The sequence below is a fragment of the Pseudomonas maioricensis genome (genome assembly GCF_022790535.1).
Lineage (GTDB): Bacteria > Pseudomonadota > Gammaproteobacteria > Pseudomonadales > Pseudomonadaceae > Aquipseudomonas > Aquipseudomonas maioricensis.
The window spans coordinates 1-114,066 of sequence record NZ_LOHG01000013.1 but is presented as its reverse complement, the minus strand read 5'-3'; the positions used below and the strand labels follow the sequence as shown (position 1 = coordinate 114,066).

General features: G+C 58.0%; 112 protein-coding genes and 1 pseudogene (1 of these 113 only partly in view). 56 read left to right on the top strand and 57 right to left on the bottom strand.

Annotated features, from left to right (window positions below):
* Window positions 1–592, top strand: the 3' portion of a protein-coding gene (locus AUC61_RS19810) for a MaoC family dehydratase (protein WP_243247855.1). Its footprint begins 266 nt before the window's first position; only the last 592 of its 858 coding nucleotides appear in the window; the start codon falls outside the window, past its left edge; the stop codon is at window positions 590–592.
* A gap of 160 nt (window positions 593–752) precedes the next feature.
* On the opposite strand, the gene AUC61_RS19805 is transcribed toward AUC61_RS19810, so the two are convergent.
* From AUC61_RS19805 to AUC61_RS19790, 4 genes are all read right to left on the bottom strand, one after another.
* Entirely contained in the window at window positions 753–2,084 is a 1,332-nt protein-coding gene (locus tag AUC61_RS19805) for an RNA helicase RhlE1 (protein ID WP_243247854.1), read from the bottom strand.
* A gap of 143 nt (window positions 2,085–2,227) precedes the next feature.
* On the bottom strand, window positions 2,228–2,839 hold the full coding sequence (locus AUC61_RS19800; RefSeq protein ID WP_243247884.1) for a 3'-5' exonuclease: 612 nt from the start codon (window positions 2,837–2,839) through the stop codon (window positions 2,228–2,230).
* A 23-nt stretch (window positions 2,840–2,862) separates the two neighbouring features.
* Window positions 2,863–3,339, bottom strand: a complete 477-nt coding sequence (locus AUC61_RS19795; protein ID WP_243247853.1) for an NYN domain-containing protein — start codon at window positions 3,337–3,339, stop codon at window positions 2,863–2,865.
* A gap of 211 nt (window positions 3,340–3,550) precedes the next feature.
* The gene (locus tag AUC61_RS19790; protein ID WP_243247852.1) at window positions 3,551–4,309 is read right to left on the bottom strand and encodes a DUF2076 domain-containing protein; all 759 of its coding nucleotides are present in this window, start codon (window positions 4,307–4,309) and stop codon (window positions 3,551–3,553) included.
* A 181-nt stretch (window positions 4,310–4,490) separates the two neighbouring features.
* Here AUC61_RS19790 and AUC61_RS19785 point away from each other — a divergent pair, with 181 nt between their 5' ends.
* Window positions 4,491–5,168 carry a YciC family protein gene (locus AUC61_RS19785; protein WP_243247851.1) on the top strand — a complete coding sequence of 226 codons (678 nt, stop codon included), beginning with the start codon at window positions 4,491–4,493 and terminating at the stop codon, window positions 5,166–5,168.
* 114 nt (window positions 5,169–5,282) lie between these two features.
* Window positions 5,283–6,371, top strand: coding sequence for an endonuclease/exonuclease/phosphatase family protein (locus tag AUC61_RS19780; protein WP_243247850.1), 1,089 nt, complete (start codon window positions 5,283–5,285; stop codon window positions 6,369–6,371).
* 60 nt (window positions 6,372–6,431) lie between these two features.
* Here AUC61_RS19780 and hrpB read toward each other — a convergent pair whose 3' ends face one another.
* Both hrpB and AUC61_RS19770 read right to left on the bottom strand, forming a co-directional pair.
* The gene (hrpB, locus tag AUC61_RS19775) at window positions 6,432–8,963 is read right to left on the bottom strand and encodes an ATP-dependent helicase HrpB (protein WP_243247849.1); all 2,532 of its coding nucleotides are present in this window, start codon (window positions 8,961–8,963) and stop codon (window positions 6,432–6,434) included.
* A 40-nt stretch (window positions 8,964–9,003) separates the two neighbouring features.
* Window positions 9,004–9,561, bottom strand: coding sequence for an RBBP9/YdeN family alpha/beta hydrolase (locus tag AUC61_RS19770; RefSeq protein ID WP_243247848.1), 558 nt, complete (start codon window positions 9,559–9,561; stop codon window positions 9,004–9,006).
* Window positions 9,562–9,875: 314 nt separating this feature from the next.
* Between AUC61_RS19770 and AUC61_RS19765 the strand changes: the two genes are divergently transcribed.
* Together AUC61_RS19765 and AUC61_RS19760 are read left to right on the top strand one after the other, a co-directional pair.
* Complete coding sequence (locus AUC61_RS19765) at window positions 9,876–10,295, top strand: polyribonucleotide nucleotidyltransferase (protein ID WP_122662512.1); 420 nt, start codon at window positions 9,876–9,878, stop codon at window positions 10,293–10,295.
* Window positions 10,296–10,316: 21 nt separating this feature from the next.
* Window positions 10,317–11,210 (top strand): cation diffusion facilitator family transporter, encoded by an 894-nt coding sequence (locus tag AUC61_RS19760; protein ID WP_243247847.1) that lies wholly within the window; start codon window positions 10,317–10,319, stop codon window positions 11,208–11,210.
* A 13-nt stretch (window positions 11,211–11,223) separates the two neighbouring features.
* Here the strand turns inward: AUC61_RS19760 and AUC61_RS19755 are convergent, their stop codons facing one another.
* Window positions 11,224–12,381 carry a DUF6515 family protein gene (locus AUC61_RS19755; protein ID WP_243247846.1) on the bottom strand — a complete coding sequence of 386 codons (1,158 nt, stop codon included), beginning with the start codon at window positions 12,379–12,381 and terminating at the stop codon, window positions 11,224–11,226.
* A 450-nt stretch (window positions 12,382–12,831) separates the two neighbouring features.
* Here AUC61_RS19755 and AUC61_RS19750 point away from each other — a divergent pair, with 450 nt between their 5' ends.
* Window positions 12,832–13,311 (top strand): Lrp/AsnC family transcriptional regulator, encoded by a 480-nt coding sequence (locus AUC61_RS19750; protein WP_027901835.1) that lies wholly within the window; start codon window positions 12,832–12,834, stop codon window positions 13,309–13,311.
* Window positions 13,312–13,328: 17 nt separating this feature from the next.
* Window positions 13,329–13,529, top strand: a complete 201-nt coding sequence (locus AUC61_RS19745) for a DUF2788 domain-containing protein (protein WP_122662507.1) — start codon at window positions 13,329–13,331, stop codon at window positions 13,527–13,529.
* Between the two features lie 260 nt (window positions 13,530–13,789).
* Here the strand turns inward: AUC61_RS19745 and AUC61_RS19740 are convergent, their stop codons facing one another.
* The 4 genes from AUC61_RS19740 to AUC61_RS19725 form a co-directional block, all read right to left on the bottom strand.
* The gene (locus AUC61_RS19740; protein ID WP_243247845.1) at window positions 13,790–14,422 is read right to left on the bottom strand and encodes a pseudouridine synthase; all 633 of its coding nucleotides are present in this window, start codon (window positions 14,420–14,422) and stop codon (window positions 13,790–13,792) included.
* Window positions 14,423–14,489: 67 nt separating this feature from the next.
* Entirely contained in the window at window positions 14,490–15,986 is a 1,497-nt protein-coding gene (gene amn / locus AUC61_RS19735) for an AMP nucleosidase (RefSeq protein ID WP_243247844.1), read from the bottom strand.
* Between the two features lie 270 nt (window positions 15,987–16,256).
* Complete coding sequence (locus tag AUC61_RS19730) at window positions 16,257–17,906, bottom strand: acyl-CoA dehydrogenase family protein (RefSeq protein WP_243247843.1); 1,650 nt, start codon at window positions 17,904–17,906, stop codon at window positions 16,257–16,259.
* 117 nt (window positions 17,907–18,023) lie between these two features.
* A complete protein-coding gene (locus AUC61_RS19725) occupies window positions 18,024–20,018 on the bottom strand; it encodes a sensor histidine kinase (protein ID WP_243247842.1) in 1,995 nt (664 codons plus the stop codon).
* Window positions 20,019–20,414: 396 nt separating this feature from the next.
* Between AUC61_RS19725 and AUC61_RS19720 the strand changes: the two genes are divergently transcribed.
* From AUC61_RS19720 to AUC61_RS19705, 4 genes are all read left to right on the top strand, one after another.
* The gene (locus tag AUC61_RS19720) at window positions 20,415–21,212 is read left to right on the top strand and encodes a hydroxymethylpyrimidine/phosphomethylpyrimidine kinase (RefSeq protein WP_243247841.1); all 798 of its coding nucleotides are present in this window, start codon (window positions 20,415–20,417) and stop codon (window positions 21,210–21,212) included.
* A gap of 23 nt (window positions 21,213–21,235) precedes the next feature.
* The gene (thiE, locus tag AUC61_RS19715; RefSeq protein WP_243247840.1) at window positions 21,236–21,862 is read left to right on the top strand and encodes a thiamine phosphate synthase; all 627 of its coding nucleotides are present in this window, start codon (window positions 21,236–21,238) and stop codon (window positions 21,860–21,862) included.
* A gap of 40 nt (window positions 21,863–21,902) precedes the next feature.
* Window positions 21,903–23,186 (top strand): glutamate-1-semialdehyde 2,1-aminomutase, encoded by a 1,284-nt coding sequence (gene hemL / locus AUC61_RS19710; RefSeq protein ID WP_243247839.1) that lies wholly within the window; start codon window positions 21,903–21,905, stop codon window positions 23,184–23,186.
* A 243-nt stretch (window positions 23,187–23,429) separates the two neighbouring features.
* Window positions 23,430–23,978, top strand: coding sequence for a tetratricopeptide repeat protein (locus AUC61_RS19705; protein WP_122662495.1), 549 nt, complete (start codon window positions 23,430–23,432; stop codon window positions 23,976–23,978).
* 35 nt (window positions 23,979–24,013) lie between these two features.
* On the opposite strand, the gene AUC61_RS19700 is transcribed toward AUC61_RS19705, so the two are convergent.
* Window positions 24,014–24,340: a DUF1820 family protein gene (locus AUC61_RS19700; RefSeq protein ID WP_087267690.1), complete on the bottom strand. Its 327-nt coding sequence runs from the start codon at window positions 24,338–24,340 to the stop codon at window positions 24,014–24,016.
* Between the two features lie 132 nt (window positions 24,341–24,472).
* Between AUC61_RS19700 and miaB the strand changes: the two genes are divergently transcribed.
* The 5 genes from miaB to lnt all read left to right on the top strand — a co-directional run bounded on the left by miaB (window position 24,473) and on the right by lnt (window position 29,909).
* Window positions 24,473–25,801 (top strand): tRNA (N6-isopentenyl adenosine(37)-C2)-methylthiotransferase MiaB, encoded by a 1,329-nt coding sequence (gene miaB / locus AUC61_RS19695; protein ID WP_243247838.1) that lies wholly within the window; start codon window positions 24,473–24,475, stop codon window positions 25,799–25,801.
* 198 nt (window positions 25,802–25,999) lie between these two features.
* Window positions 26,000–27,022, top strand: a complete 1,023-nt coding sequence (locus AUC61_RS19690; protein WP_243247837.1) for a PhoH family protein — start codon at window positions 26,000–26,002, stop codon at window positions 27,020–27,022.
* Window positions 27,015–27,515, top strand: coding sequence for an rRNA maturation RNase YbeY (gene ybeY, locus AUC61_RS19685; protein WP_243247836.1), 501 nt, complete (start codon window positions 27,015–27,017; stop codon window positions 27,513–27,515). The genes AUC61_RS19690 and ybeY overlap by 8 nt, the downstream gene beginning before the upstream one ends.
* Window positions 27,516–27,520: 5 nt before the next feature.
* Complete coding sequence (locus tag AUC61_RS19680; protein ID WP_243247835.1) at window positions 27,521–28,363, top strand: HlyC/CorC family transporter; 843 nt, start codon at window positions 27,521–27,523, stop codon at window positions 28,361–28,363.
* A 25-nt stretch (window positions 28,364–28,388) separates the two neighbouring features.
* Window positions 28,389–29,909: an apolipoprotein N-acyltransferase gene (lnt, locus tag AUC61_RS19675; RefSeq protein WP_243247834.1), complete on the top strand. Its 1,521-nt coding sequence runs from the start codon at window positions 28,389–28,391 to the stop codon at window positions 29,907–29,909.
* A 122-nt stretch (window positions 29,910–30,031) separates the two neighbouring features.
* On the opposite strand, the gene AUC61_RS19670 is transcribed toward lnt, so the two are convergent.
* Window positions 30,032–30,793 carry a YdcF family protein gene (locus tag AUC61_RS19670; RefSeq protein WP_243247833.1) on the bottom strand — a complete coding sequence of 254 codons (762 nt, stop codon included), beginning with the start codon at window positions 30,791–30,793 and terminating at the stop codon, window positions 30,032–30,034.
* Between the two features lie 85 nt (window positions 30,794–30,878).
* Window positions 30,879–31,250 carry a hypothetical protein gene (locus AUC61_RS19665; RefSeq protein WP_243247832.1) on the bottom strand — a complete coding sequence of 124 codons (372 nt, stop codon included), beginning with the start codon at window positions 31,248–31,250 and terminating at the stop codon, window positions 30,879–30,881.
* Window positions 31,251–31,564: 314 nt separating this feature from the next.
* On the opposite strand from AUC61_RS19665, the gene leuS reads away from it, so the two are divergent.
* The 3 genes from leuS (at window position 31,565) to holA (ending at window position 36,139) form a co-directional block, all read left to right on the top strand.
* Complete coding sequence (leuS, locus tag AUC61_RS19660) at window positions 31,565–34,171, top strand: leucine--tRNA ligase (RefSeq protein WP_243247831.1); 2,607 nt, start codon at window positions 31,565–31,567, stop codon at window positions 34,169–34,171.
* Window positions 34,172–34,260: 89 nt separating this feature from the next.
* Entirely contained in the window at window positions 34,261–34,866 is a 606-nt protein-coding gene (locus AUC61_RS19655; protein WP_243247830.1) for an LPS-assembly lipoprotein LptE, read from the top strand.
* 235 nt (window positions 34,867–35,101) lie between these two features.
* Window positions 35,102–36,139, top strand: a complete 1,038-nt coding sequence (gene holA, locus AUC61_RS19650; RefSeq protein ID WP_243247829.1) for a DNA polymerase III subunit delta — start codon at window positions 35,102–35,104, stop codon at window positions 36,137–36,139.
* Window positions 36,140–36,199: 60 nt separating this feature from the next.
* On the opposite strand, the gene AUC61_RS19645 is transcribed toward holA, so the two are convergent.
* A complete protein-coding gene (locus AUC61_RS19645) occupies window positions 36,200–37,873 on the bottom strand; it encodes a hypothetical protein (RefSeq protein WP_243247828.1) in 1,674 nt (557 codons plus the stop codon).
* 256 nt (window positions 37,874–38,129) lie between these two features.
* Between AUC61_RS19645 and arfA the strand changes: the two genes are divergently transcribed.
* Window positions 38,130–38,285, top strand: a complete 156-nt coding sequence (gene arfA, locus AUC61_RS19640) for an alternative ribosome rescue factor ArfA (RefSeq protein WP_087267653.1) — start codon at window positions 38,130–38,132, stop codon at window positions 38,283–38,285.
* A gap of 85 nt (window positions 38,286–38,370) precedes the next feature.
* Complete coding sequence (locus AUC61_RS19635; RefSeq protein ID WP_243247827.1) at window positions 38,371–39,690, top strand: lytic murein transglycosylase; 1,320 nt, start codon at window positions 38,371–38,373, stop codon at window positions 39,688–39,690.
* A gap of 280 nt (window positions 39,691–39,970) precedes the next feature.
* Here AUC61_RS19635 and lipA read toward each other — a convergent pair whose 3' ends face one another.
* From lipA to AUC61_RS19575, 12 genes are all read right to left on the bottom strand, one after another.
* A complete protein-coding gene (lipA, locus tag AUC61_RS19630; protein ID WP_027902323.1) occupies window positions 39,971–40,993 on the bottom strand; it encodes a lipoyl synthase in 1,023 nt (340 codons plus the stop codon).
* Window positions 40,994–40,995: 2 nt separating this feature from the next.
* On the bottom strand, window positions 40,996–41,643 hold the full coding sequence (gene lipB, locus AUC61_RS19625) for a lipoyl(octanoyl) transferase LipB (RefSeq protein WP_243247826.1): 648 nt from the start codon (window positions 41,641–41,643) through the stop codon (window positions 40,996–40,998).
* Window positions 41,643–41,918, bottom strand: coding sequence for a DUF493 domain-containing protein (locus AUC61_RS19620; RefSeq protein WP_027902321.1), 276 nt, complete (start codon window positions 41,916–41,918; stop codon window positions 41,643–41,645). Before AUC61_RS19620 ends, lipB begins: the two co-directional genes overlap by 1 nt.
* An 87-nt stretch (window positions 41,919–42,005) precedes the next feature.
* Window positions 42,006–43,166, bottom strand: coding sequence for a D-alanyl-D-alanine carboxypeptidase family protein (locus AUC61_RS19615; RefSeq protein WP_122662465.1), 1,161 nt, complete (start codon window positions 43,164–43,166; stop codon window positions 42,006–42,008).
* 239 nt (window positions 43,167–43,405) lie between these two features.
* Entirely contained in the window at window positions 43,406–44,413 is a 1,008-nt protein-coding gene (locus tag AUC61_RS19610) for a septal ring lytic transglycosylase RlpA family protein (RefSeq protein WP_122662463.1), read from the bottom strand.
* A complete protein-coding gene (gene mltB / locus AUC61_RS19605) occupies window positions 44,413–45,420 on the bottom strand; it encodes a lytic murein transglycosylase B (protein ID WP_243247825.1) in 1,008 nt (335 codons plus the stop codon). Before mltB ends, AUC61_RS19610 begins: the two co-directional genes overlap by 1 nt.
* Window positions 45,421–45,437: 17 nt before the next feature.
* Window positions 45,438–46,541: a rod shape-determining protein RodA gene (rodA, locus tag AUC61_RS19600; RefSeq protein WP_162874186.1), complete on the bottom strand. Its 1,104-nt coding sequence runs from the start codon at window positions 46,539–46,541 to the stop codon at window positions 45,438–45,440.
* Window positions 46,542–46,572: 31 nt separating this feature from the next.
* Window positions 46,573–48,474, bottom strand: coding sequence for a penicillin-binding protein 2 (mrdA, locus tag AUC61_RS19595; protein WP_243247824.1), 1,902 nt, complete (start codon window positions 48,472–48,474; stop codon window positions 46,573–46,575).
* A 12-nt stretch (window positions 48,475–48,486) separates the two neighbouring features.
* Window positions 48,487–48,954, bottom strand: coding sequence for a 23S rRNA (pseudouridine(1915)-N(3))-methyltransferase RlmH (rlmH, locus tag AUC61_RS19590; protein WP_087267625.1), 468 nt, complete (start codon window positions 48,952–48,954; stop codon window positions 48,487–48,489).
* A gap of 9 nt (window positions 48,955–48,963) precedes the next feature.
* Window positions 48,964–49,362, bottom strand: coding sequence for a ribosome silencing factor (gene rsfS, locus AUC61_RS19585; protein ID WP_243247823.1), 399 nt, complete (start codon window positions 49,360–49,362; stop codon window positions 48,964–48,966).
* A gap of 16 nt (window positions 49,363–49,378) precedes the next feature.
* Window positions 49,379–50,023 (bottom strand): nicotinate-nucleotide adenylyltransferase, encoded by a 645-nt coding sequence (nadD, locus tag AUC61_RS19580; protein WP_243247883.1) that lies wholly within the window; start codon window positions 50,021–50,023, stop codon window positions 49,379–49,381.
* A gap of 64 nt (window positions 50,024–50,087) precedes the next feature.
* Window positions 50,088–51,359: a glutamate-5-semialdehyde dehydrogenase gene (locus AUC61_RS19575; protein ID WP_243247822.1), complete on the bottom strand. Its 1,272-nt coding sequence runs from the start codon at window positions 51,357–51,359 to the stop codon at window positions 50,088–50,090.
* Between the two features lie 337 nt (window positions 51,360–51,696).
* On the opposite strand from AUC61_RS19575, the gene AUC61_RS19570 reads away from it, so the two are divergent.
* Complete coding sequence (locus AUC61_RS19570) at window positions 51,697–52,368, top strand: DNA-3-methyladenine glycosylase (protein WP_243247821.1); 672 nt, start codon at window positions 51,697–51,699, stop codon at window positions 52,366–52,368.
* Window positions 52,369–52,371: 3 nt separating this feature from the next.
* The gene (locus AUC61_RS19565; RefSeq protein ID WP_243247820.1) at window positions 52,372–53,688 is read left to right on the top strand and encodes a bifunctional DedA family/phosphatase PAP2 family protein; all 1,317 of its coding nucleotides are present in this window, start codon (window positions 52,372–52,374) and stop codon (window positions 53,686–53,688) included.
* Between the two features lie 149 nt (window positions 53,689–53,837).
* Here AUC61_RS19565 and AUC61_RS19560 read toward each other — a convergent pair whose 3' ends face one another.
* The 3 genes from AUC61_RS19560 to AUC61_RS19550 are packed head-to-tail and all read right to left on the bottom strand — an operon-like array spanning window position 53,838 to window position 55,515.
* Complete coding sequence (locus AUC61_RS19560) at window positions 53,838–54,428, bottom strand: LON peptidase substrate-binding domain-containing protein (RefSeq protein ID WP_243247819.1); 591 nt, start codon at window positions 54,426–54,428, stop codon at window positions 53,838–53,840.
* A gap of 12 nt (window positions 54,429–54,440) precedes the next feature.
* Window positions 54,441–55,157: an LrgB family protein gene (locus AUC61_RS19555; RefSeq protein ID WP_243247818.1), complete on the bottom strand. Its 717-nt coding sequence runs from the start codon at window positions 55,155–55,157 to the stop codon at window positions 54,441–54,443.
* Entirely contained in the window at window positions 55,147–55,515 is a 369-nt protein-coding gene (locus tag AUC61_RS19550) for a CidA/LrgA family protein (RefSeq protein ID WP_243247817.1), read from the bottom strand. The genes AUC61_RS19555 and AUC61_RS19550 overlap by 11 nt, the downstream gene beginning before the upstream one ends.
* A gap of 187 nt (window positions 55,516–55,702) precedes the next feature.
* On the opposite strand from AUC61_RS19550, the gene AUC61_RS19545 reads away from it, so the two are divergent.
* From AUC61_RS19545 to AUC61_RS19535, 3 genes are all read left to right on the top strand, one after another.
* Window positions 55,703–56,158 carry a MaoC family dehydratase gene (locus tag AUC61_RS19545; protein WP_243247816.1) on the top strand — a complete coding sequence of 152 codons (456 nt, stop codon included), beginning with the start codon at window positions 55,703–55,705 and terminating at the stop codon, window positions 56,156–56,158.
* Window positions 56,159–56,292: 134 nt separating this feature from the next.
* Window positions 56,293–58,017, top strand: coding sequence for a C13 family peptidase (locus AUC61_RS19540; RefSeq protein ID WP_243247815.1), 1,725 nt, complete (start codon window positions 56,293–56,295; stop codon window positions 58,015–58,017).
* Between the two features lie 25 nt (window positions 58,018–58,042).
* A complete protein-coding gene (locus tag AUC61_RS19535; RefSeq protein ID WP_243247814.1) occupies window positions 58,043–58,684 on the top strand; it encodes an oxidoreductase in 642 nt (213 codons plus the stop codon).
* A 226-nt stretch (window positions 58,685–58,910) separates the two neighbouring features.
* Here the strand turns inward: AUC61_RS19535 and AUC61_RS19530 are convergent, their stop codons facing one another.
* The 3 genes from AUC61_RS19530 to mpl are packed head-to-tail and all read right to left on the bottom strand — an operon-like array spanning window position 58,911 to window position 61,163.
* The gene (locus AUC61_RS19530) at window positions 58,911–59,195 is read right to left on the bottom strand and encodes a YceK/YidQ family lipoprotein (protein WP_243247812.1); all 285 of its coding nucleotides are present in this window, start codon (window positions 59,193–59,195) and stop codon (window positions 58,911–58,913) included.
* Complete coding sequence (ubiX, locus tag AUC61_RS19525) at window positions 59,188–59,817, bottom strand: flavin prenyltransferase UbiX (RefSeq protein WP_122662432.1); 630 nt, start codon at window positions 59,815–59,817, stop codon at window positions 59,188–59,190. The genes AUC61_RS19530 and ubiX overlap by 8 nt, the downstream gene beginning before the upstream one ends.
* The gene (gene mpl, locus AUC61_RS19520) at window positions 59,814–61,163 is read right to left on the bottom strand and encodes a UDP-N-acetylmuramate:L-alanyl-gamma-D-glutamyl-meso-diaminopimelate ligase (RefSeq protein ID WP_243247810.1); all 1,350 of its coding nucleotides are present in this window, start codon (window positions 61,161–61,163) and stop codon (window positions 59,814–59,816) included. Before mpl ends, ubiX begins: the two co-directional genes overlap by 4 nt.
* 258 nt (window positions 61,164–61,421) lie before the next feature.
* Between mpl and exaC the strand changes: the two genes are divergently transcribed.
* From exaC to AUC61_RS19480, 8 genes are all read left to right on the top strand, one after another.
* Window positions 61,422–62,942 carry an acetaldehyde dehydrogenase ExaC gene (exaC, locus tag AUC61_RS19515; protein ID WP_243247809.1) on the top strand — a complete coding sequence of 507 codons (1,521 nt, stop codon included), beginning with the start codon at window positions 61,422–61,424 and terminating at the stop codon, window positions 62,940–62,942.
* 318 nt (window positions 62,943–63,260) lie between these two features.
* Window positions 63,261–64,655: an ethanolamine ammonia-lyase subunit EutB gene (locus tag AUC61_RS19510; RefSeq protein WP_243247808.1), complete on the top strand. Its 1,395-nt coding sequence runs from the start codon at window positions 63,261–63,263 to the stop codon at window positions 64,653–64,655.
* An 11-nt stretch (window positions 64,656–64,666) separates the two neighbouring features.
* A complete protein-coding gene (eutC, locus tag AUC61_RS19505) occupies window positions 64,667–65,512 on the top strand; it encodes an ethanolamine ammonia-lyase subunit EutC (RefSeq protein ID WP_422765513.1) in 846 nt (281 codons plus the stop codon).
* An 88-nt stretch (window positions 65,513–65,600) separates the two neighbouring features.
* Window positions 65,601–66,059 (top strand): GNAT family N-acetyltransferase, encoded by a 459-nt coding sequence (locus AUC61_RS19500; protein ID WP_243247806.1) that lies wholly within the window; start codon window positions 65,601–65,603, stop codon window positions 66,057–66,059.
* A gap of 408 nt (window positions 66,060–66,467) precedes the next feature.
* Complete coding sequence (locus AUC61_RS19495) at window positions 66,468–67,115, top strand: DedA family protein (RefSeq protein ID WP_243247805.1); 648 nt, start codon at window positions 66,468–66,470, stop codon at window positions 67,113–67,115.
* A gap of 3 nt (window positions 67,116–67,118) precedes the next feature.
* Window positions 67,119–67,931 (top strand): M90 family metallopeptidase, encoded by an 813-nt coding sequence (locus AUC61_RS19490; RefSeq protein ID WP_243247804.1) that lies wholly within the window; start codon window positions 67,119–67,121, stop codon window positions 67,929–67,931.
* A 124-nt stretch (window positions 67,932–68,055) separates the two neighbouring features.
* The gene (ppa, locus tag AUC61_RS19485) at window positions 68,056–68,583 is read left to right on the top strand and encodes an inorganic diphosphatase (protein WP_003317259.1); all 528 of its coding nucleotides are present in this window, start codon (window positions 68,056–68,058) and stop codon (window positions 68,581–68,583) included.
* A 373-nt stretch (window positions 68,584–68,956) separates the two neighbouring features.
* Window positions 68,957–69,682 carry a LexA family transcriptional regulator gene (locus AUC61_RS19480; protein ID WP_243247803.1) on the top strand — a complete coding sequence of 242 codons (726 nt, stop codon included), beginning with the start codon at window positions 68,957–68,959 and terminating at the stop codon, window positions 69,680–69,682.
* A gap of 319 nt (window positions 69,683–70,001) precedes the next feature.
* Here the strand turns inward: AUC61_RS19480 and AUC61_RS19475 are convergent, their stop codons facing one another.
* The 3 genes from AUC61_RS19475 to AUC61_RS19465 all read right to left on the bottom strand — a co-directional run bounded on the left by AUC61_RS19475 (window position 70,002) and on the right by AUC61_RS19465 (window position 71,237).
* The gene (locus AUC61_RS19475; protein WP_243247802.1) at window positions 70,002–70,223 is read right to left on the bottom strand and encodes a hypothetical protein; all 222 of its coding nucleotides are present in this window, start codon (window positions 70,221–70,223) and stop codon (window positions 70,002–70,004) included.
* 151 nt (window positions 70,224–70,374) lie between these two features.
* Window positions 70,375–70,659 (bottom strand): hypothetical protein, encoded by a 285-nt coding sequence (locus AUC61_RS19470; RefSeq protein WP_243247801.1) that lies wholly within the window; start codon window positions 70,657–70,659, stop codon window positions 70,375–70,377.
* Between the two features lie 122 nt (window positions 70,660–70,781).
* The gene (locus AUC61_RS19465; RefSeq protein WP_243247882.1) at window positions 70,782–71,237 is read right to left on the bottom strand and encodes a winged helix-turn-helix transcriptional regulator; all 456 of its coding nucleotides are present in this window, start codon (window positions 71,235–71,237) and stop codon (window positions 70,782–70,784) included.
* Window positions 71,238–71,389: 152 nt separating this feature from the next.
* Here AUC61_RS19465 and AUC61_RS19460 point away from each other — a divergent pair, with 152 nt between their 5' ends.
* The gene (locus AUC61_RS19460) at window positions 71,390–72,610 is read left to right on the top strand and encodes an MFS transporter (RefSeq protein WP_243247881.1); all 1,221 of its coding nucleotides are present in this window, start codon (window positions 71,390–71,392) and stop codon (window positions 72,608–72,610) included.
* A 149-nt stretch (window positions 72,611–72,759) separates the two neighbouring features.
* On the opposite strand, the gene AUC61_RS19455 is transcribed toward AUC61_RS19460, so the two are convergent.
* From AUC61_RS19455 to AUC61_RS19445, 3 genes are all read right to left on the bottom strand, one after another.
* Entirely contained in the window at window positions 72,760–73,653 is an 894-nt protein-coding gene (locus AUC61_RS19455) for a helix-turn-helix domain-containing protein (protein WP_243247800.1), read from the bottom strand.
* Window positions 73,654–74,039: 386 nt separating this feature from the next.
* On the bottom strand, window positions 74,040–75,011 hold the full coding sequence (locus tag AUC61_RS19450; protein ID WP_243247799.1) for a FecR family protein: 972 nt from the start codon (window positions 75,009–75,011) through the stop codon (window positions 74,040–74,042).
* A 48-nt stretch (window positions 75,012–75,059) separates the two neighbouring features.
* Window positions 75,060–75,581 carry a sigma-70 family RNA polymerase sigma factor gene (locus AUC61_RS19445; RefSeq protein WP_243247798.1) on the bottom strand — a complete coding sequence of 174 codons (522 nt, stop codon included), beginning with the start codon at window positions 75,579–75,581 and terminating at the stop codon, window positions 75,060–75,062.
* A gap of 217 nt (window positions 75,582–75,798) precedes the next feature.
* Between AUC61_RS19445 and AUC61_RS19440 the strand changes: the two genes are divergently transcribed.
* From AUC61_RS19440 to AUC61_RS19430, 3 genes are all read left to right on the top strand, one after another.
* On the top strand, window positions 75,799–78,249 hold the full coding sequence (locus tag AUC61_RS19440; RefSeq protein ID WP_243247797.1) for a TonB-dependent siderophore receptor: 2,451 nt from the start codon (window positions 75,799–75,801) through the stop codon (window positions 78,247–78,249).
* A 160-nt stretch (window positions 78,250–78,409) separates the two neighbouring features.
* Complete coding sequence (locus AUC61_RS19435) at window positions 78,410–79,993, top strand: PepSY-associated TM helix domain-containing protein (protein WP_243247796.1); 1,584 nt, start codon at window positions 78,410–78,412, stop codon at window positions 79,991–79,993.
* A 154-nt stretch (window positions 79,994–80,147) separates the two neighbouring features.
* Entirely contained in the window at window positions 80,148–80,453 is a 306-nt protein-coding gene (locus AUC61_RS19430) for a DUF3649 domain-containing protein (RefSeq protein ID WP_243247795.1), read from the top strand.
* A 3-nt stretch (window positions 80,454–80,456) separates the two neighbouring features.
* Here the strand turns inward: AUC61_RS19430 and AUC61_RS26705 are convergent, their stop codons facing one another.
* Window positions 80,457–81,161 (bottom strand): methyl-accepting chemotaxis protein, encoded by a 705-nt coding sequence (locus tag AUC61_RS26705; RefSeq protein WP_422765529.1) that lies wholly within the window; start codon window positions 81,159–81,161, stop codon window positions 80,457–80,459.
* A gap of 198 nt (window positions 81,162–81,359) precedes the next feature.
* Window positions 81,360–82,346 (bottom strand): annotated as a pseudogene (locus tag AUC61_RS26700) (methyl-accepting chemotaxis protein); the annotation flags it as partial.
* Between the two features lie 371 nt (window positions 82,347–82,717).
* Between AUC61_RS26700 and AUC61_RS19420 the strand changes: the two are divergent.
* Complete coding sequence (locus AUC61_RS19420) at window positions 82,718–84,040, top strand: UDP-glucose dehydrogenase family protein (protein WP_243247791.1); 1,323 nt, start codon at window positions 82,718–82,720, stop codon at window positions 84,038–84,040.
* A gap of 29 nt (window positions 84,041–84,069) precedes the next feature.
* Here AUC61_RS19420 and AUC61_RS19415 read toward each other — a convergent pair whose 3' ends face one another.
* Window positions 84,070–84,711 carry a DUF1109 domain-containing protein gene (locus tag AUC61_RS19415; protein ID WP_243247789.1) on the bottom strand — a complete coding sequence of 214 codons (642 nt, stop codon included), beginning with the start codon at window positions 84,709–84,711 and terminating at the stop codon, window positions 84,070–84,072.
* Entirely contained in the window at window positions 84,708–85,280 is a 573-nt protein-coding gene (locus tag AUC61_RS19410) for a sigma-70 family RNA polymerase sigma factor (protein ID WP_243247788.1), read from the bottom strand. Before AUC61_RS19410 ends, AUC61_RS19415 begins: the two co-directional genes overlap by 4 nt.
* Before the next feature lie 276 nt (window positions 85,281–85,556).
* Here AUC61_RS19410 and AUC61_RS19405 point away from each other — a divergent pair, with 276 nt between their 5' ends.
* The 7 genes from AUC61_RS19405 (at window position 85,557) to dxs (ending at window position 91,235) form a co-directional block, all read left to right on the top strand.
* Window positions 85,557–85,832 carry a BufA1 family periplasmic bufferin-type metallophore gene (locus AUC61_RS19405; protein WP_243247787.1) on the top strand — a complete coding sequence of 92 codons (276 nt, stop codon included), beginning with the start codon at window positions 85,557–85,559 and terminating at the stop codon, window positions 85,830–85,832.
* Between the two features lie 26 nt (window positions 85,833–85,858).
* Complete coding sequence (gene bufB / locus AUC61_RS19400; RefSeq protein ID WP_243247785.1) at window positions 85,859–86,701, top strand: MNIO family bufferin maturase; 843 nt, start codon at window positions 85,859–85,861, stop codon at window positions 86,699–86,701.
* Window positions 86,698–87,456: an HvfC/BufC N-terminal domain-containing protein gene (locus AUC61_RS19395; protein WP_243247784.1), complete on the top strand. Its 759-nt coding sequence runs from the start codon at window positions 86,698–86,700 to the stop codon at window positions 87,454–87,456. The genes bufB and AUC61_RS19395 overlap by 4 nt, the downstream gene beginning before the upstream one ends.
* A gap of 22 nt (window positions 87,457–87,478) precedes the next feature.
* Complete coding sequence (locus AUC61_RS19390) at window positions 87,479–87,946, top strand: DoxX family protein (protein WP_243247880.1); 468 nt, start codon at window positions 87,479–87,481, stop codon at window positions 87,944–87,946.
* Between the two features lie 106 nt (window positions 87,947–88,052).
* Window positions 88,053–88,295 (top strand): exodeoxyribonuclease VII small subunit, encoded by a 243-nt coding sequence (locus tag AUC61_RS19385; RefSeq protein ID WP_020289635.1) that lies wholly within the window; start codon window positions 88,053–88,055, stop codon window positions 88,293–88,295.
* Complete coding sequence (locus AUC61_RS19380) at window positions 88,292–89,179, top strand: polyprenyl synthetase family protein (protein ID WP_243247783.1); 888 nt, start codon at window positions 88,292–88,294, stop codon at window positions 89,177–89,179. The genes AUC61_RS19385 and AUC61_RS19380 overlap by 4 nt, the downstream gene beginning before the upstream one ends.
* Window positions 89,180–89,339: 160 nt before the next feature.
* The gene (dxs, locus tag AUC61_RS19375) at window positions 89,340–91,235 is read left to right on the top strand and encodes a 1-deoxy-D-xylulose-5-phosphate synthase (RefSeq protein WP_243247781.1); all 1,896 of its coding nucleotides are present in this window, start codon (window positions 89,340–89,342) and stop codon (window positions 91,233–91,235) included.
* Between the two features lie 143 nt (window positions 91,236–91,378).
* On the opposite strand, the gene AUC61_RS19370 is transcribed toward dxs, so the two are convergent.
* The 11 genes from AUC61_RS19370 to nrdR all read right to left on the bottom strand — a co-directional run bounded on the left by AUC61_RS19370 (window position 91,379) and on the right by nrdR (window position 99,623).
* Complete coding sequence (locus AUC61_RS19370; RefSeq protein ID WP_422765511.1) at window positions 91,379–92,011, bottom strand: Vat family streptogramin A O-acetyltransferase; 633 nt, start codon at window positions 92,009–92,011, stop codon at window positions 91,379–91,381.
* A 120-nt stretch (window positions 92,012–92,131) separates the two neighbouring features.
* On the bottom strand, window positions 92,132–92,551 hold the full coding sequence (locus AUC61_RS19365) for an MFS transporter (RefSeq protein ID WP_243247779.1): 420 nt from the start codon (window positions 92,549–92,551) through the stop codon (window positions 92,132–92,134).
* Window positions 92,548–93,165, bottom strand: coding sequence for a GTP cyclohydrolase II (gene ribA, locus AUC61_RS19360; protein WP_032626451.1), 618 nt, complete (start codon window positions 93,163–93,165; stop codon window positions 92,548–92,550). Before ribA ends, AUC61_RS19365 begins: the two co-directional genes overlap by 4 nt.
* Before the next feature lie 304 nt (window positions 93,166–93,469).
* Window positions 93,470–93,979 (bottom strand): phosphatidylglycerophosphatase A family protein, encoded by a 510-nt coding sequence (locus AUC61_RS19355; protein ID WP_243247778.1) that lies wholly within the window; start codon window positions 93,977–93,979, stop codon window positions 93,470–93,472.
* Window positions 93,976–94,941 (bottom strand): thiamine-phosphate kinase, encoded by a 966-nt coding sequence (gene thiL, locus AUC61_RS19350; RefSeq protein ID WP_243247777.1) that lies wholly within the window; start codon window positions 94,939–94,941, stop codon window positions 93,976–93,978. Before thiL ends, AUC61_RS19355 begins: the two co-directional genes overlap by 4 nt.
* Before the next feature lie 159 nt (window positions 94,942–95,100).
* Window positions 95,101–95,601 (bottom strand): transcription antitermination factor NusB, encoded by a 501-nt coding sequence (nusB, locus tag AUC61_RS19345; RefSeq protein WP_243247776.1) that lies wholly within the window; start codon window positions 95,599–95,601, stop codon window positions 95,101–95,103.
* On the bottom strand, window positions 95,598–96,074 hold the full coding sequence (ribH, locus tag AUC61_RS19340; protein WP_027901702.1) for a 6,7-dimethyl-8-ribityllumazine synthase: 477 nt from the start codon (window positions 96,072–96,074) through the stop codon (window positions 95,598–95,600). The genes nusB and ribH overlap by 4 nt, the downstream gene beginning before the upstream one ends.
* A gap of 114 nt (window positions 96,075–96,188) precedes the next feature.
* Window positions 96,189–97,280 (bottom strand): bifunctional 3,4-dihydroxy-2-butanone-4-phosphate synthase/GTP cyclohydrolase II, encoded by a 1,092-nt coding sequence (ribBA, locus tag AUC61_RS19335; protein WP_243247774.1) that lies wholly within the window; start codon window positions 97,278–97,280, stop codon window positions 96,189–96,191.
* A gap of 17 nt (window positions 97,281–97,297) precedes the next feature.
* A complete protein-coding gene (locus tag AUC61_RS19330) occupies window positions 97,298–97,969 on the bottom strand; it encodes a riboflavin synthase (protein WP_087267514.1) in 672 nt (223 codons plus the stop codon).
* A 47-nt stretch (window positions 97,970–98,016) separates the two neighbouring features.
* A complete protein-coding gene (ribD, locus tag AUC61_RS19325) occupies window positions 98,017–99,117 on the bottom strand; it encodes a bifunctional diaminohydroxyphosphoribosylaminopyrimidine deaminase/5-amino-6-(5-phosphoribosylamino)uracil reductase RibD (RefSeq protein ID WP_162874188.1) in 1,101 nt (366 codons plus the stop codon).
* Window positions 99,118–99,158: 41 nt separating this feature from the next.
* Window positions 99,159–99,623: a transcriptional regulator NrdR gene (gene nrdR, locus AUC61_RS19320; RefSeq protein ID WP_027901698.1), complete on the bottom strand. Its 465-nt coding sequence runs from the start codon at window positions 99,621–99,623 to the stop codon at window positions 99,159–99,161.
* Window positions 99,624–99,840: 217 nt separating this feature from the next.
* On the opposite strand from nrdR, the gene AUC61_RS19315 reads away from it, so the two are divergent.
* The 3 genes from AUC61_RS19315 (at window position 99,841) to trxA (ending at window position 101,995) form a co-directional block, all read left to right on the top strand.
* Window positions 99,841–100,293 carry a hypothetical protein gene (locus AUC61_RS19315; RefSeq protein WP_243247773.1) on the top strand — a complete coding sequence of 151 codons (453 nt, stop codon included), beginning with the start codon at window positions 99,841–99,843 and terminating at the stop codon, window positions 100,291–100,293.
* A complete protein-coding gene (locus tag AUC61_RS19310; RefSeq protein ID WP_243247772.1) occupies window positions 100,290–100,991 on the top strand; it encodes a class I SAM-dependent methyltransferase in 702 nt (233 codons plus the stop codon). Before AUC61_RS19315 ends, AUC61_RS19310 begins: the two co-directional genes overlap by 4 nt.
* A gap of 131 nt (window positions 100,992–101,122) precedes the next feature.
* Window positions 101,123–101,995, top strand: a complete 873-nt coding sequence (gene trxA / locus AUC61_RS19305) for a thioredoxin (protein ID WP_243247771.1) — start codon at window positions 101,123–101,125, stop codon at window positions 101,993–101,995.
* Here the strand turns inward: trxA and AUC61_RS19300 are convergent.
* A complete protein-coding gene (locus AUC61_RS19300; RefSeq protein ID WP_243247770.1) occupies window positions 101,992–102,348 on the bottom strand; it encodes a hypothetical protein in 357 nt (118 codons plus the stop codon). The genes trxA and AUC61_RS19300 overlap by 4 nt on opposite strands.
* Before the next feature lie 534 nt (window positions 102,349–102,882).
* Between AUC61_RS19300 and AUC61_RS19295 the strand changes: the two genes are divergently transcribed.
* From AUC61_RS19295 to AUC61_RS19270, 6 genes are all read left to right on the top strand, one after another.
* On the top strand, window positions 102,883–103,077 hold the full coding sequence (locus AUC61_RS19295; protein ID WP_243247769.1) for a hypothetical protein: 195 nt from the start codon (window positions 102,883–102,885) through the stop codon (window positions 103,075–103,077).
* A 205-nt stretch (window positions 103,078–103,282) separates the two neighbouring features.
* Entirely contained in the window at window positions 103,283–103,876 is a 594-nt protein-coding gene (locus tag AUC61_RS19290; protein WP_243247768.1) for a DUF2796 domain-containing protein, read from the top strand.
* 74 nt (window positions 103,877–103,950) lie between these two features.
* The gene (locus tag AUC61_RS19285; protein WP_243247767.1) at window positions 103,951–104,661 is read left to right on the top strand and encodes an ABC transporter ATP-binding protein; all 711 of its coding nucleotides are present in this window, start codon (window positions 103,951–103,953) and stop codon (window positions 104,659–104,661) included.
* Between the two features lies 1 nt (window position 104,662).
* A complete protein-coding gene (locus AUC61_RS19280; protein ID WP_122662360.1) occupies window positions 104,663–105,928 on the top strand; it encodes an ABC transporter permease in 1,266 nt (421 codons plus the stop codon).
* A gap of 11 nt (window positions 105,929–105,939) precedes the next feature.
* Window positions 105,940–106,461 (top strand): DUF3299 domain-containing protein, encoded by a 522-nt coding sequence (locus AUC61_RS19275; RefSeq protein ID WP_243247766.1) that lies wholly within the window; start codon window positions 105,940–105,942, stop codon window positions 106,459–106,461.
* A 251-nt stretch (window positions 106,462–106,712) separates the two neighbouring features.
* Window positions 106,713–107,399, top strand: coding sequence for an OmpW/AlkL family protein (locus AUC61_RS19270; RefSeq protein WP_243247765.1), 687 nt, complete (start codon window positions 106,713–106,715; stop codon window positions 107,397–107,399).
* 166 nt (window positions 107,400–107,565) lie between these two features.
* On the opposite strand, the gene AUC61_RS19265 is transcribed toward AUC61_RS19270, so the two are convergent.
* Together AUC61_RS19265 and AUC61_RS19260 are read right to left on the bottom strand one after the other, a co-directional pair.
* A complete protein-coding gene (locus AUC61_RS19265; RefSeq protein WP_243247764.1) occupies window positions 107,566–108,495 on the bottom strand; it encodes an NAD-dependent epimerase/dehydratase family protein in 930 nt (309 codons plus the stop codon).
* Entirely contained in the window at window positions 108,488–109,372 is an 885-nt protein-coding gene (locus AUC61_RS19260) for a sugar nucleotide-binding protein (RefSeq protein WP_243247763.1), read from the bottom strand. The genes AUC61_RS19265 and AUC61_RS19260 overlap by 8 nt, the downstream gene beginning before the upstream one ends.
* A gap of 330 nt (window positions 109,373–109,702) precedes the next feature.
* On the opposite strand from AUC61_RS19260, the gene AUC61_RS19255 reads away from it, so the two are divergent.
* Entirely contained in the window at window positions 109,703–114,025 is a 4,323-nt protein-coding gene (locus tag AUC61_RS19255) for a DEAD/DEAH box helicase (protein ID WP_243247762.1), read from the top strand.
* Window positions 114,026–114,066: the final 41 nt, after the last annotated feature.

The window sequence follows — 114,066 nt, the reverse complement described above, 5'->3', positions numbered from 1 at the left end:
ATTGGGGCTGATACACCTGAGTAACCGCATCAAGATTCATCGGCCTCTCGGCAGCGTGAGCAAGGTGTACGTGGGCGTGCAGGCCGAGAACCTGCAGCCCCATGAGAAAGGTGCGACGTTCAGCCTGATCACTCAAGTTGAAGACTCAATGGGTCTGTTATGGGAAGAAGAAAGCACGATGCTGTGCCGGGGTGTAAACCTCGAAGGCGCAGCCATCGGTGAGTTCGAACCCGCCCCATTACCCGTCACGGAAGTTGCACGCTGGCAAGCGACAGCGGAGATTGGTCGGCGTTACGCCAAGGTGTCCGGTGATTACAACCCCATTCACCTGAGTGCGCCCAGCGCCAGGTTATTCGGCTTCCCCAAGGCAATTGCCCATGGCATGTGGCTCAAGGCGAGAACCCTGGCTTTTCTGGCCAATCATCTTCCGGCGTCCAATGTGGACATCAGCGTGCAGTTCCAGAAACCCGTCCGCTTACCCAGCGAGATAGTGCTGTCAGCCAGCGCCGCTTGGTCTCACGGTCAGTTCCGCCTGGAAGGTGCGCCAGAGTTGGTGCATATGGTGGGAAGCTGGCAGCCGCTGACGGAATAACAGCGCAGCCTAGGCACCTGACATCACGCTGTCGCGCAGCAAAAACGGACCCTGTAGGAGTGAGCTTGCTCGCGATTCGATTTCATAGTCGACGAATTTATCGCCTGAACTAACGCTATCGCGAGCAAGCTCACTCCTACAAAAAAACCGTGTAATTACATCAAGGCTTCTTCTTGCGCGGGCCGGTGTTGAACACCGGAACTTTACGCACCGGCTTGGCCGATGGCGCTTCCGGGGCGGTGTCACCACTGTCGATCCACTTGCCCAGATTGCGCTTGCCGCCCGATACCTTGGGTTTCTTCGGCTTTTTCGGCTTCTTCAGAATCTGGCCGCTGGCATCGGTGGTTGGCACACGGTGTTCCGGTTCGAAATCCTGCTCTTCTTCGCGACGCAATGTCTGGCGGGTCAGGGTTTCAATGGCTGACAGCAATTCCACTTCGTCAGCGCATACCAGCGAAATAGCTTCACCCGTCAGACCTGCACGACCGGTGCGGCCAATGCGGTGGATGTAATCTTCGGCGACGATGGGCAGGTCGAAGTTGACCACTGTCGGCAAGTCATCAATATCAAGACCGCGGGCAGCAACATCGGTCGCCACCAGAATCTGCACTTCACTCGCCTTGAAACGATCCAGAGCACGCTGACGCGTGGCCTGCGGCTTGTCGCCGTGAATACCATCAGAACTGATGCCCAGACCTTGCAGGCGATCCACCAGTTGATCGACGCCTACGCGAGTTTTGGCGAACACCAGAACCTGCGACCAGCGCAGTTTCTTCAGCAGATGAATAAACAACTCAGGCTTGCGCTTCTTGTCGACCGTCACCACCCATTGCTTGACCGAAGACGCCGCCACGTTGCGCGGGCTGACTTCGATAGTCAGTGGGTCGTCCAGCATCTGCGAAGCCAACTGGCGGATAGCGTCGGAGAAGGTTGCGGAGAACAACAAGGTTTGACGCTTTTTGGGCAGCGCCTTGTAGATGTCGCGCAACTCTTCTGAAAAGCCCAGATCGAGCATGCGATCCGCTTCGTCGAGAATCAGCGTTTGCAGTTGGGAGAACTTCACCGCGTTCTGGCGATACAGATCCAGCAGACGCCCCGGCGTTGCAACCAGTACATCGACGCCCTTGCGCAGCTTCATCATCTGCGGGTTGATGCTCACGCCGCCGTAGACGGCATACGTGCTCAACGGCAGGTGTTCGGCGTACTGGCGAATGTTCTCGTGGACCTGCTCGGCCAACTCACGGGTCGGCACCAGCACCAGCGCACGTACCGAGTTGGGCGTGACTTTAGGGCCTTCCATGGTCAGCCGCTGCAGCAGTGGCAAGGCGAAGCCAGCGGTCTTGCCGGTACCGGTCTGCGCGGCGGCCATCAGGTCACGCCCGGCCAGGACCGGTGGAATCGCCTGCGCCTGAACAGGCGTCGGAGTCTGGTAGCCGAGCGCTTCAAGCGCGCGCAGCAGGGGTTCGATCAGGCCGAGTGTGGCGAATGTCATTGGAAATACCGTAGATAAATCACGCGAGATGGCGCGCAGTTTACCCTGTCCGGACTATTCCGGCCTGCACCGCCTGCGGCTTTCGCAAACGGCGTCAGGTTAATCAGTTGTAGAGACTGGCGGCGAGGCGCCAACGACAGTCGTTAAAACCCGCGCTGACGCTTGATGGCGTCGCTGATTTTCGCCGCAGGCACTTTCTGCAGGGTGCAAAGCAATTGGTGGGATATCGTGGACAGGCCGTGGGTGTGGCGCAGTTCGTTAGTGAGGTGCGCAGTCAGGTTGGCCGCCATTTCAGCATCGGCCATGGCCCGGTGAGCCTTGCCGGTGTTGGGCAGTCGCGCATAGCTGGTCAGGGTGCCTAGCTTGTGATTGGGCGCGGCGGGCATCAGGCGTCGCGCCAACAGCAGGGAACAGGCGAAGCTTTGTTGGCGGCTACGTTCGATGCGCGACAGCTCGTAATCCCAGAACTTCTGGTCGAACGACGCGTTATGCGCCACCAACGGGATCGTGCCCACGAAGTCTGCCACGTCGCTCATGACTCGTTCAGCCGACGGTGCAGTGCGAATCATGCTGTTGCTGATGCCGGTCAGCGACTCAATGAAGCCTGGAATTCGCACACCGGCGTTCATCAGGCTTTGAAAACGATCAACGATGCGCCCCTGCTCCATGATCACCACAGCAATCTCCGTGGCACGGCAGCCTTGGCCGGGAGAAATACCGGTGGTTTCAAAGTCGATGACCGCTACACGTTCCAACACTTGCCTGAATCCTTAAAAAATCAACGTAAAAGGAACGCACCCTCGATGGGCACGTAACGACTGGCGGCGCGGATCAGCGAGTTGGCGGTCAGCCCCGGCACGCCATAAGCAACCGCTTCGACACCATGTTTGCTGATGATGCGCTCAAGCAACAAATCGAAATCGCCATCGCCGGAAGCCAGTACCACTTCGTCGACCTGCGGCGCGACGTCCATGATATCGATGGTGATGCCCACGTCCCAGTCACCCTTGGCCGAGCCATCGCTGCGCTGGATGTACGGTTTGAGTTTGACGGTAAAACCGAGGTTGCGGAGGATTTGCTGGAATTGCTGCTGCTTGCTGTCGCCACGGTCGATGGCATAGGCATACGCCTCAACGATTTGCCCACGCTTGCTGATGTCCGCCCACAACGCCGCATAGTTGAAATGGCAACCATGGGCCTGACGGACGGTGTAATAGAGGTTCTGTACATCGGCGAACACAGCGATTTTCTTCACCGGTAATCCTCATGACGCAGCAGCGCAGCCAAACGACAACGCCGATTCAGAAATGAATCGGCGCTTAGTATGCCAGTTTCGTGGGTGCCCCGGGCATTGGCGCCAATGCCCGGTTTTTGTAGGAGCTGCCGCAGGCTGCGAATAGCGGTGTATCAGGGGAATGGCTATCGCAGCCTTCGGCAGGTCCGCCAAGTCTCCATCAACGCTTCAATCAAACAAACGAATCATCATCCCCGCCATCAAAGCCGCCGTCATCCCAGCCGCCTTGATCGTTGCCGTATGAATCGTTGCTGCTCACGCTCTCCTGACCATCGTTCCAGCCGCCACCAGAATCCTGAGGGCTGTGATCTGCAACTTGGGCAGGCTCTTCCTTGATGACTTCAACAACTTCCTCGGGCGGGTTGTGATTGCCGAACATGCTGCTCAGTCCCTGCGCCAGCATTACACCACCGGCGACACCGGCTGCGGTTTGCAACGCACCGCCGAGAAAACCACCACCGCGCGGAGCCTGCTGCTGTGGCGCGGCATAGTTACCCTGCGGCGCGTTGTAAGGCGGCGGGCTGGACGGGCCATCACGCCAGCCACCACCCGATGACGCTGGCGGTTGGGAGAACGACTGCTGCGGTTGTGCTTGCGGCTGCGGACGGTTACCGCCACCACCGAAGATGCTCGACAAGAACCCGCCTCCGCCCTGCGCCGGAGCAGAAGAACCTTGAGCCTTCGCCTGCTGGAGTTCAGCCTGCAGACGCTGGATTTGCTCGTCGCGCTCTTTGACCTGCTGGTTGAGCTGATTGACTGCCGCTTCCTGCACCAGGATCGCCTGCGCCATGTAATAAGGCGCGGCCGGTTGCTGGTTGAGATGCTCCTTGATCCTGGCTTCAGCCTCGACGTCGCGGGGGGCTGAACCGGTTTCGGCACTTTTCAGCTTGGTGAAAAGACCGTCGATCAGGGTTTGCTCTTCGCTGTTCATGGCGACCTCGTTAGATTGCCGTTAAAAATCTTCGCCTGGCCGGATAGCCAGCGCGTAAGCAAGGTAATGGGGCTAATCCAGGGCGTTTCAATAGACTGTCGCAAATGTTAAGAAGGCTCTGGCCGGTGCCTGGTTAGCCAGCTAAAGTGACCGCCTGCTTTTTTTCTGCGACCCGATACTAATGAACCCGCTTACCATTCTTACCGACTCTCTGTATTTTTTTCGGCGCAACCTGACGAGCATTCTGGTGCTGTGTCTGCCGCTGGTCATCGTTGAGGCGCTGGCCAAGCAGGCGCTGAGCGGTTCGCTGACGGCCAACTCTTCATCGGCCTACGAGTTACTGATCGGCCTGTTGTTCTACCCGCTCTACACCTGCGCACTGATTCTGTTTCTGGACGCCCGCAGCCGTGGCGGTGATCAACCGCGGCCACGTGACCTGCTGGCCATGGCGTTACGCATGTGGCCAACCTTCGCCGTGCTCTCGGCGCTGAGCACGCTGCTGATCATGTTTGGCCTGTCGCTGTTTATCCTTCCCGGCATCTGGGTAATGGTCAAACTGGTGTTCGCTGAATACCTGCTGGTCCTGCGCGGCCTGACACCTCTGATGGCAATGCGCGCAAGCTTCGAGATGAGCAAAGGCCATTTCGTGCGCATCCTGACCTGCGTGCTGTGCATCTATATTCCGCTGTCGCTGCTGGAAGGCATCGCTTACTTTCTACTGCCTGAGCCGCAGAACGCTGCAGCCACGTTGCTGATTAATGTCGTGAGCAGCTTCCTGCAGTTGTTCACCAGTGTGGTGATGTTCCGCTTGTTCATGCTGCTCAATGAACCACCAGCACCACCCGAAGAGCTGGAGTAGCCGAGACGAAGGCTGTCAATCAGGTTCCAGTCGGCTATGCTCGGGCTGCACGTTGTTTCAAAAGCCCTGCACCGCGAACTTCTGACTGAACGCAGCGCGTTCTAAGCCGAGCCCATGAGTCGTCTGACCCGTTTCATTCTGATTCTTGTACTGCTGGCCAGCGTGGTGCTGGGGCTGATCTACACCCTGACATGGCGCCCCGTTCAACGTGAAGAGCTGCCTGTGGCCTGTAGCCCTGAAGGCCATGCTCAACGCCTGGTGCCCGGGCAAGCGCTCAAAGTCATGACCTGGAACATCCAGTACCTGGCGGGCAAGCGTTACGTGTTCTGGTACGACATGGCCGATGGTAGCGGTCAGGATGAGCGGCCAACGCCAGAAGATGTAGCCTTCAATCTCGATGAAGTCGCCCGGGTGATTCGTGACGAGCAGCCGGACATAGTCCTGTTGCAAGAGGTGAACGATGGCGCGAAGAACACCGGTTACGACGATCAACTGGCGTTGCTGCAGGAGCGCGTGACCGACCTGTACCCGTGCAGCACCGAGGCGTTCTACTGGAAAGCCGATTTCGTGCCGAATCCGCATATCGCAGGCAGCGTCGGCATGAAGCTCGCGACCCTGAGTCGTTTCGAAATCGACCGGGCTGAACGCATCCAGCTGCCGATTCGCGATGCCAACCTGATCAGTCGTCAATTCCAGCGCAAACCCGCCCTTCTGGTCAGTTATCTACCATTGCGTGACGGCGGCCATCTGGCGGTCATCAACACGCATCTGGACACCTTTGTCGAAGGCGACGACGCCATGCAGCGTCAGGTGCAGGTCACCAGCAAGCTGCTGGACAAGTTCGAAGCCAGTGGCACGCCATGGTTGATCGGCGGGGATTTCAATCTGCTGCCGCTGGGTCAGTATCAGCGCCTCCCAGCCGAGCAACGCTCGTTGTACCAGCCGGACAGCCAATTGCACGTGCTGTGGGACAAATACCCGATGATCCCCAACAACGTTGAAGCAAGCGGTATTGATCGCTCGAAATGGCTAACGCATTTCCCCAATGACCCACGCATCAACGGCCCGGACCGAACCGTCGACTACCTGTTTTTCAGCCCGCGCCTCAAACGCGTCGGCGCTGCCGTGCGCCAGGAAGACACGCTGCTGATCTCCAATCACTTGCCAGTGATTGGGCGGTTTTTGTTGCCGGTATTGCCCTGAAAACTCTGTCGCGCAGAAATCGAGGTATCTGCGCGATGTCGTGGGACCGGCCGCTGGCCTCTACTTCCTCGGCTTGATCCGGGCCGTAGGCTCGGCAATCAGCGGGTCATCCGGCCAATAGTGCTTTGGGTACCGGCCCTTCAAATCCTTTTTCACTTCGGCATACGTGCTGCGCCAGAAGTTGGCCAGGTCTTGCGTGACCTGCACCGGACGGCGGGCCGGGGATAACAGGTGTAGCTTGACGATCTGTCGTCCATTGGCGATGCGCGGCGTATCCGCCAGACCAAACAGCTCTTGCAAGCGCACGGCGAGAATCGGTGGGTGCTCGCTGTAATCCAGCCGTACCGATGACCCGGACGGCACGCTCAAGTGATGCGGGGCCTGCTCATCCAGACGCTGGGGCAAAGGCCACGGCAACGCGTTATGCAGGATGGAGGACAGGTCCAGATTGCTGAAATGGCTAAGCCGCGACACTTTGCCCAGATACGGCAGCAGCCAGGTTTCCAGCCGTTCAAGCAAACCTGCGTTGCTGACATCTGGCCATTCGCTGCTGTCCTTTTGCTGCAGGTCCAGCGACCGTAACAAACCGACGCGCGCCTGCCATTGGCGCAGTTCGGGCGTCCAGGGCAATAACTCCAGACCTTTGCGGCGCACCAGTGCCAGCAACGCCTGACCTTTGGCGGACTCATCCAGCCCGGTCAGTGGCTCGCGGCTCAGGATCAACTCCCCGACCTTGCGCTGGCGCTCGGCACGGAATACGCCTTCGCGCTCATCCCAATCCAGTTGATCGAGCTGGGTCACCTGCTCAGCCAGCACTGAGTCAAACAAGGCCGGATCAAATTCGGCTGCCAGATAGATACGCTCTTCGCGCTGCCCGTGACGGCTGCCAAGATCAGCGACCACCAGCCAAGGTTGCTTCATCAATGCATCGACCTCGGCAAACAGCGCAGCACGACCATTGGCCAGTCGATACTCGGCACCGCCAGCCTTGCGTTGCTGCGCGACCCTGTCGGGATAAGCCAGCGCCAGCAGAGCGCCAAGCCAGCGCGGATGGTCTGGATCGCTGACCGGTTCGGTCGCAGAACCGCGCAAATAACTGCGGTATTGGCGAGCCAGTTGTTTGGCCCGCTGTACGCCGCCTTGTGCGCCGCGAGCTGCACGTTCAGTGCCTTCAAGCAGGCTCAAGCGACTGTGCAAATCCGCCCCCACACCACGCAGAATGTCGCGTTCGCCAAGTAAAGCGGCAACATCGCAGGCCAGACTGCCAAGCCCCAGCGCCTGACCGCGCAACAGCAAATGGGCGATACGTGGGTGCGCGGGCAATTCAGCCATGGCCTGACCGTGAGGCGTAAGTTTGGGTTCGTCACCCGGCTGGCTGCTCAAGGCGCCGAGACGTCGCAGCAAATCCTGAGCCTGACCATAAGCCGCGGCCGGTGGCACGTCGAGCCAGGCCAGCTGCGTCGGCATCACGCCCCAGCGCGCCAGTTGCAAAGCTAAACCGGCGAGATCTGCCTGCAGGATTTCTGCCGCTCCATACGCAGCGAGTTGCTCGTGCTGAGCTTCGGACCACAGCCGATAACACACGCCTGGCTCCAACCGTCCCGCTCGACCGGCACGCTGGGTAGCGCTGGCCCTGGAAATGCGCTGCGTATCAAGCCGGGTCATGCCGCTGCCCGGATCAAATCGCGGCACTCGCGCCAGACCGGCGTCGATCACCACGCGTACGCCATCAATGGTCAAGCTGGTTTCGGCAATATTCGTTGCCAGCACCACTTTGCGAATGCCTTTCGGTGCAGGCTCTATAGCCGCGCGCTGGGCGTTCAGGTCCAGTTCGCCATGTAACGGGCACAGCAGAATGTCGGGGCGCGAGCCCAGCGCATCCGCCAGTTGCTGATTAACCCGCCGAATCTCGGCCTGCCCCGGCAAGAAAACCAGCAGGCTACCGCTTTGATCGTTGATCGCATCCAGGACGGTCTGCACCACACGTGGCTCGATAAATTCGCCGGGCTGGAAAGGTCGCCCCCACTGCATTTGCACCGGAAACATTCGGCCATCGCTGCGGACCACCGGTGCGCTTTCCAGCAGACTGGAAAGCCGCTCGCCCTCCAGCGTGGCTGACATCAGCAGGATTTTCAGCGGTTGCTCATCGCGGAACAATTCCCTGCCATTGAGGCTCAATGCCAGCGCCAGGTCTGCATCCAGGCTGCGCTCGTGGAATTCGTCAAAGATTAGCAAACCCACGCCTTCCAGCGCCGGATCATCCTGCAAGCGACGGGTCAGAATGCCTTCAGTGACCACTTCGATACGTGTGTTGGGGCCTACTCGGCTTTCCAGACGGATCCGGTAGCCAACGGTCTCACCGACCTTTTCACCCAGCTCACTGGCCAGTCGCTCAGCCGCCGCCCGAGCCGCCAGCCGACGCGGCTCAAGCATCAGAATGGTTTGCCCGGCCAGCCAGGTTTCCTCAAGCAGCGCCAACGGCACCCGCGTGGTTTTGCCTGCACCGGGCGGCGCTTCAAGCACCGCTTCATGGCGCTCGGACAAAGCCTGGCGCAGATCGGGAATTACGGCATCGATGGGCAGGGAAATCATGGCAGCTCCAGAACTGGCCGCCGATTATACGTGTCGACGGCTATTTGAGCTCGAAACGAGCGTCGCCTGTCAGTCGGTACAACAATTCGAGACCTTGCGGCCAAGGTCCGTATCCGGATTGGCCATTGATGTGGCCAGCATTCTCCAGCCAGATCAGATCGCTGCCCCACGACTCGCTGAAGAAACGGGCTCGCTCCTGGGTGACATAAGGATCGTCCGTACTGGCGACGGTAATGGTCGGGAATGGCAGGCGTTGCGTCGACATCGGTGTGAAACCGCGAGTGCCTGGTGGATAGCTGTCCGCTTCCGTATCGCTGGGTGCCACGAGCAAAGCGCCGCGGACCTTGTACGCCTCTGGATAGTGCTCGGCCCAACGGGTGATCAAGGTGCAGGCCAGACTGTGGCAAACCAGCACGACTTCACCGTCGGTCGCCATGATTTCCTGATTGAGGCGCTCGACCCAATCCGCAGCGACCGGTGTTTCCCAGTCCTGTTGCTCAACCCTATGCAAATCGGGGAACTGCCGCTCCCACTGCGATTGCCAATGCGCTTCGCCCGAGTTAAACAGCCCCGGCAAAATCAAAACCCTGACTGACATCATTCGTCTCCTTTTGAATACGTGAGCAATATGCAGTGCCTTGGGTGGGCGAGTAAATCATGGATGCTCAGGCCCAGCAGGTCAGGAACGGTCACTGTGTCGAGGCAAACACTGTACCTGTAGGAGCTCACCGAGGTTACGAGGCCAGCGATAGTGGAGTGTCAGACAAACCGCCATCGCTGGCCTCGTAACCTCGGTGAGCTCCTACAGGATTCGGCCTGATCAGTTGCGCCGAGAACCGCAGACCCACGTAATAGTCATAGCTCTGCGTTATTTGCCTTGTATAGTTGCCACTTCACTTGATGGAGATGTTCATGCGCATTCCTACTCGTTTCATCGGCGGCGTTGTGGTCGCTACTCTGCTGACTCAACTCACCGCATGCGGCAGTATTTTCTACCCTGATCGACGCGGGCAGATCGACGGCAAGATTGACCCGGCAATCGCCGTGCTCGACGCCGTCGGCCTGCTGTTCTATGTGATCCCGGGCCTGATCGCCTTTGGCGTCGACTTCGCGACCGGTGCGATTTATTTCCCGCACGGCCAGAGCGCGCAGATTGACCCGCAAAAACTTCAACCAGCCGTTAATGCCGACGGCAGTGTTGATAACAGCAAGCTACAGGCCATTCTGGAAACAGAACTGGGCCGCTCGCTGCCACTGAACGATCCACGCCTGATCCAGCATCGTGGCAGTGTGCAACAACTGGCTTCACTGGGCCTCGCGCCGTCGGCCTGACTGTAATTTGAAGGAAGTACCATGAGCACCAGCCTCGAACACGCCCGCCTGTTGCGTCTCGCAACCCGGGCATCGCTGGCGGTCGCCAGTATCCTGATCGTCGCGAAGGCAGTGGCGTGGTGGCTCAGTGGCTCGGTCAGCCTGCTGGCCGGGCTGACCGATTCCCTGCTCGATGGAGCGGCATCGTTTCTCAACCTGCTGGCAGTGCATTACGCCCTGCGCCCTGCCGATGATGATCACCGTTATGGGCATGGCAAGGCGGAAGCGCTGTCGGGGATGGCTCAGGCACTGTTCATTGCCGTCAGCGCCTGCCTCATCGGCTTCCAGGCCGTGGAACGGATTCAGAACCCGGAACCGATTGGTGCGCCTGGCCTGGGCATTGCGGTCATGCTGCTTTCTCTGGCGCTAACCTTCGCTCTGCTGGCGCTTCAGCACAAAGTGATCAAGGAAACCGGCTCAGCCGCGATTCGCGCCGACTCGTTGCACTACCGCTCGGATATGTTGCTGAACATGGGCATCCTGCTGGCGCTGGTTCTGGCATGGTTTGGCTGGCAGCAACTGGACGCCTGGTTCGGCCTGGGCATTTCCCTGTACATCCTGTGGAGCGCTTTCCAGATCGCCCGGGAAACCATTTCGGTGCTAATGGACGAGGAATTGCCGGTGGATGTCAGCGCCCGCATGCTCGAACTGGCGTGCAGCGTGCCCGGCGTTCTCGGCGCGCATGACTTGCGCACGCGGATTTCCGGCAACCATTGGTTCGTGCAACTGCACCTGGAATTGCCCGGCAGCCTGACGTTGTCGGTCGCGCACGCCCTTTGCGATCAGGTTGAGGCCGCGATCAACAGCGAATACCCGAAGGCCGAAGTGCTGGTGCACGCCGACCCGCAGGAAGTGGTGCGACCCGCAACCGTCTGACTCAGTTGCTGCCTCAGTTGATGGTATAGCCGCGTCCCATCAGGCAAGCCACCATGGAGCGACGGTAGACCTGGATCATCGCCGGGGCATTGGGCGAATTCGGGTCATTTGGGTCAAAGCTGCTCTGCTCTACTGACCAGCGATAACAATCGTACTTGTCCTGCGCGACCTGCTCAGCATTCTGGCCATTGTTCGGGTACGCAATCGGGTCATACGGGCTGGATGCAGGCATTTGTGGCGTATAAACAGGCTCGACGTTTTGCGGCGGATAGGCCACCACATAATCCTGCGTGTCGTTCTGGTAGGTGTAGTAAGTCCCCGCAGCCACAAAGTACAGCGAACTGCCCATCCAGACTTCCTGAGAGTAAGCAGGCAAGCTGCGCACCCGCACCCCGTAGGGCGGCGTCACAATCACGTAGCGTGGGCCTTGTGGACGGTACCAATATCCGTCTGAGTAAAAGTAATCCAGGCCACGGTATGGAACGCGCGAGTAGTTACCCGGAACTCGATCGATGACATGCCCCGGGCGATATTGCGGGCCAGGGCCCCAGCCATTGCCGTGACCATCCGGGCGACCGGTCCAGTGATCGTTCGGGCGGTTATCGCCCCGGCTGCCGCGATAACCATTGTCCTGATAGTAGCCTTGGCGCGGCGGCTGAGTCTGACGCGCCTCACCTGGGCCACTCTGGATCGGCAGATTGTTCTGACGCTGATCTAACTGCTGACGATCTATCTGCCGCTGTTGAATCTGTTGCTGCTGGATTTGCTGCTGTTGCTGCCGTTCGGCCTGACGTTGCTGAATTTGTTGTTGCTGGATCTGCTGCTGTTGCTGGCGGTCAACGTCACGAATCTGTTGCTGCTGTTGACGCTCGACCTGCCGCTGCTGGTTCTGCTGCTCTTGAATCTGCTGCTGTTGTTGGCGATCAGCATTACGAATCTGTTGATCCTGCTGACGCTCGACGCCGCGCTGTTGATCACGCTGCTGCTGGATCTGTTGCTGATTCTGCCGCTGCTGGTTTTGCAGTTGTTGCGAAGCATTGGGTTGCTCGCGCTGCCCGCCAGAGCTGCCACGGATCTGATCACGTGGCGCGTCATCCCCGGCCAAAGCCTGAGTACTGATGCTTACACATAACAGGCTCAAGCCTGCCAAATGCCAGATACGCGATTTCATGCTTTCCTCACAGGGGCGCCGGATATATGTGGTTAAGACTGCATTATTGATGCGCCGTTCGCCGCATGCTATCAGGACGCTACTAGCGGCGAACACATCTGTGCACAAAGGAGCTAACCGTAAAAACGGCGCACAAAGAAAAGGGGGACCTGGCGGCCCCCCTTCGGGAATTTCGTCCTGGCTCAACGCTTGTGGCGTCGGCTCACCTCATGCCGTCTTCTGGACAGTATGTAGCCCGGGGGCCTTGCCAACCCTTTGGGGCTGGAGGCCGCAGCTGGCCTGATTGGGCGAGCCGCGCTGGACGCTATGTCCGGGCAGTGATTCTGTTTAAAAGAATAGGCCTGAGGCATCAGCACAGGATTGCTAATGTTGCTGGATAAAACATTACTTGCGCAATTTTTAGCTTCGGATGAATAATTCAGCGCAATCGAACCTAGGAAGGTGAACTTCGTGAGCAAACTCGACAGATATGACCTGAGTATTTTGGCGGAATTGCAGCGCGACGCGCGCATCTCCAATCAGGAACTGGCTGAACGTATCGGTCTGTCCCCTTCGCCCTGCTCACGACGCGTCAAGCAACTGGAAGACGACGGTTATATCGTCAGGCAGGTTGCACTGCTGGACCGAAAAAAACTCGGCCTGAACCTGACGGCCTACGTGCTGATTGGCATGGATCGACATACGCCAGACCGCTTCGAGAACTTCGAGGCGCAAATTCGCAACCTGCCACAAGTGCTCGAATGCAGCCTGGTGACCGGTATGGATGCGGACTATCAGTTGAAAGTGGTGGTGGCTGACATGGATCACTATCAGAAACTGCTATTAGGGCACCTTACCCGCATCGACGGTGTGACCAGCGTGAAATCGAGCTTTGTGCTCAATCAGGTTCTGGCCAGCACCGAGTTACCCTTGGTACACCTGCGCAACTGATGGTCTGGAGATAAGTCATGGAGCCTGAAGTTTTCGAGCAATGGATGATGACGATCCTCATCACCCTTCTTGTCGGCTTCATGGGCTTCATCGTCTGGGATCTGGCGAAAAAGTCCAAAGCCGGACGGTTTGGTACCCTGATCCTGTTCTTCGTGCTGGGCTTGGGAATTATGGCGTTTGTGATCAAGACCGTTGTGATTGCTTATCTAGAAAGCTAATGCAACTTCATGTGGGAGATTCTATGTTTGCCTGCAAGCACTGATCCCGCCCCGTAGGACTGGCTTTAGCCGGGAGGGAGTATTTCAGGCGAAGGATATTTAGCAAATGCTCCGACGTCCTCCCGGCTGCAACCGGTCCTACGGGATCGCGCGGTCTATGTGGGAGCAGAGCTTGCTCGCGACAGGGCTGGACGCGATTCACTTTAGACCGCGTTGCCTGTATCGCGAGCAAGCTCTACTCCCACAAGTTCTAACCCGCGCTACAACCTCGCAGGCACTTCCCGCCATTGCCCCTGATCAAGCCCTTCGATTGTCCAGTCGCCGATCCTCACCCGAACCAGCCTTAACGTCGGCAGACCTACCGCAGCGGTCATGCGCCGGACCTGGCGGTTGCGGCCTTCCTTGATGATCAGCTCCAGCCAACTGGTCGGCACGCTTTTACGAAAGCGCACCGGTGGGTCGCGCGGCCAAAGTTGTGGTTCGTCCAGTTGCCGTGCCTGAGCGGGCAAGGTCGGGCCATCATTGAGCTGCACGCCGTCACGCAATTGCTGCATCTGTTCGGCACTGGGCTCGCCTTCAACCTGCACCCAGTACGTCTTGGGCAGTTTGTGTTTCGGGTCAGCGATGCGTGCTTGAAGCTGGCCGTCGTTGGTCAGCAGCAACAATCCTTCGCTGTCCCGATCCAGTCGCCCGGCAGGATAAATACCGGGGATCTCGATGAAATCCTTGAGCGTCGCCCGCCCTTCAGCATCACTGAACTGGGTCAGCACATCGAATGGTTTGTTGAACAGGATCAGTTTTGGCTCGGCAGGCGGAGCCTTGGCGACACGGCGGTTTGCACCGGCATTGGCAGGTGATGGGCGACGAGCAGGAGGACGCTGGGTACGGGGCATGAAAGTTTTGGTATTCGGAAAACAGAAAGGGCCACTTTAATGGCCCTTTCGTTCATCACCTAATTAATCAACGGAACGGCGGCTCATCAAAGCTGCGCAGTTTGCGTGAATGCAGCGAGTTGAGCTGAGTGCGCATCAGGTCCAGCGCGGCAATACCGATCTTCAAATGCTGGCTGACCGCTCGTTCGTAGAACGCGTTGGCAGAGCCAGGCAGTTTGATTTCACTGTGCAGCGGTTTGTCCGAGACGCAGAGCAACGTGCCGTACGGAACCCGCAAGCGATAACCCTGAGCGGCGATGGTGCCGCTTTCCATGTCCACAGCAACTGCACGGGACAGGTTGATCAGCGGACGCTCCTGCGCCCAACGCAACTCCCAGTTACGGTCGTCATAGGTCAGCACCGTGCCGGTACGCAGCCGCTTCTTCAGGTCGTCGCCACGCTCGCCGGTGATCTGCGCTGCCGACTCCTGAAGAGCCAGCTGCACTTCGGCGAGGGCCGGGATCGGGATATGAGGCGGCAGTACGCGATCGAGAATCCCGTCGCGACGCATGTAAGCGTGAGCCAGCACATAGTCGCCGATCGTCTGGGACTGGCGAAGGCCGCCGCAGTGACCAATCATCAACCAGCAATGCGGACGCAGCACGGCGAGGTGATCGGTGATGTTCTTGGCGTTGGACGGGCCGACACCGATGTTGACCAGCGTCACGCCATGACCGTCTTCGGCGATCAGGTGATAAGCCGGCATTTGATAACGATGCCATACCACACTGGCAACAATGGCCTGCGCTTCACCGTGATCCATGCTCTTTTCGACGATGACGTTACCCGGCAACACCATGCGCACAAAGCGCGGGTCTTCGCGCAGCTTTTCCAGGCCGTGAACGATGAACTGGTCAACGTAGCGGTGATAGTTGGTCAGCAGGATCCACGGCTGCACATGACGCCAATCGCTACCGGTGTAATGCACCAGGCGACGCAACGAAAAATCGACCCGGGCGGCATCGAACAAGGCCAGCGGCAGTGGATCAGTATTGGCCCAGTCATAAAGGCCATCAGCGATGCCGTCGGTGGCGGCAGACAGGTCGGTGCTGGGGAAAACCCGCGCGAGCGCTGCAGCCGTTACGCCAGAGCCCGCCAGCTCATCGCCCTGCTCAACCACATAGGGGTACGGAATATTCTGTTCGCTGACGCCGACCTCAACCGTAATCGTGAAGTCGTTCATCAAGGGCCCGAGTTGTTCGAGCAGGTATTTGCGGAAGGCGGCCGGGTGAGTCACGGTCACGCTGTAGTTGCCCGGCAACTGGACCTTGGCGTAGGCCCGAGTGGTCAGCGGCACTTCGCCCTGACAGTGATAAGTCAGGCGTAACTCCGGGTAGCGAAACAGGGAACGCTGAGCTGCATCAGGCTCGACCCGGTCCTTCAGGTAGCGCTTGAGTGCCTGACTCAACGCACTGGTTGCGCGCTCATGCAGTTCAGCAAGGCGATCCACGGCTTGTTCGGGGGTATCCACGACGATAAAGGTTTCGGTCACGATTGGTATCCTTCTGATCTTGCAGTGGCCCATCTTGCCTGCATCGCAGAGGGAAGGCACTAGTGGCGTAGTGCGGAAGGTATTGCCTGGTCATGGTCAGGTGAGACCGACTTTAATTGGGAAAGGCCGGGATAAACACCAAATATTCCAGAGGTGCTACCAACTTACGGCATACATGGACTTGTGGGAGCGAGGCTTGCCCGCGATATGGGCGACTCGCTCTATCTGATACACCGCAGCGTCTATATCGCGGGCAAGCCTCGCTCCCACAAGTATCCAGGCAATCCCGGCGGGCTATGTGCCTCAGCCAACCATCGGAGTGGATCGTGCAACCAGCGCTTGCACATCAACACCTCTTGGCAGAGTGCCGTAAACCGAGCTTCGAGAAGCCAGACGACTGGCGATAAACGCATCGCTGACCGCCGCATTACCTGCTTCAAGCAGTAACTTGGCCTGCAGCGCCAAGGCGATGTCCTCAGTCAATTGCCGGGCGCGGTACTGGATATCGCTGGTATCTCTAAAGGCCGCTTTCAGACCATCGATACGTACAGCCAGATCCTGATCTCCATGGCCATCACCCAACTCGGCAAACAAGGTATCGAGCACGCCCGGCTCTTTGGACAAGGCGCGCAACACATCCAGACACTGCACGTTGCCGGAACCTTCCCACGTAGAGTTGACAGGCGCTTCGCGATACAGCCGCGGCAGGATGCTGTCCTCTACATATCCCGCACCGCCCATGCATTCAGCGGCCTCGTTGATCATGGCCGGTGCGCGTTTGCAGATCCAGTACTTGCCCACTGCCGTGACCAGTCGGGCAAAACGCGCCTCGTGCGGATCATCCAGATGATCCAGCGCACGCCCCATCCGCATGCTCAGGGCCAGCGCCGCTTCGCTCTCCAGCGCCAGATCAGCCAGGACGTTCTGCATGAGTGGCTGATCAGCCAACACCCGCCCGCCGACGCTACGATGAGCACAATGATGGGTCGCCTGGCTCAAGGCCTGACGCATCAGCGCGCTGGAGCCGACCATGCAATCAAAACGAGTCATGGCAACCATTTCGATGATTGTCGGCACGCCACGCCCCTCTTCTCCGATCATCCAGGCGAATGCGCCGCGAAACTCGACTTCACTGGAAGCGTTGGACCAATTGCCCAGCTTGTTCTTCAGTCGCTGTATGTAAAACTCGTTACGGGTGTCATCCGGGCGATGGCGCGGCAGCAAGAAACAGGTCAGCCCCTTGTCCGTCTGCGCCAGAGTCAAAAACGCATCGCACATCGGCGCCGAACAGAACCACTTGTGTCCGACCAGCTCATAAGCCTGCCCCGGACCCGGAGCACCGATGGGGTAAGCCCGGGTGGTGTTGGCCCGAACATCGGTACCGCCCTGCTTTTCGGTCATGGCCATGCCAATAGTCACACCCGCCTTGTGTGCCATGCCGACATTTCGTGGGTCATATTCGCAGGCGAGGATCTTCGGTAGCCACTGCTCGGCCAGCCCAGGCTGCACATTCAACGCAGGCACACTGGCAAAGGTCATGGTCAATGGGCATCCACTGCCTGCTTCGGCCTGGCTGTGCAGGTAGCTCATGGCCGCGCGCGCTACGTGAGCACCGGGCTGAGGATCCGCCCACGGCAATGACGGAATACCGTGTTCAACCGCCGTACGCATCAACTGGTGATAAGCAGGGTGAAACTCCACCAGATCGATGCGATGCCCATACCGGTCATGGCTGGCGAACACCGGTTTATTTTGATTGGCAAGAAAACCGGCTTCCATCAGAGGGCCACCCGCCAATGCACCGTAGGCATCAATTCGCGCCTCAGCCCAACCCGCACCGAAGCGGTCCGACCATTGTTGCAATGGCAGATCCAGACGGTAGAGATTGGCGCCATCGAGCGAGGGCGGTTGATTGGTGACTTCGTGGGTTTCGGCGAACTGATGCAGGTTCATGGCGATTTCCTCTCTGTCGGGCGCGCTTCAAACACAGCCAGACACGAAGTGAATCACGCACTCAGCCTATTAAAAAGCGCCATATACGACGAATTTGCGGCGCTTTTGCCTTGCTCCTCATAGACCACTGCGCAGCCTTACGGGCCGTTCAGTGAGCGCAGATGTTTGCGCTGAAACGCCGAGCGTCACTTTAAGCGCAAAGCAACTGCCCTCGCCGGGCGCAGAATGATGGCTAAGTCGCCCGCCCTGCAGTTCTATCAACTGCCGACAAATCGCCAGGCCGATGCCTAGCCCGCCATATTGGCGAGTCAATGAGCCGTCCACTTGAAAGAAATGCTGATAAAGGGTTGATTCGTCCAGTCGGGTAAAGCCTATACCGCTGTCGATTATCTCGATCAGCAGTTGAACCTGGCCCTCACCATGCTCCAGTTCCTGAACGCGAATTCTGACCGAGCCGAACTGAGTGAACTTAATGGCGTTATCCAACAGGCATTCCAGACACTGGCGCAGCTTGTATACATCCCCCACCAGATCGGTTCGCAATGGCTCAACCCAATCGACGGCTAACCTGAGCCCTTTGTTCTGCGCGGCTGCGTTGTAGTGCCCCTTGAGCGCCATGATGAGGCAGCGTAAATCGAAGGGCTCAGGCACGACGTGCAGCCGCCCGGCCTGCAACTCGGTGAGGGTCAGAATGCCGTTCACCATGCCCATCATGTCCTGCGCAGAACTGGCGGCAGTCTGATGGTAAGACGCAAGTTCGGGGTTCAGGTCTACGGTCTGCATCAACTCCAGCGAGCCGATCACGCCGTTCATGGGTGTGCGCAACTCATGAGTGAGGGTGGCGAGAAACTCATCCTTGAGCCGGTTGCTTGCCGCCAGTGCCTGGTTGGCCCGCTCCAGATTTTCCCCGGCCTGGCGCATTATCTGCGCATGTTCCTCGCGGCTTTGGTTGATCCGCACCGCCAACGCGATGGAAACAAGGGCCGCTTCCATGGCTGAGCCGATCTGGTTGGCGTACATGGTGAAGAACGTGTGCGGCAAATACCCCGACAACATGCCGACGTGAATCACACTGCCCAGCAGAAATGCAGCCCAGGCGAGAACGAAATACCGGGCCTCGCGAACCCCATGACACATCGCAGTGATACCAGCGACGAAGATCATCGCGGTGAATATCAGCATCAACCCACCGTACAAGCGAAACGCCAGGCCAAGATTAGGTGACAAGCTCAGCAACATCACCACACCTGCGGCTGCCATTACGAGCACCAGGGAGTGATCGAGCCAAAGGCCAACTTTCTTCGTTTGCAAAAAAGAACGGGCGAACTGACAGGCAAACAGCACCGACATCATCAGCAGGAACAAAGGCGCGACATTGGCGAACCACGGACTCTCTGGCCACAGAAACTCGACGCCAATGCCGTTAAGTGCCAGTTGATATAGCCCAAGAGGTGCGATGTAGAGAACGTAGTAGAGGTAGCTGACGTCACGCACGCCAAGATAGATGCACAGGTTGTAAATCAGCATGACCAGAAGTACGCCATACAACACGCCAAGCACATACATACGCGGCGGTTGTTCTTCCAGATAGGCGCTGCTGTCCCACAGACTCAAGGGGACCTGAATCGAGCCGGCGCTTTTCACGCGTAAGTAAATGGTCTTGCTTTGCCCAGGCTCAAGGCTGACTTCGAACAGATAGTTGGCTTGTTTGATCTGCCGGCTGGAGAACGGGAGCATGTCCCCGGTCTGCCAGGCAAGGTGCTGAGTGCCAAGAGCATCCGGCAAGTAAAAGTCCACGTAATCCATGGGGGGATAGGCCAGTTCCACCAGCCAGTCACGGTGAGCGGTGACGTCTCGGGGTAGATAGCGCAAATCAACCCTGAGCCAGAAGGCGGAGTTGGAAACGCCTGCGTTCAGGGTGTCGCTGCCAAGGTCGCGGAAGCTCGCAGACATCGCCGCAGAGCTGACATCACTGATCGTCGCTTCGCCGCTGACATCTTCAAAAACCTGAACTGCTCGGCCCAACGCAAGACTGCGAGTGCTCTCGTCGAAGTCGACGGCACTGGCTAGCTGCGACAACAAGGCGACCAGCATGATCAACAAATAGCGCATAAAGCCCCGGATAGATCCGTCAGTTGACGTCGCTAACCCCCTTCCATTGGAGCGACGCTTTCTGCAGTTCCTGATTTTTTTGGAGTAGTTCCAGTCAGTCTGAAACAACTATCTCAATGTGGGCCTGTTTGCACAGGCTCGCTCACTTCACACAGCCGTACCGGGTTAGTGCCATCACTATTTCATGCCAACGCTCTAAAGCATAGCTGCCAAAAGGTCTGATGCACTATTTTCTGAAATCGTTTAAAAGGCTCTAAATCAGCACTTACAGCCAGCCCGTGAATTTATAAAGTAAATTCACACCCTGAATATCTGCTCAGAATCTCCAATGGCCGTATGAAAATTCCGAGTCTGCTGAGCGGTGCCAAAAAAAGTTTAGTGGTAAGCTCGCGCACCATGAATATCTATAGCTCCCGCCCTGTTGTCCTCTGCCTCTCCGGTCACGATCCAAGTGGTGGTGCCGGTCTGCAAGCAGATATCGAAGCATTGCTCGCCCAGGGTTGCCATGCGGCCCCGGCAGTTACCGCACTGACCATACAAGACACCGTGAATGTCATTGACTTCAGGGTGCTGGATCGCGAGTGGGTACTGGCGCAAGCCAATGCAGTACTCAATGACTCGACCGTGGCGGCGGTAAAGCTGGGGATGCTCGGCTCTCTGGAAATGGTCGACACCGTCGTGCAGCTGCTTGAAGCGAACCCTCACCTGCCGATGGTCTGCGATCCAGTGCTGCGCGCTGGCGGCGGCGGGCGTCTGGGCAAGGATGAAGTCGGCTATGCCATGCGTGAACGCTTGCTGCCGCTGGCAACCATCGCGACGCCGAATCTGCCGGAGGCCCGTATCCTGGCCGAATTACCGGAAGGCACAGCTGACGAATGTGCTGAAAAGCTGCTGCCATTCTGCGAACACCTGCTGATCACCGGCGGGCATGGTGACGAGGTGGAAGTCCACAACCGCCTATATAGCCGTGGCGGTGAAACACGCACCTTTATCTGCCAGCGCCTCCCCGGCAGTTACCATGGCTCCGGCTGCACACTGGCCAGCGCTCTGGCAGGTCGTCTGGCACAAGGCGAAAACCTGGTCAGCGCCGTACAGACCGCGCTGGACTACACTTGGCGCACGCTGCGCGATGCTGAACAGCTGGGCAAAGGACAATTTGTTCCCCGGCGCCTGCCCCTGGATTTCTGTTCGTAACGCCACGTGATGAGGCTCTTTCTATGAAACTACGTGGCTTGTATGCCGTCACCGACAGTCGCCTGTTGGCTGGCAAATTCCTGTCTTACGTCGAGGCCGCCCTTGATGGCGGTGTCACTCTGCTGCAATACCGTGACAAGTCTGGCGATGAATCCAGACGCCTGCGAGAAGCCACCGCCCTGCTCAAGCTGTGCCAGCAGTACAAGACTCATCTGATCATCAACGATGATGCTGACCTGGCTGCGCGCCTGGATGTGGGTGTGCACATGGGCCAGACCGACGGCTCGCTGACCGATGCCCGCGCGCTGCTGGGCCATAAGGCCATTGTTGGCGCAACCTGTCACGGCAGCCTGGAAATGGCCGAAAAGGCTAAAGCAGATGGCGCCACTTATATCGCCTTCGGACGCTTTTTCAACTCTACGACCAAGCCTGACGCTCCTGCCATCGGGCTGGATGTGCTGGCCCAGGCTCGTGCCCGCTTCAACATGCCGATTGCTGTCATTGGTGGCGTTACCGTGGAAAACGCTCCGCAACTGGTTGAGCACGGTGCCGACCTGCTGGCGGTGGTACATGGCCTGTTCGGCGCCGAAAACACCCAGGAAGTCACCCGCCGCGCCCGCGCCTTCAATGCATTGCTCAACAGAGCCTGACCGCGCCCGGCCCTATTTCGATTAAGTCAGAGACCTACTCATGTCCCGTTCTGAAACCCTGTTCGCCAATGCCCAAAAACATATTCCCGGTGGCGTTAACTCGCCCGTACGCGCATTCAAGAGCGTCGGTGGCACACCGTTGTTCTTCAAGCATGCGGCCGGTGCCTATGTTACCGACGAAGATGACAAGCGCTATGTCGACTACGTGGGCTCGTGGGGACCGATGATCCTCGGCCATAGCCATCCTGAAGTGCTGGACGCCGTGCGTAGCCAACTGGAACACGGTCTGTCCTACGGCGCGCCAACCGCCATGGAAACCGAGATGGCCGATCTGGTCTGCTCGATCGTACCGTCGATGGAAATGGTCCGCATGGTCAGCTCGGGCACTGAAGCAACCATGAGCGCCATTCGTCTGGCCCGTGGTTTCACCGGCCGCGACAGCATCATCAAGTTCGAAGGCTGCTATCACGGTCACTCCGACAGCCTGTTGGTCAAGGCCGGTTCCGGCGCACTGACCCTGGGCGTACCGAGTTCACCGGGCGTACCCGCCGCATTCGCCAAACACACGCTGACCGTACCGTTTAACGACCTGAACGCCGTTAAAGAATTGCTGGCCGAAGTGGGCCAGGAGGTCGCGTGCATCATCGTCGAGCCGGTGGCGGGCAACATGAACTGCGTACCGCCAGCACCGGGTTACCTGCAAGGTTTGCGTGCACTGTGCGACGAGTACGGCGTGGTGCTGATTTTTGACGAAGTCATGACCGGTTTCCGGGTAGCCCTTGGCGGCGCGCAGGCTTACTACGGCGTGACACCGGACCTGAGCACCTTCGGCAAAATCATTGGCGGCGGCATGCCGGTTGGCTGTTTCGGCGGCAAACGCGAAATCATGTCTCACATCGCGCCACTCGGCCCGGTTTATCAGGCAGGCACGCTCTCGGGTAACCCATTGGCCATGGCGGCCGGGTTGACCACCTTGCGCCTGATCAGCCGCCCGGGTTTCCACGACGAACTCAGCGACTTCACTCGCCGCCTGCTTGAAGGCCTGCAACAACGCGCTGATGCAGCAGGCATCCCCTTCGTGACCACCCAGGCGGGCGGCATGTTTGGTCTGTATTTCAGTGAAGCCAAGGAAATTGTGACGTTCAATGACGTCATGACCAGCGACGCTGATCGCTTCAAGCGCTTCTTCCACCTGATGCTTGAGGGTGGCGTTTACCTGGCCCCGAGCGCATTCGAAGCAGGTTTCACTTCCATTGCCCATGGCGATGAAGAATTGAAGCTGACCCTGGATGCCGCCGAAAAGGCGTTTGCGGCGTTGAAATAAGGGCGGCATGAACCCTGGCAGGAGCTAACTTGTTAGCGAGACGGTATCCCTGATACACCGTCTCGCCAACAAGTTAGCGCCTACCGGGCATACCGCACCCCGCAAAACCGGGCTTTTCAGCCCCGCGCAGCAGAAAATCAGTAAAGACTTTGTAAGGTTGGCCCCGCTTATTTCATAATGCGCAGCCAGCACGTTTAGCTGGACGGGCACGCCCGCACCTTTTTCAGAGGTAAGTCGATTCCCATGAACCGCACCGGCCGCACCCTTGCATTGGGCTGCCTGTTGCTTATTCATCCCCTGCTGGCGAATGCAGGCGGCAACTCGTTGTTAATCCCAGCGGTGGGTCGTTGCACTCTAAATACCCAGCCAGACAACCTGCCAGCGGCGCTTTCCGCCTGTCAGCAGGCCGCGCAGTCCGGGGATGCACAGGCACAATACGAGTTGGGCGAGTTTTACTACGACGGTAAACACGCGCCACGTGACTTGCCCAAAGCACTGGGTTACTTCGAGCAGGCTTCGCTGCAGGGTCACGCGCAGGCGCAGTACCAGCTCGGCCTGATGTTCTCAAAGGGTGAAGGTGTGCAGGCCAATAATATTCAGGCGTATATCGTACTGAAGATGGCCTCGGTGAATGGCTCAGAAGACGCACTGGACGCAGCCGATGAAGTCTCCGAGCACATGCAGCGCGACGAGCTTGAAGTCGCCACTCAAGTGCTGGGCCAGATTTTCCGCAAGTATCTGCTGGAATTGCAGACAGCTGAAGGGCGTACGCCGTTTGCTCCGCTGCCGTAGAAATTACGGCAGCTTCGTCATTCATCCTTTCTGCGTTACTTATCCGGCATCGGCATAGGAAACGGCATCACGTTGCTGGTGCCGCGGGCTTCGCTGATCTTCGGCGTGCCGATTCGCTCGACTTCATCAATGCGCACGATCGAATGCATGGGCACAAAGCTGCGCACCACGCCTTCGAACTGCGCCTTGAGCTTTTCTTCGCTCGGATCCACCACAACCGTCGTGCGCTCGCCAAAGACGAATTCCTCAACTTCAAGGAAACCCCACAGATCGCTTTGATAGATCTGCTTGGCGTACATCTCGAACACCTGGCCTTGATTGAGGAAAATCACTTTGTAGATTGGAGCTTCGCGTTTGGTCATAAAGGGCGGGTAAGAATCGGGGACATAAAAGAGGGCGCGAACTATAGCATGCCCGTTCGGTAGAGGACGCTAGGAAGCAGAGACCGTCGCCACTATAATGCGCGGTTCTTTGAACCACCTGATGACGGACGCATGGCCAAGAAGCTTTATATCGAAACCCACGGTTGCCAGATGAACGAGTACGACAGCTCGCGCATGGTCGATCTGCTGGGCGAACATCAGGCCCTGGAAGTCACCGCTCGTGCGGAAGATGCCGACGTCATCCTGCTCAACACCTGTTCAATCCGCGAGCGCGCCCAGGACCGTGTCTATTCCCAGCTGGGCCGCTGGCGCGAGCTGAAACTGGCCAATCCGGAGATGGTGATCGCCGTTGGCGGTTGCGTCGCCAGCCAGGAAGGCGCGGCTATTCGAGATCGCGCACCCTACGTGGACGTGGTTTTTGGCCCACAAACCCTGCACCGCCTGCCGGAAATGATCGACGCAGCCCGCTTTACGCGCCTGCCGCAGGTCGACGTTTCTTTCCCGGAAATCGAAAAATTCGACCATTTGCCCGAGCCTCGTGTCGATGGCCCGAGCGCCTACGTGTCCGTGATGGAAGGCTGCAGCAAATACTGCACGTTCTGTGTTGTGCCCTATACCCGGGGCGAAGAGGTCAGCCGGCCTTTCGATGACGTGATCGCCGAGGTGATTCACCTGGCCGAAAACGGTGTGCGTGAAGTGACGCTGCTCGGGCAGAACGTCAATGGTTATCGCGGCACCACACATGATGGACGCGCCGCCGACCTGGCCGATCTGATCCGGGTTGTAGCTGCGGTGGATGGCATCGACCGCATTCGCTACACCACCTCGCACCCTCTGGAGTTCTCTGACAGCCTGATTCAGGCCCACGCCGAAGTGCCGGAGCTGGTCAAGCACCTGCACTTGCCGGTGCAGTCGGGGTCGGACCGTATTCTGGCCGCCATGAAACGCAACCACACCACGCTTGAATACAAGTCCAGAATCCGCAAACTCAAGGCTGCCGTGCCAGGGATCAGCATCAGTTCGGACTTCATCGTCGGTTTCCCGGGCGAGACTGAAAAAGACCATGAAAACACCATGAAGCTCATCGCCGACGTCGGCTTCGACTTCTCGTTTTCCTTCATCTACAGCCCGCGCCCCGGCACTCCGGCAGCAGATCTGAACGATGAGACTCCTGAAGCGCTGAAAAAAGAGCGCCTGGCTGCCTTGCAGCACCGCCTGAACCAGCAGGGTTTCGAGATCAGCCGACAAATGGTCGGCAGCACCCAGCGCATTCTGGTGACCGACTATTCGAAAAAAGACCCGGGCGAACTGCAGGGTCGCACCGAGAACAACCGGATCGTCAATTTCCGCTGCGACAACCCCAAGCTGATCGGCCAGTTTGCCGACGTACACATCGACGACGCCCAGCCTCACTCGTTGCGCGGGTCGTTGTTGAACTAAACCTTTGCTGTAGCGAGGCTTGCCCGCGAATGCGTCATATCTGGTGCATATGCGTTGTCTGACACACCGCCTTCGCGGGCAAGCCTCGCTCCAACAGCCTCTCCATTACAAGGTTTATCAAGTCAAAGCTTTCGCACTCAGGTCACAGGGTTTATCCTTCGTTTCACCTTAATTGCCCCAGGGCGGCTAAAAACGACCTTGAACGTACAAGTCGAACCACATCGTTTCATCCTCGAACCCTTCGAGGCTCATCGCTTCGCAAATCTCTGCGGGCAACTCGACGAGAACCTGCGTCTCATCGAACAGCGCCTGAATATCGAGATCCGCAACCGCGGCAGTCAGTTCGAACTGATTGGCGAGCCCAAGCAAACCACCTCAGCCGAAAACCTGTTGCGCCGCCTGTATCGGGAAGCCAAAAGCTCCGAACTGTCGCCCGACATGGTCCACCTGTTCCTGCAGGAATCCGGCGTGGAAGAGCTGGACAACCATCCGGCCGCCGACCCAGGCGTGGCTCTGCGCACCAAAAAAGGCATGATTCGCCCCCGCGGCTTGAATCAGCAGCGCTACGTCAAGGAAATCCTCGGTAACGACATCAACTTCGGCATCGGCCCGGCGGGTACCGGCAAGACCTATCTTGCTGTGGCCTGCGCCGTGGATGCGCTGGAGCGTGAGCAGATCCGACGCATCCTGCTGGTGCGACCGGCCGTTGAAGCGGGTGAAAAGCTCGGCTTCCTGCCCGGTGATCTGGCACAGAAAATCGACCCTTACCTGCGCCCGCTTTACGATGCGCTTTACGAAATGCTGGGCTTCGAATATGTCGCCAAGCTGATCGAAAAGCAGGTTATTGAAGTCGCACCGCTGGCGTACATGCGCGGTCGTACGCTCAATAACAGCTTCATTATCCTCGACGAAAGCCAGAACACCACGGTCGAGCAGATGAAGATGTTCCTGACCCGGATCGGCTTTGGCTCCACTGCCGTCATAACCGGCGACATCACTCAGGTTGACCTGCCCAAAGGCACCAAGTCCGGCCTGACTCATGTCATCGAAGTGCTAAAGGACGTTCAGGGCATCAGCTTCACGCACTTCAAGCCCAAGGACGTGGTCCGTCACCCACTGGTGCAGCGCATCGTCGAAGCCTACGAGCGCTTCGAAGACCGCAACAGCGACGCGCCGCCAGCTACGACCAATTCCTCACGGGAATACCGCCGCGATGCTTGAGCTGGACCTGCAAGTAGCGAGTGAAGCGAATCTCCCAAGCGAAGCCCAGTTCCGCCTTTGGTGCGAAATGGGCTTGCGCCAGCGCAGTGCCGATTCCGAGCTGACCATCCGGCTGGTGGATGAAACCGAAGGCCGTGAGCTCAATCACACATGGCGACACAAGGATTACGCGACTAATGTGCTGTCGTTCCCTGCTGACGTGCCCGACGATATGCTGGATATACCGCTGCTCGGTGACCTGGTCATCTGTGCACCGGTAATTGCCCGTGAAGCACAGGAACAAGGCAAGGCGATCGACGCACATTGGGCGCACATGGTCATTCACGGTTGTCTGCATCTGTTGGGTTACGACCACATCGACGATGACGAAGCCGAGGAAATGGAAGCGCTGGAACGAACGTTGCTTGGAGAGTTGGGCTATCCCGATCCCTATGCCGACGACGAACACGACGAACCTCCACATTCAGCAATACCAAGCAAGGACAACGAGTAAGGGCTATGAGCGAAGATCGATCGAGCAACGGGCAAAAGTCATGGCTGGGTAAGCTCACCCAGGCTTTTGCCCATGAGCCGAAAAACCGCCAGGAGCTCCTTGAGCTGCTGCGCGAAGCCCACCAGAACAAGCTGCTGGACAGCGAAGCGCTGGCCATCGTCGAAGGCGCCATTCAGGTAGCAGACCTGCAAGTGCGCGACATCATGGTGCCGCGCTCGCAGATGATCAGCATCAAGGCCAGCCAGGCGCCGCGGGAGTTTCTCCCGGCAGTCATCGACGCCGCCCACTCACGTTACCCGGTCATCGGCGAAAGCCATGACGACGTACTCGGCGTATTGCTGGCCAAGGATCTACTGCCTCTGATCCTCAAGGAGGATGGCGGCGAAGGCGACATCAAGAACCTGCTGCGCCCCGCCACCTTCGTGCCCGAATCCAAGCGCTTGAACGTGCTGCTGCGTGAATTCCGCGCCAACCACAACCACATGGCCATCGTTATCGACGAATACGGTGGCGTGGCCGGACTGGTGACCATCGAAGACGTACTGGAACAGATCGTCGGCGATATCGAAGACGAGCACGACGTAGAGGAAGACAGCTACATCAAACCTCTGCCGAGTGGCGATTTTCTGGTCAAAGCGCTCACGCCCATCGAAAGCTTTAACGAGTTCTTCGACAGCGAGTTCTCTGATGACGAGTTCGATACAGTTGGCGGCCTGGTGATGAGCGCGTTCGGGCACCTGCCCAAGCGTAATGAAATCACCGAAATCGGCGCGTATCGTTTCCGGATTCTCAATGCTGACAGCCGTCGTATTCACTTGCTACGCTTGAGCCCTATTTCACGCTCGTAACGCCCCCCCGTTCTAAGGAATGTAAATGCGCTGGATCTCCCGCCCCGGCTGGCCCGGTAACCTGCTGGCTGTGGTGGCTGGCGCGCTTACCACCTTCGCTTTAGCCCCCTACGATATCTGGCCGCTGGCCCTGATCGCGCTGGTCTTGTTCTACCTCGGTCTGCGCGACCTGCGTCCACGTCAGGCGCTGGGGCGTGGCTGGTGCTTTGGCTTTGGCCTGTTTGGTGCTGGCACCAGCTGGATCTATGTCAGCATTCATAACTTCGGCGGCGCATCGGTTCTGCTTGCCGGATTCCTGATGCTACTGTTCATCGCCTGTATTGCCTGGTTCTTTGCCCTGCCCGCCTGGGTGTGGGCACGCTGGATCCGCCGCAACGAAGCCCCGCTAGCCGATGCACTCGCTTTTGCAGCCTTGTGGCTGGTTCAAGAGGCGTTCCGCGGCTGGTTTCTCACCGGGTTCCCGTGGCTCTACTCCGGTTACAGTCAACTTGATGGGCCACTGGCAGGGCTCGCGCCGCTCGGCGGGATGTGGCTGGTGTCCTTCACCCTGGCACTGACGGCTGCGTTGTTGTGCAATATTTCAAGGCTGCGGGCGCGCAAGTCGTTCCTGGCTGCGGGCGTGGTTCTGCTGGTCGGGCCGTGGATTATCTCTCTGGCACTCAAAGGTCACGCCTGGACGTCCCCTGCCGGTGCGCCGCTGAAAGTGGTTGCGATGCAGGGCAACATCGAACAGCAGATGAAATGGGACCCCGAGCAGCTCAACGCGCAATTGGCGCTGTATCGCGACATGACTTTCCGCTCGCAACAGGCCGACCTGATCATTTGGCCGGAAACAGCCGTGCCGGTGCTCAAAAGCTCCGCTGAAGGCTATCTGAAAATGATGGGGCAATTCGCGACGGAGCGGGGTTCAGCACTGATTACCGGCGTCCCACTGCGTGAATCCAATGATCGCGGCAGCTACAGCTACTACAACGCCATAACCGTAGTGGGTCAGGGCGAAGGCACTTATCTGAAACAAAAGCTGGTGCCGTTTGGCGAGTACGTTCCGTTGCAGGACCTTCTGCGTGGTCTGATCGCCTTTTTTGACCTGCCCATGTCCGACTTCGCTCGCGGTCCGAGCGATCAGGCAATGCTGCAAGCCAAAGGCTACCGGATCGCGCCATTCATTTGCTATGAAGTGGTTTACCCCGAGTTTGCCGCCGGGCTTTCTGCGCAAAGCGATTTACTGCTGACGGTGAGTAACGACACGTGGTTCGGCACCTCCATCGGCCCGCTTCAACACTTGCAAATGGCGCAGATGCGCGCGCTGGAAGCTGGCCGCTGGATGATTCGAGCGACCAACAACGGCGTTACAGCACTGATTGACCCGTTTGGAAAAATCACCACCAGCATCCCCCAGTTCGAACGCGGCGTGATGTACGGCGAAGTTGTGCCGATGCAGCAACTGACACCGTACCTGCGCTGGCGCTCCTGGCCATTGGCGATTGTTTGCGTCCTGCTGATTGGCTGGGCACTGGTGGCGAGCCGGATTTCCAAGACGGTGTAACAACACCGCTCCTACGGAAAAATGCAGTCTATGTGGGAGCCGAGCTTGCTCGCGATAAGGGCACCGAGATTTAGCAGGTAAATTACCTGAGCCTTATTGCGAGCAAGCTCGGCTCCCACAAATTACCGGTACACCCACGGATAAACCAGCAACCCCGCCGCTTCATTAAGCAACTGCCCGCTTTGCCAGATCGCCCGGCTTTCCGGCAGCCAGCCACCAAACACGCGGGCGTTGTCGGCACTCAAAAAACCAACGGGCGCCCCAACCACCGTAAATCCGGCCTTTTCAAAGCTCCATTTTGAACGCGGCATGTGCCAGCCCTGCGTTACAAGCACCACCCGTTTGATACCCAACGGCTGCAAGATGGCAGCTGTCATCGTTGCGTTCTCCCAGGTCGTGCGACTCAAGCCCTCTTGCCAGTGCACCTGTACGCCAAAATCGTTTTCCAGAGACTCCGCCATAATGGCCGCCTCACTCGGCGACTCCCCGTAATGCAAGCCACCGGTTGTCAGGATCGGCAGGCCTGAAGCCTTGGCGAGCCTTGCTGCGTAGCGCATGCGCTCAAGGGCCACGCCTGTCGGGATGTCAGCCCCCCAACTCGGGTCATTACGTTCGCGCCCCGACCCGAGAATCACAATCGCGTCGGCCTTCTGCGCGAGGGTCGCCCACTCGCTGCGCGCGAGCGGCGGTACCTGCTCGATACTGCGGGCAGCGGTCTCTACGACTACAGGCAAGCTCATCAGCCACAGCCCGCCGAGGCCAATCGCAAAACATACTGCAGCCAGACGCGGCCGGGCACGGCGCACATAAAACGCCAGTAGCAAAAGGACGAAGAAAATACCGGGTGGGAGAAAAAGAGCTTTGAAAAAATAGCGGACAGGCATCGGGCATCTCCAGAAGATGCCCGAAGCCTAGAAGGATTGACGCTAAGCAACAATGCTTATGATGCAGGCCCGCAGCCTGCGAAGGTTAACGCCTGAAAAAATTACTCGAGCTGTGACGGTTCAACTTCGCCAGGGTCATGGCGTGCTTTTTATCCTTCAGCCAGATGACCTTGGCTGAATGCGACGGCATCGATACCGACCCCACGGGCTCTCGTGAAACGATGAAACCGCTTTTTCCATCAGGAGTCACCTCACCACCTGCCGCAACGGCACCGTTGTTTAAGTAGGCTTCAATCAGATCGAACTCGGCACGACTCAAGCCACGAAGCTCCAGCTCCTCAGGCCACTCGTGACGAAGTCGCACTGCAATATCTGCCGTTTCCAGAGCAAGGCCCAGCCGATTAATCAAACGTTCGTACAGCTCGGGGGGTGTTGCTGTGTGCTGCAGCTCTGTCATCCGCTCACCTCATCGAAGATAAAACATACCCTCGTCATTGAGCTTAGCGCCACTGTCAAAACCGGTGCATTGCTGCGACAAACGGCGGCTGGGTGCTGCGCAACAGGTCCTTGAGAGCAATGAGCCACGCAATCAGGGTTTCCCTCGATAGTCGGCGCTCATGTATGCTACGGCGCTTCCTGTAATTCCACTTCCGCTCGCGTGAGCACGAAAGCACCGCACAGGCAGTTTCCTTTGTCCGGCAAGCGGTGCCGACCTGACTCGGCGAAGCAACGAAGAGGTCAAGGGTCACCAATCTTTAGTAAAAAGTAGCCATGCACGAACTCTATCAGCCCCGTGAAATCGAAGCCGCCGCCCAAACCTTCTGGGACGAGCAAAAGTCTTTTGAAGTCAGTGAACAGCCAGGCAAGGACACCTTCTATTGCCTGTCGATGTTTCCTTACCCTAGCGGCAAGCTGCATATGGGTCACGTGCGCAACTACACCATCGGTGACGTGATCGCCCGCTACCAGCGCATGCAAGGCAAGAACGTTCTGCAGCCAATGGGCTGGGACGCATTCGGCATGCCGGCGGAAAACGCCGCGATGAAAAACAACGTCGCGCCGGCCAAGTGGACCTACGAAAACATCGCCTACATGAAAACCCAGCTGCGCAGCCTGGGACTGGCGGTCGATTGGTCCCGGGAAGTCACCACCTGCAAGCCTGATTACTATCGCTGGGAACAGTGGCTGTTCACCCGCCTCTTCGAAAAAGGCGTGATCTATCGCAAGAACGGCACCGTGAACTGGGACCCTGTTGACCAGACCGTTCTGGCCAACGAACAAGTCATCGATGGTCGCGGCTGGCGGTCTGGCGCGGTCATCGAGAAGCGTGAAATCCCGATGTACTACTTCAAGATCACCGCGTACGCGGATGAGCTGCTGGAGAGTCTCGACGAACTGCCGGGCTGGCCCGAGCAGGTCAAAACCATGCAACGTAACTGGATTGGTAAATCCCGTGGCATGGAAGTGCAGTTCCCGTACGACCAGGCGTCCATTGGTGAAGCCGGTGCACTGAAAGTCTTCACCACTCGTGCTGACACCCTGATGGGCGCGACTTACGTTGCCGTGGCTGCCGAGCATCCACTGGCGACTCTGGCTGCCCAGACCGACCCGCAGCTACAAGCCTTCATCGACGAATGCAAAAGCGGCAGCGTTGCCGAAGCGGACGTCGCCACCCAAGAGAAAAAAGGCCTGCCGACTTCGCTGTTCGTGGAGCACCCGCTGACGGGCGAAAAACTGCCAGTCTGGGTCGCCAACTACGTGCTGATGCATTACGGCGACGGCGCGGTAATGGCAGTACCGGCCCACGACGAGCGTGATTTCGAGTTCGCGGTCAAATATAACCTGCCCATCAAACCGGTCGTACGCACCAGCGCTGGCGATGAAACACCTGCGCCATGGCAAGCCGCGTACAACGAGCACGGCACGCTGATCAATTCCGGCGAGTTCGATGGCCTGGACTTCGCTGGCGCATTCGACGCCATGGAAGCGGCACTGACCAGGAAGAGCCTCGGTCAATCACGCACCCAATTCCGCCTGCGCGACTGGGGCATCAGCCGTCAGCGTTACTGGGGCTGCCCGATCCCGATCGTGCATTGCAACACCTGCGGCGATGTACCGGTCCCTGAAGATCAGTTGCCGGTTGTACTGCCTGAAGACGTTGTACCGGACGGCGCTGGCTCGCCATTGGCGCGCATGCCTGAGTTCTACGAGTGCAGCTGCCCGAAATGCGGCGCACCAGCCAAGCGCGAAACCGACACCATGGACACCTTCGTGGAGTCGTCCTGGTACTTTGCCCGTTACGCCTCGCCACACTATGAAGGCGGAATGGTTGATCCTGTTGCAGCCAACCACTGGCTGCCGGTTGATCAATATATTGGCGGTATCGAACACGCAATCCTTCACCTTCTGTATGCGCGCTTCTTCCACAAGCTGATGCGCGACGAAGGCCTGGTGACCTCGAACGAGCCGTTCAAGAACCTGCTGACTCAAGGCATGGTTATCGCCGAAACCTACTATCGTCTCGAAGCCAACGGCAGCAAGACGTGGTTCAACCCGGCCGATGTCGAACTTGAGCGCGACAGCAAAGCCAAGATCATTGGCGCCAAACTGATCAGCGACGGCTTGCCGGTCGAGATTGGTGGCACCGAGAAGATGGCCAAGTCGAAGAACAATGGCGTTGACCCTCAGTCGATGATCGATCAGTACGGCGCAGATACCTGCCGCCTGTTCATGATGTTCGCATCGCCGCCTGACATGAGCCTGGAGTGGTCTGACTCCGGCGTTGAAGGCTCGCATCGCTTCCTGCGTCGCGTCTGGCGTCTGGCGCAAAGCCACGTGACGCAAGGGCTGCCAGCCGCGCTGGATATCGCTTCGCTGAACGACGATCAGAAAGTCATTCGCCGTGCCATCCATCAGGCAATCAAGCAAGCCAGCCAGGATGTCGGTCAGCACCACAAATTCAACACGGCCATCGCGCAGGTAATGACGCTGATGAACGTGCTGGAAAAAGCACCACAGGCCTCAGTTCAGGATCGCGCGCTGCTGCAGGAAGGTCTGGAAACAGTTGCATTGTTGCTGGCTCCGATCACGCCGCACATCAGCCACGAACTCTGGAGTGAATTGGGTCATAACACGCCGATCATCGACGCTGGCTGGCCGGTTCTGGACCAGACTGCATTGATTCAAGACAGCTTGCAGCTGGTCATCCAGGTTAACGGTAAACTGCGCGGCCAGATCGAAATGCCTGCCAGTGCTACCCGCGAAGAAGTCGAAGCCGCTGCCCGGACCAACGAAAACGTACTGCGTTTCATCGATGGCCTGACGATCCGTAAAGTGATCGTGGTACCCGGCAAACTGGTCAATATCGTCGCAAGCTGATGGGATCAGGCGCCCGACCATCCGCGGGCGCTGAACATATTTCCTGGGTTCGCAGAGTCGACCCAAACGGTTTCAAGGGGAGCATCAAGATGATCAAACGCAATTTGCTGGTTATGGGCCTCGCCGTATTGTTGAGCGCCTGTGGTTTCCAGCTGCGTGGTACCGGCGAAAACCAGCTGTCCATCAAGGAACTGGACCTTAGTGCGCGCGATGCCTACGGTAAAACCGTTGTGCAGCTGCGTCAGGTTCTGGAAGGCAATGACGTGAAGATCTACACCGGCGCTCCGTACAAGCTGGTTATTCTCGACGAACAGGAAACTCAGCGTACGGCGAGCTCGGGAGGCGCGGGGCGTGCAACCGAGTACACCCTGAATACCACGCTCAACTACGAAATCAACGGCAGCCAGAATCGTCAGCTGTTGAAGCGCAAGGTCCAGATCGAAAAGATCTACGTGCATGACGGCAACAACCTGATCGGTTCTGACCTGCAGGCCGTGCAGGTTCGCAACGAAATGCGCAGCGACCTGATACAGAACCTGATGGCCCAACTGCAGCAACTGACCCCGGCACAACTGGACGAACTGCAGGCCAAAGCCGACGCAGTAGCCAAGGCGGAAGCTGATGCGCTGGAAGCTGCACAACGTATTCGCGACGAAACACCACAACAGTCGCCAATCGAAATCCCTTCTCGCTAAAAATGTTGGGGGCCGGTACTTTGCTGGCCCCTCGCGTTCTTCAGTCGCCATCTACAAAAATGCAAACATCTCAATTGAATCGCATTTTTTCTGTAGGAGTGAGCTTGCTCGCGATAGCGTTAGCTCCGTCAGTACTTCTGCGACGGGTAGACAGAATCGCGAGCAAGCTCACTCCTACAAAGATTCGGTGTTTGCTGCTTGAAGGCGCGGCGTCAGGGCCACCGGGGAATCTAATATGAAACTCGCACCCGCCCAACTCAGCAAACACCTGCAAGGCAACCTGTCGCCTGTTTACGTGATAAGTGGCGATGACCCGTTGCTGTGCCAGGAGGCCGCCGACGCCATTCGTGCCGCCGCAAGGCAGCAAGGGTTTGATGAACGTCAGGTCTTTAGTGCCGACTCCAGTTTCGACTGGGGCACGCTGCTGCAAGCCGGTGCGAGCATGTCGCTTTTCGCCGAACGTCGCCTGCTGGAGTTGCGCCTGCCTTCCGGCAAGCCTGGCGACAAAGGTGCCGCAGCGCTCATGGAATACTGCTCACGCCCGGCGGAAGACACGTTACTGCTGATCAGTTTGCCCAAGCTTGATGGCAGCTCGCAGAAAACCAAATGGGGCAAGGCGCTGATCGACGGCACGCAGACTCAGTTCGTGCAAATCTGGCCAGTGGACGCTGGGCAGTTGCCACAGTGGATTCGCCAGCGCTTGTCTCACTCGGGTCTGAGCGCAACTCAAGATGCCGTTGAGCTGATAGCCGCTCGGGTGGAAGGTAATCTGCTGGCAGCAGCGCAGGAAATCGAAAAGCTCAAGCTGATGGCCGAAGAAGGTCAGATTACGGTCGAAACCGTTCAGGCCGCGGTGGCCGATAGCGCGCGTTTCGACGTCTTCGGGCTGACCGATGCCATTCTCAACGGCGAAGCTTCTCATGCTTTAAGAATGCTTGAGGGGCTACGTGGCGAAGGCGTCGAGCCGCCGGTCATCCTTTGGGCGCTCTCTCGCGAGCTGCGGGTGTTGGCCAACCTTGCACTGCAATTCAGTCAGGGTATGCCCCTGGACAAAGCCTTCAGCTCAGCCCGCCCGCCCATCTGGGACAAACGCAAACCGCTAATGAGCAAAGCACTGCAGCGCTACTCTGCCAAACGCTGGGCAGAACTGCTCATGGATGCGCAACGCATTGATGCGCAGATCAAAGGCCAAGCGGTAGACTCGCCGTGGAGCAGCTTGAGTCGGTTATCGTTGCTGATGGCGGGGCAGCGGCTGGCGTTGCCTGCCGAATAACACTCAGCAGACTCAATCTGGACCGTGGAGCCAGGAAACGCCAGGCTCCACGGCCGATTGCTATAGTCCAGCAGCTTGATCACTCGGGTGATAGCTAAAAATGTTGTCCCCTCCCGTTTTGAAGGCGACGCTGATCACCGGGGCCGTAATGCGACTCTGACTGAAATAATCCCGTTGTATGAACTTAGCACCTTCAAGGCCTACCGCCTTGGCTTGATCGTATATATAGAAAAATGCCTCGATTGGAAGTTGTGTGGGAATATTTTGCGGCCACCGATCAATTAGAATTTCGTTATGAGCCAAAAGACTCCATTCTGCCTGAGGGTTTTCCCGGGCCATCAGACTCAGAGCAAAACCAGGTTGATCAGCTTTAAACCCGCACTGGTGACTGTATCGGTTGTAATTTACAGGCGGATAGAGATTAAAGTGGGTCCGCCACGCAGCGAGCGTAGTAATGCCTTGTTCATCACAGGGGCGACTGTCCACGGGAAATAAATGTGAAGGGCCGCAGCCTTCCCCGTATCGACTCGCCGATACCGCGTCATAAGGGAATGAACATAAAACCTGGAGAGGGTAAATACCGTTTTGACCGAAATAATTAGCTTGTTTGAATATATAACCCTGCTCAATCAACCCTGAAAAAATTGCATGCATGAACTTGAGGTCCTTCCGTAAGTAGCTAAAGGAAACATCGGTACTGCCCGCGGGGTTGGGGTTCCAGGAATGATAATCGGGTCCATACCCCGTCAGTCTGGCCATCACGCCCTTACAGTAAAAGGCTGCTTTCCCCTCGCAGTCATAGGCGGTGTCGTTGTAACGGGCATTCAACCGATCCGCCACCTCCCAGCCGTCGACCTGATCCGCCTCATTCCAACTGAAAATATTTCGGTCTGCTGCTGAGAAGTTCACTCTGACAATCGGCAAGCGCTGCGAAGTTTTAATGTAATAGGCTCGACGTAAGGCATGCACATTGAGCAGCCCGCCGGTGGCGCCGTTGTAAAAAAACGCCTCAATGGGCAGCTGCTCCGGCGTTTCTTCGCGCCACGTACCTATCAGCAACTCATTGCGGGTAACCGTATGTGCGGCATCGACGCCGTTGTGCGCTTCCAGGCTAGCCTTGAATTGGCTGGCTATCATTGAGCTCAACGAACATTGCTTATGAACATTCGAGCCATACAGACGAAAGTTTGCCAACCACAATGCAGCAGTGGTTGCTGGAGTGCTCAGTGTTCGACAGGTACTAAGATCATTTTCCTGCTTCGCTAGATTCGGCACAAAACCGCAGCCAAAACCCGGGCGCCCCATACCTTGCGTCCCAGCCATAAACGGATAGATGCATCTTACAATCGGCGCTTTATTCTGCGCCATGGCCGTTTCCTGATCAGTGAAGATGAAACCGCTGCCTATATCTGACCCATTACTTCCAATATCCTTGCGAATGTAGGAAAACGTGAGCGACCCTAACTCCCTGGCGCCCGGGCTATGGGTCCAGAATGGATAGCTTGCACTGTAGGTTACTGTGCGCAGCATGACGCCCGAACAATAATAGGCGGGCGTGCCTTCTGCACAGTCTTCAACAGTACTCTGGTACCGCGCGTTTAAATTATCGACGCGCTGCTGATCTGAAATGCTTACCGGGAAAGATTGAACCGGTGCCTCAGGCCTTGAAACCTCATCTACAGAGCAGGCCGACAAGCCCAACATCAACAGCGCCATTGTATATAGCTGCCTCATCTAAACCTCCGTGTCTCGAATCCAGCTTGATCAAGCGACCGTCAGAAACCTGAATTAATACTGATGCGAGTTATTAGGCGCGCCGATATAGGGACTGTCTAGCTGTCATAAATAACAGGCAGCAAAGTGCCACACTTCTTGAAAATGCTGATGGACCTGTTGTGATAGCACGCTTCTATTAGACAGAAGCCCTTCATCTGCCTGATGATATGCGCCTTTCATTTACCTGCTCAGAGCACCCGCCATGAAGCCTTCCATGAAAAAGCCAAAGCGGCCCAACAAGGCCAAATCCATCATCGCCCAGCCATTGTTCCGCAGCCGCCAGGAACAACCCGGCAAAGGCAAAGGCAGCTACCGCCGCGAAGCCTTCCAGTCTAAAAGCTGGGAGGCTTCTTACTTTCTGGCAGCTTGAAACATCACGACTGTTTCCCTGAGGTCCTTTCCGGCCTGCAGGCATGTTAAGGTCTGCGTCTAACGGTAATACCTTGGACCCAAGCATGCCCTCTTGTTTTTTCCGACGTTGGCAACTGCGCCAAATGATCGCTGCCTCCAGCCTTATCCTTTTAGTTGCCTGCGCGGAAAAACCGACAGCAGCCGACGCCACGCCGCTTCCCCGCGTCAACACAACCCCGGTGGCCTCCCCTGCCCCTGCGATTGCTGTAGATGCCAACCTCGATATCCTCCCGACCATGAGCTTTGCCGACTGGCAGGCTGGCTTCCGCACCCAGGCGCTGAAGGCAGGTATCAGGCCGGACATTTTTGATCGTGCGTTTACTGGCGTGACGCCAGACATGAAGGTGGTCAAGGCTGATCGCAGCCAGCCCGAATTTACCCGCCCAGTGTGGGAATACCTGGACGGCGCAATTTCGGATGCGCGGGTTCGCAAGGGACAAGCACTGCTCAATCAGTACGCAGGGGTCCTGCAAACCATCGAACAGCGTTACGGCGTCGACCGCAATGCGTTGGTAGCTGTATGGGGTATGGAGAGCAACTTTGGACAATTCCAGGGTTCGCAATCAGTGATCCGCTCGCTGGCCACCCTGGCCTATGAGGGCCGGCGTCGCAGCTTCGCTCAAGACCAGTTACTGGCAGCACTGCAAATCCTGCAGCAAGGCGATATTTCACCGGAACAAATGATCGGTTCCTGGGGCGGCGCCATGGGCCAGACGCAGTTCATCCCGACGACCTACAACACTCACGCCGTTGACTTTGACGGTGACGGGCGCCGTGACATCTGGAACAGCGCGCCTGACGCGCTCGCATCGACGGCGCACTATCTGCAAAGCTCTGGCTGGCAGACCGGCCTGCCCTGGGGCTATGAAGTCAAACTCGCGTCTGGTTTCGACTACGCACTGGCTGACGCGTCAACCCGCAAGACTCTTGCTGAATGGCAGCAACTGGGGCTGACTCTGCCCAACGGCAGCGCCCTGCCACCGACGGCGGCCCAGCAACAGGCGGCCCTTCTGTTACCGGCAGGTTATAAAGGCCCGGCCTTTCTGGTGATGGACAATTTCCGCGCGATCCTGCGCTACAACAACTCATCATCGTATGCCCTGGCTATCGGGCTGTTGTCGGGGCGTTTCCAGGGCGGTGGGTATGTCGAAGGCAGCTGGCCGCGCGGGGACGTCCCTCTAGGCCGTTCTGAGCGCATGGAACTGCAAACCCTGCTCTCGGCCAAAGGCTACGACGCAGGTACCCCAGACGGCATTATCGGCGCCAACACGCGCAAAGCTATTCGCAGTGCGCAGCAAGCACTTGGCTGGCCTGCTGATGGCTATCCGACGCAGGAGTTGTTGCAAAACCTGCGCAGGCCTTAAGCCGAAAATACACCTCCTGTAGGAGCTCACGAGCACCGCGAGGCAGCGACGGCGTCCTGTCTGATGCACCGTTATCGCGGCCTCGCGGTGCTCGTGCGCTCCTACAGGTCAAATGTTGCTGCGAGACAGCGCGGAGTCAGGGACACGGGGACGGCTCCTGCAGGCCATACATAGCAAATAACACATCTACCGAAAGCCAAGCATCCTCCAAACAAAAACGGGCCGGATAGTGATATCCGGCCCGCCTTGTTTACAGCTCAAACAATCAACGCTTGACGCGTCAGACCATCGCCTTGACGGCAATCTTGGCCTGCTCGTCGGCGTGGTACGAAGAACGCACCAGCGGACCGGACGCAACGTTCTTGAAGCCCATCTTGTAACCTTCTTCGGCGAACCACGCGAACGTGTCCGGGTGCACGAAGCGCTGGACAGGCAAGTGGCTGCGCGAAGGTTGCAGGTATTGACCGAGGGTCAGCATGTCGATGTCGTGCTCGCGCATGCGCTGCATGACTTCGATGACTTCCTCATCAGTTTCGCCCAGACCCAGCATCAGGCCGGACTTGGTCGGTACGTGCGGGACCATTTGTTTGAAACGCTGCAGCAGGGTCAGCGACCACTGGTAATCGGAGCCCGGACGCGCAGCCTTGTACAGACGCGGCACGGTCTCCAGGTTGTGGTTGAACACATCCGGTGGCTCGGCAGCAGTGATTTCCAGAGCGACGTCCATACGGCCACGGTAGTCCGGAACCAGCGTTTCGAGCTGTACGTTTGGCGACAACTTGCGGATCTCACGGATGCAGTCAGCGAAGTGCTGAGCACCGCCGTCACGAAGATCATCACGGTCAACCGAGGTGATCACCACATACTTGAGGCGCAGATCGGCGATGGCAACGGCCAGGTTGGTCGGCTCGTTGACGTCCAGCGCCTTTGGACGACCATGGCCTACATCGCAGAACGGGCAGCGACGGGTGCAGATATCGCCCATGATCATGAAGGTCGCAGTACCACCGGAGAAGCACTCACCCAGGTTCGGGCAGGAAGCCTCTTCGCAAACGCTGTGCAGCTTGTGCTTGCGCAGCAGTTGTTTGACGCGATCAACCTCAGGGGAAACCGGAATACGAACGCGGATCCAGTCAGGCTTTTTCGGCAGATCGACAGTCGGAATGATCTTCACCGGGATACGCGCAACTTTCTCCGCGCCACGCAGCTTCACGCCAGCCTCAACTTTAGGGCGAGGTGCACGCTCGGAAACGTCGACGGTTGGGATCAAGGTTTGCACGGCAGTTTCAGTCGCAGTAGTCATAATCAGTCGATTCCGCCCGTTAGGGTCGTCTGCTCAGCATAGTCGAGGTGTTTGACGAGCTGCGCGCGCAGCCGGGCACTTACCTCGGCAAATTCAATCGGGCCTGCATGATCGCACAGCTGGGTCATTGCCAGCCCTGCGTATCCACAGGGATTAATCCGTCGAAAGGGCTCAAGATCCATGTCGACGTTAAGCGCCAGACCGTGGAATGAACAACCTTGGCGAATTCGCAATCCCAGGGACGCGATCTTCGCTCCTTCGACATAAACACCCGGTGCGTCAGCCTTTGCCGCAGCCATTACACCGTAACTGGCCAACAGGTCGATCAGGCTATTTTCGATCCGGGTTACCAGATCACGCACACCGAAACCAAGGCGTCTGACATCAAGCATCAGATAGACCACCAATTGGCCGGGCCCATGATAGGTCACTTGGCCGCCACGATCGACCTGTACCACCGGAATATTACCCGGAAGCAGCAAATGTTCGGGCTTGCCGGACTGTCCCTGAGTGAAAACCGGCGCGTGCTGCACCAACCAGATCTCGTCCTGAGTGTCTTTACCGCGTTGATCGGTAAAGCGCTGCATCGCATGCCAGGCCTGCTCGTAATCGACCTGACCCAGCTCGCGAACGCCCAGCATTGCGACCATCAAAGCACCATGTGCACGCGACCCGTAGCGCGCAGTGCGCTATTGATGTCACGCAATTGGTCTTCGCCGGTCGCAACGATGTGCAACTGGATAGTCGTGTACTTACCGTTGCTGCTTTGGCGCTCGGCGAGCGTGGATATCTCGATCTTGGCGTATTTGGCCAGTATCTCGATCACGCTGTCTTTGAACCCCACACCTGTGTCACCGATCACTTTGATCGGATAGTCATCGCAGGGAAATTCGATTTTGTGCGACTTGACGTCGGAATCTGTCATGGCAGTAAAGGTCTCACAAGCCGTGAAGACGGAAACGCGCCCACTCAGGGTATGAGCGGGCGCGTCATGGTCAGCGTTGTACTGTTATCAGTTGAACAAGCCGTAGAAGAACAGACGAATGCTATCCCACACGCGGCGGAAGATGCCACCTTCCTCAACAGCGTCGAGGGCAATCAGATTGGCAGTGTGGACGACTTTGTCTTCCATTTTCACTTCAACCTTGCCGATCACATCGCCCTTGGCGATTGGCGCAACCAACTGCGGGTTCATGGTCATGCTGGCGGTCAGCTTCTTCATCTCGCCTTTTGGCATGGTCATGCTCAGGTCTTCGGCCAGGCCGGCTTTGACTTGGCGCTCGGTACCTTTCCAGACAGTGGCCTGAGCCAGCTCGGTGCCCTTCTGGTAGAAGTTCTGGGTTTCGAAGAAACGGAAACCGTAGGTCAGCAACTTCTGCGTTTCGGCAGCACGGGCCTGCTCGCTCGCAGTACCGAATACTACTGCGATCAGACGCATGCCGTCGCGAACGGCAGACGAAACCATGCAATAGCCCGCTTCGTCAGTGTGGCCGGTTTTCAGGCCATCGACTGTCTTGTCGCGCCACAGCAGCAGGTTGCGGTTTGGCTGCTTGATGTTGTTCCAGAAGAACTCTTTCTGCGAATAGATCGCGTAGTGAGCCGGGTCTTCATGAATGATCGCGCGTGCCAGAATCGCCATGTCGTGAGCAGAAGAGTAATGCTCCGGGTTTGGCAGGCCTGTCGGGTTCATGAAGTGACTGTTGGTCATGCCCAGATCAGCGGCAGTCTTGTTCATCATGTCGGCGAACGCGTCTTCGCTGCCTGCGATGTGCTCGGAGAGCGCTACGCTGGCGTCGTTACCCGACTGGATGATGATCCCGTGCAGCAGGTCACTGACGGTTACCTGGCTGCCGACTTTGATGAACATCCGCGAACCACCGGTGCGCCAGGCGTTTTCGCTGACGGTCACAGGGTCGTTCTCACCAATCTGACCACGACGGATTTCCAGAGTCGCGATGTAGGCGGTCATCAGTTTGGTCAGGCTTGCAGGCGCCAGGCGCTGGTCGCCATTGTTCTCGACCAGAACGTTACCGCTGCTGGCGTCCATCAGCACGTAGGCCTTGGCGGCCAGTTGCGGTGCGGAAGGCGTCATCTGCTCGGCCGCCCAGGCAGCCGGAGTGATGATCAGCGGTACAAGCAGGCACAAGCGTTTTGCAAAGGTGGTGATGTTCATCCGTCTCTCGAAATTGCTAATGGGCAAACATGCCCTCGCGGGCAAAGCTTATCGGGCCGATGGAAGCGGTGCCGCTGCCAACGACCGGCGGTGCCAGGCTCTAATCCTGGCCCATGAGCCGCCTGTTCGACAAACAGGCTCATGGACAGTTGCCTGCGCGACTTGCTCTGATGGCAATGTGTCTGGCAGGCAACTGCAAACCGATCCGTCCCGACATCGCTGCCGGACGTGAACGGCTATTAATCCAGTGTCACGACGCTAGGCTGGCCCAGATTGGCTGACCTTACGCTGTTTTGCATTTGCTGGGCTTCACCCTGCGTCTCGATCGGCCCCATTCGAACTCGATAGAGTGTCTGTTGATTGCGGGCTATCGAACTCACGAAAACCGGTGCCCGAACCATCCCGCTCAACTTCGACCTCAGGAGCTCCGCAGCGTCCGGGTTGGCGAACGCGCCCACCTGGAGATACAGCCCAGAGACTGGTACGGAAGCGTTTTTTTTTGCGTCAAACGGCACCGCAGGCGCAGCGTGCTGTTGCGGCGGTGGCGTGTACTGCTCGATGGTGCCGGCAGATGCGACCAAAGCGGGGGCCGCAGGTTGCGGTATCGCCTGTGGCTGATTCGGCAGCAACGGCGCAGGACGTCCATTCTGGGCTAGCCATACCTGCGGGTCGATCCCTTCAACCTTGACCCGCGCGGTACCGCTTTCGGCATAACCGAGCTTTTTGGCGGCGGCATAAGACAAGTCAATGATCCGGTCCGAATAGAACGGTCCACGGTCGTTGACGCGCAAAATCACCGTACGATTGTTGTCCAGGTTGGTCACTTTTACATAGCTGGGCAGCGGCAACGTCTTGTGCGCCGCGCTCATGCCATACAGGTCATAAACCTCGCCATTGGCGGTGTTCTGGCCATGGAACTTGGTGCCGTACCAGGATGCAGTGCCTGACGCGACATAGTTTCTGGAGTCTTGGATAGGAAAGTAAGTCTTGCCCAGCACGGTGTACGGGTTGGCCTTGTACGGACCGGTGTGCAGGCTTGGCGTCGCATCAGGGATACGCGAGATATCCACGTCCCACCAGGGCGCGCCATCTTTATGCGCGCGGTTGATGTCCAGGCCCGGTGGCGAAGAGATACCCGCCGTGCCCTTCTGTACAGGACGACTCGGGGACGAACAGCTGACCACCAGCAATGACAGCGAAGCCAACGCCATCAACTTCAAAGATGTAACCATCGGCAATGCCCGCATTACTTGACGCCCCGAGCTTGAACCAATAATTCAGACAGCTGATGCACACTCATGGCGTACATCACACTGCGGTTATAGCGAGTGATTGCATAAAAATTCTTCAAACCCATCCAGTATTCAGGCCCACTTTCGCCTTCCAGCTTGAATGCGGTCACTGGCAGGTCGTCGCGCAGCGCATCATGACTCGACCACCCCAAGGCTCGCAACTCCCCGACGGTCTTTACCGGATCAATGCCCGGTGTCAGTCCTTCATCAACGCGATCCCCGCGCACGCTTGCAAGGCTGACCACCTGTTCGCCAGCGACCCAGCCATGCTGCTTGAAGTAACTGGCCACACTGCCGATGGCATCATCCGGATCGGTCCAGATATTAATGTGCCCATCACCGTCGAAATCCACCGCATAGGCGCGGAAGCTACTTGGCATAAACTGCGGCAAGCCCATCGCACCGGCATAAGACCCCTTGAGCGTCAGCGGATCAACCTGCTCTTCACGGGCCAGCAACAGGAACTCACGCAGCTCCTTGCGGAAGAATTCAGAGCGAGGAGGATAGTCAAAGCCAAGCGTCGACAGAGCGTCAATCACACGGTAATTACCCGTGTTGCGCCCGAAGAAGGTCTCGACGCCGATAATCGATACGATCACCTGAGCCGGGACGCCGTACTCCTGCTCGGCACGAGCCAACGCGGCCTCGTGCTGACGCCAGAAATCCACACCCCGCGCAATCCGCGCGTCGGTGATGAACATCGGGCGATAGTCTTTCCACTGTTTGACCCGCTCGGCCGGACGGGAAATCGCATCCAGAATGGCTTGCTTGCGCTCGACCTCACGGAATACGTCGATCAATTGCTCACCGGCAAACCCATAGTCGCGGGTCATCTGACCGACAAACTCAGCCACTTGCGGCGAACCTTCGTAATCGCCAGCGAATGCTTCTTGAACAGATCCAAGAATGCCAACCAGGCCGACCACCGGAGCATATCGAGCCCAGCTACGCACTACTTGCATTGAATTCTTCACCTTAATCAAACCTGTGCGATCCATTTACGGTGTGTATGGATCGACATCAAAACCCCAAAGGCTGACAGCAGCGTCACGAGCGAAGTTCCTCCATAGCTAATGAAGGGTAACGGCACACCCACTACCGGCAACAGGCCACTGACCATACCGATGTTGACGAAAACGTAAACAAAAAATGTCATCGTCAACGCACCAGCCAGCAACTTGCCGAACAATGTCTGGGCTTGAGCCGTGATCACCAGACCGCGTCCGATGAGCAGCATATAGATAAGCAACAGCGCGCAGATCCCCACCAGACCGAACTCTTCGCCCAGTACGGCGATGATGAAGTCGGTATGGCTTTCCGGCAGGAAGTCCAGGTGTGACTGGGTACCCAGCAGCCAGCCCTTGCCGAATACACCACCGGAACCGATAGCGGCTTTGGACTGAATGATGTTCCAGCCTGTGCCCAGCGGATCGCTCTCCGGGTCGAGAAAGGTCAGCACGCGCTGCTTCTGGTAGTCGTGCATGATGAAAAACCACATTGCCACCGACACCGGCACCGCAGCAGCAATCACGCTGATAATCCAGCGCCACCGCAGGCCCGCCATAAACATCACAAACGCGCCCGACGCAAGAATCAGCAGCGATGTCCCCAGGTCAGGCTGACGAACGATCAAGGCAAACGGCACACCGATCAACGCCAGACTGACCGCCACATGCTTGAGATGCGGCGGCAGAGATCGCTTGGACAGGTACCACGCAATCGTCGCGGGCATGATGATCTTGAGAAACTCGGAAGGCTGAAAGCGGATCACGCCGGGGATATTGATCCAGCGGGTCGCACCCATGGCGTTATGGCCCATGACATCCACGACGACCAGCAACAACACGCCCACCACATAAAGCACGGGCACCCAGCGAGCCATGAAGCGCGGCTCGAACTGAGCAATGATCACCATGGCGACCAGACCGATACCGAACGAACTCGCCTGCTTGATCAGCAGATCCCAGTTCTTGCCACTCGCCGAGTACAGAACGAACAGGCTGCCTGCCGCCAGGGTCAGCAGCAAGACCAGCAAAGGACCGTCGATATGAATACGCTGCAAGAACGTCGCGCGACGACGCATCACGTCTTCACTGGACAAAATGCGGTCGAAATTACTCTTCACTGGCACTGGCTGCGGCCTCCACGGCTTGAGCGCCGCCATATTCAGGTTTGAGTGTTCCGTTGGGGTTGAGTAGCCAGGCATCCATTACCTGACGGACCACCGGAGCCGCGACCCCCGAGCCCGACTCGCCGTTTTCCACCATGACCGAAACAACGATTTTCGGATCGTTGGCCGGCGCAAAGCCTACGAACAGTGCGTGGTCGAGGTGACGTTCCTGAACCTTGGAGCGATCGTATTTCTCACCCTGCTTGATCGCCACGACCTGCGCGGTGCCGCTTTTGCCCGCGATCAGGTATTGAGCGCCAATAGCAGCCTTGCGCGCAGTCCCCCGAGCGCCATGCATAACCTGCTGCATGCCGTGGTTGACCTTGTCCCAGTCGGAGGGGTTGCGCAGCACGATGTTAGGCATCGGATTGTCATCGACCGGCTTCTCGCCCTCAATGGTCTTGGCCAGATGCGGCCGGTTCCACACGCCTCTGTTGGCAACCAGAGCAGTCGCCTGGGCCAACTGCAGAGGTGTTGCCTGCATGTAGCCCTGGCCGATCCCGAGAATCAATGTTTCACCCGGGAACCAGGCTTGACGGCGGGTTGCACGCTTCCAGTCGCGAGACGGCATCAGGCCCGGGGATTCTTCGAACATATCCAGAGACACTTTCTGTCCGATGCCGAACTTGTTCATGTAGGAAGAAAGCCGATCGATACCCAGCTTGTGGGCCAGATCGTAGAAGTACGTGTCATTGGAGCGCATGATCGCGGTATCCAGATCCACATACCCATCGCCAGTGCGATTCCAGTTACGGTATTTATGATCGTAATTGGGCAATTGGTAGTAACCCGGATCGAATACACGGCTTGAAGCCGTCACGACCCCGGCATCCAGCCCGGCAATCGCCACGGCCGGTTTAATCGTCGAACCCGGCGGGTACAAGCCCCGCAGGATCCTGTTGAACAGCGGTCGATCGATGGAATCACGCAACTCGGCGTAAGCCTTGAAACTGATACCGGTTACAAACGGATTAGGGTCGAAGCTCGGCGCACTGACCATCGCCAGCACCTCGCCGTTTCGCGGATCCATGGCCACAACCGCACCACGCCGCCCTGCGAGCGCGGCCTCAGCCGCCTCCTGAAGTTTGATGTCCAGACTGAGCACGATGTCCTTGCCAGGCACCGGATCAGTTCGCTTGAGCACGCGCAATACGCGACCTCGGGCGTTGGTTTCGACTTCTTCGTAGCCCACCTGACCATGCAACTGGTCTTCGTAGAAGCGCTCGATGCCGGTCTTACCGATGTGGTGGGTACCACTGTAGTTAACCGGATCAAGGTTCTTCAGCTCTTTCTCGTTGATCCGTCCCATGTAGCCCACCGAGTGCGCAAAGTGCGCACCCTGAGGGTAATGCCGAACCAACTGCGCCACGACTTCCACACCCGGCAGGCGGAACTGGTTCACCGCGACACGGGCTATTTGCTCTTCGGTCAGTTCGAACAGGATCGGCACCGGCTCAAAAGGCCGACGCCCCTGCTTCATACGCTTTTCGAAGATCAACCGGTCATCCGGCGTCAGCTCCAGCACCTCGACGATGGTGTCCAGCACCTGCGCCCAGTCACCGGAACGCTCGCGGGTCATGCTCAGGCTGAAACTGGGCCGGTTATCGGCGATAACGACGCCATTGCGGTCGAAAATCAAGCCACGGCTTGGGGGAATCGGCTGCACATGAACCCGGTTGTTCTCCGACAGTGTGGAGTGATAGTCGTACTGGATGACCTGCAGGAAATACAGCCGGGCGATCAACACGCACACCAGCAAGACAACAGCCACAGCCCCGACCACAACGCGACTACGCACAAGGCGTGCGTCTTTCTCGTGGTCTTTTAGGCGGATGGGCTGAGACATGAGGGCGCGATGCTATTTGTGATAAGGATGCCCGGACAGAACTGTCCAGGCACGATAGATCTGCTCACCGATGAGGATGCGCACCAAGGGATGCGGCAACGTCAGGGGTGACAACGACCAGCGTTGCTCACTGCGCGCACAGACTTCCGGTGCCAGGCCTTCAGGGCCGCCAACCATCAGATTTACTGTGCGCGAATCAAGTCGCCAGCGATCCAGTTCCACCGCGAGCTGCTCGGTACTCCATGGTTTGCCGTGCACTTCGAGGGTCACGATCCGCTCACCCGGTTGCACTTTTGCCAGCATGGCCTCGCCTTCCTGACGGATCAGACGGGCCACGTCGGCATTTTTGCCACGGGTATTAAGCGGAATCTCCACGAGGTCGAGTGCCAGCTCGGATGGCAGACGTTTGGCATATTCATGCCAGCCCTCTTCCACCCACTTAGGCATGCGCGAACCAACGGCAATCAGACGCAGACGCACAATGAGACCTTATTCGCTTTCGTTACCCGGAGTGTGGTGTGCAGCGCTTGCAGCGCGGCTCTGCTCGGCACCTTGCCAGAGACGTTCCAGGTCATAGAACTGACGTGCGGCGGCGGTCATCATGTGCACGATGACATCACCCAGGTCCAGCAGAACCCAATCGCTTTCGCCTTTGCCTTCTTCGCCCAGAGGCTGTGCGCCCTTGGCTTTGACGTTCTCGCGAACCTTATCGAGCATCGCGTTGATCTGACGGTTGGAAGTACCGGTAGCGATAACCATGTAGTCAGTCAGGCTGTGCTTGTCTTTCACGTCGATGACCAGGATATCCTGGGCTTTAACGTCTTCCAGAGCAGCTTTGGTCAGTTCAACCAGTTCTTCGCCGGAAATATTGTGTTTTTGCTTGGTCATATAAAACTCATTCAGTTCAATTGGGAGCACGGTACAGCCCGTGCTCCTCGATGTAGGCCAGTACGGCGTCTGGCACCAGAAAACGTACCGACTTACCGCTGGCCAGCAGTTGGCGGATCTGGGTGGCAGACACCGATAAAGGCGTCTGCCAGACGAATGTAATGTGTCCGCCCGGCCCCTTCAGGGCCTTCGGATCGCTGACCGCGCGGGCCGCCAGCAGGTTGCGCATGGCATCCGGCGACTCGCTGTCTGCGTCCGGGCGCTGTAGCACCACTATATGACAGTGCTCCAGCAACTCCTCCCAACGATGCCAGGTGGGTAGCCCGCAAAAAGCATCCCAGCCCAGCAACAGGAACAACTGATCCTCTGCGGCCAGTTCGGCGCGCATCGATACCAGGGTGTCGATGGTGTACGACGGTTTGTCCCGCTTCAGTTCACGGTCATCCACCGTCAAGGGCGTCACACCGGCCACTGCACACTCGACCATCGCTAGACGGTCTTCTGCGCTGACACTCGGCATGTCGCGATGAGGAGGCCTGGCGCTGGGCGTCAGGCGCAACTCATCGAGTTCAAGCAGCGCAGCAACCTCAAGGGCGCCGCGCAAGTGACCAATGTGTACCGGGTCGAACGTGCCGCCCAGAATACCAATACGTTTCGGCAAGGCCGTATCGGCCTCGACTACAGCATCCGCAGGCGTTGCCGCGTGCTGCACAGGTTCGCTCAAGTCAGGCTGGCTCCTGTCCGCGCAACTGGCCATCGCCGATCACGATGTACTTCTCGCAGGTCAGACCTTCCAGACCTACCGGGCCACGGGCGTGCAGCTTATCAGTAGAAATACCGATCTCCGCACCCAATCCGTATTCGAAGCCATCGGCAAAGCTGGTTGGCGCATTGACCATTACCGAACTGGAGTCAACTTCAGCCATGAATCGGCGAACCTGCCCCTGATGGTCGGAAACGATCGCGTCACTGTGATGCGAACCATAATGGTTAATGTGTTCGATGGCCTGATCCAGACCGCTTACGATACGGATCGACAGAATCGCCGCCAGATACTCGGTGTGCCAGTCTTCTTCGGTCGCAGGAATAACGTCGATCAAATCACGGGTACGCTCACAGCCACGCAGCTCCACGCCCTTTTCACGGAACTGAGCCGCCATCAATGGCAGGAAATCCGCAGCAACGGTCTGATCGACCAGCAGCGTTTCCATGGCACCGCATATCCCGTAACGGTAAGTCTTGGCATTGAACGCGATGCGCTGGGCCTTGGGCAGGTCGGCATGGGCGCTGACATACACGTGGCAGATGCCGTCCAGATGCTTGATTACCGGAACCCGCGCATCACGGCTGACGCGCTCAATCAGGCCCTTGCCACCACGAGGCACGATCACATCCACGTACTCAGGCATGGTGATCAACGCCCCAACGGCGGCGCGGTCGGTGGTTTCCACCACTTGCACCACGGCAGCAGGCAGCTCGGCTTCGGCCAGACCGCGCTGCACACAGGCAGCAATTGCCCGATTGGAGTTAATCGCTTCGGAGCCGCCACGCAGAATAGTAGCGTTACCTGACTTCAGGCACAGACTGGCAGCATCGATGGTCACGTTCGGACGCGACTCATAGATGATGCCCACAACGCCAAGCGGCACACGCATCTTGCCGACTTGAATACCTGATGGCCGAAAGCTCATGTCGCGGATCGCGCCAACCGGATCGGGCAAATTCGCTACCTGACGCAACCCGACGATCATGCTGTCGATACGTGCGGGGGTCAGGGCCAGACGCTCAAGCATGGCCGGTTCCAGACCATTGGCGCGACCTGCGGCGAGGTCCAGATCATTGGCGGCGGACAACTCGGCGCGGGCCTCATCCAGAGCGGCAGCGGTGGCAAGCAAGGCGCGGTTTTTCTGCGCGGTGCTGGCACGGCCGATCACTCGCGAAGCTTCGCGGGCGGCGCGACCCAGGCGGGTCATGTAGTCAAGAACGGACTCAGTCATGGTCTCAGAGGTCTTGGCAGTGAAGAAAGCGGCCGATTATAGCTGTCGGGCGACGCTAACGACAGCGGTGACAGGCGGATGGTCGATAACGGGGCGAAATAGGACGAAGGTTTTATCTGCGGGAGATCGCCTTGTGTCCCTGACTCAGCGCTGCCGCACACCAATCAGAGTACATGTAGGAGCTGCCGAAGGCTGCGATGGCGGTGTGTCAGATCAAATGCTTCGCAGCCTTCGGCAGCTCCTACAGATGCAAGCACAAGTTTTGAACCATCACATTCAGCTGCAATTAAGCCGGGCATTGATATCATCATTGCCCGCCTTCTTTGTGTAACCAGACATGCCAACCGCCCTGCCCGATAGCTTTTTCAACCGTGACGCACAGGTTCTGGCGCAGGCGCTGCTGGGCAAAGTTATTCGGCACAAGGTCGGCGACTTGTGGCTGGCCGCCCGGATTATCGAGACCGAAGCCTATTACTTTGCCGAAAAGGGCAGCCACGCGTCGCTTGGCTACACCGAAAAGCGCAGGGCCCTGTTTCTCGACGGCGGGCATATCTATATGTACTACGCGCGCGGCGGAGATTCGCTTAACTTCAGCGCCGAAGGGCCGGGCAACGCGGTGCTGATTAAATCAGCGCACCCTTGGGTCGATGCCGTATCGGATGCCAACAGCCTTGCCCGAATGCAATTGAACAACCCCGACGCCAGCGGCGCGCTAAGGGCGCCCGAGCGTTTGTGCGCAGGTCAGACACTGCTGTGCAAGGCGCTAGGCTTGAAAGTACCGATGTGGGATGCGAAACGTTTCGATGCAAATTTGTTACTCGTGGAGGATGTCGGTCAAACGCCATCTCGTATCATCCAGACCACCCGCCTTGGCATACCTGCGGGCCGTGATGAACACCTGATGTACCGCTTCGTCGACCCTGAATACGCTCGCTTCTGTACACGGAACCCGCTGCGACGCGGTCAGGTCGAAGGGCGCGACTACTTTTATCTCGATCAAGGAAACTGAACCATGGGCCAATGGCTCGACAGCATCACCGGCTGGTTGGCGGTCAATCCGTCGTGGCTGAGCGTGGCTATTTTTCTGATCGCGTTCGTCGAATGCGTGGCGATTGTCGGCATTATCGTACCGGGTACGGTTGTGTTGTTTGCCGTAGCGGCGCTGGCGGGCAGCGGGATTCTGCCGCTGGGTGAGGTTCTCCTGCTGGGTTTCGTCGGAGGCCTGCTCGGCGATGCGGTTTCCTATTTCATCGGGCGCCACTTTCACCAGAACATACGGCGTCTTCCGGGTCTTCGTACCCACCCGGAATGGATCGGCGGCGCCGAGACCTATTTCCAGCGCTACGGCATCGCCAGCCTTCTGGTCGGGCGCTTTATTGGTCCGCTGCGTCCGATGCTACCCATGGTCTCGGGCATGTTCGACATGCCCTTCCCGCGGTTCGCCGCAGTCAGCGTGGTTGCGGCCGCAGGCTGGTCGATTGCTTACCTGTTGCCGGGTTGGGCGGCGGGTGCAGCTGTGCGCCTGCCATTGCCTGACGGTTTCTGGCCTCAGGCCGGCATCGTCGGGGGCGGCCTTGCCGTGCTGATCGGGGTGGCTATCCAGACCAGCCTGCGCAGCAAAAAACACGCGACCGAGATCATCGCTGCGACCAGCGCGGTTCTACTCGCCGCCATCTTTTTCGGCTGGCCGCACCTGACCCAGCTCGATAACGGCATCATGACCCTGATCCAGGAACACCGCAGTACGGTGGTCGATCAGTTCGTCATCGTGGTCACCGGCCTTGGTGATTTCCGTACCCAGTTCTATGCCGCCGCCTTGCTGCTGATCCTGCTGGTTGCTACGCGGCAATGGCGTCACGCCTTGTTTGCGGGCATCACAACACTGGGCACGGCCTGCGCCAACGGTGGAATGAAATGGGTGTTCGCACGCCAGCGTCCGGAAGTGCTGCTTGAACCGTTGACGACCTACAGCATGCCGAGTGGACACAGCTCTGCAGCGTTTGCGTTTTTCATGACACTGGCAGTATTGGCCGGTCGCGGCCAACCGGTGCGGTTGCGCCTGACATGGCTGATGCTGGGCGGGCTTCCGGCGATTTCGATCGCGATGTCCCGGGTCTATCTGGGTGTGCACTGGCCGACTGACGTACTGGCCGGGATGCTGCTGGCGTTCACGCTCTGCGCGATCAGCCTGAGCCTGGTGCAAAGACAATCGTCGCTGCCTGCCTTGCCGGTGAGAATCTGGTGGCTGGTATTACCATCGCTGGTGGCACTGTTTGGCGGTTTCGCGCTGTATTCGCTGCCGCATGCCATGCTGCGTTATCAGTACTAGCCCAAAAACCAAATGAAATGAATCTCCTGTAGGAGTGAGCTTGCTCGCGATGGCGTCAGCACAGGCGATATGTTCATCGACTGACAGATCGAATCGCGAGCAAGCTCACTCCTACAGGCCCGAGTTTGCAGCCCGACACATGGCCTCAGTCACGCCTGAAGATCGCCCTGCATTTCATCGAGCAGGTCCTGAATAGCATCGAGTCGGTCTTCAGGGTCGTCGATTTCAAGCAGCTCGATCTTGTCCTCTTCGGTAAACGGCAGCAGATACGCCAGCTGATTGGCTAACGACCACTGACCATTGGCCTTGAGCCCCATGTTCAACGCCTCCACCATAGGGTGCTCGGCCAGGGCGGCCAGCAGCGCAACCAGGTCAGCGTCTTCCTCCTGAAGCGGCCGCTCCTGTGGTTCATCCAGCCACTGCACCTGAGCGACCAGCAATTGATCGCGCTGAGTTTCAGCGCTGAGTACCCGGAACCGTCGTCCGCCTTCAACGCGGATCCCAAGCAAGCCGTTGTCCTGGCTCTGGAAGTCACGCACCAGCGCCTCACAACCGATCAATGAATAACCGCTGGGGGCATCGCCGACTTCCCCGCCCTCCGTGATGCACACGATGCCGAAACCCTCGCCCTGCTTCATGCAGCGCCCGATCATGTCCAGGTAGCGCGCCTCGAACAGCTGCAGATCGAGGATGCACCCCGGAAACAGCACAGCGTTAAGTGGAAACAACGGCAATGTCATACACATGCACCTTTAAACGACCAAAGACACCGCCAACGGCAGAAACAAAGCCGTGGCGACACCCATCAAACTCATCCCCAGTGCAGCGAAAGCACCGCACTCCTCGCCTTCCTGCAATGCAATCGAAGTGCCGACTGCATGCGCTGCCAGCCCCAGCGCCATGCCCCGGGCAGCTGGATTATCGACCCGCGCCAGCGTCAGCAGACCCGGCCCGAAGATGGCACCCAGTACACCGGTAATCAGCACGAACACCGCAGCCAGTGCTGCAACACCACCGATCTGCTCGGCAACCAGCATGGCAATAGGTGAGGTCACCGACTTCGGCGCCATTGTCATCAGAATCATGTGATCAGCACCGAACCACCAACCCAGCAGCAGACACAGGCCGGTAGCGAAAACGCCACCCACTACCAGCGTAGTTAAGGTCGGCCATAACAACTGACGAATTCGGCGCAGATTCAGATAAAGGGGAACCGCCAGGGCCACGGTGGCCGGACCGAGCAGGATACTTAGAATCTCGGTGCTCTTGCGGTACTCGGCATAGCTCACACCACAACTGATCAGTACGCCAATCAGCACCAGCATTGAGATCAACACTGGCTGCAGGAACACCAGACGAGTCTTCTCATAAGCGGCCAGCGCCAGTTGATAAGCCCCCAAAGTGATTGCGATACCAAATAGCGGATGATGAATCACCGACATCCCGGCGCCATACCAATCAAGCGTCATGATGGCTCCTGGCACGAGCCTGACGCTCGATCAACTTCTGCATGAGCCAACCGGCAAAGGTCAACGCAATCATCAGCGACAGCACCAGCGCACCGACAATCGCCCAGAAATCTTCGGCGATGGCGGCGGCGTAGACCATCACCCCAACCGCCGGTGGCACCAGCAGCAACGGCAGGTAACGCAGCAGACTGCTGGCGGCCTGACTGATCGGCTCGCTGACTTCGCCGCGCACCATCAGGAACGCCAGCAACAGCACCAGGCCGATAATCGGCCCAGGCAAAATAGACAAGATCAAATGATTCAGCGCGGTGCCGAGCAGTTGAAACAGCACCAGCCAGGTCAGGCCCCTTAGCAACATAGAACGCTCCAGCAAATTCGCGGGGCCATTATAAGCACCTTGTACGGCTATGGGCGGGCATTCGCGACGCTGCGCTTCCTTGACCAATCCCACACTCTCTGCTGATCTTGGTGTCGCAAGCACAGGCAAAATCCTACGCATTAAAAAGCAAAAAGCGACAACAACATCGAAGACAAGGAGAGTGAGAATGCCTTTTGTACCTGTTGCAGAGCTCAAGGACTACATTGGCAAGGAGTTGGGACACTCCGATTGGCTGACCATCGACCAGGTACGTATTAATTTATTCGCCGAAGCCACCGGCGACTTTCAGTTCATTCATGTCGACCCGGTCAAGGCTGCCCAAACGCCATTTGGCGGGACCATCGCCCACGGCTTTCTGTCGCTGTCGTTGATCCCCAAACTGATGGAGGATCTGCTGGTGCTCCCCGAAGGTTTGAAAATGGTGGTGAACTACGGCCTGGACAGCGTCCGTTTCATCCAGCCGGTAAAAGTCGACTCACGCGTTCGTCTAAAAGTCGCACTCACTGAAGTGACCGAGAAAAAGCCCGGCCAATGGCTGCTCAAAGCCACGGCCACACTGGAAATAGACGGTCAGGAAAAACCTGCTTTCATCGCCGAACCGTTGTCGATGTGCTTCGTGTAACACTGCCAAAACACGAAACAGTCATTACTGACTGTTTCGTCGCCAATACTCGCTACGGCATACTCCCTGCGGCTGTGCATAGAACGTCCTGATCGTCGCCTGCACGCCTGAAATCATATTGTTCGGGATTGACCATGCGCGCGCTTGTTCCTTTGGCTCTGACTATTCTTCTCGCTGGCTGTGGCGACGGCGAACCGCTGTCGCCTCCCGACGCTCGCCTGCCAGACGGCGGGCGCTATCGTGGCGACGTGGTCAACGGTTTATTGCAGGGTCAGGGTCGTATCGACTACCCCAATGGCAGCTGGTACGCAGGCGACTTCCAGAACGGCCTGTGGCAAGGCCATGGGGAATGGCATGCCAGTAACGGCGACACCTATAAAGGTGGTTTCGCCAACGGACTTTTCGATGGCCAAGGCACACTGGTCACCAGCGGCGGCGTTTACGTCGGCGGCTTCAAGCAAGGGCGACGCGACGGCGAAGGCACACTCAAAGAGAAGGGCCTGACGTATCGCGGTGCCTTCAAGGCTGATCAATACGATGGACTGGGCCGAATCGAACTCGATGACGGCAGCCAGTATCAAGGCATGTTCTCTCGTGGCAAACCCAACGGCGAAGGCTTGCGCAGCGACGCCAGCGGAAACCAGTTCAGTGGCAAGTTCGTCAACGGCAAACTGGAAGGCAACGGCAGCTTTACCAGCGCCGAAGGCGACCAATACGTTGGCGGCTTTCGCAACAATCAACTGGATGGTCGCGGCCGTTACGAAAACAGCGACGGCGATGTCTGGGTAGGCCAGTTCAGGGCCGGTGCACTGAACGGCAAAGGCGAACTGATCGGAGCCGATGGCAGCCGTTATCAGGGCGAGTTCACCAATTGGCGATTTACCGGACAGGGCCGCTTGAAGCTTGCAGACGGCAGCACCTACGTCGGGCAATTCGCCGATGACGCCTACCAGGGCCAAGGCGTCCTCACCCCGACTCAAGGCAGCGTTCAAAGCGGAATCTGGGCCAACGGCCAACTGATACGCGATGCCAAGGGCAAATTGCTCCCCGACACGCTGGAGGCGGGCTTGCTGGCCCAAGGCTCGCTGCTGGAGAAATCACTGGCAGCCGTTCCCAACTCAACACCCGCACTGGAGCTGTTCAGTCTGGTGGTCGGCGGTGACGGGAAACAAAGCGTGTTCCTGCGTGAGGCCGATTACGTGAATAACCTGCTGGGTTCGCGTTTCGGTGCCTTAGGGCAAATCACGCTGGTCAACCATCGCGACCACATGATTGATCGCCCGCTTGCGACACGGGAAAGCATCACTCGCGCGGTAAAGACTCTGGCGCAACGGAGCGGGCCAGAAGACCTGGTCTTCATCTACCTGACCAGCCACGGTACTTCCGAGCATGAACTGGTGCTGGATCAGCCACGCCTGGAACTGGCCGACCTGCCCGCCGATGAACTGGCAGAAGCGCTGGCACCGCTGAAGAATCGCGACAAAGTCATCGTCATTTCAGCGTGCTATTCAGGCGGCTTCATTCCTGCGCTCAAAGATGACCGCACACTGATCATGACCGCCTCCCGTGCTGACCGGGTTTCCTTTGGCTGCTCGGAAGAAGCTGACTTCACTTATTTTGGCGATGCACTATTTGCCAAGGCGCTGGTCGAAACCGATGACCTGCAACAAGCCTTCAGCGACGCCAAAGCATTCGTCGCAGAACGTGAAGTTGCAGATAACTATGAAGCGTCTGAGCCGCAGATCTGGGCACCCAAGGGCGTCATTGCGCGCTGGCAATTGCTACGCAAGAACCAGGCGGAACGGGCCCTGAACACCGCGATGATCCGCAAGGAAGCGAAGACTGCTGCAAGCCACTAAGCTGTCGGTATCAAGGGAGAATTTCATGTACTTGACGCCTCAACATATCCTGCTTGCGGGAGCTACCGGGCTCACCGGCGAACACTTGCTGGATCGCCTGCTCAACGAACCCACCATCACCCGGGTACTGGCACCGACTCGCAGGCCAGTACCTGAGCACTCCCACCTGGAAAATCCGGTCGGCGAACTGAGCGGTTTGCTGCCCGGCTTGAGTGGTCAGGTTGATATCGCTTTCTGCTGTCTGGGCACGACTATCAAACAGGCAGGCTCACAGGATGCGTTCAAAGCGGTCGATCTGGACCTGGTCGTAGCCTTTGCCAAACGCGCGAGAGAGCTGGGCGCGCGGCATCTGGTGGTCATCAGCGCTATTAATGCCGACCCTTCATCCGGCGTGTTCTACACCCGTATCAAAGGCGAGATGGAACAGGCGCTCATCGCTCAGGACTGGCCGCAACTGACCATCGCCCGCCCTTCATTGCTGGTGGGTAACCGCAGCGAACAACGTTTGGCCGAACAACTCGCAGCGCCGCTGGCCAAGTTGATCCCCGGCAAATACGGCGCGATTGAAGCATGCACCCTAGGCCGGGCGTTATGGCGGCTGGCGCTTGAAGAGCAGTCAGGCGTGCGGATTGTGGAGTCGGATGAATTGCGGCGGCTGGGGAAGTGATTTCCTGAAACCAACGCCCATCTCTCAAACAACTATCTGATTTGGAATACTTTCCTGTAGGAGCTCACGAGCACCGCGAAGCAGCGATGGCGTCCTGCCTGATAAACCGCTATCGCGGCCTCGCGGTGCTCGTGCGCTCCTACAGGCCTACCGTTTGCCACGAGACAGGGCGGTGCCGTGGCCAGCGGGGCAGCACCTACAGACCTGACAGCTTATAGAAAGCGACTTACAACCCACCACTCGCCTGAAACCCTACGCCTGCAGCAGTCAGCAGTGACAACGGCAGCAACAGGGTATCGAGCAGCGCGCTGCCCGGCAGGTCCAGCCCCGGATAGCTTGGGGCTTGCGCACCAAAACGGTCCATTGCACAGCACCCGCCCTGCATCGCATACAAGTCCAGTCGCGTACCGGCATACACCACCGGCGCGCCGGGCTGTGCGGCATTGAGCGTGCGGGCGGTGGCGCAGCCCGTCAGGCTCAAGGCCAGCGCAACCAGCAGCAGCTTACTCATCACCGCCCATGTGATGCTCGCCCCAACGCGGCAGCATGTCTTGAGGGATGTTGAGCAGATTAAGAATCCGCGCAACAACAAAGTCCACAAGGTCATCAATGGTCTGCGGCTGGTGATAGAAGCCTGGCGATGCAGGCAGGATCACCGCGCCCATGTTCGAGAGCTTGAGCATGTTCTCCAAATGAATACTGGAAAACGGCGCCTCACGCGGGACCAGAATCAACTGCCGACGCTCCTTGAGCGTCACATCTGCGGCGCGTTCGATCAGGTTGTTGCACGCGCCGGTCGCGATGGCTGACAAGGTACCTGTCGAGCACGGCACCACCACCATCGCAGCAGGCGAGCCGGAGCCCGAGGCGACCGGTGACATCCAGTCCTCCTTGCCATACACCCGAATCTGCCCGGCAGCAGCGCCGGTGTATTCGGTAAGGAAGGCCTGCATCATGGCCGACTTGGGCGGCAGCGAAACGTCGGTCTCAGTCGCCATCACCAACTGCGCGGCCTTGGAGATCAGAAAGTGCACTTCCCGATCTTCACGCACCAGACAGTCCAGCAGGCGCAAGCCGTACTGCGCGCCGGACGCACCGGTCATCGCCAGCGTGATACGTTCCGGGCCGCTCACTGCAACGCCTCGGCAAGTTTGCCGTGCAGGCCGCCGAAGCCGCCGTTACTCATGATCACCACGTGAGTACCGGGCTGAGCCTGGCTTTTCACCCGAGCAATAATGCCTTCCAGAGAATCACAGACTACCGCCGGTACCGAGCACTGCGCGGCGGTAGCGGCCAGGTCCCACCCGAGATTGGCAGGTGAGTACCACACCACCTGATCAGCCTGCTGCACACTTTCCGGCAAGCCGTCGCGGTGAGCGCCCAGCTTCATGGAGTTGGAGCGCGGCTCAATAATCGCGATTAGCGGTGCGTCACCGACTTTCTTGCGCAGGCCGTCAAGCGTGGTGGCAATGGCGGTCGGGTGATGAGCGAAGTCGTCATAGATGGTGATGCCGCGCACTTCGGCGACTTTCTCCATGCGACGTTTGACGCTTTTGAAGGCGCTCAAGGCTTCGACGCCCAGCGCGGGCACTACGCCAACATGGCGTGCGGCTGCCAAGGTAGCCAAGGCGTTAGCGACGTTGTGTTGACCGGTCATGCCCCAATCCACCGTGCCCTGTACTTCGCCTTGGAAGATCACTTCGAACTGCGAACCGTCCTCGCGCAACAAACGTGCTTGCCACTGACCGCCTTGGCCGGTGGTCTGCACTGGCGTCCAGCAGCCCATTTGAATCACGCGAGTCAGTGCAGGCTCGGTTGTCGGATGAATGACCAGGCCTTCGCTTGGGATAGTCCGCACCAAGTGGTGAAACTGGCGTTCAATAGCAGGCAGATCGGGGAAGATGTCAGCGTGATCGAACTCAAGATTATTGAGGATCGCAGTGCGCGGACGATAGTGGACAAACTTCGAACGCTTGTCGAAGAAGGCACTGTCGTACTCATCAGCCTCGACCACGAAGAACGGCGTACCGCCCAACCGGGCTGACACCGCGAAGTTCTGCGGCACACCACCAATCAGGAAGCCAGGACTCATGCCAGCGTGCTCCAGCACCCAGGCAAGCATGCTGCTGGTGGTGGTTTTTCCGTGGGTGCCCGCAACCGCCAGCACCCAGCGGCCTTGCAGTACGTGATCCGCCAGCCATTGCGGGCCGGACACATATGGCAAACCTTTATTGAGCACATATTCCACGGCTGGGTTGCCACGTGACAGCGCGTTGCCAATCACCACCACGTCAGGAGCAGGGTTGAGTTGCGCCGGGTCATACCCCTGCGTCAGCTCGATGCCCTGAGCCTGCAACTGTGTGCTCATTGGCGGATAGACGTTGGCGTCGGAGCCGGTCACCCGATGCCCCAACTCTTTAGCGAGCACCGCCAGAGACCCCATGAACGTGCCGCAAATACCAAGGATATGAATATGCATGACCACCTCTTAAAACATCCGCGCAGGTTAGCGCAGGGACGGTGAAATGGCACTTAGTATCAACAACCGGTAGGAGCGCGATTGCCCGCGATGGCGGCGTGTCAGCCTACACACATGTCGAAGTCGAAATTGCATGGCGGGCAAGCGCGCTCCTACAAAGGCGTATTTGCACCCTTTGCTCTACGCTTGAACAAGCGCACTATTCCGGAGCTACTGTCATGTCAGCTCTCCCACAACAAAAAATCAGGAGAAACCACCATGCGTTACGCACATCCCGGTACTGAAGGCGCTCTGGTCAACTTCAAGGAACGCTACGGTAACTATATTGGCGGCGAGTTCGTTGCGCCGGTCAAAGGTCAATATTTCACCAATACCTCCCCCATTACCGGCAAGCCCATTGCTGATTTCCCGCGTTCCACTGTCGAAGACATCGACAAGGCACTGGACGCCGCTCATGCCGCCGCCGACGCCTGGGGCTCGACTTCAGTGCAGGCACGCTCGCTGACCCTGCTGAAAATCGCCGACCGAATCGAGCAGAACCTCGAAATCCTGGCGATTACTGAAACCTGGGACAACGGCAAGGCCGTCCGCGAAACCCTGAACGCCGACATCCCGCTGGCAGTCGATCACTTCCGTTATTTCGCAGGCGTATTACGTGCGCAGGAAGGCACCGCAGCCGAAATCGACGGCAATACCGTGGCTTATCACATTCATGAACCGCTGGGCGTGGTCGGGCAGATCATCCCTTGGAATTTCCCGATCCTGATGGCGGCCTGGAAACTCGCCCCGGCCCTGGCAGCCGGTAACTGCGTCGTGCTCAAGCCTGCCGAACAGACTCCGCTGGGCATCAGCGTGCTGGTTGAACTGATCGGCGATCTGCTGCCGCCCGGAGTGCTCAACATCGTGCAGGGTTACGGGCGTGAAGCCGGCGAAGCGTTGGCCAGCAGCAAGCGTATCGCCAAAATCGCCTTCACCGGCTCAACCCCGGTGGGCTCGCACATCATGAAACTGGCGGCCGATAATATCATCCCGTCTACCGTCGAGCTGGGCGGCAAGTCGCCCAATATCTTCTTCGAAGACATCATGAGCGCTGAACCCGAGTTCATCGAAAAAGCCGCAGAAGGCGTGGTGTTGGCGTTCTTCAATCAGGGCGAAGTCTGCACCTGCCCTTCCCGTGCGCTGGTCCAGGAGTCGATCTATCCGCAATTCATGGAAGTGGTGATGAAGAAAGTCTTGAAGATCAAACGAGGCGACCCGCTGGACACCGACACCATGGTCGGCGCACAGGCGTCGCAGCAGCAGTTCGACAAGATTCTTTCGTACCTGGAAATCGCTCAAGGTGAAGGTGCCGAGCTGTTGACCGGTGGCAAGGTGGAAAAACTGGAAGGCGATCTGGCAACCGGTTACTACATCCAGCCAACGCTACTGAAAGGCAATAACAAGATGCGCGTGTTCCAGGAGGAAATCTTCGGCCCAGTGGTCAGCGTTACCACCTTCAAGGATGAAGCCGAAGCAGTGGCCATCGCCAACGACACCGAGTTCGGTCTGGGCGCTGGCCTTTGGACGCGGGATATCAACCGCGCGTACCGGGTGGGCCGTGCGATCAAGGCTGGTCGTGTGTGGACCAACTGCTATCATCTGTATCCAGCGCACGCGGCGTTCGGTGGGTATAAAAAGTCAGGCGTTGGCCGCGAAACCCACAAAGTCGCGCTTGAGCATTACCAACAGACCAAGAACCTGCTGGTGAGCTACGACACCAACCCGCTGGGCTTTTTCTAAGGCGGAAAATGAATGGCCTCTTCGCAGGCCATTCATGCCTGGACAGACCTCTATCGCACAAACCCGCGACCTGTAGGAGTGAGCTTGCTCGCGATTGCGTCAGGTCAGTCGTGAGCTTTGCGACTGAGACACCCTATCGCGAGCAAGCTCACTCCTACAGGAGGATGGGGCACCAAATTGGTTCACAAACCGCCGCCACCCAATGCATTCACGACACGCCACCCCCGGTAATTGGCACCTTGCCCCGTGATGGAGTATTAATTGCTTACTTTGCTGCATTCGCTCCGCACTTGAACCGGGGCGTCATGGAGATTGTGTATGGCAAGCTTTTCCCACTCCGTCGGCGCACAGACGTATCGCTTCGATAACCTCAAGGACGTGATGGCCAAGGCCAGTCCGGCGCGTTCGGGGGATTTTCTGGCGGGCGTAGCGGCGTTGAATGACGGCGAGCGGGTTGCCGCGCAAATGGCGCTGGCAGACATTCCCCTCAAGCACTTCCTCGAAGAAGCGCTGATTCCTTACGAGCAGGACGAAGTCACCCGGCTGATCATCGATACCCACGACAAGCAGGCTTTTGCCCCTGTAAGCCATTTGACCGTGGGCGGCTTTCGCGACTGGCTGCTCAGCGACAAAGCAGACGAAACCAGCCTGCGCGCACTCGCCCCCGGCCTGACACCGGAAATGGCAGCCGCCGTGTCGAAGATCATGCGCGTTCAGGACTTGGTACTGGTGGCGCAGAAGATTCGCGTGGTCACCAAATTTCGCGGCACACTTGGCCTGCGCGGTCGTTTATCGACACGCTTGCAACCCAACCACCCGACGGACGAACCTTCCGGCATCGCTGCAAGCATTCTCGACGGCCTGCTGTACGGCAACGGCGACGCCATGATTGGCATCAACCCGGCCACCGACAGCACCTCGTCCATCGTCGCGCTGCTGGAAATGCTCGACGCGATCATCCAGCGCTACGAAATCCCGACTCAGGCCTGCGTGCTGACCCACGTCACCACCTCGATTGAGGTCATCAACCGTGGCGTACCGGTGGACCTGGTCTTCCAGTCGATTACCGGCACCGAAGCGGCCAACTCCAGCTTCGGCATCAACCTGAATCTGTTGCAGGAAGGCTATGAAGCTGGCTTGAGCCTCAACCGAGGCACGCAGGGCCAGAACCTGATGTATTTCGAGACAGGGCAAGGCAGCGCCCTGTCGGCCAACGCGCATCACGGCATCGATCAGCAAACCTGTGAAACCCGCGCCTATGCAGTGGCCCGCCACTTCAACCCGTTTCTCGTCAATACCGTGGTGGGCTTCATCGGCCCGGAATACCTGTACAACGGCAAGCAGATCATCCGCGCCGGGCTCGAAGATCACTTCTGCGGCAAGCTGCTGGGCGTGCCCATGGGTTGTGACATCTGCTACACCAACCACGCCGAAGCCGACCAGGACGACATGGACACCCTGCTGACGCTGCTGGGCGTGGCTGGCATCAACTTCATCATGGGCATCCCCGGCTCCGACGACATCATGCTCAACTACCAGACCACCTCGTTCCATGACGCACTTTACGCCCGGCAGACTCTCGGCCTGCGGGCTGCGCCGGAATACGAAGCATGGCTGGAAAAAATGGGCATCTTCACTCAGGCCGACGGCCATGTGCGCTTTGGTGAAAGCCTGCCACCCGCCTTCCGTCACGCATTGGCGCATCTGGGATGAGTGAGGAAACCATGAGCGAACTGAACGACGCTTCCGATAACACCCTCGACAACAGCCCAAACCCCTGGCTGGAGCTGCGCACCCTGACACCCGCACGCATTGCCTTGGGTCGCACCGGCACTAGCTTGCCGACCCGTGCACAGCTGGATTTCCAGTTTGCCCATGCCCAGGCCCGGGACGCCGTGCACTTGCCGTTCGATCACGCGGCGTTAAGCGAACAACTGGCGGCCAAAAACCGCGAGACCCTGTATCTGCACAGCGCCGCAGCGGACCGGGACAGCTATCTGCAACGCCCGGATAAGGGCCGACGCCTGGACGAAGCCTCCGCACAAACCCTGCGTGACTATGCATCGGCTCATCCTGGTGGAATTGATATAGCCGTGGTGGTTGCCGACGGCCTGTCTTCACTGGCGGTGCATCGTCACACCGTGCCATTTCTGGCGCGCATGGAGGAGCTGGCCAGCGCCGAAGGATGGACACTCTCTCCGGTTATTCTGGTTGAACAAGGTCGTGTGGCCATTGCCGACGAGATCGGCGAACTGCTCGGCGCAAAAATGTCAGTCATCCTGATTGGCGAACGCCCCGGCCTGAGTTCGCCCGACAGCCTTGGCCTGTATTTCACCTATGCGCCCAAGGTTGGCCTCAATGATGCGCACCGCAACTGCATCTCGAATGTGAGACTTGAAGGGCTGAGTTACGGGCTTGCCGCGCACCGTCTGCTTTACTTGATGCGAGAAGCCTCCAAACGGGGGTTGTCCGGGGTTAATCTCAAGGACGATGCACAGCTCAATAGCCTGGAATCTGACGAGCCGCTCAACACGAAAGGTAACTTTCTACTCGCGGGCCCGTCGGACTGAGCATTAGATTGTGCTTTCTAAACTCATTCGCCAGCATCGGGCAAGCAGCCTGATTGAACATTCGTCATCGAGAAGTTGAGGCCCAACCATGCGGATCATTAAAGCCACACTGGAACACCTGGACCTGCTAGCCCCGCTATTCGTCAAATACCGGGAATTCTATGGCGAACTGCCGTTCCCCGACTCTTCCCGCGCCTTCCTCGAAAAACGCCTGAGTCGGGATGAATCAGTGATCTACCTGGCGCTGGCTGCCGATGATGACAAAAAGCTGCTGGGCTTTTGTCAGCTCTATCCAAGCTACTCGTCACTTTCGCTGAAACGCGTGTGGATCCTCAACGATATCTATGTGGCCGAAGACGCTCGTCGCCAACTGGTGGCCGACCACCTCATGCGTACCGCAAAGAAAATGGCCAAAGACACCCAGGCAGTCCGCATGCGCGTGTCTACCAGCAGCAACAACGAAGTGGCGCAAAAGGTCTACGAATCGATCGGGTTTCGCGAAGACACCCAGTTCAAGAATTACGTCTTGCCGATCAGTGAGGATTGAAAAAACGGTTATAGGAATCTCCCTGGTGGGAGCGAATTCATTCGCGAAGGCGGTAGCGCAGGCGACACAAATGCATTGAATGTACCGGCCTCTTCGCGAATGAATTCGCTCCCACGAGTGCGGTGTCAGGCTCAAGATGAGCTTTGCCACATGACAACAGGCACCGAATTCCGCCGTCACTCCTTGTGGGAGCAGAGCTTGCTCGCGATTCAGGCGCTGAGTTACGTCAGACAGACCGCGTAATCGTTCATCGCGGGCAAGCCTCGCTCTTACAGCAACCGCACGACCTAAGGTAAACAGGTCAGTTTCCCCCTCCCCACCCATTCTGCTTCTATAATCGCGCCGCAACCTCCTCAGTAGTTACTTCCGCACGTGACCCGGTTTGGGTCTCCGCTATTGGTGCCATACATGGATTTCAACCCGCTCGATCTTATTCTGCACCTGGACGTTTACCTCGACCTGCTGGTGACCAACTACGGCACCTGGGTCTACGCGATCCTGTTTCTGGTGATTTTTTGCGAAACCGGCCTGGTGGTGATGCCCTTCCTGCCAGGCGATTCGTTGCTGTTTATTGCGGGCGCCGTAGCGGCCGGTGGCGGCATGGATCCGGTCTTGCTGGCCGGTTTGCTGATGTCGGCAGCGATCATTGGTGACAGCACCAACTACATCATTGGCCGCACCGCAGGCGAGAAACTCTTCCAGAACCCCAACTCGAAGATTTTCCGCCGCGACTATCTGGCCCGCACCCACGAGTTCTACGACCGCCACGGCGGCAAAACCGTCACCCTCGCCCGCTTCCTGCCGATCATTCGCACCTTCGCTCCCTTTGTCGCAGGCGTTGGCAAAATGCATTACCCGCGTTTCCTCGGCTTCAGCGTGCTGGGTTCGGTGCTGTGGGTCGGCAGTCTGGTCACCCTCGGGTACTTCTTTGGCAACGTGCCGTTCATCAAGAAAAACCTGTCGGTACTGGTGCTGGCAATCATTCTGATCTCACTGCTGCCAATGATCATCAGCGTCGTACGCAGCCGCTTGAGTCGCACGGCGGACGCCCGCTAAGGCATGTGGTCTTTCAACCAATGGCGTCGGCAACGCAGGCTGGCAAGAAACCCGGTCGGCCCGGAGCTCTGGCAACGGGTGCGACTGGGCTTGCCGATTCTTGATGGCCTGAGCGCCGAGCAAAGCGCTTTACTGTTGGAAAACAGCGTGCTGTTTCTGCAGGACAAGCACATCACCTGCCTGCCGGGCGTTGAGCTTAGTGACGAACAACGCCTGCATCTCGCCGCTCAGGCGCAACTGCCATTGCTCAACCTTGGCGATCTGAACTGGTATCAGGGTTTTCACGAGCTGGTGATTTATCCCGACGACTTCGTCAGCCCGCAGCGCCACCGCGATCCCAGCGGTATCGAACACGAATGGGACGGCGAGCACAGTGGCGAAGCCTGGCAGCAAGGCCCGGTCATCCTCGCGCTGCCCGGCGTGCTGTCCAGCGGCAACTGGGAGCCATACAACCTGGTAATCCACGAACTGGCGCACAAGCTCGACATGCTCAACGGCGACGCCAACGGCCTGCCGCCGCTGCATGGCGACATGCAGGTCAGCCAGTGGGCCAGCGTCATGCAGCACGCCTATGACGACATGAACCACCAACTCGATGCGCATCCAGACGTTGAAACCGTCATCGATCCGTACGCTGCCGAAGATCCCGCCGAGTTTTTTGCCGTGACCAGCGAGTACTTCTTCTGCGCACCGGATCTATTGGCCGAGACCTACCCGGCGGTGTATCAGCAGCTCAGAGCCTTCTATCGTCAGGACCCGCTCAGCCGCCTGCAAACCCTGCAGCGTGATGAACCTTCCTACCAGAATCAGGACTAACGCCTGCAGGCTCGCCAGGCCGATGGCCACGCGTGGCAACACCAACAGAATATGCCTATAATCCGGCCCACTTTTTGGCTTAACCAGCCAAAGCCGTCTGGTCAATCAAGGGGGGCAATGCCCAATGAGCTACAGCAAGATTCCGGCCGGTAAAGACCTGCCGAACGACATCTACGTCGCGATCGAAATTCCGGCCAACCACGCGCCGATCAAATACGAAATCGACAAAGATTCCGATTGCCTGTTCGTTGACCGCTTCATGGCGACGCCGATGTTCTACCCGGCCAACTACGGTTTCATCCCTAACACCCTGGCTGACGACGGTGACCCCCTCGACGTGCTGGTTGTAACCCCTTACCCGGTTACTCCAGGCTCGGTTATCCGCGCCCGTCCAGTCGGCATCCTGCACATGACCGACGACGGCGGCGGCGATGCCAAAGTCATCGCAGTCCCACACGACAAGCTGTCCCAGCTGTACGTCGATGTGAAGGAATACACTGACCTGCCTCCGCTGCTGCTGGAGCAGATCAAGCACTTCTTCGAGAACTACAAAGATCTCGAAAAAGGCAAATGGGTGAAAATCGAAGGTTGGGGCAACGCAGACGCCGCCCGTGCCGAGATCACCAAATCGGTTGCCGCCTACAAAGGCTGATCGATCGCTGCATCGTCAACGGAGCATCTGCAACAGATGCTCCGTTAACTCTCCCCGCAAGGCCCCCTCTTTTTTGAATCTCCTCACCTGACAATCACGCCGATTAACTTTTCTGCGCAAACAATCGGGTTTTCGTTAAACACTCGCCAAACAAACAACTCCCGCCGTTAAACCCGATAAACAAACGCCTTCCCCCTGCCATTCGGTAACGAGCAAAACCTGCAGTGTTTACCTATCGCCAACTGATGACAGAATTAACCTACACCGCCCGAAAAACCCTGTAATCCCGGGGCTCATACGACAATCAGACGCAGCGCTCATTTGAACACCTCGTTTATTTAAACCCGCTAACGAGCGCCGTAAACTCATTGCCATGAATACATCAGGTGATCGACTACGCGCCCTCCTGCGGGAGTGCCACCTCTCAGCCACGGACTTCGCCGCCAACCGGAAGGTCACGCCTCAGCATGTGAATAACTGGTTCAAGCGTGGCATTCCCATGGCCCGGCTCGATGAAGTGGCTGAACTATTAACCGTCAACGCGCGTTGGCTGCGCACGGGCGACGGTCCCAAGCACCCCTGCGACTCTGCCAATGAAAACAACGGCGGCGACTCCGACGCGCGCCCTCACTCTAGCCGCAGCTCGCTACGCAGCGATGTGGAAGTTCCGGTTTACAAGGAAACCGAATCGGACGCTGGCGACACCCTCATCACCGAAGCACCCGGCAAGAAAATCCGCCTGCCGCTGCATGTGCTGCAGAGCATGAACATCAACATCGAGAGCGCCATTTGCATCGCCATGGTCGGCAACAGCATGGCCGACAAGATCCAGGACGGCTCTCTGCTCGGCATCGACCGCGGCCTGACCCGCGTCATTGATGGCGAAATGTACGCCCTGGAACACGGCGGCATGTTGCGCGTGAAATACCTCTACCGCCTACCCGGCAGCGGCCTGCGCCTGCGCAGCCACAACAGCGCCGAATACCCCGACGAACTGTTCACGGCAGAACAGATCGAGCAACAAGGCATCCGCGTGCTGGGATGGGTGTTCTGGTGGTCGACGCTGAATACAAGACGGCATGCGATACCGTTTCGGTGAGCCGATCCATCGCAGGGTGGACACCTGTCTGTAGGAGCTGCCGAAGGCTGCGAATCGGTCGGTCATGAAAACGCTTTCGCAGCCTTCGGCAGCTCCTACAGAGAATCGTGGCGCGTCAGATGGACTTTCATTTCTCCAGCGGCCTTAACGACAGATCTTCCAACAAAGTGTTTCAAGACTGGGCAAGCGCCGCGAACATCAGTATCCTCTGCGCCATCCCGGCCCGAAGCACACAACGCCTTGACGCCGACGGTTACGCCCAGACTGAAACCTGGTCAGCGTCACCATCCAAATTAGCGCCACTCGCTGAGCGCACCTGTTAAAGGCGAGCACGGTTTGCCAAAAACAAACCAAGCTCGTCCTTGAGAAGCCGGCCACAAGCCGGCTTTTTAGTGCCTGCAGAAAAGTCATGCAGGTTGTCTCGACGGGAATACACCTGCCCACCCACTTTCCACCACCCAATAAAAAACCCGCCGAAGCGGGTTTTTTGTCCAGTACCATTCCAACTCCCTGTCGGCAGTATCCTTTCATGGTCGATCATCCTTGATCCTGACGGGCTTCCTGCTCGTCAGTGGTTGGATCCAAGATTATGCCTGTCGGGCAGGTCTGCAAATGGCTGTTTTTCTCTATCGCGTGTAAGCCTTTGGCTATGTGTGGATTGAGACTTTTCAAACGGCCTGGATAACAACCAATCAACCAGCAAATGCGGAGTCTGAATAAGCATCCAGACCGAACCTTCTGCGCCTGGCAACCAACGCCCGCCGAAACGACAAATCTGCATATTCCATGAACAGCCGGGCCAATTGATTCATCGCGGCTTCCTCTGCTTCGCTGCCGACGACAAAATCAAAACCCAGGGGGCCTTTGTTTTCATCGGGGAGGTCTTCCCAGCTTGTCATTAGATAGGCGCACATCGCGCTGACGACTTGGAGTTTGGTGAGGTTTTCAGTAGGTGAAGCGGATTCATTGCAGTTCATAAATGGCTCGAGTCCTTGCGTAATTGCGAGCCATTTTTCATTACCGACGTCTTGATGACCACACGCTATAGCATGCACTTGCCTGGTTTATGGTGTGTTAAGTAACAAACAGTCTCCCGCTTTTACGCCCCCTTAACCACCCGCCCACGATAACAATCCTCCGGCCCAAGCAGTCTCCCTTCCGCAGACCGAACCTCCAACATCACCACCGGCTGCTCACGCGCCTTATCCAGCAGCACCGAATGCACTTCGCCCGTCTGAAACAGGTGCTGTTCTCCCCACTGGCGCATCGACACGACGATGGGAAAGACCGCACGGCCGCGCTCAGTAAGGACGTATTCCTTATAGGCGCTGCCATCTGACGCCGGATGGATTTCGAGGATTTGCAGTTCGACGAGGGTTTTCAGGCGTGCGGCCAGGATGTTTTTGGCCATGCCGAGGTTTTTCTGAAACTCGCCGAACCGTCGTACGTTGTCGAAGGCGTCGCGGATGATGAGCAGCGACCAGCGATCACCGATGGCTTCAAGGGTTCTTGCCACAGGGCATTCGCCGCCTTCGACAGGTGAATGATTCGTCATTTTGGGTACCCGATCAGCCATCAGAAGAAGTTTCGCCAGCAGCAACGCTGCGAAAACTGGTTGCAGATTAAAACCGGGCTTGGTAGAAATCAACGAAGTGGTTTTCAATTGAAACCGGAATCAGCATCAAGGATGGATCCGTGGCCTCCAATATCAATGCAGCAACCGAGCTCGAATCTTGCGAAACATGGCCGGAGAGTACTCCCGAGCTATCTCCAGTACTGACGCTGTTGTTGTCGATCACCTGCGCACTGGCCGTTGCAAATGTCTATTTCGCTCAGCCGTTGCTCGATTCCATGGCTCAGAGTCTCGGTGTAGAGCCGGGCATGATCGGTATCGTGGTCACCGCCACTCAGATTGGCTACGGCGTGGGTTTGATTTTCATCGTGCCGCTGGGTGATCTGCTCAATCGCAAGACTTTGATCCTGACTCAAGTGCTGCTGTCGGCTGTTTCGCTGGTGGTGGTCGGGGCTGCCCAGCAATGGTCGGATTTACTGGGAGCAATGATTTCGGTCGGCCTGATGGCGGTGGTTGTTCAAGTGGTGGTGGCTTATGTCGCTGCGCTGTCAACGCCGTCACGGCGTGGGCAGGCGGTTGGCACGGTAACGAGCGGGATTGTGTTGGGCATTTTGCTTGCGCGTTTTACCTCAGGGGTTATCGCTGATATTGCCGGATGGCGGGTGGTTTATTTTGTTTCGGCGGGGTTGATGTTGACCGTGGCCGTTGTGCTGTGGAGAACGATCCCGGCGAAAAGCTTGCCGCGTGTGGAAAGCTCGTATCTGGCGCTTCTGTTGTCGACGTTCAAACTTTTCGTCACCGAGCCTGTGCTGCGCGTCAGGGGTGTTTTTGCACTGCTGATCTTTGCTGCGTTCAGCGTGTTGTGGACGGCGATGGTGTTGCCGCTGAGTGCGCCGCCGTTGAGTCTTTCGCATACACAGATTGGTCTGTTCGGCCTCGCGGGGATAGCAGGCGCATTGGCGGCATCAAGGGCTGGTCGCTGGGCTGATCGAGGTTTGGGGCAGCGAATTACGGGGATTGCGCTGACGCTGCTGGTGCTGTCCTGGGTGCCGATCGCGTTCGCAGAAACATCGTTGCTCGCGCTGATCGTCGGAGTGATCGTTCTGGATTTCGCGGTCCAGGCGGTGCATGTCACTAATCAGAGTCTTATATTTGCGGCGAGGCCCGATGCGCAAAGTCGTTTGGTTGGCGCTTACATGTTTTTCTATTCAATTGGCAGTGCCCTGGGGGCAGTTGCGGCCACCCAGATTTATGCACTTTGGGGCTGGGTGGCGGTGTGTTTGCTAGGTGCTTCGATAAGTGTTTTGGCGCTGGGATTTTGGGTGTGGACGAGAGCTGCGGGCGTTCGTGATTAGCCGCTTTAGAGGGGAGATTGATTTGCCCGCGACCAAGACGACGCAAACAGACGGATATTCCGCGTTATCATTCATCGCGGGCAAGCCTCGCTCCCACAGGATCTACGCAAACCGTAAGACCCGCTTTAGCCGGTCCTATGTCAGCGTTATCAGACGCCCTCCATCTCCGCCGAAGCCTCAATCTCTGCTGCCTGATACTGAAGCAGCGGGATATCCACCAAAGCTACTTGCAGCGGTGAAAAGTGGTTTTCTTCTTCCGAATCCCTGGTGCTCAAGCTGATGCCCAGCGGCATGCCTGCGTACGCATCCAGCGTCAGGTTGTAGATGTCGGCGTTGGCGGCGCGCACGCTCGTGGTTGAGCCACCTGCGAGATGGACGTGGGTATGGCTGATCAAGTCCATGACGGCCGCACTGTCCAGGTTGTATTTGCCTACCAGCATATGGACACCCTGCTGGGCAACAGCTGAGTTGTTGGTATCGAACGCAAATTCGTCTGTGAAGTATTCGTCCAGTGCCCGGTAGAGTTCCGGAGTCATGCCTTCTTCACTGTCCCAGCCCAGTTGCCAGGCATCGTCATGCGGGCGATCTGCTGCTTCGTCGAGCAGACGGATGCGATGGATCAGAGCCGGGTTGATCAGAAGCTTTCGGTTGTTCAGGGTGCTGACCACCAGCCATTGCGGCTCTGCGTGCTCGACGCTCAGTACATCAGAGGCCTGAGAATATTGCGCGAACGTGATGGGGTACCACCGGCAATTCGTCTCGCCAGGAAGCATTAAGCCTAAGTGCCCCCAGAAGCCGTCAAAGATGGCATCTTCACCTGGAACCCAATGGTTGGAGGTCATTCTTCGGCCATTAGTGGCGAAATCCATGATGTCATCGACATTGCTGCCCAGAAGCGTGGCGATGTCCCTCAAGACCGGAATACCAGGCTCTGCTTCGCCGCTGTCCCACTGCCCGATGAGTTGCTCGGACACACGCAATGCCTTGGCAAAATCCGCCATCGGCATGCCCAGCGCGGCGCGTAATTTTTGTATGTATTGCATGACTCTCTCCAGCCGTTAGTGCTTCAAGAAGCAGATGCTGAGCCAGCAGGTGACCGGTACGTCAGCATCTATCGGAGGAGAAAACTATCTGGAGTCAGCGAATGCGTTCGTGGTGAGGAGCTATGAGGGTTGTAGTGGATTACGTAAATGGCTGACGGAAGATTCTTACAAGGCGAAGCGACAGGCCGTGCTGGCATGCCAAGCAGCCGACCAATCACTGAATGGAATGCGATTCCCCTGTGGGAGCAGAGCTTGCTCGCGATGAACGATGACAGGGTCCGCCTGAAACAATGGGGTGTCTGCATCGCGGGCAAGCCCTGCTCCCACAAAGGACCCTGTTTCAGCGCGACAGCATGGTGTAAGTAACATCGAAGTGGCTTTACTGACTAAATCCCTGCCTTACCCTGTTTCACCGCCTCGCCATTCATCACTACCGTCAGCCACGGCAGTTGATAGATCCGTACTGGCTGGGTTTGGGAAAGAACATTGAGCATGCCGGGTACGTCGTCGAGGTTGAATACGCCGCTGACGGCGGTGTCAGGCAGGTTGCCAGCGACAACCAGTGAGCCAGGCATGTAGCGTTCGAGGTCGGCGAAGACTTCGGCCAAGGGGCGGCGGTTGAAAATGAGCTTGCCGCGTTGCCAGGCCGAGGCGGTGGTGACGTCCAGCGGGCTGGTAGTTGAAGGCGCTGAGCCGTTTTCAAATTCGAGTTGCTGGGCGACTTTCAGCGGTACGGCTTCGCCGCCTGAAGAGACTTTGACTTCGCCTTCGGTGACGCCGACGCGAACTCGCTGGCCCTGGCGGTCTACATCGAATCGCGTGCCAACAGCCTGCACACTACCGCCAGACGCCTGAACGACAAACGGCCGGTTGGCATCTTTGCTGACTTGAAACAACGCCTCGCCTTTAAGCAGGCTGATATCGCGACGGTTGGCCGAGTAATGCACAGACAACGCTGTGGCGCTGTTCATCCAGACCTGGCTACCGTCTTCGAGGGTGAGCATTTTGCGCTCGCCGACCGCCGTGGTGTGGTCGGCGAAATAGACCTGCACAGGCTCTGTAAAACTGGTCAGCGCCAGCGCGCCCAACCCGGCAGCCAGTGCGGCCCAGCGTAAAGGGCGGCGCTGGGGCGTGGCCGGGGGGACGAAGACTTCAGCGGTCCGGGTATTCGGGATGGCCTGCCACATCTGTTCGGCAAGCCTGGCTGCAGCTTCATGCGCGGGGCTTTGCTGACGCCAGCGGGCGAACGCGGCGTGCTCCGCTTCGCTGGCGCTGCCCGAGGTCAGCCGCACCCATTGTTCAATGGCCTGATCTTCCAGCTCAACGTTGGGCATTGCGTGGGTCATAGGCTCGGTCATGGTGATGGGCTCGAAGAAGCCGCCAGTAGAGAGTGCATCGCGCTCATTCTAAATGCACTCCGACTGACGTAGCCAATCCCGACAGTGACGCATGGCCTGCACGATGTATTTGCCCACTGAGCTTTCCGACACCCCCAACCGCGTGGCGATTTGCGCGTGAGTCAATCCTTCAAGGCGATTGAGCAGCAGCGCGAGCCGAGCATTGCTAGGCAAAAGATGTAATGCCTTATCGAGTTGTTCGATCGCTTCAGCCGCCAGAAACGAGCGCTCCGGCGATGCCATCGGGTCGCAGAAATCCTCGTCGAGCGCGTCGTCATCCTGCAATGCCGAGCGCCGTTGCTCCTGACGCAGACGGTCGATTGCCAGGTTGCCCGCCACCCGAAAGACAAAAGCTCGCGGCTCCATAATCTGAGCTGTGTCGGACAACCCGGCCAAGCGTAGATAGGTGTCCTGAGCCACATCTGCCGCCTTTTCCACATTGCCCAAACGACGTGCGAGAAAGGCCAACAGGTCGGCGTAATGCTCCTGAAAGACTGTCAGCAAGTGATTTGAGTTGGGTGAAACGGACATTCGGACTGCCCCGACGGGTGAGGCGTGCATCCTATCTCAACTGAGAACAGTTATCATCACTATCTCCTCGCCAACGTGCTTTTGATCAAGCCACATCACGCTGATGAAAAATATTTCAACAATCGACGGCAAGGTTGGGGGAGATGATTCGTCGTTGGGGTGGGCGCGAATAATTCTCATGTCGTGTCACCACCTACATTCAAGACGGACGATTTAAATGCAGGCACCTTCCAAGTTATTTGCTCCGGTCAATGGACGCACATTGACCCTGACGCTGATGTTAACCATGGCTGGCAGCCTGCCATTGATGCCACTTTCAGCGCTGGCCGCTGACACCTCGACCAGCATTGACCTGAAGTTACCGGAGCAATCGCTGGATCAGGCACTCACCCAACTGGCTGATCAGGCCAACGTCCGTCTTATCTTCAACTCCAGCGATGTAGGCGCGCTGCGTACACCGGCGCTACAAGGCAAATACACATTGGGCCAGGCCATGGACCGGCTGCTGAAGGGCAGCGGCTTCACCTGGCGCTTGCTGGACGATCGCACAGTGGTGCTGGAGAAACTGCCGGTTTCCGGTGATTCCGCGATGGTATTGGGCGCCACCAATGTCAACGCCGTGGGCCAGCTAGGGACTACCACTGACGGGACTGGTTCTTACACCACCGGTGGCAGTAGCACCGCGTCGAAGCTGAACCTGAGCCTGCGCGAAACACCGCAGACGGTGAGCGTCGTGACGCGTCAGTTAATGGACGACAAGAAACTCACCAGCCTCGATAAGGTGTTGGAACAGACACCCGGTATTACCTTTCAGTACCGTAACTTCGGGGGGCACGTTTACACGTCGCGTGGCTTCTCGCTGCTGGCTGAAAGCTTTCTGATTGATGGCGTGCCAGGTCAGGGCTACCAGATCACCGGCTGGATGAAACCTGATACCGCCATTTACGATCGCGTCGAAGTATTGCGCGGCGCTTCCGGCCTGCTAGTGGGTGCAGGCGAGCCTGGCGGAGCAGTCAATCTGGTGCGCAAGCGCCCAACAGCGGAGAACAAGCTGACGGTGCAGGCCAGCGCAGGCTCCTGGGATCGCTACCGGATGGATCTGGACGCTAGCGGCAAACTCAATGATGCCGGCAGCGTGCGCGGCCGCATGGTCACCGCTTACGAAGACAACGGTTCTTACATCGACGAACGCAACACCCGCACGCCCTTGATGTACGGGATTGTCGAAGCCGACGTGAATGATGACACCACGCTGACCCTGAGCCTGCGTCATCAGGAAAACGTCATCAACGGCTATTCGATTTACGGCCTGCCGCGTTACAGCAACGGTAACTCGCTGGATATCTCCCGCTCGACATCGCTGGTGCAAGACTGGAACCGGCACGAGAGCGACATGAGCGAGGTGTTTGCCGAAGTTGAACACCGCTTCAATGATCGCTGGAGCAGCACCACCTCGATGACGTATTCCGAGGGCGGGTTTGATCAGCAGATTGCTTATGCGCAAGGCACGATCAGTCCAGTCACCAACGCGGGTTCGACTTTTCGCAGGGTATTGTTCCGCCGCGATGAAGTCGCCAGTACCGGGCTGGACAGCCATGTAAACGGTAACTTCGACGCTTTTGGCCTGACTCATGAAGTGACAGTCGGCGCCACGTGGTCCCGGCAGCAGGCCAATACCAAGCAGGCAACCGTGAACCGGGCAGCGGCACTGGATATTTTCGATGTGAACCATCACGCGTTCGCCAAACCAGCAAGGCCGGCATGGGCAACCGATATCGACATGACCGAAGAGCGCTCGGGTGTTTATGCCAACTCGCGGCTGCGCCTGACGGAACAACTGAGTCTGGTACTCGGCGGTCGCGCCAGTTGGTATGACTACACCTACGACGTCGATGAAGGTGCCGCCCTCTCTTACGAATCCAAAGTTACCCGTGAGGTGACTCCTTATACGGGCCTGATCTACGACATCAACGACAACTGGTCGTGGTACGCCAGCTATGCGGAGATCTTCAACGCGCAAGGCAACTACATTGATGCCAGCGGCTCACCATTGTCACCCTCGACAGGCGACAACTATGAGACGGGCATCAAAGGCGAGCTTTTCGATAAACGTCTGAATTTGTCCATGGCTCTGTTCTACATCAAGCAGGAAAATGTAGCCGTTGCGACCACAAACTTTAATTGCACGAGCACAGACCTGGACGGCGTTTGCTACGCAAACGGCGTCACCAAACGCAGTAAAGGCATCGACATAGAAGCCAGCGGTGAAGTGCTCCCAGGCTGGCAGGTCTTTGGCGGTTATACCTTCAACCTGCTGCGCAACGACAGTGAAGCTGTTGAAGTTGCCTACGAAACACCCAAGCACATGTTGCGCCTGCAAACCAGCTACAACCTGCCTGGTGCCTGGAACCGCTTGACCATTGGCGGGGGTGTTTCGGCTCAGTCCTACTACAAAGCGGCCTCAACTACCGGGCTGGATTACGGTAGCCAGGGCTATGCCATCTGGGATGCCCGCGCCAGTTGGAAGCTGGACGAGCACTGGAAGGTTTCGCTGAACGCCGAAAACCTGTTTGACCGCCGCTACTACACCACAGCAGTCGCCACGGACCGCTCGAACCTGTTCGGTGATCCGCGCAGCTACATGCTCACGCTACGTGGCGACTTCTGATTAAAGCCCGGACAAAGCACAACCGAGCTGCGAACACTTCCCCTGTAGGAGTGAGCTTGCTCGCGATACGTTCTTTCAGTTGGCAAATCACGGCCAGACAGGACGCTATCGCGAGCAAGCTCACTCCTACAGAATTTGCTTTAAATCAGCGAACCAGATCGTGAAAGGTAAATTCCGCCAATCCATGTCATGGCTGCACACGTGGTGCGGGCTGGCCTGTGGCTGGCTGCTGTGCGCGATTTTTCTGACCGGTACGTTGAGCGTTTTCCGGGAACCCATCACGCGCTGGATGGAAGCTGAGCCACTGGTTGCAGTCGATCAAAGTGCCGCCGCCAGCGACGATACAGCGATGGCACGCTCCGCCGAAAGTTACCTGCTTGAGCACGCTAGAGGCGCCCGATTCTGGCGGGTCGAGTTCCCCCAGTACCCAGGGCAAGCCCTGCAACTGGCCTGGCGTGATGGCTCCACTCTCCAGCAGGTTTCGCTGTCGACCGAGACGGGGAAGGTACTGCCCGGCGGCGGAGTGCGAAAAACCGAGGGCGGTCGGCACTTCATGTCGTTCCACTACATGCTGCATTTACCGGTATTGGGTTTCTGGCTGGTGGGCTGGCTGACCGTAGGCATGCTGGTCGCCCTCGTATCGGGCGTTGTTATCCACCGAAGAGTCTTCCAGGACTTCTTCACCTTTCGGCCTCAAAAGGGTTTGCGCTCCTGGCTGGACGCGCACAACGCCACCGCGATCATCACCCTGCCCTTTCTGCTCATGATCGCCTACACCGGGCTGGCGATTTTCTATACCAGTTACATGCCCTGGCCACTGCAGGCGGCCTATGGTGCGAGCCCGAATGCCTACAGTCAGTTTCAATCGCAATTGTCGGGGCCAGTGACATTGGCCAGTCCGGGCAGCAACACTTCGATAACCCCGAATGACTGGCCTTCTTTGTTGCGACAGGCGCAAGCGCTGACCGGTCAGAGCCCACGCATGTTGCTGGTGCAGAACCCGGAGCTGCCTAACGCAACCGTCCGGGTAATGGGCCGCCACGAGATAGCCCATCCTTCACAAACGCTGTTTACCCCCCAAGCCAGTGTGCTGTTCAACGGCGTGACAGGCGAGACGCTACAAGTCCAAAAGCCGATATCGGAAACGGTGTCGCCAGGTGACCGGATCTATGGAGTCTTGCGCTCGCTGCACTTCGCTGAATTCGGCGGATGGGGCATCAAGTGGCTGTATTTCGTTAGCGGTTTGCTGGGCATGGCGATGATGGCTACCGGCACGCTGCTGTTTACCATCAAGCGCCGTAACAAGAGCCAAAAGGAATTTGGTGCCGCGACGGCCAGAATCTATCGCTGCATCGAGGCGTTTAATGTGGCGAGCATTGCGGGCATTGGCGTGGCTTGCATCGGTTATTTCTACGCCAACCGATTTATACCCGTGGACGTGCCAGACCGCGCTACTTGGGAGATTCGCAGTTTCCTGCTGATCTGGCTGGCCACGTTGATTCATGCATTGATCAGGCCCACAGCCCGAGCCTGGGCTGAGCAGTTTGCTGCCGCCGCTGTACTGTGCCTGTGCCTGCCACTGCTCAACTTTTATACAACCGGCCAGCATATTGGCGGCTACCTCAGTACCGGAGATTGGCAACGCGGGAGCGTCGAGGCCGTAGCGCTGGGGGTTGGAGTCATGCTGGTGATTGCTTTGTTGAAGCATCGAATGGCTAACCAGACAACCCGCAGCTCGATTTGAAACGCCGTTTATTGTGGGAGCTGAGCTTGCTCGCGATAAGGACACTGCGACTCTAAAGTGAACCGTGTCCAGCCTTATCGCGAGCAAGCTCAGCTCCCACATAAAATGCGCATTCCAATCGCAAATTATTTGTGGCATCTACAGGTGATGTGCAATGAAAAAAACCACCAACACACACCTCTACCGATGGATGATTTTCAGCCGGGTGCTGGCCGCCACGGTGGGCGGTTATGTTTTGTCTGCATTGGTGATGGCGATGCTTGCGCTGTTGTTGCCGCGCCTCTCGGGCAGCGATCCCGCAAGCGTCGTGCAGAGCACGACGCTGTTGAGTTTTGTGTTTTACACCGCTGTCGTCATCTGGGTATTCAGCGCCGCCAGCGTCTGGCGAGTGTGGTTCGGCCTTGGGTTGGCGGCGTTGCTGACGGGCGCGGTAATCGTCGGGCTGACGATTACCGCGTAAGCGTTAAACCTTGAAATGCCCGACCATCGTCTGCAACTGCCCGCCCAATCGGGCAAGCTCGACACTCGACGCAGCGGTCTCTTCGCTGGCTTCCGCAGTCTGCTCGCACACGTCGCGCACATTGACGATGCTGCGGCTGATTTCATCGGCAACCGAGCTTTGTTGCTCAGCAGCAGCGGCAATTTGCTGGTTCATCGCCTGGATACTGGACACCGTCTGAGTGATGCTTTCCAGCGAGGTGCCCGCCTTGCGAGTCAGCGCAACGCTGCTATCGGTTAGGGAGCGGCTACCCAGCATGATTTGCGAGACCTGACGGGTACCGTTTTGCAGGCCGGCAATCAGGCTTTCGATCTCCTCGGTGGATTGCTGAGTACGCTGGGCCAGACCCCGGACTTCGTCTGCTACGACTGCGAAACCACGGCCTGCTTCACCGGCCCGGGCCGCTTCGATGGCAGCGTTCAGCGCCAGCAGGTTGGTCTGTTCAGCCACAGCCTTGATAACGTCCATGACTTTGCCGATCTTGTCACTTTCCTGCTCCAGCAGCGTCATGGCGTCGCTTGAGCGCAGCACTTCACCCGCCAGTTTTTCGATCTGCGTAATCGCCTCGCCCACTACCTTGTCACCCTCCCTCGCTTGCGTGTCGGCATTGGCGGCAGCCATCGAAGCTTGCTCGGCATTGCGGGCGACTTCGTGCACGGTGGCGGACATTTCCTGCATGGCCGTCGCGACCTGATCAGTCTCGATTTTTTGATTATTAACCCCGGCGCTGGTTTGCTCGGTGACGGCAGATAACTCCTCGGCAGCGCTGGCGATCTGCGTCACACCATCGCGAATCCCGCTGATCAGATCACGCAACGTGGCGCCCATGCGCTGGATACCTTGTTGCAGTACGCCCAGTTCATCGCGACGAGTAACGGTAATGGTGTGGGTCAAATCGCCAGAGGCAATACGATCGACAACGTCGAGGGTTTGCTGCAGCGGACGGGTGATCTGCCGGGTGATGATAAAGGCGGCAAAAATACCTAACAGAAGGGCCAAAACAGTGCCACCGATCTGCAGGCTGCGGGCTGTAGTGGTGTCTTCGGCGGCAAGTTGCAGCTGGATTTTGGCGAGTTCATCACCCAGATTTACGATTTCGTAACCTTGGGCGGTCATGTCCTTGCGCGCCGTCACGATGGCGTCGTTCGCAGTTTTATAAGCCTGAACCAAGGTCAGATAATTACGCAGGGACGCCTCCAGTTGAGCGACTTCGCTGCTGCGGGTAGCGTTGAAAGCGGCCTTGAGCTTATCCACGTTTTTGATGGCTGTATCCAGCTGGCTGAACGCCGCCTGCTCAGTCTTTTCGTTGGAGTTGCCGGTGTAACCGCGCACCTCATAACGGACCAGTTGAAAGTCCATTTTGGCATCGGCCAGCAGTTGCAACTGGTCTGAGCGCTCAGGGCTGGTCGGGTCCTGTTTAAGCACTTCGTCATTGATAGTGGCAATCAACTGGGCGCCTTGGGTCGCTTGTACACCCATGTCGGCCCGGGCTTTGGTGCTGGTCTGATAACCACTGCGCATCTGGCTCAGCGACATCTCGTAGTTTTTGATGATGTCGGCAAGCTGCGTGAGTGCTTTGGTGTTGAGGGGATTGGTCAAGGTCGACAGCAGAAACTGCTGTTGCTTCTTGAAGTCATCCAGGGAGGCCTGCACTTTTTGTGCGGCAGCGTCATCACCGTTTGCGATCATGTATTGCAAACGCGCGACACGTAATACGGTCAGGCGATCAGTGAGTTCACTGATATCGCCAATTTTCTCGGTCCGGAAGATCAGCTTATCCAGGCTGGTCCATCCCAGGAGCGACAGCAGCGCCGTGAATAAAAGCACAACCCCGAACCCCAGGGCTAACTTCATGGTGACGCTGATATTGGCCAAGCTGCTATTCATAAAATCTCCGTGATATGCCTGTGTTCCCCCATTGCACGCTGTGGTTATTTTTATTGAGAGCAGCCTGTGCACAGGGCGTATCGGCCCGCCAACCCGATAACTTGACTGTTTGTTGATTTTTTTTGAGGCGCAGTCCTGATTTCACACCCCACTCAAACCGCCGACCCAGAGCCCTCACCTGCCTCTAAATTGCCAACAAACAGGCCCGATTTCGGCGCTGCACTAGCTGTAACACTCAGTAAATATCCTCATCTCGTCAGTGAAATGGCATCGCGTGGCCGGAACCGCTGCAGATGCCTGCCCCGATCTCCGAAAATACGTCCCAAGGGTTATCACTCATGAAGATCAGCGTTTTCGGATCAGGCTATGTCGGCCTGGTGGCCAGCGCCTGCCTTGCCGATGTCGGTCATGACGTCATGTGCATGGATATTGATCCGCGCCGTATAGAGCAACTGGATGCAGGCGAAACGCCCATCCATGAACCTGGCCTGGACATGCTCATTCGCAGCAATGTCCATGCAAAACGTCTGCTGTTCTCAACCGATGCGGCGCAGGCGGTGAATTTTGCCGATCTGCTGTTCATCGCAGTCGGCACACCGTCCGATGAGGATGGCAGCGCTGACTTGCAACATGTACTCGCCGTCGCGCAAAGCATCGGTCAGCACATGCAGGGCTACAAAATGGTGGTCGGTAAATCGACCGTTCCAGTCGGCACCGGGGAAAAAGTCGCCGCCTCCATCCGCAAAGCGCTGGAAATGCGGGATCTGCAACTGCCATTCGATGTTTGCTCAAACCCTGAATTTCTCAAGGAAGGCGCTGCCATCGACGACTTCACGCGAGGCGCCCGAATCATTATCGGCACCGACTCCGAACGCGTCAGGAGCGTCATGCGCGAGTGCTATGCACCGTATAACCGTAATCACGACAAGCTGATGTTCATGAGTCTGCGGGCCGCCGAACTCACCAAGTACGCCGCCAACGCCATGCTGGCGACGAAGATCAGTTTCATGAATGAAATGGCCAATCTGGCTGAGCGTCTGGACGTGGATATCGAACAGGTTCGCCACGGCATCGGCAGCGATCCACGCATCGGCTATGACTTTATCTATCCCGGTTGCGGCTACGGCGGCTCCTGTTTCCCCAAAGATATTCAGGCGCTGAGCCGCACCGCTCAGGATGTCGGCTATACCCCACAACTACTCAGGGCTGTCGAAGAGGTCAATCAACGGCAGAAAACAGCCCTGTTCCGAAAGCTTGAGCAGGCTTTGGAGGGGCAACTGGCAGACAAAACCATCGCTGTGTGGGGGCTTGCGTTCAAACCCAATACCGATGACATGCGCGCAGCGCCCAGCCGGGATCTCATGGAGTCGCTTTGGAACGCTGGCGCCAGGGTGCAGGCCTACGACCCGGAGGCAATGCAGGAATGTCGGCGAATATACGGCGAGCGTGACGACCTGGTCCTGGTCGGTGATCGCATTCAGGCGGTCAAGGGCGCTGACGCACTGGTGATCTGCACTGAGTGGAAAGCTTTTCGTAGCGTCGACTTCACTTGGCTCAGGCAACAACTCAAATGTGCTGTCGTGATTGATGGCCGCAACCTGTATGAGCCCAAGGCCTTGGCGGATGCCGGGCTGAGCTATTCGAGCATTGGCCGGGTGTGAGACAGGTTAGTCACCGAGAGTTGTGGTGGTTACCAACGCAACAAAAAGGGGCCAGCAAGAGCGCCCAGAACGGTGGGCAGCGACATTCCAAGGACATACCAAACCGCCCAGAAAGGTATTTCCACTTCAGGACAGTGCAGGCAGTAAGCCAGACATCCCAAAGCGCCGGCCAGCAAACCGCAACAGGCGCCTGCCATCCTCAAGCGGGTCGGGGCAAAACTCCGCAATGCCCAAAATGCAACGATGAACCCGGGAATTGAAAGCGAGGCGATGCCAATCGCACAGGTGCGCCAGCTAGTCCCGAAAACAAGCATGGAGCGGTTACCAGGCTCCGCGGTGGCCATCACGCCAAAGGCGGCGGTCCACACGACGACCAACATGACAATAATCCACGCACCACCAGCGCCACTGCTCATACCCGGCCGAGCCAGCCGGTTGAGCATGAGCATAGCCCCCAGCATTACGCACAGCGGCATAAATGCTTTCGCCCAGAACGTCAGGGTTGAGACGGCCTGAGCGATATCAGCCCTGACACCGAAGAAAAGCACGACACACAGCAGCGCCATAAAAAGGCCAAGCAGCACCGCTGACACAAATCGCTTTGCAGGCAGTCGGGGATCGATAGGCTGCACCCCGCTGGCCAGCATGGAAATCAGCTCATCAGTTTTCATCGCTTACCTCTGATCAATGCAGCCAAACGTTTTAGCCCTCGATGCACACCAATTTTTACTGCTGACTCTGACAAACCCGTCATCTGAGCGGTCTGGATCACTGACAGGCCTTCGAGCTTTACAAGCTGTATTGGCAGACGCTGGCGATCCGGAAGCTCCTTCAAAAGCTTTTCAAGATCGCGACTTGCCTGAGCAGGCTCAAGATGCGGCTCAGCCAGAAGCTCGCCCGCGTCCTCCAGTGACTCGTGGAACACCTCTCTGCGTGATCGGGCGCGGAACCGATCACTGAGCTTATAACGGGCAATCGCAAAAACCCACGCGGTCAACGGCTGCTCCTGGCGATAGGTTTGTCGGCTGTTGTGCACCGCCAATAAAACTTCCTGCAAAAGATCCTCGATTTCCTCAGGTTGACCCTTAAGTTTCCCGCGCAAAAAACCGCGCAAATGCGTGCTGAGCTCAGCGAGGAAATTACGATAAGCCGACTCGTCACCCTCCAGTCCGCGAAGAAACAGCGCCTGTAAATCCCTCTCTCTACGGCTCAATAACTCGCTGTGTGTATTTCGATCCATTCCACACCTTGGTTACAGGGATACAAAAATATTTCCCAGCCACTTGGGGAGCCCGACGTCCCTGGCGCTCCCTGTGTCGTGCTGAGTATCGATAGTCCATTCAACGCAGCGAGTCTGCCGAATCCATCCACCGCCAGCATCCGGCAAAGAATTTCCAAAAATATTTATGCGTATCTGTAACCCGATTCCCGAAACGAGCGAATTACCTCTTGGACCGCAGCTCAGCGCCCTTCGGCGCTGGCGAGTCCCTCAACAATAATTATCGGAGAACACAATATGAACAACATAAAAACCGCCGCACTGGCAATTGCCCTTTCGTCTTTCGCCGCCAGTGCCATGGCAGCAGAACCCCAAACCGCAAAAGAGGGAGCCAAAGAACGTTGCTACGGCATTTCGCTGGCAGGCAAAAATGATTGCAAGGCGGGTGCAGGCACCTCTTGCGCAGGCACGTCCAAAACCGACTATCAGGCTGATGCCTGGAAATACGTTCCGGCCGGGACATGTACATCGATCACGACCCCAAAGGGCATGGGCACCCTTAAAGCAATGTAAGGCGTCATTACGGAGAGTTGCCGGTCATGAACAAAAATCCAGTGATGGGCGCAGGGCTCGGCCTTAAAGCGGAGCATTTTGCAGAGGCTCTCGAGAGCAGGAGTCACGGGCTCTGGTTCGAAGTCCATCCGGAAAACTACATGATCAGCGGCGGTCCGCGTCTTGAATGGCTGGAGGCCATTGGTGATCAGCACCCGCTGTCGCTGCATGGTGTTTCCTTGTCGCTGGCGGCTGACTGTCCGCCGAACAGGGAACACCTGCTGCGCCTGAAGGCTCTTGCTGATCGCCTGCAGCCTGCTCTCATTTCAGAGCATCTTGCCTGGTCGACATGGCGAGGGCGGTACTACCCTGACCTGCTTCCCTTTCCTCGCAGCAACGCTGCGCTCACCCGCATCATCGACAATATTCACAGAACGCAAGATGCACTCCGGCGCAAGATATCGGTTGAAAACCCGACCCACTACTTGAAGCTTGAAGGTCATGACTGGAGTGAAGTCGACTTTCTGAAAGAGCTTGCCAGCCGAACCGGCTGCGGCTTGCTGCTGGACGTCAATAACGTTCATATCAGTGCCCATAATCTGGGCTTCGATGCCAAACACTACATCGATCAGTTCCCTGTCCACGCCATAACAGAAATACATCTGGCCGGTCATACCCAGGATGCAGGGGCTTCCTCGCTACTGATCGATAGCCATGACTCACCGATTTCAAAGAGTGTCTGGTCGCTTTACCGTCATCTGATAACCCACGCAGGGCCTCGACCGACGCTGATCGAACGCGATGACCAACTACCTGCATTCGACTGTCTGCTCGCTGAGCGCAATGTCGCACAATCGATACTGCACAACGAACCGGAACTTAGCCCATGAGCCTTTCATTGAGCGAGTTTCAGGATCAGTTCATCAGCCAACTGTATGGAAACGGGCAAGGACCGTTGCCCAACATCAGCAAACAAACCGGTTTCGGGGTCTACCGCAATACGGTCATAAAAGCAGCAGTTGATGCGTTAATGGCCAATTTCCCAACCATTGAACGGCTGGTAGGACATCAGTGGTTTCAAGCGGCAGCCATTCGGTATGCGAAGCAATCCCCGCCTTCAGACCCCCGGCTACTTTTTTACGGTGCTGAATTTCCGGATTTTCTCGACACATTCGAACAGGCCAACACACTGCCTTACCTGGGCGATGTCGCTCGGCTGGATCTGCTGTGGATTGCGGTGCATAGCGCGACCGAAGAGCCAGGCTTTGATATCGGGACTTTCGGGAACCTGAATGAGCAAACGCTATTGAGTACGCGCCTTAAGCCCAAACAGTCAGCGCGCTGGATTTGGTGTGCGAGTCATCCCGCTTACACGCTCTGGGATGTAAACCGGGCTCAGTCGGAAGTACCAACAAGCCTGGACTGGCAAGGCGAGGGCGCACTTTTGACCAGAAATGCCGGGCAGGTCATATGGCGCCCACTCAGTGTCGGCGGCTGCGCCTTTCTTGACGGTTGTGCCGCACGACTCCCCTTGGGACGCGCGGCTGAACTCGCACTTGATAAAGAACCTGACCTCGATCTGAACATCCTGCTTGTTCACCTGATAACTGCCAATACCTTCGCGGCAGCTGAATCTAACCAATAATAATTCTGGAAACATTATGGACATGCCAAAAACCAAACCGGTCACCCCCTCGCAACATATGCGCGCTCACTGGAATCATCTGGCCGAAAGCTTGCAGCAACATATAAGCGACAGCCTGCTCTCGCTGGTTGCCCGCGTTTCAATTGCGGCAATATTTCTGATGTCTGGACGCACCAAGGTTGAGGGGTTTATCTCTATCAACCCGAATACCTATGAACTGTTTCGCATGGAATACGACCTGCCGTTGATTTCACCGATCCTCGCGGCTCATATAGCCACTTACGCAGAGCATTTATTCCCATTGCTGTTGATCATTGGCCTGTTCACCCGCCTATCGGCGCTGGCACTACTGATCATGACACTGGTGATTCAGGTATTCGTTTACCCCGATGCCTGGGCGACGCATCTTGCATGGGTTGGCCTGCTGCTGATCGTTATAGGTCGCGGCGCAGGACGAATATCGCTGGATCACAAAATGGCCATTAAATAAGCTATTTCAAGGCAGGAATAGAGTCACTTCTTCCCCCCGCCAATTTGCTCCGCGGCCCTAGCTCTGCTAGTGTCGCGCCGGTTTAACCTCTACCGGAATAGCACCCATGGCCCGCAAGAAAGCTGCACTGGATTTCGAACAATCCCTCGCTGATCTGCAAACGCTGGTAGAGCGTCTGGAGAACGGCGAGCTGTCGCTGGAAGACTCGCTGACCGCCTTCGAGCAAGGTATTCGCCTGACCCGCGATTGTCAGGGTGCCTTGGCGCAGGCCGAGCAGAAGGTTCAGGTGCTGCTTGAGCGCGACGGTGAACTGGCCGAAGAGCCATTCGACGCGGAACAACCTGAATGATCGCGACCTATCAGGCACTGAGTCAGACCCGCGTCAATGCGGCGCTGGAAGGTCTGTTTGCAGCACCCGCTCCAGAGTTGACTCGCCTTTATGCCGCCATGCGCTACAGCGTGATGAACGGCGGCAAACGTGTACGCCCATTGCTGGCCTACGCCGCTTGCGAATCGATGGGCGGCAATGCTGAAGATGCTAACGGCGCAGCTTGCGCGGTTGAACTGATCCACGCTTACTCGCTGGTTCACGACGACCTGCCCGCCATGGACGATGACGATCTGCGTCGCGGGCAGCCAACCACCCACAAGGCATTCGATGAGGCCTGCGCGATTCTTGCCGGTGACGGTCTGCAGAGCCTGGCTTTTACTGCCCTGCTCGACCCACGGCTGACCTCGCAGGACGCAGATACACGACTGCAAATGGTGAGTACCCTGGCATTGGCCGCAGGGCCTGCCGGTATGGTCGGTGGTCAGGCAATAGACCTGGGTTCGGTAGGTTTGAAACTGGATCAGGCGGCGCTGGAGTTCATGCACCGGCACAAGACCGGCGCCCTGATCGAAGCCAGCGTAAAGCTCGGTGCCCTGGCCAGCGGCAATGCCGATCAGGCCCGGCTTGATGCGCTGCAAGTCTATGCCCGTGCCATCGGTCTGGCTTTCCAGGTGCAGGACGACATTCTCGACGTTGAGAGCGATACCGAAACTCTCGGCAAACGCCAGGGTGCAGACATCGCCCGCGACAAGCCGACTTACCCGGCGCTGCTGGGGCTGGAGCCCGCCCGGCTATATGCCTTGCAACTACGAGATCAGGCCATCGACGCCCTGCGACCATTCGACGCGTCGGCTGATCCGTTGCGCGAACTGGCCCGTTACATCGTTGAACGACGCAACTGAACCTGAATACGGGACTGAAAATATCTCGAACCGGCCTTGATCGGCCGGGTCAGATACTTGTGTTTGACAGGTTTGCCTGCGCATCAGCGGCTGCACTTCATGGGCAGCATGCGATGCATCAGGTAAACTGCCGCCTCTTTTACTTATAACGATTCGCCTGATGCCCACGACGTTTAAAGAGATTCCCCGCGTGCGCCCAACCACGCCGCTGCTCGACCGCGCTGAAACGCCGGACGGTTTGCGTCGCCTGGGCGAAGCCGAGCTGGATGCCCTGGCCGATGAACTGCGCCTGGAGCTGCTCTATTCCGTTGGCCAGACCGGCGGGCATTTCGGTGCCGGCCTTGGTGTCATCGAGCTGACTATCGCCCTGCATTACGTCTTCGATACCCCGGACGACCGTTTGGTCTGGGACGTGGGCCATCAGGCGTATCCGCACAAGATCCTCACCGGCCGTCGCCAGCGCATGAGTACCCTGCGCCAGAAAGACGGAGTTGCTGCCTTCCCGCGTCGCAGCGAGAGCGAGTACGACACGTTTGGCGTCGGTCACTCCAGCACGTCCATCAGTGCCGCACTGGGTATGGCCATTGCCGCCCGCCTGCAAGGCAGCGACCGTAAGTCCATCGCCGTGATCGGTGACGGCGCGCTGACCGCCGGTATGGCCTTCGAAGCGCTGAACCATGCGCCTGAAGTCGCCGCCAACATGCTCGTTATCCTCAACGACAACGACATGTCGATCTCGCGCAATGTGGGCGGGCTGTCGAATTATCTGGCCAAGATACTTTCCAGCCGTACCTACAGCAGCATGCGTGAAGGCAGCAAAAAAGTTCTGTCGCGCCTGCCCGGAGCATGGGAAATTGCCCGCCGCACCGAGGAGTACGCGAAAGGCATGCTGGTGCCCGGCACCCTGTTCGAAGAACTGGGCTGGAACTACATCGGGCCAATCGACGGCCACGACCTGCCCACCCTGATCGCAACACTGCGTAACATGCGCGACCTCAAAGGGCCGCAGTTCCTGCATGTGGTGACTAAAAAAGGTAAAGGCTTCGCGCCTGCCGAAGTCGATCCGATCGGCTACCACGCCATCACCAAGCTGGAGCCTCTGAATGCTCCGGCAGCAGCGCCGAAAAAGGCCAGCGGGCCGAAATACTCTGGCGTGTTTGGTCAGTGGCTCTGTGATATGGCCGAAGCCGATTCGCGTCTGGTGGGTATTACCCCTGCGATGAAGGAAGGCTCGGATCTGGTCGAGTTCAGCGAACGCTTCCCCGAGCGCTACTTCGACGTAGCCATTGCCGAGCAGCACGCCGTTACGTTGGCAGCGGGCATGGCTTGCGAGGGCATCAAGCCGGTGGTGGCGATCTATTCCACATTCCTGCAACGCGGCTATGACCAATTGGTGCATGACGTGGCGGTGCAGAACCTTGACGTCCTGTTCGCCATTGACCGTGCAGGCCTGGTAGGTGAAGACGGTCCGACTCACGCAGGCAGTTTCGATTTGTCGTACCTGCGCTGCATACCCGGCATCGTGGTCATGACGCCTAGCGACGAAAATGAACTGCGCCTGATGCTCAGCACCGGCTACCTGCATAACGGCCCGGCTGCCGTGCGTTATCCTCGCGGCACCGGCCCCAATGCAGTGATCGACAGCAGTCTGGCGCCTATCCAGATTGGTAAAGGCATCGTCCGCCGTAACGGCCAGGGCGTTGCCATTCTGGTGTTCGGTGTGCAGTTGACCGAAGCCCTGAAAGTAGCGGAAAAAATCGACGCGACGGTGATCGATATGCGCTTCGTCAAACCCATCGACGAAGAGCTGATTCGCGAAGCCGCAGCCAATCACGAACTGCTTGTCACCCTCGAAGAAAACGCCGTCATGGGCGGTGCTGGCGCTGCCGTCAGCGAGTTTCTGGCACGGGAGAACATCCTCAAGTCCGTGCTGCACCTTGGCCTGCCAGATACTTACGTCGAACACGCCAAGCCCGCGCAGATGCTTGCAGAGTGCGGATTGGATGAGGCGGGTATTGAAGCGGCGATCAACGAGCGGCTGGCGTTGATTGGCTGACTAACAAAGTCCTGTAGGAGTGAGCTTGCTCGCGATAGCGTCAGTTGAAACGATAAATTTTTCGACCAGGACACCGCATCGCGAGCAAGCTCACTCCTACAGTGGATTGCATTTCAACCCGATCCCGCCCTCCTCGTACTGCACTAAACCGCTGCCTGTAACGCCTCGATATCACCTGAAACGATCACCTGCAGATTCCGGGTGATTTTCTCTATCGGCCAGTCCCACCAGGCAATGGCCAAAAGTCGCTCGCTGATTTCAGCGGGGAAGCGGTGCTTCAGGACTTTGGCTGGATTGCCGCCAACAACGCTGTACGCCGGGACATCACTGACAACGACCGAGCGCGAAGAAATAATCGCCCCGTCGCCGATCTTCACGCCGGGCATGACCAGCACGTCGTAGCCCACCCATACATCGTTACCCACAACGGTGTCGCCTTTGTAGGGCAAGTCACCAGATTCAGGTGTGACCTTCTCCCAGCCATTGCCAAAGATCTGAAACGGGTACGTAGAGATGCCACTGATCTTGTGGTTGGCACCATTCATGATGAATTTGGTGCCCCGCGCCAGTGCGCAGAATTTACCGATGATCAGTTTGTCGCCAATGAACGGAAAGTGATAAAGCACGTTACGTTCAAAGTTTTCCGAGTCTTCGGGATCATCGTAGTAGGTGTAGTCGCCAACGATGATATTCGGATTGCTGATGGTGTTTTTGATGAAACACACCTGCGGAAAACCGTTCATTGGATGGGGATTTTTCGGGTCCGGTCCGTTCATAACAAGCTCCTTTTTCATGCAAATACGAACAGCTTCTGTAGGAGCTGCCGCAGGCTGCGAATTCGGTCTGCCATGAAAATTCTTTCGCAGCCTTCGGCAGCTCCTACAGGGGGCAGTACTTCACGCTAGTTGCCGGGGTATGCGGTAAAGGTACAGAAGCACCACACTGGAAAACGCCAGCAGAAGCAATGGCACGGTCTCCAGGCCGACAAAGACAGCCAGCGCCGCAATCCAGGCGGGTAATCCAGCGGCCAGAAACGCAACACGACGGGCGTCAGCGAGGGCGATCCAGGCGGCGGCTTCTTCAGGGGTGTCGCGGGCAGCACCGGTGGCGATCAATGCATGCTTGTAGCGGCCAAAGGGCCTTAGGCTGACAAACATCGACAAGAGGCCCGCCACGAAGAATGGCATCGCCAAAACAGGAAGAATGGCGTTTTTGCCATCGAATGCGCCACTGATCACAAACAGCGGCGCCAGGGTCAACACCAGTTGCCACCACCACGCGAGGGCGAAGCGGCGTCTGGTGTTGTTGCGGTTCAAGCGCGATCAGCCTCGCCCTGATGCTCGTTGCCCATCATGTGCCCGAGCTTGCCAGCCTTGGTGGCCAGGTAGAGTTTATTGTGCGGGTTGTGGCCGGTGTGCAGCGGCACTCGCTCAGCAACGTTAATGCCCATTTCGGTCAAGGCTTTGACCTTGCGCGGGTTGTTGGTCATCAAGCGCAGCGCGTCGATACCCAAGTGCTGCAGCATTGGCAGACAAATGGCGTAGTCGCGCTGGTCAGCGGCAAAACCCAGACGCTCATTGGCTTCAACGGTATCAGCGCCGCCGTCCTGCAATTCATACGCACGAACCTTGTTCAGCAGGCCAATGCCGCGGCCTTCCTGACGCAGGTACAGCAAGACACCACGCCCTTCAGAAGCGATGGCACGTAAAGCAGCTTCGAGTTGGGAGCCGCAGTCACAACGCTGGCTGAACAACGCGTCGCCGGTCAGGCATTCGGAATGAACGCGCCCCAGCACCGGAGCGCCATCGGATACGTCGCCCAGGCTCAACACGAGGTGTTCACGACCGGTCGCATGCTCAAGAAAGCCATGCATGGTGAATTCGGCAAAAGGGGTAGGCAGCTTGGAAGCGGCTACAAATACGACGGGCACCGTGTGCTCCTGATCAGTATGGGACTGGAAATTCGCAAGGCACGCATTGTAACAGCACGCCCCTGTAGACGCTTATGCCGAATTGTGGGGCATACAGATCAGGAAGTTAGATTGATGAGAATCTACTGTAGGAGTGACCGGGGTGGCGCTCCACCTTGCTCGCGATAGCGTCAGCACAGGCGATATATTCATCGACTGGCAGACCGAATCGCGAGCAAGCTCACTCCTACAGGTACTGTGTTTGCTACGTGACAGCGTGGTATCAGGGACACCGGAGCCGCTCCTACAGGGCTTTATTTTCAGATCAAATCCACGCCCAGGCCCAAACCAGGCCCTGCATTGCCGCCCAGGCGAACACGCCCGCCAGCACGTCGTCGAGCATGATCCCGACGCCACCGTGCACCTTGCGATCGATCCAGTGAATGGGCCACGGCTTGAGAATGTCGAAAAAGCGGAATACCAGAAACCCCACCAACAACCAGACCCAGCCTTCGGGCACCAGCCACAGCGTGATCCACATGCCGACCATTTCGTCCCAGACGATACCTTCATGATCGTGCACGCCCAGATCGTCAGCGACTTTGCCGCACAGCCAGAAGCCGAAGAGCATGGTGATGCCGAGCATCAGCCAGTAGCCCCAGTCCGGAAGCATCTGCCAGAGCGGAATGAACGGCACAGCCACCATGGAGCCCCAGGTTCCCGGTGCTTTGGGCAGCGTGCCGGAACCGAAACCGAACGCCAGGAAATGCCATGGGTTGGTCCATACCGACGGTGGAACGAATTCTGCCGGGACCTGCTTTGGATGATCTGTCACGGTGTCTCCCGAAAATGTTGGTAGCCGCGTGCCAGGACAGGAATGTCATGACCATTGGTGTCGATCAGCAAGACGCCTTCGCCTGCCTCGACCCGCCCGATTACATGGATGGGCAACCCTGCGTCGAGCAAGGCCTGCAAGTGTTCCGGTGGCAGCGTGAACGCCAGTAAATAATCGTCGCCACCACTCAATGCAGCCTCTCGCGCAGCCTGTAACCCGGTAAAGGCTAGCAAATGCTCAGACATCGGCAGCTTGTCCTGCTCAACCAGCAACCTGACGCGTGAAGCGCGTGCGATATGACCGCAATCGGCCAACAGGCCATCGGAGATGTCCAGAGCGGCTGTAGCCTTGCCACGCAACGCCAACCCAAGAGCCAGTTGCGGCTGCGGCGACCAGTACCTCGCCAACAAGGCGTCTGCGGTAGACGCCTCAGTGGTGCGCTGGTTCAACACAAGGGGCAATGCGCCTGCTGCATCGCCCAACGGTCCACCTACACACAGCAGGTCGCCGGGCCGTGCGCCGCTGCGAGTCAATGCCTGCCCCGCCGGCACCCGGCCAAACACCGTCACCGTCAGGCTCAATGGCCCACGCGTAGTATCGCCGCCCACCAATTGCAGGCCGCATTGCTGCGCCATCAGGTTCAAGCCTTGAGCAAAAGCCTGTAGCCAGTCTGCAGAAACTTCAGGGAGGGTTAACGCGAGGGTGAAGGCAACGGGGGTTGCGCCCATGGCAGCAAGATCGCTGGCTGAAACACCCAGCGCACGCTGCCCCAGCAGGAAAGGATCGCAGACGTCAGGGAAATGCACACCGACGACCAGCGTATCGGTCGAGATTGCCAACTGCTCACCGGGCGGCAGCGTCAGCAAAGCGCAGTCATCACCAATCCCGAGCGCCACACCCTCGCCCGCTTGAGCGCAAGGCGCAGCAGCGAAGTAATTGCGGATCAGCTCAAACTCGCCCATCAGAATCTCTTGTTATGTTTGATAACACCCCGTGGGAACACATAACTCCGGTAAGAGCCAACTTGTTGGCGAAGCGTCAGTTCAGGCTGATCGTCTGCATCTGACAAACCGCCTCGCCAACAAGTTAGCTCCTACCGGGATTGCGTCCAGCCTGAAGGCTTAGCGCTTGTACGCTTTGACTTCAGCTTCACGCAGGCTAGGGGCCAGTTTGTCCAGCACGCCATTGACGAACTTGTGGCCGTCAGTGGAGCCGTAGACTTTCGCCAGCTCAATGCCTTCGTTGATCACAACGCGATACGGCACGTCGACGCGTTTGAGCAACTCGTAGGTGGACAGGCGCAGGATGGCCAGTTCAACCGGGTCGAGTTCTTCAATGGTCAGGTCCAGGCAAGGCTTCAACGCCGCGTCGATTTCATCGATGTTGGTCGGTACGCCGCGCAGCAGTTCGCTGAAATAGGGGCCGTCGACGTCTTTGAAATCGTTATCGACGCGGAACTGCGCCTCGATTTCATTCAGCGAATGACCCGCCATGTGCCACTGGTAAAGTGCCTGAGTTGCAAGCTGACGGGCTTCCCGACGCTTGACGCTCTTGGATGGCTTGCCAGCGTCCGCAGGTTTTGGGTCGCGCGGGTTGAACTGATCGCTATCGTCGGAAATCACTTGGCCTCCAACTGCGCCAGCAGGCTTACCATTTCAAGGGCAGACAACGCAGCTTCTGCGCCTTTGTTACCGGCTTTGGTGCCGGAGCGCTCGATGGCTTGCTCGATGGTATCGACAGTCAGCACGCCGAAAGCAACCGGCACGCCGAACTCCATGGAAACCTGGGACAGGCCTTTGACGCACTCACCAGCGACGTATTCGAAGTGCGGAGTACCGCCACGAATCACTGCGCCGAGGGCGACGATGGCGGCGAACTCGCTGCGCTGAGCAACTTTCTGCACAACCAGCGGGATTTCGAAGGCACCCGGAGCGCGGATGATGGTGATGTCGCTTTCCTTGACGCCATGGCGTACCAAAGCATCAACAGCGCCGCTCACCAGACTTTCCACGACGAAGCTGTTGAAACGGCCAACTACCAGAGCGTAGCGGCCTTGGGGAGCGACGAAGGTACCTTCGATGGTCTTCAGGGTCATTCGTGTAAGTCTCGTATTAAAGAGCAAGTACGCCTTGGGGCGGACTATAGGGATGTTAGGCCACGAAACAGATTAGCCGGCGGTACGTACAAAAGCGCACCACCCGACCGGTCTTTATTCGGAGGGCACGTATTCTACAACTTCCAGATCGAAACCGGATATCGCATTGAACTTCATTGGTGAACTCATCAGGCGCATTTTACGCACGCCAAGGTCACGCAAGATCTGCGAACCGGCACCTACAGTGCTGTAAGTAGTCGGCGATTTGATCGGCAACTGCCCTGCGGTTTCACGGATATGTGCAAGCAAAACGTCGCCATCCAGCGGATGACCGAGTAGCAGCACAACCCCGCTGCCCGCCTCGGAAACCGCAGACATCGCGGCGCGCAGGCTCCATCGGCCGGGCTGTTTGACCATCAACAGGTCACGCAATGGGTCCATGTTGTGTACACGAACCAGCGTCGGTTCTTCGGCGCAAATCTTGCCCAGAGTCAGCGCGAGGTGGACGTCACCTTCGACGGAATCGCGGTAAGTCACCAGGTTGAACTGGCCCAGTTCGCTGTCCATTGGCTGCTCGGCAATCCGCTGAACGGTACGTTCGTGGATCATCCGATAGTGAATAAGGTCGGCGATCGTACCGATCTTGATGTCGTGTTCCGCCGCGAAAGCTTCCAGTTCAGCGCGACGCGACATGGTGCCGTCGTCGTTCATTACTTCACAGATCACGCCGCTTGGCTCGAAACCGGCCATGCGAGCAAGGTCGCAAGCCGCCTCGGTATGCCCGGCGCGAGCCAGCGTACCGCCCGCCTGGGCCATCAGCGGGAAGATGTGGCCTGGGCTGACGATATCTTCGGCCTTGGCATCTTTGGCAGCAGCGGCCTGCACAGTGCGGGCGCGGTCGGCCGCAGAGATACCGGTGGTCACGCCTTCGGCTGCTTCGATGGACACAGTGAACTTGGTGCCGAAACCGGAACCGTTGCGCGGCGCCATTAAAGGCAACTTGAGAGCCTCGCAACGTTCGCGGGTCATCGGCATGCAGATCAGGCCACGGGCAAAGCGGGCCATGAAATTGATGTGTTCGGCCTTGCAGCATTCGGCGGCCATGATCAGGTCGCCTTCGTTCTCGCGGTCTTCGTCATCCATGAGGATGACCATTTTGCCCTGGCGAATGTCTTCAACCAGTTCTTCGATGCTATTGAGCGCCACGCGGCACCCCCTTCAATTCAGGATTTGAGGTAGCCGTTGGCGGCCAGAAAACTTTCAGTGATGGTGCCAGCCTGCCCTTTCGAGGAATCGGCGGCCTTGTCGCCCATCAGCAAACGCTCCAGATAACGCGCCAGCAAATCCACCTCGAGGTTGACCTTACGACCCGGCCGGTAGTCGGCCATGATGGTTTCGGCCAGGGTGTGCGGCACGATAGTCAGCTCGAACTCGGCACCGTCAACGGCGTTCACGGTCAGGCTGGTGCCATCAACCGTGATAGAACCTTTGTGCGATATGTACTTGGCCAGCTCACGGGGAGCGCGCACTTTGAACTGGATGGCACGGGCGTTTTCCTCACGGGAAACGATTTCGCCAACCCCGTCGACGTGACCGCTGACCAAATGGCCACCCAGACGCGTCGTCGGGGTCAGGGCCTTTTCCAGATTGACCGGGCTGCCCGTCTTCAGGTCGATGAACGCCGTAACGTCGAGGGTTTCACGGCTGACGTCAGCCCAAAAGCCATCACCGGGTAGCTCTACAGCAGTCAGGCAGACGCCATTGACCGCGATGCTATCGCCCAGCTTGACGTCGCTCAGATCAAGTTTGCCGGTCTCAACATAAACGCGGACATCGCCGCCCTTAGGGGTGATGGCGCGGATGCTGCCGATGGATTCGATGATGCCAGTAAACATGGGTCCTCCAGGAGAACAAGCCCAGCGCGCTGAGCGAAAGGCCGAAATTATACGCCGGGGGCGAGCTTGGGGGTGGCAATGACTCGCCAGTCATCTCCAACGGCGCGGATATCGGTGATTTTCAGCTCCAGAGCCTCGCTCATCTGCGCCAGCGGCAGATCAAGCAATGGCCGGGCTGAAGAGCCGAGGAACTTGCCCGCAACAAAAATCTGGAACTCATCCACCAGCCCCAGGCGAGTAAAAGCGCCCGCCAGACGTGGACCGGCCTCGATCAATACGTCATTGACGCCACGCGCGGCCAACTCGACCAGTAACTTGCGCAGGTCGACATGACCACCACTACCGGCCAGGGCCAGCATGTCATGACCTTCATCGTGATAACGCTCGCGGGCCGAGGCAGCTGCGCAGGTCGCGACCAGCGCGTGCCCGGCCTGGAAGAAAGGAGCATCCAGCGGCACTCGCAAACGCCCATCGATCAGCACTCGAAGTGGCGGACGCGTCATCGCCAGCGCGGTGAGTTCGGCATTCAGGCCCAACTCATCGGGACGGACAGTCAAACGGGCTTTGTCGGCCAGCACCGTATCGGCACTGGTCAGCACGACACTCGACTCTGCACGCAAACGCTGCACTGCCGAACGCGCCGCAGGACCTGTAATCCACTGGCTCTCGCCGCTGGCCATGGCAGTACGGCCATCAAGGCTCATGGCGAGCTTGACCGTCACGTAAGGCAGCCCCTTGATCATGCGCTTGAGAAAGCCTTTGTTAAGCGCACGGGCATCGTCTTCAAGCACGCCGCACTGCACCGCAATCCCTGCGTTCATCAACCGCAGCAAGCCACGCCCGGCCACATCGGGATTAGGATCCTGCATGGCAGCGACGACCCGGCCCACGCCTGCATTGACCAGTGCATCGGCGCACGGCGGTGTACGCCCGTGATGGCTGCAAGGCTCCAGGGTGACGTAAGCCGTCGCGCCTTTAGCTTTATCGCCTGCCTGCCGCAATGCATGCACTTCCGCATGCGGCTCACCAGCCCGGGCGTGCCAGCCTTCGCCGACGATCTGCCCGTCGCGCACGATCACGCAGCCGACCCTTGGATTGGGATGGGTGGAGTAAATCCCTTTGCGCGCCAGTTCCAGCGCGCGCGCCATATAATGGGTGTCCAGCGCGGTTTGTTCAGTCAACGAAGCACTCACTCTTTAGCTGGCTCGCGAGCCAAACGATCGATTTCTTCGCGGAATTCGTTGAGGTCCTGAAAACGCCTGTAAACAGAAGCAAAGCGGATATACGCCACTTCGTCGAGCTTTTGCAGTTCGCCCATGACCAGATTGCCCACCACCAGCGACTTGACCTCGCGTTCGCCGGTCGCGCGCAGCTTGTGCTTGATGTGCACCAGCGCAGCTTCCAGACGCTCCACGCTCACCGGACGCTTCTCAAGGGCACGCTGCATACCGGCGCGCAGCTTCTCTTCATCGAAAGGCTGACGGCTGCCGTCTTGCTTGATCAGGCGCGGCAGCACCAGTTCGGCGGTTTCGAAGGTGGTAAAACGCTCACCGCAGGCGAGGCATTCGCGGCGACGGCGAACCTGATCGCCCTCGGCTACCAGGCGGGAATCGATGACTTTGGTGTCGTTGGCACCGCAGAAGGGACAGTGCATGGTGGCAGGCAACAAAATAGGAAGGGCCGCCATGGTAGCGCATCCCGCTGGCAAGACAAGTCTTGGGCTTTGCGCTATATAGACGCGCATCTGACGCAGTGTTCGGCGATACTGCGCCTAATTGGGCTATTTACCCGCGTTTGCGGGTAATTTATCACTGCCGTCATCGAGCGGTTTGCTGCTGTCCTTCGTATTTGATTTTTTGTTGGAGCTGTTCATGACGCTACGACCGCTGATGTTCCTCAGCCTGTTTGGCTTGCTTGCCGCGTGCAGCAGCAATGAAACACCTGATCCTGTCCCGGCCAAACCGGTTTCAGCGCCTGTCGTCAAGGCGCCAACTGGCCCCGGCCCGTTGCAGCCGTTCCAGCGCGAACTGAGCGGCCAGTTGCTGGGCGTGCCCGCCGGAGCAGAGGTCGAGCTGGCATTGCTGGTAATCGACGAGCGAGGTCGTCCGCAAAAACTGCTGACCAGCACCAAACTGCAAGGTAATAACCAATCGCTGCCATTCCAGCTACGATTCAATCCGGAAGCCTTTCCAGTCGGCCAGCGCGTTGAATTACGCGGTCGTGCCAGCAAGTCCGGACAACTGATCCTGCACCTGCCGTCATTGCGCATTGAACAACCAACCACACAGGCGTTGGGGCCTTTGCAGTTCGAAACTGCGCCATGACTGCACCGCTACACCTGCAACGGGCGCTGAGCGAATTGCTCGGCGATGCACAATTGGTCGCCACAGCCTTGCCTGAAACAGACTTGCAGCTGTGGTTGATTGATGCGGAAAACATGGACCGTGCCTTCAGCCCCGAAGAAACCCGACGCATTCTTGAAGATCCGCCGTACTGGAGTTTCTGCTGGGCCAGCGGCCTGGCCCTGGCGCGGTTTCTGGCTGAGCATCCGCATTGGGTCGCTGGCAAGCGGGTGCTGGATTTCGGTGCCGGTTCGGGCGTTGCTGGGATTGCAGCGGCTAAAGCGGGCGCGTTGGAGGTGGTGGCCTGTGACCTTGACCCACTGGCCCTCGCAGCCTGCCGCGCCAATGCCGAGCTTAACGGTGTGCAGTTGAGCTATTCGGCGGACTTCTTTGCCGAAGCGGATCGCTTCGACCTGATCATCGTCGCTGACGTGCTCTACGACCGGGCCAATTTACCCTTGCTGGATCAGTTTCTCAGTCGCGGGCGGCAAGCCTTGGTGGCGGACTCGAGAGTGCGTGACTTTCAGCATCCTTCTTATGAACGGCTGGGCGTCTTTGAAGCGCATACGCTGCCGGATCTGGCTGAGCCCCATGAGTTTCGCAAGGTGAGCCTCTACCACGCTGAACGAGTTGAAATGCAATCCCCTGTGGGAGCGAGGCTTGCCCGCGAAGAACGATAACGCGTTTTCCTGCCACACCGAGGCGACCGATTCGCGGGCAAGCCTCGCTCCAACAGATCTCTCGACTCATCGCTTTGCGCAAACCCAAGCGCCCTTTATAGTTGGCCCCATTCAGATCCCCGAGATTCGCAATGAACCAGGACACGACTTACATCTTCGACGCTACGGCGGCGACCTTTCAGCAACTGGTCATCGACAAGTCTTTCGACCAACCCGTATTGGTGGATTTCTGGGCCGAGTGGTGTGCGCCCTGCAAAGTGCTGATGCCACTGCTGGCGCAAATTACCGAGAGTTATCAGGGCGAATTGCTGCTGGTGAAGGTCGATTGCGATGCAGAACAGGACATCGTCGCTCGTTTCGGCATTCGCAGCTTGCCAACCGTAGTGCTGTTCAAGGACGGCCAGCCGGTTGATGGTTTCACCGGCGCACAGCCTGAGTCGGAGATCCGCAAGGTCCTCGAACAACATGTGGTCATGCCCGCACCAAAGGCCGCTGATCCGCTCAAACTGGCTCAGGAAATGTTTGCCGAAAGCCACTTCGCAGAAGCCGAAGCAGCGCTGCAACAGATGCTGACCGAGGACAACACCAACGCCGCGGCGCTGATTCTGTATGCCCGTTGCCTGGCAGAACGTGGCGAGCTGGGTGAGGCTCGTCAGGTACTGGACGCGGTAAAAACCGACGACCATAAAGCAGATCTGGCCGGTGCCCGTGCGCAACTGACCTTTTTGGCTGAAGCCAAGGCGCTCCCGGATGCGGCAGACCTCAAGGCTCGTCTGGCGCAAAACCCTCAGGATGATGAAGCTGTACACCAGTTGGCGATTCAACAACTGGCCCGTCAGCAATACGAAGCTGCGCTGGAAGGCTTGCTGAAGCTGTTCATTCGTAACCGCAACTACGCCGACGGCCTGCCGCACAAAACCCTGCTGCAAGTCTTCGACCTGCTGGGCAACGACCATCCGCTGGTCACCGCCTACCGTCGCAAGTTGTTTGCTGCGCTGTACTAAGCGCTCGTACCAACCCAGCTGTAGAGCGGCGCGTCCTGCCCGCTCTCGACCTTAACTTGCGAACTGTGGCGCAAGCGCACTAACAGGCGCTTGCCCGCTGCTGTGCTGCCGGTCAGCCCTTCCAGTTGATCCAGCAACTCCGGCCCATTGATCTGCCCGGCCTTGCGCAGCAGATCCAAAGCGATCAGCCAGAGCTTGTCGTCCTGACTTGCTGGCTTGCTGGCCTCAACTGGCGCTGCAGCTTCAGGCTTGGCGGCTTTTAGTTGAGCGCCGAGCTGCGCCCAATCGCCTTCGTCCAGCTCCAGCGTCAAATCCACCGGCCAGTCGCCAACGGTTCCACGAATACGCAACATGGGTGCTTCCTCTTTTTTTGCAGGGGGACATGCTCGCATAGATTCATCTTTTTGCACCGACCTTGTAGGAGCTGCCGAAGGCTGCGAATTCGGTATGCCATGAGAATGCTTTCGCAGCCTTCGGCAGCTCCTACAGAGGTACAGATAGCAGTATTTGTGGGAGCAGAGCTTGCTCGCGATACAGGCACCGCAAATGTCAGGTCGATCGAGTCCAGTCTTATCGCAGGCGAGCCTGGCTCCCACAGGGTTAGCGGCGATCCGCAGACTTTTCCTACATCTCAGATCGCTATCGTTACCTCCCTGAACCCGCCCCTCATCGGTAATGTGCGCCAGTCGTTGCCGCAGCAGCGAACGGGTTTCGCAGCCTGAGCAGTGCATACCCTCAGCACCAAATCTATATGGCGGCTGTACTTGGGACACCTTCGGGTGTGCCGGGTTGGGTGTGCTCGGTCTGCGAACCCATGTACAGCTGCCACCCAGCGTTTCGCAGCGTTTGAAGGCAGCTCTTGGATCACATCTACCTCGAGCTTAACCATGAAATCAAAAAGAAAATCTCACCACCCCATCGACTGCCTCCACGAAGCCAAAACCCAAGGCTTCGCCTACCTCACGCCCGATGAACATCGCCTTATAGAAACCCTGCGCTGGACCAGTCATGGCGGGCGAACAATCATTTATACGTTGGCTCAGGACCTGCGCCGGGCAAGGCCTTGGGAACGGCGCGTTTAATAATTGGAATACATCACCCGGGTAGGAGCCAACTTGTTGGCGAGGCATTGGACCTGCGTAACCAGAACGATTGTCTCGCCAACAAGTTGCCTCCTACCGGGAACGTGGTCCTTACCCAAATCGAAATTCCAACTCACGCCCCCGCCAATAATTGTTATAAGATCACATAACGATCTTTATCCAGTCATGTCCGGAGTCTGTTTTTATGCGCCGTCTGCTGCTCGCTTTGCCCTTCGCCCTGCTTCCACTCGCCATGGCTAATGCGGCCCCCGAGCATAATCACGACCATGAACACGGCAGCCTCGGTGCGCACGAGCATGGCGTCGGGCGGCTGGACGTTGCACTGGTCGGCGGCACGCTGGAGTTCGAGCTGGACAGCCCGGCCATGAACCTCGTGGGTTTTGAGCATCTGGCGACCAGCGCAGAGGACAAAGCCAAAGTCGCCGCCGCCAAAGATGTGCTGCTCAAGCCCCACGCCCTGTTCAGCATTCCGGAGGCTGCGGAGTGCAACGTGGTTTCCCAGAAGCTGGAAAGCCCGCTGTTCGGTGACAAGCCTGACGCTGACGCAGGCCATGATCATGACCACGATGCAAAAGACGGTCACGATGAGCACGAGCACAGCGAAATCCATGGCACTTACAAATTCACCTGTAAGGTCCCGGCAGTGCTGAAAACCCTCGACCTGTCGAACATCTTCAAGTCGTTCCCGGCCACCGAAAAGCTGCAGGTGCAGTTGATTTCACCAAAAGGTCAGTCGGGTGCCGAAGTACGTCCAAGCAATCCAAGCCTGAAATTCTGATTCAGCTATTGTTGAAAACCGACCGGGCTTGCCCGGTCGTTTGATTTCCATTCAGCCGGATTACAACAACGGTTATGACCCAAGCACTTATCGAACTGTCCGACCTTGGTTTTACTTGGCCAGGCCATGCGCAATTGCTGGATATCCCGGCATTTCGTCTGGAGCCAGGCGAAACCCTGTTCCTCAAAGGCCCAAGCGGCAGTGGCAAGACGACGCTGCTGGGCTTGCTGGGCGGTGTGCAAAAGCCCAATCGCGGCAGTATTTGCCTGCTGGGCCAGGAGCTGACCGAGCTCTCATCGGGTGAGCGTGATCGTTTCCGGGTCAATCACACCGGCTATATCTTCCAGCAATTCAACCTGCTGCCGTTTCTCTCGGTGCGTGAAAACGTCGAGCTGCCTTGTCACTTCTCCAAAGTTCGCGCGAAGCGAGCGAGCCAACGCCACGGCAGCGTAGAAAATGCTGCCGTTACGCTGTTGGCCCATTTGGGGTTGAACGATCCGCAGATGCTCAGCCGCCGCGCCGACTCACTGTCCATCGGCCAGCAACAACGGGTGGCGGCCGCACGGGCTTTGATCGGCCAGCCAGAATTGGTGATCGCTGACGAACCGACCTCCGCGCTGGATGCCGATGCACGAGAAGCCTTCATCAAATTGTTGTTCGCCGAATGCCGCGAAGCTGGCAGCAGCCTGTTGTTCGTCAGCCATGACCAGAGCCTGGCACCGCTGTTCGACCGCAGCCTGTCGTTGTCCGAACTCAATCGCGCCGCCGTCGCCGTAGAGGTTTGAGATGTATTTGTTTCGCCTAGCCATGGCCAGTCTGGCTAACCGCCGCTTTACCGCTTTCCTCACTGCGTTTGCCATCGCCTTGTCGGTATGCCTGCTGCTGGCGGTTGAGCGGGTGCGCACCGAGGCGCGCGCCAGTTTTGCCAGCACGATCAGCGGGACGGATCTGATCGTCGGCGCCCGTTCTGGCTCAATCAACCTGTTGCTGTATTCGGTGTTTCGTATCGGTAACGCGACCAACAATATTCGTTGGGACAGCTTTGAAGAAATCGCCCAGAGCAAACAAGTGAAATGGGCAATCCCGATTTCCCTGGGCGATTCCCATCGCGGCTATCGGGTGATGGGCACCAACGAAAACTACTTCGAGCACTACCAGTTTGGCCGCCAGCAACACCTGGAACTGGCTCAGGGTCGAGCCTTTGCGACAGATCCATTTGAAGTGGTGCTTGGCGCAGAAGTGGCCGACGCCTTGAAGTACAAGCTGGGTGACAAACTGGTGCTGGCCCACGGCGTGGCGGCGATCAGTCTGGTCAAGCACGACGACAAGCCATTTACTGTGGTGGGCATTCTGAAACGCACCGGCACGCCGGTGGATCGCACGTTGCACATCAGTCTCGGTGGTATGGAAGCCATCCATATCGACTGGCAAAACGGCGCGCCTGCCCACGGCAACGGACGCATTACTGCGGATCAGGCGCGCAACATGGACCTGACGCCCAAAGCCATTACGGCATTTATGCTGGGCCTGAACAGCAAGATCGCCACCTTTTCTATGCAGCGCCAGATCAACGAGTTCCGCGGCGAACCATTACTGGCGATCCTGCCCGGCGTCGCGCTTCAGGAGCTGTGGAGCCTGATGGGTACAGCGGAAAAAGCGCTGTTCGTGATTTCCCTGTTTGTGGTGCTGACCGGCTTGATCGGCATGCTGACGGCCATTCTTACCAGCCTCAATGAAAGACGCAGAGAGATGGCGATTCTACGCTCCGTGGGCGCTCGCCCCTGGCACATCGCGACTCTGCTGATCATGGAAGCGTTCGCCCTGGCGCTGGCGGGCGTGGTCAGCGGCATGGTGCTGCTGTATATCGGCATCGCTGCAGCCCAAGGTTATGTGCAAACTAATTACGGGCTATTTCTACCGCTTTCTCTGCCCAGCGAATATGAATGGACGCTGCTCGGTGGCATTCTGGCTGCCGCATTATTGATGGGCGTTGTGCCTGCGTGGCGTGCGTATCGGCAGTCGCTCGCCGATGGCCTGTCGATCCGTTTATGAGGACGTTGAACATGCGGCGCCTGTTGTTGATTTTGCTGTTGTCGGTCAGTTCACCGTTATGGGCGGCCGAACCGCGGGTGCTGACCTGGGAAGAGATGATCCCACCGGACGCACCGAAAATCGCGCCGATAACTGCGCCTATTCATGACATGTCCAAGCTGTCCGATGCGCTGTCAGTGGAGTCAGCGCCCGCCGCACATCAACAAGCCCCTCATGCGCCGGTGGTGAAGGCGCTGGATGGTCTGCAGGTGCGCTTGCCCGGATACATCGTGCCGCTGGAAGTCAGCGAGGAGGGCCGGGTAATCGAATTCTTGCTAGTGCCGTATTTCGGGGCTTGCATCCACGTACCTCCACCGCCTTCGAATCAGATTGTGCACGTCACCAGCGAGCTGGGCGTCAAAGTCGAAGAGCTGTATCAGCCGTACTGGATCGAAGGGCCAATGCAGGTCAAAGCGTCCACCAGCGAGCTGGCCGATGCGGGTTACAGCATGGAAGCCGATACGATTCTGGTCTATGAGTTGCCCGATAATTAGGCCCTGTTGGAGGGGTCGCCTGAAAAGGCGCGCGATCCCGTGGGACCTGATTCATCCGGGAAGGCAGTATTCCTGACGAAGCAGATGCAGCGGAGTGCCGGCCTTTTCGCGAACAAGTTCGCTCCTACCGGTTTGGCACAAAAGATCGTTTAAGGGGCTTCATTGCGATTTCATTGAGCTGTGTCAAAGCCTTGGTTCAGACGCTCCGTACCATTGGCGCCAGACAACTTGAATCGCCTTTTGGAGCTCCCATGAACAAGACCTTGCTCAGCGCTTCCCTCTTTGCGCTGGCGCTCAGCGCCCCCTTCGCCGCTCAGGCTTACGAGGCGGGTGACTTCATCGTTCGCGCGGGTGTTGCGCACGTTGAACCGAATGAAGACAGCGGCGAGATCAAACTCGACGGCACCAAAGTCTCAGGCACCAAGGCAACGGTTGATGGCGAGAATCAGCTTGGCCTGACGTTCGGCTACATGATCACCCCGCACGTGGGTATCGAGCTTCTGGCCGCAACACCCTTCAGCCACACCGTTTCGGTAAAAGGCCTCGGCCCTGGCCTTGATGGCAAGCTGGCAGACATCAAACAACTGCCGCCGACGCTGTCACTGCAGTACTACCCAATGGAAGCGTCGTCGAAGTTTCAGCCGTACGCGGGCGTCGGTATCAACTACACCACGTTCTTCGATACCGATCTGACAGGCAATCGCAAAGACCAAGGCTTCAGCAACCTGAAGATGAAAGACTCGGTGGGTCTTGCTGCACAACTTGGTATGGACTACATGCTGACCGACAACATTCTGGTCAACGCGTCGGTCTGGTATGTGGACATCGATACTGAAGCCACTGTGGACGGCCCTTCGGCGCTGAGCGTTGGCAAGACCAAAGTGAGCGTGGACATCGATCCGTGGGTTTACATGGTCGGTGTGGGTTACAAGTTTTAAGACGCGGCGCACACTGGACCTGTAGGAGCTGCCGAAGGCTGCGAAGCATTTCTTCTGGCACACCGCAATCGCAGCCTTCGGCAGCTCCTACAGGTCAACGGTTTGCAGTAATCGGCCACAAAAAAAGCACCTCATCGGTGCTTTTTTTGTGGGTCGCGAACGGCTATCAGCGACCGAGTAGTTTCGCCAGACCGACTTTCAACGGTGTTGGCTCACCCAAGGCGAACCGCTCCAGCAAGCGCTGGTTGTTGGCTCGTGAGTGACGGATGTCGCCGGAACGCGCGGTTTGATAGGTCACTTGTGGCTGCTTGCCCACTACTTCTGCCAATGCCGCCAACAGCTGATTCAAAGACGTGGTCTGATTCAGCCCTACGTTGACCGCGCCCGACTCGACCTTCGGCAAATCCAGCGCTTGATTCAGTAGCTTGACCACATCGCCCACGTAGAAAAAATCCCGGGTTTGCTCGCCATCGCCAAACACCGCGATGGGCAGCCCTTTTTCCGCGCGCTCGGCAAAAATGCTGATCACGCCAGAATAGGGAGACGAAGGATCCTGGCGAGGGCCGAAGATGTTGAAGAAACGAAAGACTACCGGCTCCAAACCATGCTGACGGCCATAGAAATCGAGGTAGTGCTCACTGGACAATTTATCCGAAGCGTATGGCGTCAGAGGAGCTTTGGGCGTGTCTTCGCCAATCGCTTCGCCTTCGCCGTTGTTGCCGTACACCGCCGCACTGGAGGCAAAAACCACACGTTTGATACCCGCCTCACGCATGGCTTCGCAGACATTCAGGGTGCCGATGAAATTGCTCTGATGCGTACGCACCGGATCATCCACGGAGGCTTGCACTGAGGCAACAGCTGCCAGATGCACAACAGCCTTGCAGCCCATCGCCGCGCGCTTCACCAGATCGGAATCTGCGACATCGCCTTCGATCAGCTCGATACGCGGGTTATCCAGCGGCAGGTTGCTGCGCTTGCCGGTAGAAAGGTCATCAAGAATGCGCACCGCGTGCCCTTGGGCCAGCAGCGCGTCGGCCAGATGCGAGCCAATGAAACCGGCACCGCCGGTAATCAGGACAGGAGAATCAGACATGACGGTAATAACGATCCAGAAGGCTCGGCAACCCGGCGCGCCATGCGCGGGGTTTGATACCGAAGGTATGGAGGATTTTCTTGCAGGCAAGCACGCCATGTTGCGGCTCGTCGCTGGCATCGGCACCCGCGGCATGGGCCTGCGCAGTCGGAGCTTCAACCGCAAGAGCATGTAGCAGGCGGGCTTCAGTGAGAATGGCCTGCCCCAGCGCCAGAGGCGTTGTCGCCTCGTGGCCAGCGTAGTGGTAGGTGCCCCACAGCGGCGCTTCACAATCGAGTTGTTTGAGCACTGCGATCATTACCCGGGCTGCGTCATCCACAGGAGTCGGGTTGCCACGTCGATCGTCAGCCATCAACAGTTCCTGAGCCAGTTCGGCACGGCTCAGAAAACGCCCCAGCACGCCATCGGCGCTGTCATCGAGCAGCCAGCCGAAACGCAGCAGCAGATGTTGAGGGCAGGTGGCACGCACGCTCTGCTCAATGCGCAGTAGCGCCTGGCCGCGAGCACCGAGCGGGACCGGTTCGTCCTTTTCGCTGTAGGCAGTCGCCCGCGAGCCATCGAATACCCGATAGCTGGAAGGTTGCAGCAGAACAATGTTGTGGTGCTGACACAGCTCGGCAAGGCGCTCAACCGAGCGCTCCTGACTGGACAGGCGTGTATCACTTACCGACTCTGCCTGAAACCAGTCGAAGTAGTAGGCAAGGTTAATCAAGGCATCGGGACGGGTGTCATCAAGCAATTGCGTCAGACTCGCTGCATCCCAGCCGTCTTGCGGCGGACGCGGTGCCAGGAAGCCAATGTCTTCCTCGGCACCCAGACGAATCAGCGCCTGCCCAAGGGCATTCCCGCCGCCCAACAGCATAAGGCGCATTCGCATAGAGTCAGCAGGCTCGATATCAAATTCAATTGAAATATTAGATGTAAAACGCCTGCAAACATATCACGTTGACGCGCAACCCCCAACCGTTGAGGGGTGTGGGATTTTTCTGCTCTAAACGCGAGCACAGGATTAACACCTAACCTGTGGGAGTTGGGCCTGCCCGCGACAGGCTGGACGCGATCTAAAGTGAATAGCATCCAGCCTGTCGCGGGCAAGCCCAGCTCCCACAGGGGATAGCACCTCAGTTCAAGATCTTCTGCGGCCCGCGCTACAACCGCCGATCAAAGGCGCTTGCATCTTCCCCTCGCCACCCTCATTAATTTGCCCATGAACCTACCGCTTATCCCAGACCCGGCGCTCGATGGCTTTCACCCGGCAGTCAGCGCCTGGTTTCGCAGTACATTCCCGGCGGTGACACCCGCCCAGGCTCAAGCGTGGCCGCTGATCAAGGCTCGACGCTCGACACTGATTGCCGCGCCCACCGGTTCAGGGAAAACCCTGACGGCGTTTCTTGCGGTACTCGACGATCTGGTCCATCAGGGCCTTGAGCAAGGCGGGGAACTGCCCGAGCAAACCTTCGTGGTTTATGTCTCGCCGCTCAAAGCGCTGTCCAACGACATTCAGATCAATCTGCAAAACCCGCTGGCGGGCATTACCGAGCAGTTGCAGCGCATGCATCTGCCGCCACTGCGCATAAGCACCGCCGTGCGCACCGGCGACACACCGCAAAAAGAACGCTCGGCGATGCGCAAAACGGCACCGCACATTCTGGTGACCACCCCCGAATCGCTGTATGTGCTGCTGGGTTCGGATTCTGGACGGCGCATGCTGGCAAGTACTCGCACAGTGATCGTCGATGAAATCCACGCCATCGCTGCCAGCAAACGCGGCAGCCATCTGGCGCTAACGCTGGAACGTCTGCAAGCGTTGTGCAGCGAACCGTTGCTACGTGTTGGCTTATCGGCCACGCAAAAGCCCATCGAGTTGGTGTCGCGCTTTCTGGTGGGCGCTGACCCACTCAAACGGCCCTGCTCCATTGTCGATATCGGCCACGCTCGCCCTCGCGACCTGGGGATCGAAGTGCCGCCTGTGCCCTTGGGCCCGGTCATGTCCAATGACGTATGGGAACTGGTTTACGATCGCCTCGCTGAACTGGCCCGCGAGCACCGCACTACGCTGATTTTCGTCAATACACGACGCATGGCCGAGCGCATGGCCCGTCATTTGAGCGAGCGACTGAGTAAAGAAGCGGTGGCTGCGCACCATGGCAGTCTGGCAAAAGAACAGCGACTGGATGCAGAACAGCGCCTCAAGCGCGGCGACTTGCAGGTGCTGATCGCGACCGCCTCGCTGGAGTTGGGTATCGATATTGGCGACGTGGACCTGGTCTGCCAGATTGCATCGCCTCGTTCCATTTCGGCATTTTTACAGCGGGTCGGACGCTCCGGCCACCACGTCGGTGGCACGCCCAAAGGCCGGCTGTTTGCGACCTCCCGGGACGACCTGATCGAATGCGCGGCATTGCTCGATTGCGTGCGGCGTGGCGAGCTGGATATTTTGCAGATCCCCAAAGCACCGCTGGACGTACTCGCGCAGCAGATTGTTGCGGAAGTCAGCCTCCAGGAATGGCCTGAGCAGGCGCTGTTGGATATGTTTCGTCGGGCTTCGCCTTACGCCGAACTCGACACCGATCACTACCAGGCCTTGCTCGGCATGCTGGCCGACGGGTACAGCGGACGGCAGGGTGTGCGCAGCGCTTACGTGCATCGCGATGCTCTGAACCGAACATTGCGTGGCCGCAGAGGCAGCAAGCTGACGGCTGTGACCAGTGGCGGCACGATCCCGGACAACGCCGATTACAGCGTGATTCTCGAGCCTCAGGCCCTGAATATCGGCACGGTCAACGAAGATTTTGCTGTCGAAAGTATCGCGGGCGATATCTTCCAGTTGGGCAACACGTCTTATCGCATCCTGCGGATTGAAACCGGCCGGGTACGCGTAGAAGACGCCCACGGTCAACCGCCCAATATTCCTTTCTGGCTGGGTGAAGCCCCGGGCAGAAGCGATGAGCTGTCATTTGCCGTGGCGCGCTTGCAAGGTCAGATTGATGAACTGCTGGGCGCCCACCCCGGGGATCTCCAGCCCTGCATCGACTGGTTAATCGACACGCTTGGGTTGAACCTGGCCAGTGCCGAGCAACTGGTGGATTACCTGGCCCGCACCCGCTCGATCTTGAGTGCATTACCGTCGCAAGACACGCTGATCATGGAGCGTTTTTTCGATGAGTCTGGCGGTACCCAACTGATAATCCACACCCCTTTCGGCAGTCGGCTCAACCGTGCCTGGGGTCTGGCATTGCGCAAGCGTTTTTGTCGAACGTTCAACTTCGAGCTGCAAGCGGCTGCCAGCGAAGACGCAATTGTCTTGTCGCTGTCTACCAGCCACAGCTTCGAGCTCGCCGAGGTCTGGCGCTATCTGAATTCCAGCACGGCAGAACATCTGCTGATCCAGGCGGTGCTGGACGCGCCGTTGTTTGGCGTGCGCTGGCGATGGAATGCGGGCACAGCGCTGGCTCTCCCCCGCTATACCGGCGGACGAAAAGTCGCGCCACAGCTGCAACGCATGAAAAGCGAGGACCTGATCGCAACGGTATTTCCGGACCAGATTGCCTGCCTGGAAAACATTGTTGGCGAGCGAGAGGTGCCTAATCATCCATTGGTGGAGCAAACCCTCGACGATTGCCTGCACGAAGCAATGGACGCCGAAGGCTGGCTGCAATTGTTACGGCGTATGGAAAGTGGCGAAGTTCGGTTGATCGCTCGTGACTTGCCCGCACCGTCGCCGCTGGCCGCCGAAATTCTTAACGCCCGACCTTACGCCTTTCTGGACGACGCTCCGTTGGAAGAGCGACGGACTCAGGCCGTGCTCAACCGGCGCTGGAGTGATCCGCAATCTTCGGACGATCTGGGTGCTCTGGATGCAGACGCCATTGCGGCCGTCAACGAAGAGGCGTGGCCGCAACCGCAGAACCTTGATGAAATGCACGAAGCGTTGATGAGCCTCAGTTGTGTGGCCAGCGCCGAGTCTGCGGCAAATGGGGACTGGCAGAGATGGCTGGAAACCCTGGCCCGCTCCGGACGTGCCACGCGCTTGCAAGTTGGCGTCGATCAGGCGTTGTGGATCCCCGTGGAACGCCTGAATTGTTTTCGGGCAATTTATCCACACGCGCAAATGCATCCACACCTGAGCGCATTGTCAGGCTTCGATGAGGATTGGGATCGCGACGAAGCGATTGTCGAGGTGGTTCGCGCTCGCTTGAGCGGTTTCGGTCCACTGCCAACGCGAGATATTGCTCAACCGCTGGCTTTGAGCGCCAGCCAGATCAGTCAGGCGTTGGCACGCCTGGAAAGCGAAGGCTACGTGCTGCGTGGCCGCTTCAGCCCTGGCGCCAGCGAGGACCAGTGGTGTGAGCGGCATCTGCTGGCAAGGATTCATCGCTACACGGTGCGGCGTCTACGGCGCGAGATCGAGCCGGTTTCGCTGCAGGACTTCATGCGTTTCCTCTTCGACTGGCAGCATTTGTCCACAGCCACTCGCAGCGAGGGCCGCGCCGCACTCCCGGAAATCATTGCCCAGTTTGAGGGCTTCAGCGCTGCTGCCGGGGCTTGGGACAGCGACTTGTTGTCCGCACGGATCAAGGATTACTCGCCCACATGGCTGGATGAATTCTGCCGCTCCGGCAAAGTCGTCTGGATGCGATTGGCGGCTAACAGCAAAACCGGAGGGGTGGCATTACGCAGTACGCCGATTGTGCTGCTCCCCCGCAGCCAGGTCAGTGTGTGGAGCGGCCTGGCCGCACAGCCGGAACCTGACGAACTCTCGCCTAAAGCACAGAAAGTCCATGCAGCGCTGCTCAGCCACGGCGCGATTTTTTTTGACGAGTTGGTGAGCGAAGCACACTTGCTGCGAGCCGAACTGGAAATCGCCCTGCAAGAGCTGGTGGCGGCCGGACTGGTCAACGCCGACAGCTTTGCCGGACTGCGCGCCTTGATCACGCCTGCCAGCAAACGGTCTGCGCACACCAGCAGACGCAATCGCGGGGCGTTTATCGGCGGGATGGACGATGCCGGACGCTGGGCGTTGCTGAAGCGCTCTTCGCGCCCCGCCACTCCCACGAACATGCGCCCTCAGTCCACCGCCCCAGAAATACTGGAACACGTTGCGATGACTTTGTTGCGGCGCTATGGCGTGGTGTTCTGGCGATTGCTGGAGCGTGAAGCTGATTGGTTACCGAGTTGGCGGGAATTACTGCGCACCTTTCATCGTCTTGAAGCCCGAGGCGAAATACGGGGCGGAAGGTTTGTCAGTGGCCTGGCAGGTGAGCAATTTGCTTTGCCGGAAGCGATTCCAGTGCTTCGGGAAATCCGCAAGCAACCCTTGGACGGCAGCCTGATCAGCCTGAGCGCTGTGGACCCTTTGAATCTCGTCGGTACGTTATTGCCGGGCAGCAAAGTCCCGGCGCTGGCAGGCAACAGACTGGTGTACCGAGATGGCATTCCGGCTGCGGCAATTATTGCGGGCAAGCCACAGTACTGGCTGGAGCTGGATCAGGAAGCGATGGCGCAGGTACGCGACAGGTTGTTGCGCTGAACGAGAAGGCCCCATCGCGAGCAAGCTCTGCGACTATCAAA

Coding starts and splice junctions, on each gene's coding strand:
- AUC61_RS19330 (WP_087267514.1), bottom strand. CDS start 97,969: ATGTTTACTGGCATCATCGAATCCATCGGCAGCATCCGCGCCATCACC.
- AUC61_RS19730 (WP_243247843.1), bottom strand. CDS start 17,906: ATGAACCTGCATCAGTTCGCCGAAACCCACGAAGTCACCAATCAACCG.
- AUC61_RS19790 (WP_243247852.1), bottom strand. CDS start 4,309: ATGAACAGCGAAGAGCAAACCCTGATCGACGGTCTTTTCACCAAGCTG.
- amn (WP_243247844.1), bottom strand. CDS start 15,986: ATGGGCCACTGCAAGATCAGAAGGATACCAATCGTGACCGAAACCTTT.
- eutC (WP_422765513.1), top strand. CDS start 64,667: ATGAGCGAACTGAACGACGCTTCCGATAACACCCTCGACAACAGCCCA.
- AUC61_RS19315 (WP_243247773.1), top strand. CDS start 99,841: ATGACGCTACGACCGCTGATGTTCCTCAGCCTGTTTGGCTTGCTTGCC.
- arfA (WP_087267653.1), top strand. CDS start 38,130: ATGAAAAAGCCAAAGCGGCCCAACAAGGCCAAATCCATCATCGCCCAG.
- AUC61_RS19530 (WP_243247812.1), bottom strand. CDS start 59,195: ATGAGTAAGCTGCTGCTGGTTGCGCTGGCCTTGAGCCTGACGGGCTGC.
- AUC61_RS19390 (WP_243247880.1), top strand. CDS start 87,479: ATGCCAAAAACCAAACCGGTCACCCCCTCGCAACATATGCGCGCTCAC.
- exaC (WP_243247809.1), top strand. CDS start 61,422: ATGCGTTACGCACATCCCGGTACTGAAGGCGCTCTGGTCAACTTCAAG.
- hrpB (WP_243247849.1), bottom strand. CDS start 8,963: ATGATTTCCCTGCCCATCGATGCCGTAATTCCCGATCTGCGCCAGGCT.
- AUC61_RS19475 (WP_243247802.1), bottom strand. CDS start 70,223: ATGATCGACCATGAAAGGATACTGCCGACAGGGAGTTGGAATGGTACT.
- ppa (WP_003317259.1), top strand. CDS start 68,056: ATGAGCTACAGCAAGATTCCGGCCGGTAAAGACCTGCCGAACGACATC.
- mrdA (WP_243247824.1), bottom strand. CDS start 48,474: ATGTCTCAGCCCATCCGCCTAAAAGACCACGAGAAAGACGCACGCCTT.
- AUC61_RS19560 (WP_243247819.1), bottom strand. CDS start 54,428: ATGACATTGCCGTTGTTTCCACTTAACGCTGTGCTGTTTCCGGGGTGC.
- AUC61_RS19270 (WP_243247765.1), top strand. CDS start 106,713: ATGAACAAGACCTTGCTCAGCGCTTCCCTCTTTGCGCTGGCGCTCAGC.
- AUC61_RS19565 (WP_243247820.1), top strand. CDS start 52,372: ATGGGCCAATGGCTCGACAGCATCACCGGCTGGTTGGCGGTCAATCCG.
- AUC61_RS19480 (WP_243247803.1), top strand. CDS start 68,957: ATGAATACATCAGGTGATCGACTACGCGCCCTCCTGCGGGAGTGCCAC.
- AUC61_RS19510 (WP_243247808.1), top strand. CDS start 63,261: ATGGCAAGCTTTTCCCACTCCGTCGGCGCACAGACGTATCGCTTCGAT.
- leuS (WP_243247831.1), top strand. CDS start 31,565: ATGCACGAACTCTATCAGCCCCGTGAAATCGAAGCCGCCGCCCAAACC.
- AUC61_RS19495 (WP_243247805.1), top strand. CDS start 66,468: ATGGATTTCAACCCGCTCGATCTTATTCTGCACCTGGACGTTTACCTC.
- AUC61_RS19545 (WP_243247816.1), top strand. CDS start 55,703: ATGCCTTTTGTACCTGTTGCAGAGCTCAAGGACTACATTGGCAAGGAG.
- AUC61_RS19415 (WP_243247789.1), bottom strand. CDS start 84,711: ATGAAAACTGATGAGCTGATTTCCATGCTGGCCAGCGGGGTGCAGCCT.
- bufB (WP_243247785.1), top strand. CDS start 85,859: ATGAACAAAAATCCAGTGATGGGCGCAGGGCTCGGCCTTAAAGCGGAG.
- rsfS (WP_243247823.1), bottom strand. CDS start 49,362: ATGACCAAGCAAAAACACAATATTTCCGGCGAAGAACTGGTTGAACTG.
- AUC61_RS19380 (WP_243247783.1), top strand. CDS start 88,292: ATGATCGCGACCTATCAGGCACTGAGTCAGACCCGCGTCAATGCGGCG.
- AUC61_RS19780 (WP_243247850.1), top strand. CDS start 5,283: ATGAGTCGTCTGACCCGTTTCATTCTGATTCTTGTACTGCTGGCCAGC.
- AUC61_RS19610 (WP_122662463.1), bottom strand. CDS start 44,413: ATGCGGGCATTGCCGATGGTTACATCTTTGAAGTTGATGGCGTTGGCT.
- holA (WP_243247829.1), top strand. CDS start 35,102: ATGAAACTCGCACCCGCCCAACTCAGCAAACACCTGCAAGGCAACCTG.
- AUC61_RS19700 (WP_087267690.1), bottom strand. CDS start 24,340: ATGACCAAACGCGAAGCTCCAATCTACAAAGTGATTTTCCTCAATCAA.
- AUC61_RS19310 (WP_243247772.1), top strand. CDS start 100,290: ATGACTGCACCGCTACACCTGCAACGGGCGCTGAGCGAATTGCTCGGC.
- AUC61_RS19770 (WP_243247848.1), bottom strand. CDS start 9,561: ATGTCAGTCAGGGTTTTGATTTTGCCGGGGCTGTTTAACTCGGGCGAA.
- AUC61_RS19680 (WP_243247835.1), top strand. CDS start 27,521: ATGAGCGAAGATCGATCGAGCAACGGGCAAAAGTCATGGCTGGGTAAG.
- AUC61_RS19755 (WP_243247846.1), bottom strand. CDS start 12,381: ATGAAATCGCGTATCTGGCATTTGGCAGGCTTGAGCCTGTTATGTGTA.
- AUC61_RS19465 (WP_243247882.1), bottom strand. CDS start 71,237: ATGACGAATCATTCACCTGTCGAAGGCGGCGAATGCCCTGTGGCAAGA.
- AUC61_RS19370 (WP_422765511.1), bottom strand. CDS start 92,011: ATGAACGGACCGGACCCGAAAAATCCCCATCCAATGAACGGTTTTCCG.
- AUC61_RS19570 (WP_243247821.1), top strand. CDS start 51,697: ATGCCAACCGCCCTGCCCGATAGCTTTTTCAACCGTGACGCACAGGTT.
- AUC61_RS19295 (WP_243247769.1), top strand. CDS start 102,883: ATGAAATCAAAAAGAAAATCTCACCACCCCATCGACTGCCTCCACGAA.
- AUC61_RS19440 (WP_243247797.1), top strand. CDS start 75,799: ATGCAGGCACCTTCCAAGTTATTTGCTCCGGTCAATGGACGCACATTG.
- AUC61_RS19500 (WP_243247806.1), top strand. CDS start 65,601: ATGCGGATCATTAAAGCCACACTGGAACACCTGGACCTGCTAGCCCCG.
- AUC61_RS19635 (WP_243247827.1), top strand. CDS start 38,371: ATGCCCTCTTGTTTTTTCCGACGTTGGCAACTGCGCCAAATGATCGCT.
- AUC61_RS19290 (WP_243247768.1), top strand. CDS start 103,283: ATGCGCCGTCTGCTGCTCGCTTTGCCCTTCGCCCTGCTTCCACTCGCC.
- AUC61_RS19385 (WP_020289635.1), top strand. CDS start 88,053: ATGGCCCGCAAGAAAGCTGCACTGGATTTCGAACAATCCCTCGCTGAT.
- AUC61_RS26705 (WP_422765529.1), bottom strand. CDS start 81,161: ATGTCCGCCACCGTGCACGAAGTCGCCCGCAATGCCGAGCAAGCTTCG.
- AUC61_RS19260 (WP_243247763.1), bottom strand. CDS start 109,372: ATGCGAATGCGCCTTATGCTGTTGGGCGGCGGGAATGCCCTTGGGCAG.
- AUC61_RS19255 (WP_243247762.1), top strand. CDS start 109,703: ATGAACCTACCGCTTATCCCAGACCCGGCGCTCGATGGCTTTCACCCG.
- lnt (WP_243247834.1), top strand. CDS start 28,389: ATGCGCTGGATCTCCCGCCCCGGCTGGCCCGGTAACCTGCTGGCTGTG.
- AUC61_RS19655 (WP_243247830.1), top strand. CDS start 34,261: ATGATCAAACGCAATTTGCTGGTTATGGGCCTCGCCGTATTGTTGAGC.
- AUC61_RS19745 (WP_122662507.1), top strand. CDS start 13,329: ATGGAGCCTGAAGTTTTCGAGCAATGGATGATGACGATCCTCATCACC.
- AUC61_RS19705 (WP_122662495.1), top strand. CDS start 23,430: ATGAACCGCACCGGCCGCACCCTTGCATTGGGCTGCCTGTTGCTTATT.
- AUC61_RS19420 (WP_243247791.1), top strand. CDS start 82,718: ATGAAGATCAGCGTTTTCGGATCAGGCTATGTCGGCCTGGTGGCCAGC.
- AUC61_RS19445 (WP_243247798.1), bottom strand. CDS start 75,581: ATGTCCGTTTCACCCAACTCAAATCACTTGCTGACAGTCTTTCAGGAG.
- AUC61_RS19430 (WP_243247795.1), top strand. CDS start 80,148: ATGAAAAAAACCACCAACACACACCTCTACCGATGGATGATTTTCAGC.
- AUC61_RS19405 (WP_243247787.1), top strand. CDS start 85,557: ATGAACAACATAAAAACCGCCGCACTGGCAATTGCCCTTTCGTCTTTC.
- dxs (WP_243247781.1), top strand. CDS start 89,340: ATGCCCACGACGTTTAAAGAGATTCCCCGCGTGCGCCCAACCACGCCG.
- AUC61_RS19535 (WP_243247814.1), top strand. CDS start 58,043: ATGTACTTGACGCCTCAACATATCCTGCTTGCGGGAGCTACCGGGCTC.
- AUC61_RS19555 (WP_243247818.1), bottom strand. CDS start 55,157: ATGACGCTTGATTGGTATGGCGCCGGGATGTCGGTGATTCATCATCCG.
- AUC61_RS19550 (WP_243247817.1), bottom strand. CDS start 55,515: ATGTTGCTAAGGGGCCTGACCTGGCTGGTGCTGTTTCAACTGCTCGGC.
- ribD (WP_162874188.1), bottom strand. CDS start 99,117: ATGGCGCGCGCGCTGGAACTGGCGCGCAAAGGGATTTACTCCACCCAT.
- AUC61_RS19720 (WP_243247841.1), top strand. CDS start 20,415: ATGAATATCTATAGCTCCCGCCCTGTTGTCCTCTGCCTCTCCGGTCAC.
- hemL (WP_243247839.1), top strand. CDS start 21,903: ATGTCCCGTTCTGAAACCCTGTTCGCCAATGCCCAAAAACATATTCCC.
- AUC61_RS19615 (WP_122662465.1), bottom strand. CDS start 43,166: ATGAACATCACCACCTTTGCAAAACGCTTGTGCCTGCTTGTACCGCTG.
- trxA (WP_243247771.1), top strand. CDS start 101,123: ATGAACCAGGACACGACTTACATCTTCGACGCTACGGCGGCGACCTTT.
- AUC61_RS19645 (WP_243247828.1), bottom strand. CDS start 37,873: ATGAGGCAGCTATATACAATGGCGCTGTTGATGTTGGGCTTGTCGGCC.
- AUC61_RS19300 (WP_243247770.1), bottom strand. CDS start 102,348: ATGTTGCGTATTCGTGGAACCGTTGGCGACTGGCCGGTGGATTTGACG.
- AUC61_RS19760 (WP_243247847.1), top strand. CDS start 10,317: ATGAGCACCAGCCTCGAACACGCCCGCCTGTTGCGTCTCGCAACCCGG.
- miaB (WP_243247838.1), top strand. CDS start 24,473: ATGGCCAAGAAGCTTTATATCGAAACCCACGGTTGCCAGATGAACGAG.
- mltB (WP_243247825.1), bottom strand. CDS start 45,420: ATGCAAGTAGTGCGTAGCTGGGCTCGATATGCTCCGGTGGTCGGCCTG.
- AUC61_RS19410 (WP_243247788.1), bottom strand. CDS start 85,280: ATGGATCGAAATACACACAGCGAGTTATTGAGCCGTAGAGAGAGGGAT.
- rodA (WP_162874186.1), bottom strand. CDS start 46,541: ATGCGTCGTCGCGCGACGTTCTTGCAGCGTATTCATATCGACGGTCCT.
- thiE (WP_243247840.1), top strand. CDS start 21,236: ATGAAACTACGTGGCTTGTATGCCGTCACCGACAGTCGCCTGTTGGCT.
- AUC61_RS19265 (WP_243247764.1), bottom strand. CDS start 108,495: ATGTCTGATTCTCCTGTCCTGATTACCGGCGGTGCCGGTTTCATTGGC.
- AUC61_RS19455 (WP_243247800.1), bottom strand. CDS start 73,653: ATGCAATACATACAAAAATTACGCGCCGCGCTGGGCATGCCGATGGCG.
- AUC61_RS19725 (WP_243247842.1), bottom strand. CDS start 20,018: ATGCGCTATTTGTTGATCATGCTGGTCGCCTTGTTGTCGCAGCTAGCC.
- AUC61_RS19665 (WP_243247832.1), bottom strand. CDS start 31,250: ATGACAGAGCTGCAGCACACAGCAACACCCCCCGAGCTGTACGAACGT.
- AUC61_RS19395 (WP_243247784.1), top strand. CDS start 86,698: ATGAGCCTTTCATTGAGCGAGTTTCAGGATCAGTTCATCAGCCAACTG.
- AUC61_RS19490 (WP_243247804.1), top strand. CDS start 67,119: ATGTGGTCTTTCAACCAATGGCGTCGGCAACGCAGGCTGGCAAGAAAC.
- AUC61_RS19620 (WP_027902321.1), bottom strand. CDS start 41,918: ATGACAGATTCCGACGTCAAGTCGCACAAAATCGAATTTCCCTGCGAT.
- nrdR (WP_027901698.1), bottom strand. CDS start 99,623: ATGCACTGTCCCTTCTGCGGTGCCAACGACACCAAAGTCATCGATTCC.
- AUC61_RS19765 (WP_122662512.1), top strand. CDS start 9,876: ATGCGCATTCCTACTCGTTTCATCGGCGGCGTTGTGGTCGCTACTCTG.
- ribH (WP_027901702.1), bottom strand. CDS start 96,074: ATGACCCTGAAGACCATCGAAGGTACCTTCGTCGCTCCCCAAGGCCGC.
- AUC61_RS19540 (WP_243247815.1), top strand. CDS start 56,293: ATGCGCGCGCTTGTTCCTTTGGCTCTGACTATTCTTCTCGCTGGCTGT.
- AUC61_RS19450 (WP_243247799.1), bottom strand. CDS start 75,011: ATGACCGAGCCTATGACCCACGCAATGCCCAACGTTGAGCTGGAAGAT.
- AUC61_RS19805 (WP_243247854.1), bottom strand. CDS start 2,084: ATGACATTCGCCACACTCGGCCTGATCGAACCCCTGCTGCGCGCGCTT.
- AUC61_RS19285 (WP_243247767.1), top strand. CDS start 103,951: ATGACCCAAGCACTTATCGAACTGTCCGACCTTGGTTTTACTTGGCCA.
- thiL (WP_243247777.1), bottom strand. CDS start 94,941: ATGGGCGAGTTTGAGCTGATCCGCAATTACTTCGCTGCTGCGCCTTGC.
- mpl (WP_243247810.1), bottom strand. CDS start 61,163: ATGCATATTCATATCCTTGGTATTTGCGGCACGTTCATGGGGTCTCTG.
- lipA (WP_027902323.1), bottom strand. CDS start 40,993: ATGACTACTGCGACTGAAACTGCCGTGCAAACCTTGATCCCAACCGTC.
- ybeY (WP_243247836.1), top strand. CDS start 27,015: ATGCTTGAGCTGGACCTGCAAGTAGCGAGTGAAGCGAATCTCCCAAGC.
- AUC61_RS19785 (WP_243247851.1), top strand. CDS start 4,491: ATGAACCCGCTTACCATTCTTACCGACTCTCTGTATTTTTTTCGGCGC.
- AUC61_RS19670 (WP_243247833.1), bottom strand. CDS start 30,793: ATGCCTGTCCGCTATTTTTTCAAAGCTCTTTTTCTCCCACCCGGTATT.
- AUC61_RS19470 (WP_243247801.1), bottom strand. CDS start 70,659: ATGAACTGCAATGAATCCGCTTCACCTACTGAAAACCTCACCAAACTC.
- AUC61_RS19280 (WP_122662360.1), top strand. CDS start 104,663: ATGTATTTGTTTCGCCTAGCCATGGCCAGTCTGGCTAACCGCCGCTTT.
- lipB (WP_243247826.1), bottom strand. CDS start 41,643: ATGGTCGCAATGCTGGGCGTTCGCGAGCTGGGTCAGGTCGATTACGAG.
- AUC61_RS19275 (WP_243247766.1), top strand. CDS start 105,940: ATGCGGCGCCTGTTGTTGATTTTGCTGTTGTCGGTCAGTTCACCGTTA.
- AUC61_RS19740 (WP_243247845.1), bottom strand. CDS start 14,422: ATGCCCCGTACCCAGCGTCCTCCTGCTCGTCGCCCATCACCTGCCAAT.
- AUC61_RS19575 (WP_243247822.1), bottom strand. CDS start 51,359: ATGACTGAGTCCGTTCTTGACTACATGACCCGCCTGGGTCGCGCCGCC.